The organism is Williamsia sp. Y712, assembly GCF_059445525.1.
This window is the reverse complement of record NZ_JCAIUN010000001.1, coordinates 1237397-1352739: the sequence shown is the minus strand read 5'-3', so window position 1 is coordinate 1352739 and position 115343 is coordinate 1237397. Positions and strand designations below refer to the sequence as shown.

At 63.1% G+C, this 115343-nt stretch carries 98 protein-coding genes; 45 read left to right on the top strand and 53 right to left on the bottom strand.

Features of this window, described 5'->3' with window-relative positions; all coding sequences use genetic code 11:
* Positions 1–13: 13 nt before the first annotated feature.
* Complete coding sequence (locus AC1D75_RS06370) at positions 14–400, bottom strand: PPOX class F420-dependent oxidoreductase (protein ID WP_495514446.1); 387 nt, start codon at positions 398–400, stop codon at positions 14–16.
* 138 nt (positions 401–538) lie between these two features.
* Entirely contained in the window at positions 539–2119 is a 1581-nt protein-coding gene (locus tag AC1D75_RS06365; protein WP_495514445.1) for an ABC transporter substrate-binding protein, read from the bottom strand.
* Between the two features lie 345 nt (positions 2120–2464).
* On the opposite strand from AC1D75_RS06365, the gene AC1D75_RS06360 reads away from it, so the two are divergent.
* Positions 2465–3397 (top strand): ABC transporter substrate-binding protein, encoded by a 933-nt coding sequence (locus tag AC1D75_RS06360; protein ID WP_495515993.1) that lies wholly within the window; start codon positions 2465–2467, stop codon positions 3395–3397.
* Between the two features lie 22 nt (positions 3398–3419).
* Here the strand turns inward: AC1D75_RS06360 and AC1D75_RS06355 are convergent, their stop codons facing one another.
* Positions 3420–4067, bottom strand: a complete 648-nt coding sequence (locus AC1D75_RS06355; protein ID WP_495514444.1) for a TetR/AcrR family transcriptional regulator — start codon at positions 4065–4067, stop codon at positions 3420–3422.
* 156 nt (positions 4068–4223) lie between these two features.
* Here AC1D75_RS06355 and AC1D75_RS06350 point away from each other — a divergent pair, with 156 nt between their 5' ends.
* Positions 4224–5765 carry an MFS transporter gene (locus tag AC1D75_RS06350; RefSeq protein WP_495514443.1) on the top strand — a complete coding sequence of 514 codons (1542 nt, stop codon included), beginning with the start codon at positions 4224–4226 and terminating at the stop codon, positions 5763–5765.
* A gap of 131 nt (positions 5766–5896) precedes the next feature.
* Positions 5897–6712 carry a MerR family transcriptional regulator gene (locus AC1D75_RS06345; protein WP_495514442.1) on the top strand — a complete coding sequence of 272 codons (816 nt, stop codon included), beginning with the start codon at positions 5897–5899 and terminating at the stop codon, positions 6710–6712.
* Between the two features lie 46 nt (positions 6713–6758).
* On the opposite strand, the gene AC1D75_RS06340 is transcribed toward AC1D75_RS06345, so the two are convergent.
* A complete protein-coding gene (locus AC1D75_RS06340) occupies positions 6759–8444 on the bottom strand; it encodes an HNH endonuclease signature motif containing protein (RefSeq protein ID WP_495514441.1) in 1686 nt (561 codons plus the stop codon).
* Between the two features lie 250 nt (positions 8445–8694).
* On the bottom strand, positions 8695–11247 hold the full coding sequence (clpB, locus tag AC1D75_RS06335) for an ATP-dependent chaperone ClpB (protein WP_495514440.1): 2553 nt from the start codon (positions 11245–11247) through the stop codon (positions 8695–8697).
* Between the two features lie 801 nt (positions 11248–12048).
* Between clpB and AC1D75_RS06330 the strand changes: the two genes are divergently transcribed.
* Positions 12049–13047: a hypothetical protein gene (locus AC1D75_RS06330; protein ID WP_495514439.1), complete on the top strand. Its 999-nt coding sequence runs from the start codon at positions 12049–12051 to the stop codon at positions 13045–13047.
* A gap of 159 nt (positions 13048–13206) precedes the next feature.
* Here AC1D75_RS06330 and AC1D75_RS06325 read toward each other — a convergent pair whose 3' ends face one another.
* The 7 genes from AC1D75_RS06325 to AC1D75_RS06295 form a co-directional block, all read right to left on the bottom strand.
* Entirely contained in the window at positions 13207–15078 is a 1872-nt protein-coding gene (locus AC1D75_RS06325; RefSeq protein WP_495514438.1) for a UvrD-helicase domain-containing protein, read from the bottom strand.
* Complete coding sequence (locus AC1D75_RS06320; RefSeq protein WP_495514437.1) at positions 15075–17255, bottom strand: ATP-dependent nuclease; 2181 nt, start codon at positions 17253–17255, stop codon at positions 15075–15077. Before AC1D75_RS06320 ends, AC1D75_RS06325 begins: the two co-directional genes overlap by 4 nt.
* 424 nt (positions 17256–17679) lie before the next feature.
* Positions 17680–18351, bottom strand: a complete 672-nt coding sequence (locus tag AC1D75_RS06315; RefSeq protein ID WP_495514436.1) for an HNH endonuclease — start codon at positions 18349–18351, stop codon at positions 17680–17682.
* Positions 18352–18506: 155 nt separating this feature from the next.
* Positions 18507–20135 (bottom strand): AAA family ATPase, encoded by a 1629-nt coding sequence (locus AC1D75_RS06310; RefSeq protein WP_495514435.1) that lies wholly within the window; start codon positions 20133–20135, stop codon positions 18507–18509.
* 481 nt (positions 20136–20616) lie between these two features.
* Positions 20617–20883 (bottom strand): hypothetical protein, encoded by a 267-nt coding sequence (locus AC1D75_RS06305; RefSeq protein WP_495514434.1) that lies wholly within the window; start codon positions 20881–20883, stop codon positions 20617–20619.
* A gap of 370 nt (positions 20884–21253) precedes the next feature.
* Complete coding sequence (locus AC1D75_RS06300; protein ID WP_495514433.1) at positions 21254–22246, bottom strand: helix-turn-helix domain-containing protein; 993 nt, start codon at positions 22244–22246, stop codon at positions 21254–21256.
* 258 nt (positions 22247–22504) lie between these two features.
* Entirely contained in the window at positions 22505–23122 is a 618-nt protein-coding gene (locus AC1D75_RS06295) for a TetR/AcrR family transcriptional regulator (RefSeq protein WP_495514432.1), read from the bottom strand.
* A gap of 73 nt (positions 23123–23195) precedes the next feature.
* Between AC1D75_RS06295 and AC1D75_RS06290 the strand changes: the two genes are divergently transcribed.
* Entirely contained in the window at positions 23196–24056 is an 861-nt protein-coding gene (locus AC1D75_RS06290; RefSeq protein WP_495514431.1) for an oxidoreductase, read from the top strand.
* Positions 24057–24104: 48 nt separating this feature from the next.
* Here the strand turns inward: AC1D75_RS06290 and AC1D75_RS06285 are convergent, their stop codons facing one another.
* Positions 24105–24506 (bottom strand): hypothetical protein, encoded by a 402-nt coding sequence (locus AC1D75_RS06285; protein WP_495514430.1) that lies wholly within the window; start codon positions 24504–24506, stop codon positions 24105–24107.
* A 100-nt stretch (positions 24507–24606) separates the two neighbouring features.
* Between AC1D75_RS06285 and AC1D75_RS06280 the strand changes: the two genes are divergently transcribed.
* A complete protein-coding gene (locus AC1D75_RS06280) occupies positions 24607–25671 on the top strand; it encodes an MsnO8 family LLM class oxidoreductase (protein ID WP_495514429.1) in 1065 nt (354 codons plus the stop codon).
* Here the strand turns inward: AC1D75_RS06280 and AC1D75_RS06275 are convergent.
* A complete protein-coding gene (locus AC1D75_RS06275; RefSeq protein ID WP_495514428.1) occupies positions 25665–26255 on the bottom strand; it encodes a TIGR03086 family metal-binding protein in 591 nt (196 codons plus the stop codon). The genes AC1D75_RS06280 and AC1D75_RS06275 overlap by 7 nt on opposite strands.
* 113 nt (positions 26256–26368) lie before the next feature.
* On the opposite strand from AC1D75_RS06275, the gene AC1D75_RS06270 reads away from it, so the two are divergent.
* From AC1D75_RS06270 to AC1D75_RS06245, 6 genes are all read left to right on the top strand, one after another.
* Positions 26369–27388: an LLM class flavin-dependent oxidoreductase gene (locus AC1D75_RS06270; RefSeq protein ID WP_495514427.1), complete on the top strand. Its 1020-nt coding sequence runs from the start codon at positions 26369–26371 to the stop codon at positions 27386–27388.
* Positions 27389–27443: 55 nt separating this feature from the next.
* Positions 27444–28004, top strand: coding sequence for a hypothetical protein (locus AC1D75_RS06265; protein WP_495514426.1), 561 nt, complete (start codon positions 27444–27446; stop codon positions 28002–28004).
* 68 nt (positions 28005–28072) lie between these two features.
* Positions 28073–28735, top strand: coding sequence for a TetR/AcrR family transcriptional regulator (locus tag AC1D75_RS06260; RefSeq protein WP_495514425.1), 663 nt, complete (start codon positions 28073–28075; stop codon positions 28733–28735).
* A 29-nt stretch (positions 28736–28764) separates the two neighbouring features.
* Complete coding sequence (locus tag AC1D75_RS06255; protein ID WP_495514424.1) at positions 28765–29958, top strand: hemerythrin domain-containing protein; 1194 nt, start codon at positions 28765–28767, stop codon at positions 29956–29958.
* A gap of 63 nt (positions 29959–30021) precedes the next feature.
* A complete protein-coding gene (locus AC1D75_RS06250) occupies positions 30022–30870 on the top strand; it encodes an MBL fold metallo-hydrolase (RefSeq protein ID WP_495514423.1) in 849 nt (282 codons plus the stop codon).
* A gap of 52 nt (positions 30871–30922) precedes the next feature.
* On the top strand, positions 30923–31327 hold the full coding sequence (locus AC1D75_RS06245) for a YchJ family protein (protein ID WP_495514422.1): 405 nt from the start codon (positions 30923–30925) through the stop codon (positions 31325–31327).
* Positions 31328–31381: 54 nt separating this feature from the next.
* Here AC1D75_RS06245 and AC1D75_RS06240 read toward each other — a convergent pair whose 3' ends face one another.
* Both AC1D75_RS06240 and AC1D75_RS06235 read right to left on the bottom strand, forming a co-directional pair.
* Positions 31382–31804 carry a hypothetical protein gene (locus AC1D75_RS06240; protein ID WP_495514421.1) on the bottom strand — a complete coding sequence of 141 codons (423 nt, stop codon included), beginning with the start codon at positions 31802–31804 and terminating at the stop codon, positions 31382–31384.
* 236 nt (positions 31805–32040) lie between these two features.
* Positions 32041–33156, bottom strand: coding sequence for an alpha/beta hydrolase (locus tag AC1D75_RS06235; protein ID WP_495514420.1), 1116 nt, complete (start codon positions 33154–33156; stop codon positions 32041–32043).
* Between the two features lie 110 nt (positions 33157–33266).
* Between AC1D75_RS06235 and AC1D75_RS06230 the strand changes: the two genes are divergently transcribed.
* The 4 genes from AC1D75_RS06230 to AC1D75_RS06215 all read left to right on the top strand — a co-directional run bounded on the left by AC1D75_RS06230 (position 33267) and on the right by AC1D75_RS06215 (position 36507).
* Positions 33267–33671, top strand: a complete 405-nt coding sequence (locus tag AC1D75_RS06230; RefSeq protein ID WP_495514419.1) for a PLDc N-terminal domain-containing protein — start codon at positions 33267–33269, stop codon at positions 33669–33671.
* A gap of 92 nt (positions 33672–33763) precedes the next feature.
* Entirely contained in the window at positions 33764–35185 is a 1422-nt protein-coding gene (locus AC1D75_RS06225) for an MFS transporter (protein WP_495514418.1), read from the top strand.
* Positions 35186–35267: 82 nt separating this feature from the next.
* Positions 35268–35429 (top strand): hypothetical protein, encoded by a 162-nt coding sequence (locus AC1D75_RS06220; protein WP_495514417.1) that lies wholly within the window; start codon positions 35268–35270, stop codon positions 35427–35429.
* Between the two features lie 10 nt (positions 35430–35439).
* Positions 35440–36507, top strand: a complete 1068-nt coding sequence (locus AC1D75_RS06215) for a DUF6670 family protein (RefSeq protein WP_495514416.1) — start codon at positions 35440–35442, stop codon at positions 36505–36507.
* 4 nt (positions 36508–36511) lie between these two features.
* Here AC1D75_RS06215 and AC1D75_RS06210 read toward each other — a convergent pair whose 3' ends face one another.
* Positions 36512–37531: an aldo/keto reductase gene (locus tag AC1D75_RS06210; RefSeq protein ID WP_495514415.1), complete on the bottom strand. Its 1020-nt coding sequence runs from the start codon at positions 37529–37531 to the stop codon at positions 36512–36514.
* A gap of 152 nt (positions 37532–37683) precedes the next feature.
* Here AC1D75_RS06210 and AC1D75_RS06205 point away from each other — a divergent pair, with 152 nt between their 5' ends.
* Positions 37684–38271 carry a TetR/AcrR family transcriptional regulator gene (locus AC1D75_RS06205; protein WP_495514414.1) on the top strand — a complete coding sequence of 196 codons (588 nt, stop codon included), beginning with the start codon at positions 37684–37686 and terminating at the stop codon, positions 38269–38271.
* A 30-nt stretch (positions 38272–38301) separates the two neighbouring features.
* On the opposite strand, the gene AC1D75_RS06200 is transcribed toward AC1D75_RS06205, so the two are convergent.
* The 3 genes from AC1D75_RS06200 to AC1D75_RS06190 all read right to left on the bottom strand — a co-directional run bounded on the left by AC1D75_RS06200 (position 38302) and on the right by AC1D75_RS06190 (position 43324).
* Positions 38302–39537 (bottom strand): aminoacyl--tRNA ligase-related protein, encoded by a 1236-nt coding sequence (locus AC1D75_RS06200; protein WP_495514413.1) that lies wholly within the window; start codon positions 39535–39537, stop codon positions 38302–38304.
* Positions 39538–39817: 280 nt separating this feature from the next.
* On the bottom strand, positions 39818–42274 hold the full coding sequence (locus AC1D75_RS06195) for a transglycosylase domain-containing protein (protein WP_495514412.1): 2457 nt from the start codon (positions 42272–42274) through the stop codon (positions 39818–39820).
* Between the two features lie 54 nt (positions 42275–42328).
* On the bottom strand, positions 42329–43324 hold the full coding sequence (locus tag AC1D75_RS06190) for a hypothetical protein (protein WP_495514411.1): 996 nt from the start codon (positions 43322–43324) through the stop codon (positions 42329–42331).
* Positions 43325–43476: 152 nt separating this feature from the next.
* Here AC1D75_RS06190 and AC1D75_RS06185 point away from each other — a divergent pair, with 152 nt between their 5' ends.
* From AC1D75_RS06185 to AC1D75_RS06120, 14 genes are all read left to right on the top strand, one after another.
* Complete coding sequence (locus tag AC1D75_RS06185) at positions 43477–44604, top strand: NDMA-dependent alcohol dehydrogenase (protein WP_495514410.1); 1128 nt, start codon at positions 43477–43479, stop codon at positions 44602–44604.
* A 259-nt stretch (positions 44605–44863) separates the two neighbouring features.
* Positions 44864–46456 (top strand): SMP-30/gluconolactonase/LRE family protein, encoded by a 1593-nt coding sequence (locus tag AC1D75_RS06180; RefSeq protein WP_495514409.1) that lies wholly within the window; start codon positions 44864–44866, stop codon positions 46454–46456.
* A gap of 8 nt (positions 46457–46464) precedes the next feature.
* Positions 46465–47328, top strand: a complete 864-nt coding sequence (locus AC1D75_RS06175; protein WP_495514408.1) for an SDR family NAD(P)-dependent oxidoreductase — start codon at positions 46465–46467, stop codon at positions 47326–47328.
* Between the two features lie 61 nt (positions 47329–47389).
* The gene (locus AC1D75_RS06170; RefSeq protein ID WP_495514407.1) at positions 47390–48775 is read left to right on the top strand and encodes an aromatic ring-hydroxylating oxygenase subunit alpha; all 1386 of its coding nucleotides are present in this window, start codon (positions 47390–47392) and stop codon (positions 48773–48775) included.
* A 54-nt stretch (positions 48776–48829) separates the two neighbouring features.
* On the top strand, positions 48830–50665 hold the full coding sequence (locus AC1D75_RS06165; protein WP_495514406.1) for a flavin-containing monooxygenase: 1836 nt from the start codon (positions 48830–48832) through the stop codon (positions 50663–50665).
* Positions 50662–51591: an SDR family NAD(P)-dependent oxidoreductase gene (locus tag AC1D75_RS06160; RefSeq protein WP_495514405.1), complete on the top strand. Its 930-nt coding sequence runs from the start codon at positions 50662–50664 to the stop codon at positions 51589–51591. The genes AC1D75_RS06165 and AC1D75_RS06160 overlap by 4 nt, the downstream gene beginning before the upstream one ends.
* On the top strand, positions 51581–53287 hold the full coding sequence (locus tag AC1D75_RS06155; RefSeq protein WP_495514404.1) for a thiamine pyrophosphate-binding protein: 1707 nt from the start codon (positions 51581–51583) through the stop codon (positions 53285–53287). Before AC1D75_RS06160 ends, AC1D75_RS06155 begins: the two co-directional genes overlap by 11 nt.
* Before the next feature lie 51 nt (positions 53288–53338).
* The gene (locus AC1D75_RS06150; RefSeq protein ID WP_495514403.1) at positions 53339–54775 is read left to right on the top strand and encodes an aldehyde dehydrogenase family protein; all 1437 of its coding nucleotides are present in this window, start codon (positions 53339–53341) and stop codon (positions 54773–54775) included.
* A 2-nt stretch (positions 54776–54777) separates the two neighbouring features.
* Positions 54778–55314 carry a nuclear transport factor 2 family protein gene (locus AC1D75_RS06145; protein WP_495514402.1) on the top strand — a complete coding sequence of 179 codons (537 nt, stop codon included), beginning with the start codon at positions 54778–54780 and terminating at the stop codon, positions 55312–55314.
* 9 nt (positions 55315–55323) lie between these two features.
* A complete protein-coding gene (locus AC1D75_RS06140; protein WP_495514401.1) occupies positions 55324–56184 on the top strand; it encodes an SDR family NAD(P)-dependent oxidoreductase in 861 nt (286 codons plus the stop codon).
* A gap of 41 nt (positions 56185–56225) precedes the next feature.
* Positions 56226–56786, top strand: coding sequence for a nuclear transport factor 2 family protein (locus AC1D75_RS06135; protein WP_495514400.1), 561 nt, complete (start codon positions 56226–56228; stop codon positions 56784–56786).
* Positions 56787–56830: 44 nt separating this feature from the next.
* Positions 56831–57664: a TauD/TfdA dioxygenase family protein gene (locus tag AC1D75_RS06130; RefSeq protein WP_495514399.1), complete on the top strand. Its 834-nt coding sequence runs from the start codon at positions 56831–56833 to the stop codon at positions 57662–57664.
* Positions 57661–58404: an SDR family NAD(P)-dependent oxidoreductase gene (locus AC1D75_RS06125; protein ID WP_495514398.1), complete on the top strand. Its 744-nt coding sequence runs from the start codon at positions 57661–57663 to the stop codon at positions 58402–58404. The genes AC1D75_RS06130 and AC1D75_RS06125 overlap by 4 nt, the downstream gene beginning before the upstream one ends.
* Positions 58404–59012, top strand: a complete 609-nt coding sequence (locus tag AC1D75_RS06120) for a carboxymuconolactone decarboxylase family protein (RefSeq protein WP_495514397.1) — start codon at positions 58404–58406, stop codon at positions 59010–59012. Before AC1D75_RS06125 ends, AC1D75_RS06120 begins: the two co-directional genes overlap by 1 nt.
* Positions 59013–59026: 14 nt before the next feature.
* Here the strand turns inward: AC1D75_RS06120 and AC1D75_RS06115 are convergent, their stop codons facing one another.
* The 5 genes from AC1D75_RS06115 to AC1D75_RS06095 form a co-directional block, all read right to left on the bottom strand.
* Positions 59027–60781: an HNH endonuclease signature motif containing protein gene (locus AC1D75_RS06115; RefSeq protein ID WP_495514396.1), complete on the bottom strand. Its 1755-nt coding sequence runs from the start codon at positions 60779–60781 to the stop codon at positions 59027–59029.
* Positions 60782–60839: 58 nt separating this feature from the next.
* Entirely contained in the window at positions 60840–61067 is a 228-nt protein-coding gene (locus tag AC1D75_RS06110) for a hypothetical protein (protein WP_495514395.1), read from the bottom strand.
* An 87-nt stretch (positions 61068–61154) separates the two neighbouring features.
* Positions 61155–61919, bottom strand: coding sequence for an enoyl-CoA hydratase/isomerase family protein (locus AC1D75_RS06105; protein WP_495514394.1), 765 nt, complete (start codon positions 61917–61919; stop codon positions 61155–61157).
* Positions 61919–63181 (bottom strand): acetyl-CoA hydrolase/transferase family protein, encoded by a 1263-nt coding sequence (locus AC1D75_RS06100; RefSeq protein ID WP_495514393.1) that lies wholly within the window; start codon positions 63179–63181, stop codon positions 61919–61921. The genes AC1D75_RS06105 and AC1D75_RS06100 overlap by 1 nt, the downstream gene beginning before the upstream one ends.
* Positions 63181–64338 (bottom strand): CaiB/BaiF CoA transferase family protein, encoded by a 1158-nt coding sequence (locus tag AC1D75_RS06095; RefSeq protein WP_495514392.1) that lies wholly within the window; start codon positions 64336–64338, stop codon positions 63181–63183. The genes AC1D75_RS06100 and AC1D75_RS06095 overlap by 1 nt, the downstream gene beginning before the upstream one ends.
* A gap of 74 nt (positions 64339–64412) precedes the next feature.
* Between AC1D75_RS06095 and AC1D75_RS06090 the strand changes: the two genes are divergently transcribed.
* The 5 genes from AC1D75_RS06090 to AC1D75_RS06070 all read left to right on the top strand — a co-directional run bounded on the left by AC1D75_RS06090 (position 64413) and on the right by AC1D75_RS06070 (position 70738).
* Positions 64413–65936 (top strand): class I adenylate-forming enzyme family protein, encoded by a 1524-nt coding sequence (locus tag AC1D75_RS06090; protein WP_495514391.1) that lies wholly within the window; start codon positions 64413–64415, stop codon positions 65934–65936.
* Positions 65933–66688: an SDR family NAD(P)-dependent oxidoreductase gene (locus tag AC1D75_RS06085; RefSeq protein WP_495514390.1), complete on the top strand. Its 756-nt coding sequence runs from the start codon at positions 65933–65935 to the stop codon at positions 66686–66688. Before AC1D75_RS06090 ends, AC1D75_RS06085 begins: the two co-directional genes overlap by 4 nt.
* A 106-nt stretch (positions 66689–66794) precedes the next feature.
* The gene (gene acuI / locus AC1D75_RS06080) at positions 66795–67778 is read left to right on the top strand and encodes an acrylyl-CoA reductase (NADPH) (RefSeq protein WP_495514389.1); all 984 of its coding nucleotides are present in this window, start codon (positions 66795–66797) and stop codon (positions 67776–67778) included.
* Between the two features lie 15 nt (positions 67779–67793).
* Entirely contained in the window at positions 67794–68984 is a 1191-nt protein-coding gene (locus AC1D75_RS06075; protein WP_495514388.1) for a MaoC family dehydratase, read from the top strand.
* 35 nt (positions 68985–69019) lie between these two features.
* Positions 69020–70738, top strand: a complete 1719-nt coding sequence (locus AC1D75_RS06070; protein ID WP_495514387.1) for a class I adenylate-forming enzyme family protein — start codon at positions 69020–69022, stop codon at positions 70736–70738.
* An 89-nt stretch (positions 70739–70827) separates the two neighbouring features.
* Here the strand turns inward: AC1D75_RS06070 and AC1D75_RS06065 are convergent, their stop codons facing one another.
* Genes AC1D75_RS06065 through AC1D75_RS06045 form a run of 5 tightly spaced genes read right to left on the bottom strand, consistent with a single transcriptional unit; the run spans position 70828 to position 76082 of the window.
* Positions 70828–71955, bottom strand: a complete 1128-nt coding sequence (locus tag AC1D75_RS06065) for an acyl-CoA dehydrogenase family protein (RefSeq protein WP_495514386.1) — start codon at positions 71953–71955, stop codon at positions 70828–70830.
* On the bottom strand, positions 71955–73169 hold the full coding sequence (locus AC1D75_RS06060) for an acyl-CoA dehydrogenase family protein (RefSeq protein WP_495514385.1): 1215 nt from the start codon (positions 73167–73169) through the stop codon (positions 71955–71957). The genes AC1D75_RS06065 and AC1D75_RS06060 overlap by 1 nt, the downstream gene beginning before the upstream one ends.
* Positions 73169–73948 (bottom strand): enoyl-CoA hydratase/isomerase family protein, encoded by a 780-nt coding sequence (locus AC1D75_RS06055; protein ID WP_495515992.1) that lies wholly within the window; start codon positions 73946–73948, stop codon positions 73169–73171. The genes AC1D75_RS06060 and AC1D75_RS06055 overlap by 1 nt, the downstream gene beginning before the upstream one ends.
* Before the next feature lie 17 nt (positions 73949–73965).
* On the bottom strand, positions 73966–74937 hold the full coding sequence (locus AC1D75_RS06050) for an acyl-CoA dehydrogenase family protein (RefSeq protein WP_495514384.1): 972 nt from the start codon (positions 74935–74937) through the stop codon (positions 73966–73968).
* Positions 74934–76082, bottom strand: coding sequence for an acyl-CoA dehydrogenase family protein (locus AC1D75_RS06045; protein ID WP_495514383.1), 1149 nt, complete (start codon positions 76080–76082; stop codon positions 74934–74936). The genes AC1D75_RS06050 and AC1D75_RS06045 overlap by 4 nt, the downstream gene beginning before the upstream one ends.
* Positions 76083–76176: 94 nt before the next feature.
* Between AC1D75_RS06045 and AC1D75_RS06040 the strand changes: the two genes are divergently transcribed.
* A complete protein-coding gene (locus AC1D75_RS06040) occupies positions 76177–76980 on the top strand; it encodes a FadR/GntR family transcriptional regulator (protein WP_495514382.1) in 804 nt (267 codons plus the stop codon).
* Between the two features lie 41 nt (positions 76981–77021).
* Here AC1D75_RS06040 and AC1D75_RS06035 read toward each other — a convergent pair whose 3' ends face one another.
* The 10 genes from AC1D75_RS06035 to AC1D75_RS05990 all read right to left on the bottom strand — a co-directional run bounded on the left by AC1D75_RS06035 (position 77022) and on the right by AC1D75_RS05990 (position 86896).
* Positions 77022–77972 carry an aldo/keto reductase gene (locus AC1D75_RS06035; RefSeq protein ID WP_495514381.1) on the bottom strand — a complete coding sequence of 317 codons (951 nt, stop codon included), beginning with the start codon at positions 77970–77972 and terminating at the stop codon, positions 77022–77024.
* 13 nt (positions 77973–77985) lie between these two features.
* A complete protein-coding gene (gene ggt, locus AC1D75_RS06030) occupies positions 77986–79947 on the bottom strand; it encodes a gamma-glutamyltransferase (RefSeq protein WP_495514380.1) in 1962 nt (653 codons plus the stop codon).
* Positions 79948–79955: 8 nt separating this feature from the next.
* Positions 79956–80261 carry a GlsB/YeaQ/YmgE family stress response membrane protein gene (locus AC1D75_RS06025; protein ID WP_495514379.1) on the bottom strand — a complete coding sequence of 102 codons (306 nt, stop codon included), beginning with the start codon at positions 80259–80261 and terminating at the stop codon, positions 79956–79958.
* Positions 80262–80488: 227 nt separating this feature from the next.
* The gene (locus tag AC1D75_RS06020) at positions 80489–80917 is read right to left on the bottom strand and encodes a type II toxin-antitoxin system Rv0910 family toxin (RefSeq protein WP_495514378.1); all 429 of its coding nucleotides are present in this window, start codon (positions 80915–80917) and stop codon (positions 80489–80491) included.
* Positions 80918–80966: 49 nt separating this feature from the next.
* On the bottom strand, positions 80967–81671 hold the full coding sequence (locus tag AC1D75_RS06015) for a CPBP family intramembrane glutamic endopeptidase (RefSeq protein ID WP_495514377.1): 705 nt from the start codon (positions 81669–81671) through the stop codon (positions 80967–80969).
* Complete coding sequence (locus tag AC1D75_RS06010) at positions 81668–82759, bottom strand: NAD(P)H-binding protein (RefSeq protein WP_495514376.1); 1092 nt, start codon at positions 82757–82759, stop codon at positions 81668–81670. The genes AC1D75_RS06015 and AC1D75_RS06010 overlap by 4 nt, the downstream gene beginning before the upstream one ends.
* A 114-nt stretch (positions 82760–82873) precedes the next feature.
* A complete protein-coding gene (locus tag AC1D75_RS06005) occupies positions 82874–83935 on the bottom strand; it encodes a glycosyltransferase family 2 protein (protein ID WP_495514375.1) in 1062 nt (353 codons plus the stop codon).
* A gap of 197 nt (positions 83936–84132) precedes the next feature.
* Complete coding sequence (locus AC1D75_RS06000; RefSeq protein WP_495514374.1) at positions 84133–84522, bottom strand: SHOCT domain-containing protein; 390 nt, start codon at positions 84520–84522, stop codon at positions 84133–84135.
* 153 nt (positions 84523–84675) lie between these two features.
* Positions 84676–85434: an SDR family oxidoreductase gene (locus tag AC1D75_RS05995; protein WP_495514373.1), complete on the bottom strand. Its 759-nt coding sequence runs from the start codon at positions 85432–85434 to the stop codon at positions 84676–84678.
* 40 nt (positions 85435–85474) lie between these two features.
* Complete coding sequence (locus AC1D75_RS05990; RefSeq protein ID WP_495514372.1) at positions 85475–86896, bottom strand: LLM class flavin-dependent oxidoreductase; 1422 nt, start codon at positions 86894–86896, stop codon at positions 85475–85477.
* 122 nt (positions 86897–87018) lie between these two features.
* Between AC1D75_RS05990 and AC1D75_RS05985 the strand changes: the two genes are divergently transcribed.
* Entirely contained in the window at positions 87019–88740 is a 1722-nt protein-coding gene (locus tag AC1D75_RS05985; RefSeq protein ID WP_495514371.1) for an NAD(P)/FAD-dependent oxidoreductase, read from the top strand.
* A gap of 1 nt (position 88741) precedes the next feature.
* Here the strand turns inward: AC1D75_RS05985 and AC1D75_RS05980 are convergent, their stop codons facing one another.
* On the bottom strand, positions 88742–89938 hold the full coding sequence (locus AC1D75_RS05980; RefSeq protein WP_495514370.1) for an amidohydrolase family protein: 1197 nt from the start codon (positions 89936–89938) through the stop codon (positions 88742–88744).
* Positions 89939–90119: 181 nt separating this feature from the next.
* On the opposite strand from AC1D75_RS05980, the gene AC1D75_RS05975 reads away from it, so the two are divergent.
* Positions 90120–91274: an FAD-binding oxidoreductase gene (locus AC1D75_RS05975; RefSeq protein ID WP_495514369.1), complete on the top strand. Its 1155-nt coding sequence runs from the start codon at positions 90120–90122 to the stop codon at positions 91272–91274.
* An 8-nt stretch (positions 91275–91282) separates the two neighbouring features.
* Here the strand turns inward: AC1D75_RS05975 and AC1D75_RS05970 are convergent, their stop codons facing one another.
* The 5 genes from AC1D75_RS05970 to dnaK form a co-directional block, all read right to left on the bottom strand.
* Positions 91283–92527 carry a DUF7159 family protein gene (locus tag AC1D75_RS05970; RefSeq protein ID WP_495514368.1) on the bottom strand — a complete coding sequence of 415 codons (1245 nt, stop codon included), beginning with the start codon at positions 92525–92527 and terminating at the stop codon, positions 91283–91285.
* Between the two features lie 91 nt (positions 92528–92618).
* The gene (locus AC1D75_RS05965) at positions 92619–92981 is read right to left on the bottom strand and encodes a heat shock protein transcriptional repressor HspR (RefSeq protein WP_495515991.1); all 363 of its coding nucleotides are present in this window, start codon (positions 92979–92981) and stop codon (positions 92619–92621) included.
* 80 nt (positions 92982–93061) lie between these two features.
* Positions 93062–94255 carry a molecular chaperone DnaJ gene (gene dnaJ / locus AC1D75_RS05960; RefSeq protein ID WP_495514367.1) on the bottom strand — a complete coding sequence of 398 codons (1194 nt, stop codon included), beginning with the start codon at positions 94253–94255 and terminating at the stop codon, positions 93062–93064.
* A gap of 108 nt (positions 94256–94363) precedes the next feature.
* Positions 94364–94981 carry a nucleotide exchange factor GrpE gene (gene grpE / locus AC1D75_RS05955; protein ID WP_495514366.1) on the bottom strand — a complete coding sequence of 206 codons (618 nt, stop codon included), beginning with the start codon at positions 94979–94981 and terminating at the stop codon, positions 94364–94366.
* Positions 94978–96825, bottom strand: coding sequence for a molecular chaperone DnaK (dnaK, locus tag AC1D75_RS05950; protein WP_495514365.1), 1848 nt, complete (start codon positions 96823–96825; stop codon positions 94978–94980). Before dnaK ends, grpE begins: the two co-directional genes overlap by 4 nt.
* Positions 96826–97235: 410 nt before the next feature.
* On the opposite strand from dnaK, the gene AC1D75_RS05945 reads away from it, so the two are divergent.
* Positions 97236–98708, top strand: coding sequence for an MFS transporter (locus AC1D75_RS05945; protein WP_495514364.1), 1473 nt, complete (start codon positions 97236–97238; stop codon positions 98706–98708).
* 98 nt (positions 98709–98806) lie between these two features.
* Positions 98807–99685, top strand: coding sequence for a universal stress protein (locus tag AC1D75_RS05940; RefSeq protein WP_495514363.1), 879 nt, complete (start codon positions 98807–98809; stop codon positions 99683–99685).
* Between the two features lie 99 nt (positions 99686–99784).
* Here AC1D75_RS05940 and map read toward each other — a convergent pair whose 3' ends face one another.
* A complete protein-coding gene (gene map / locus AC1D75_RS05935) occupies positions 99785–100552 on the bottom strand; it encodes a type I methionyl aminopeptidase (RefSeq protein ID WP_495514362.1) in 768 nt (255 codons plus the stop codon).
* A 59-nt stretch (positions 100553–100611) separates the two neighbouring features.
* Positions 100612–101766 carry a hypothetical protein gene (locus AC1D75_RS05930; RefSeq protein WP_495514361.1) on the bottom strand — a complete coding sequence of 385 codons (1155 nt, stop codon included), beginning with the start codon at positions 101764–101766 and terminating at the stop codon, positions 100612–100614.
* Between the two features lie 283 nt (positions 101767–102049).
* Between AC1D75_RS05930 and AC1D75_RS05925 the strand changes: the two genes are divergently transcribed.
* On the top strand, positions 102050–104230 hold the full coding sequence (locus AC1D75_RS05925; RefSeq protein WP_495514360.1) for an acyltransferase family protein: 2181 nt from the start codon (positions 102050–102052) through the stop codon (positions 104228–104230).
* Entirely contained in the window at positions 104227–106380 is a 2154-nt protein-coding gene (locus tag AC1D75_RS05920) for an acyltransferase family protein (RefSeq protein WP_495514359.1), read from the top strand. The genes AC1D75_RS05925 and AC1D75_RS05920 overlap by 4 nt, the downstream gene beginning before the upstream one ends.
* Positions 106381–106392: 12 nt before the next feature.
* Here the strand turns inward: AC1D75_RS05920 and AC1D75_RS05915 are convergent, their stop codons facing one another.
* The 4 genes from AC1D75_RS05915 to AC1D75_RS05900 all read right to left on the bottom strand — a co-directional run bounded on the left by AC1D75_RS05915 (position 106393) and on the right by AC1D75_RS05900 (position 109751).
* Positions 106393–106854: a VOC family protein gene (locus AC1D75_RS05915; protein WP_495514358.1), complete on the bottom strand. Its 462-nt coding sequence runs from the start codon at positions 106852–106854 to the stop codon at positions 106393–106395.
* A gap of 19 nt (positions 106855–106873) precedes the next feature.
* A complete protein-coding gene (locus AC1D75_RS05910) occupies positions 106874–107284 on the bottom strand; it encodes a helix-turn-helix transcriptional regulator (protein WP_495514357.1) in 411 nt (136 codons plus the stop codon).
* Between the two features lie 38 nt (positions 107285–107322).
* On the bottom strand, positions 107323–108900 hold the full coding sequence (locus AC1D75_RS05905; RefSeq protein ID WP_495514356.1) for an HNH endonuclease signature motif containing protein: 1578 nt from the start codon (positions 108898–108900) through the stop codon (positions 107323–107325).
* Between the two features lie 77 nt (positions 108901–108977).
* The gene (locus tag AC1D75_RS05900) at positions 108978–109751 is read right to left on the bottom strand and encodes a TSUP family transporter (RefSeq protein ID WP_495514355.1); all 774 of its coding nucleotides are present in this window, start codon (positions 109749–109751) and stop codon (positions 108978–108980) included.
* 102 nt (positions 109752–109853) lie between these two features.
* Between AC1D75_RS05900 and AC1D75_RS05895 the strand changes: the two genes are divergently transcribed.
* Complete coding sequence (locus tag AC1D75_RS05895) at positions 109854–111116, top strand: acyltransferase (protein ID WP_495514354.1); 1263 nt, start codon at positions 109854–109856, stop codon at positions 111114–111116.
* On the opposite strand, the gene AC1D75_RS05890 is transcribed toward AC1D75_RS05895, so the two are convergent.
* Positions 111058–111663 carry a SanA/YdcF family protein gene (locus AC1D75_RS05890; RefSeq protein WP_495514353.1) on the bottom strand — a complete coding sequence of 202 codons (606 nt, stop codon included), beginning with the start codon at positions 111661–111663 and terminating at the stop codon, positions 111058–111060. The genes AC1D75_RS05895 and AC1D75_RS05890 overlap by 59 nt on opposite strands.
* Before the next feature lie 195 nt (positions 111664–111858).
* Here AC1D75_RS05890 and AC1D75_RS05885 point away from each other — a divergent pair, with 195 nt between their 5' ends.
* On the top strand, positions 111859–115215 hold the full coding sequence (locus AC1D75_RS05885; protein WP_495514352.1) for a heterodisulfide reductase-related iron-sulfur binding cluster: 3357 nt from the start codon (positions 111859–111861) through the stop codon (positions 115213–115215).
* Positions 115216–115343: the final 128 nt, after the last annotated feature.

Here is a 115343-nt window from a genome sequence, read left to right as displayed (position 1 = left end):
GACCCGGGGGCCTTCAGCGCTCAGCAGTGATCGACAGACCTACGGTCCCACCCTTACCACGTCGTAGCAGGCTGGCCTTCACGGTGATCCAGCCGAGGATCCCGTATTTCTTGATCACGACTTTGCGGACCCGGTCGGTACCGGCCTCGTCCAGGACCGTGCCGGTGCCGCGGACCGGTTCACCGAAAGTCTTTTTGCCGCGAGCGTCGCAGGCCTGCACGATCACCGCAGGATTGCGGCGTAGCCGTTTGACCTTCCAGGAGTCGGTGGCGGTCCACATCAACAACTCGTCGCCGTCGAGCGCGGCCCAGATGGGTGTGGCCACCGGAGTGCCGTCTTTGCGAAACGTGGTCAGTTGCACGTACTTTGCGGTACCTGCCTGCCCGAATGGTGCAGTCATGTGACCCTTCCTGATCAGCCGATGCCACCGATGCTACGCACCATTGCTTTCGCAGAAGATGTCGGTGAGGGCCATGGCCCTCACCGACATCCCGAACTCGTCATCCGTTCGCCTGCGGCCACCCCGCAGGCGCAGGTGTCAACTCATCCAGATATCCTCGGGCAGAGGCGATCCCAGGGTGTAGAGATCGACGCCGTTTACGTTTTCACCGTAGATGACCGAGGGTACCGCCTGCGCGTACCAGATCCCGGGCACTATCGCCACCAAACGCTCCTGCACGATGTCATATGCGGCCTTGCGCTCGGAATCAGACTCGGCGATTCGGCCGGCGTCGAGTGCCTTGTCGAGCTCAGGATCGTCGGTGCCCACAAAGTTGCCCGGTGACTTGGAGTGAAAAGCAGTCCAGAGTGGGAAATCGGGATCCTGGATGATCGCAGAGGTGACGATCATTTCGAAATCACGTTGCCCCGCACGTGCGGTGAGGGTCGCGAAGTCGAGTACTTCGACGTTGACGTCAACATTCTTGTACGTGCTCAGCTGTGCCTGCAATCCTTCGGCGAGCACCCGGGTCTCAGGAACCGGATAGGACAGGAACGTGAACGAGACCGGCTTACCCTCGGCGGCCAGCTCGTCGAACAACTTCTGAGCCTCTGCCTTGTTCGAGTCCTGAAGCGCGATATCGGCGAAGAAGGGCGATTCTTCCGCGAACAGGGTCTGCGGGATCACACCTTCGCCGTTGAAGACGACGGTGTTCAAAGCATCTGTGTCCGTGGCCAACTGAACGGCGCGGCGGGCCCGCACGTCGTCGAACGGGGCGCTCCGCTGATTCATTCCGATGATTTGCCCACCACCGGTCGGCACGATCTCGGACCGGAAGCCTGCGGCTTCCGCCTTGTTGATGCTGGCCATGCTCGACTCCGAGGACAGCTCTGCCCCACCGGTCATGATGGCATTGAGTCGCTGGTTGCTATCCGCCACCGTCTTGATGGTGAGATTGTCCAGGTACGGTTTGGGCGCATCCCAGAACTCCGGATTCTTTTCCAATTCGATCGCGTCTTGACGAGTCCACTTGGTCAGCGTGAACGGACCGGCGCCGACCGGATTTTCGTCATAGGCCGCGGACCCCTTTTGCAGGGCAGTGGGCGAAGCGATCCAGTTCAGTGCGCCGGCCACCAAGGATTGAGCAAACTGCTGGTTCGGTGCGGCCAGGGTGACTTTCAGGGTGGTCGGATCTATCACCTCGTTGCTGGCGATCTGCGCTGCCTGCCGGATCGATGTCGAGCCAAGAGCCGGGTCGCGCAACCGATCCCAGTTGAACTTGACCGCCGCGGCGTCCAGTGGGGTGCCATCGGTGAACGTCAGTCCGGGTTGCAACGCCAGCGTGAACGTGGCGCCATTGTCGGTGGAGGAGAAATCGGTGGCCATCTTGTATTCGATCTCAAGCGTCTCAATATTGTTGATCATCAACGTCCCGTAAAGGGCATTGCCCAATACCGGTTGATGGGCATAGGTATTCGACAATGCCCCCGGATCAAGAGACCGTGGCTCACCGACCTGCAATACCCTCGCCGTTCCGCCGGATACCGGATCCCCGACATCTTCCCGGGCACCCGTTCCCGTGGTGCTACCGCTTTCACCGCCGCAAGCGGCGACGAACAGGAACAGGGCAACAGACAATATGGCTGTGGCAACTCTTCGAAAATGCCTGTGCGCAGACATGGTTGACCTCTCAGGTTGATAGGAGATCGAGGCGACAACCCTCGGGTGCGTCAAACTGGCGTCGGCGGAAGCAGAGAAGGCGTGATATCGCAGATCTGCGAACACCCCCGAGCGCGTCCCGACGCCGTGTCGGTGATGTAGGTCACAAGAATAACCATACGATGCGGTCAAGTTAATGTCCAGATCCCCGACCAACCGATCGAGGCGGCCAGAAAAAGACCCTGCCGGACCTTGATCTCCCAAAGTCCACTCGTTAGGCTCGCCTAACCGCACAGCGGGACTGGTGGAGGGGTGGAAATGGGTCGGATCTCACGTCGAGTTCAAATCATCGGCGGCGTGGCAACAATGGCATCACTGATTCTCGTGGGCTGCAGTTCCCCCGACAAGGAGAACTCCAGCAACGGAAGCTTCGAGTCGATCACCATCGAACACCAATATGGTTCCACCACAATCGATACCGAGCCGCAGGTTGTGGTGACCATGGCCGGCGCCTGGACCGATGCACTGGTCGCGATGGACATTCCGATCACTACGGAGTACGTGATGGAGGGTTACGCGGGCGAGAACAACCTATTCGAGTGGACCCCGGAACACGAGTCGGAAATCGTCGCCTTCACCGGCACCGAATCAGTCACCGTGCCACAGCTCGCCGCCTTCGAACCCGACCTCATTCTGGCCGGATACATCGGTAGCGAAGAAGAATACGAACGGCTCAGCCAGGTGGCCCCCACCATCCCCGTGATGGCCACCGATTCCATCATGGATTCGTGGCAAGACGTCACCCTGACGACGGGCAATATCTTCGGCAAGCAGGATCAGGCGCAGACGATGGTCGACGACGTCGAAGCCCAGGTCGCTGCGTTCAAGACGGAATACCCTGACGCGCAAGGAAAGACCTTCTCGTTTGGCCAGTTGTCCCCCGACGCGCAGATCGGCCTGATCGCCGACGAGAACGATCCGACATCCCAACTTCTCGCATCCATGGGGTTTGTTCTCGACCCGAAGATCAAGGAAGTGGCCGCGGGCCAGAGCCGCGTCCTCGTCTCACCGGAACGCACCGATCTCCTCGACTCGGACCTGCTGATCCTCTGGCCACTGGACAGCGGCCCCGAGGCATTCAACGCCCTTCCGGGCTGGGCGGATCGCACGGCAGTGCAAAGCGCCGCAACGATATTCGTGGACAACAACAACTCGTCCGCCCTGGCCAACCCGACCATCTTGTCGGTGCCCTACGCACTGGACCTCATCGGACCGGCGGCAGCGAAGATCCCCGCCTAGACTCGTTCAGAGTGGCTGGGGCTCAGACGTTTCTGGCAACTTCGCGAAATGTCTCGTACGTGGCCTTGAGTGTTTCCGCGGCAACCGCCGAGTCGGCAATCCCGCCGGTCCGTCCGCATCGCCAGGTGTCGAGCGAGATGTGCATGAGCGACATGAACACCGACACGATGACCCGTACCCGCGGATTGTCGGTGTCGGTGTCCATTCGCTGAGCAACCGTGTCGGTGATGCTGCGGAACTTCTTGTCACCGAGTTCGATACTCCGGGCATTCACCGAGGGCGCGTCCTGGATGATCCGGTTCATCGTCTCGAATCGGGTGAGGTCTACGGCGCCGACCGGACACTGCCCACCGAGGATCTGCACCTGCGCGTCGACCAACGCCTTGATCTCATTCCCCGTTCGGGGCTGGGCGTCCAGCGAGGCGGCCATCGCCACGATCATGTCTTCGATCGGCGCGAGCACCACATCTTCTTTGGTGGCGAAATAGCGGTTAAAGGTGCGCGGCGAGATGTCGGCCGCATCCGAGATCTGATCGACTGTGGTCGCCTCGAAGCCCTGCTGGTCGCATAGTTCAAGCGCCGCAGCGATCAGTCGATCGCGCGTCTGCAGCTTCTTCCGTTCCCGAAGACCGGCCTTGACCTGGCCCGTTCGGGGTTCCGCGAGTGTCACGTCCACATGATAACCCCGCACAGTGGGATTTTCGCAGACCCTGCCCTTTGACGGTGTCCGAATATTGTCGCTTGACGACTTCTGTCTGAGCCTGCCATTATTGGTCCTGCGTTGCTTTACATGCCGATTCGTCAGCCCTCTAGATTTGAGGATCTCGTGGCTTCATCCGACACCGCCATCTCCAAAGAACTCTCCGACCCCACAACAACCACCCCGACCGCCGACCCGCGCCGCTGGTTGGCACTGGTGATCATCGCACTGGCACAGCTCATGGTGGTGCTCGACGCCAGCATCGTGACCATCGCATTACCTTATGCCCAAGCCGATTTGGACATTTCGGACGCCAATCGCCAGTGGGCCCTGACGGCCTACACACTGATGTTCGGTGGCCTGCTTCTCCTCGGCGGCCGGATGGCCGACTACCTGGGCCGCCGCCGAATGTTCCTGATCGGCCTCGCCGGATTCGCCGCATCCTCGGCCATGGCCGGATTTGCCTGGGACGCGATGTCGTTCTTCGCCGGGCGCGCCCTCCAAGGCGTGTTCGCGGCGATCCTCGCACCGGCAGCCCTGTCCCTGATCACCGTCACCTTCATCGAACAGAAGGAACGCGCCCGCGCCTTCGCCGTGTATGCAGCCGTCTCCGGAGGTGGAGCAGCCATCGGCCTCATCGCCGGTGGTGCACTGACCGAGTACCTGTCGTGGCGCTGGACCCTGCTGATCAACACCCCGATCGCCATCATCGCCGCCATCGGTGGGGTGCTGTTGGTGATCCGCGACCGGCCATCCAAACGGACCGGCGGATATGACCTGCCCGGCGCTGTCACCGTGACCCTCGGCCTGATCAGTCTGGTGTACGGATTCACCAAGGCCGCCGAATCCGGTTGGGGCGCGACGTCGACCGTCCTGCTGTTTGTCGCTGCCGCAGTATTGCTGGCCGCATTCGTGACGATCGAGGTCCGCACCCCCAATCCGCTCCTGCCGCTGCATATTCCCGGTGAGATCAGCCGTGGCGGCGCCTATCTGGTCGCCTTCATCACCCCGACGGCCATGTTCGCCATGTTCCTGTTCCTCAGTTATTACTTCCAGAACACCCTTGGCCATCCTCCGTTGTGGGCCGGGGTCCTGTTCCTGCCGTTCCCGATCACCGTCATCATCTCAGCCGGCTTCACCAGCTCACTGCTGCCCCGATTCGGACCCCGTCCGCTGCTGATGTTCGGCACGGCACTCGGCGCAACAGGCTTTCTCCTTCTGGCACAGTTGGATTCGAACTCGAGCTGGGTGGCGCACGTATTGCCCAGCGAGATCCTCATCGCCTTCGGCATGGGCCTGGTGTTCGTCGCGTCCCAGTCGACGGCACTACATCGGATCAAGGAAGCTGATTCCGGCGTGGCCAGCGCCCTGCTGAACACCTCCCAGCAGGTGGGTGGATCGGTCGGTGTTGCACTTTTGAGCACGATTGTGGCGCAAGCCTTCTCCGGGCAGAGCGGTTCGGCCATGACTCAGGATCCGGCAACCGGAGCACCGGTCCCGGTCGATCCGGCTGCCTTCACGGAAGCCAATATCTACAGCTACGACGTGGCGTTCTACTGGGGCGCCGGATTCATGGTCCTGGCGTTCCTGGTTTCGACCTTCATGATCCGAATGGGTCGTCACTCTCTGAGTGATGAACCGCAGAACGCGGCGGTTGTCGCGGCCTGAGAACCTTCCCTGCCGAGAACCGGGTCGCAGCCTTCGGGCGCGGCCCGGTTTTCTCTCTTCTCAGCTGTGCGCACCCGGTAAGTTCAGTCCTTGACCCTCACACAGTGTCAGGCTGCAACGTGGAGACCGCCATGAACACCATCGGAGATTTTGCCAAGCTCGGCCGGGTATCGGTCCGAATGTTGCGGCACTACGACTCGATCGGGCTGCTCACACCGTCGCGCACCGACCCGCACAGCGGTTACCGGTTCTACGAGGTGAACCAGCTCGAACGGCTCAACCGCATTGTCGCGCTGAAGGATCTGGGCCTGCGTCTCGACGAGGTGCGCCAGATCGTCGACGACGAGCTCACCGGTTCAGACCTGCGCGCGATGTTCCGGCTGCGCCAGGTGGAACTCGAGTCGCAGATCCGCCACGACCAGCATCGCCTCGCCCGGGTGGAAGCCAGACTCCGACTCATCGAAGGAGAAGAAGGCATGTCTGCATCCATCATCACCACCAAAACCGTTGCACCGACAAAGAATGTGGGGTTGCGCGCGTTGGCCGCCAGCACCACCAACGAAGACATCGGACCGACCATTCGCCAGCTGTACCCGCGCATCATCGAAGCACTTCATGCCGCGCGCGAGACTCCCGTGGGCCCCAGCCTGGCGTACTACTCGCCCGCCCCCGAGGAATCCGAGGACGCGGTGTGGATCCATGCCACCTTCCCCGTACTGTCCGGATCGGTACCAGGCCTCGACACCTTCGAGATCCCGGGTGGCGAGGTCGCCTCGCTGATCCACCACGGAACGATGGACTCGATCGACTCTGCGTACCAGACCCTCAACCGCTGGGTCACCGATCAGGGGTTCACCCTCACCGGGCAAGGCCGGGAAACCTATCTGGAAATGGCAGACAAGGAATCCGATTGGGTCACCGAAGTCCAGGTCGACTTCGTCCGCTGATTCGCACATTCCGAACGCACCCCTTGGGTTTCGGGCCCGACCAGCCTCATTCCGGTTGGTCGGGCCCGGGTTCGGTTTCTTCGTCTGACTCATGCGGCCGGGACGGCGGCGACACCCCACATTCGCGTTTTCGTTGTTCGAGTTGCTCGTGACGGCGGGATCGCATCAACTCCCGCGCCTCGGCGAGGGCCTCGTCAGGGTGATGGGCGCGATTGACCAGTGGTCTGCGTTCCGGATCGATGAATACCGGCGGAATCCACGCACACCGACCCGCATCCGGCCCTTCGGTGAGCATCACCGTCTGCCATTGATTGATCCCCGGGCCGATCAGCTTGTGATGCTGTGGACACGCCGGAGCCTCGTTGACGATATCCGTGAACCCGCCGAGCACCCATTCCCGAATGTGATGGGCTTCGGCCCACATCGCCGGATTCGAACATCCCGGAGTCGAGCAACCGCGATGAGCAGCAAACATCGCCAACCGCTGAGACTCGCTCGCCAACCGACGAGCCCGCCCGAAGTACAGGATCTCGTTCGAGTGATTTTCGAAGATCGCCAACGATTTGTCGCTGCGCACAGCGAGTTCCACTGCATCACCGATGGGGAGAATCGTTCCGGTCGCCGTATACGCCACACCTGATCCATACGGCCGCACCGGATTCCGGCTGCCACATGGCACCATCTCGCCCGGCACCTCGACCTCGACCTCGACCTCGACCTCGACCTCGACCTCGACCTCGACCTCGACAATGTCATCGTTGTAGTCGTCGCTGTCAATGACCACTTCTGCACCAGATGAGGGTCGCACCGATTCGTCGAGCTGATCTTTGGTCATCGAGATGATCACCTGCACCGGCAGACCACGGTGCGATTTGCCCAGTTGCCCGGACTCGATCAAATACAACAACGCGGCCTTCAGCGCATCGTGATTGCGCTGCGCCTGACTACGAATGTCGTTGTCAGCAGCGGCCTGCAGGATGTCTTTGTCCAGTGCCGGGTCATCTACCGCACCCGACGGGGACAGCGGGTCACCAGGATTGTTCATCCCTTTCGCGGCCCAGACCATCAACATCACGTCGAGCAATGCGCGCGTCACCGGGTCCAGATGGCCCGTGATCTTCGACATCAAGTTTGTGGACTGCTTACCCAGACTCAGACCGCGATGGCGGGCGCGGTCCGCGTCGTCGGTCAACGTGCCGTCGGGATCGAGATACTCGACAATCCGCTCACCGATCCGCTCCACTTCTGTCGGGGTGTACCGCTGGCACAACTGCGCCATCGCGGCCTCGGTATTCTCCCGCTTTTCCGCATCGACCTTCGCGGGGATCTTGGCCATCACGTCCATGACGATCGCAGCATGATCGAGATCGATCGCACCGTCCCGTAACGCCGCCGCCGTCTCCGGATACCGCGGCTCGATGACCTCGCCACTGGGTGTCACCGATGCTGTCAGAGCGTCCATTGCCTCCAACCGTTTACGGGCCGCCCCGGGCCGCAGCCGCAACAGTTGTTTGAGCATCGCTACCGGTGAGCCGAAACCTGCTTTCGAAAATGCGCCTCGCACAGTCACTTCGCGCAATACCGGCAAACCAGCGGCCTGCAGCCGTCGCGTCGAGGTTTCGATGCGCTGGAGCACCCGCACACAGTCCTCATCAGACAACGGCGTCAAATCCATTGTGGCGATGCGCTCAACAGCAGCATCAAGCTCGAGCAACGCAGCATTCGTGGGCATGTCGATAGCGAACTGATCTGACACCCCGGACCCCCCAGCCCCTGTGAAACGAATACGAACAGACGTAGTGATTTCTTGGAATCGGAATCCACGTATTTCGGAAGCGCTTGAGCACCAGTGTAACCCAAAATCGCCCGCTGTTCAAACGTATGTTCGATATGATTCTCGCGGTGCCATTCCTCGTGCTCGTAAAAGCAAGAACCCCTGCACCGATGTGGCGCAGGGGTTCTTGTTCAATTACTCAGCCGGGTCAGCCGACGACCAATGTCTCGCCGTCGTCGCTGGTGGTCACCGGGACCACGTCGCCGTCGGTGATCTTGCCGGCCAGCAAAGCCCTGGCAAGCTGATCGCCGATGGCCTGCTGCACCAACCGGCGCAGTGGACGAGCACCGTAGAGCGGATCGAATCCGCGTGTGGCAAGCCACTTCTTGGCGTCCTCGGAGACCTCCAGTTGGAGTCGGCGTTGTGCCAGACGCTTGCCCAGCTGTCCGAGCTGGATGTCGACGATCGACACCAACTGTTCAGCCGTCAGCGCGTCGAACACCACGACGTCGTCGAGTCGGTTGATGAACTCAGGCTTGAATGCCGACCGGACCGCAGCCATCACCTGGTCCTTGTCGCCGCCTGCTCCCAGGTTGGACGTCAGGATCAAGATGGTGTTGCGGAAGTCGACCGTGCGGCCTTGACCGTCGGTCAACCGGCCTTCGTCGAGCACCTGCAGCAGGATGTCGAACACGTCCGGATGAGCCTTCTCGACCTCGTCGAACAGCACCACCGTGTAGGGGCGACGCCGAACGGCCTCGGTCAGCTGACCACCGGCCTCGTAGCCGACATAGCCCGGAGGCGCACCGACGAGCCGTGCCACGCTGTGCTTTTCGCCGTACTCGCTCATGTCTATGCGAACCATGGCATGTTCGTCGTCGAACAAGAACTCGGCAAGAGCCTTGGCCAACTCGGTTTTACCGACACCGGTCGGCCCGAGGAACAGGAACGATCCCAGTGGCCGGTTCGGGTCGGCGACACCGGCCCGAGCGCGACGAACCGCGTCGGACACAGCCTCGACGGCCAGTTTCTGGCCGATGACCCGGGAGCCCAGTTCGTCTTCCATCCGAAGCAGTTTCGCGGTTTCACCCTCGAGCATGCGTCCGGCCGGAATACCGGTCCAGGCTGCGACCACCTCTGCCACATCGTCGGGTCCGACCTCTTCCTGCAACATCACGTCGCCGGTCGGGTCTGCACCCGACTTCTCCATGGCGGCAGCAAGTTCCTTCTCCAGAGTCGGGATGGTGCCGTATCGCAGTTCGGCTGCCCGGCCGAGATCGCCATCGCGTTCGGCCCGCTCAGATTCACCGCGAAGTGTTTCGAGGCGCTCTTTGAGGTCACGCACCGAGTCGATGGCGTTCTTCTCACCCTGCCAGCGGGCGGAGAGCTCGTTGAGCTTCTCACGCTGGTCGGCGAGCTCCTGACGGAGCTTGTCGAGACGAATCTTCGACGCGGCGTCGGTTTCCTTTTGCAGCGCGACCTCTTCGACTTCGAGTCGACGAACGATGCGTTCGACCTCATCGATTTCGACTGGGCGCGAATCGATTTCCATCCGGAGTCGAGATGCCGCCTCGTCGACAAGGTCGATGGCCTTGTCTGGCAGGAACCGCGACGTGATGTAGCGATCGCTCAGTGTCGCGGCGGCCACCAGTGCGGAGTCCGTGATCCGGACGCCGTGGTGCACCTCGTACCGCTCCTTGAGTCCACGCAGGATGCCGATGGCATCTTCGACCGACGGTTCGCCGACGTAGACCTGCTGGAATCGGCGTTCGAGGGCCGCGTCCTTTTCGATGTACTGACGGTATTCGCTGAGTGTGGTGGCACCCACCAGGCGCAGTTCACCGCGGGCGAGCATCGGCTTGATCATGTTGCCCGCGTCCATCGCGGAATCACCGGTGGCACCGGCACCCACGATGGTGTGCAGCTCGTCGATGAACGTGATGACCTGTCCGGCAGAGCCTTTGATCTCTTCCAGAACGGCCTTCAGGCGCTCTTCGAACTCACCGCGATACTTGGCACCGGCGACCATCGAGCCCATGTCCAGGGACACAACGGTTTTACCGCGCAGACTCTCCGGGACGTCACCGGCGATGATGCGCTGGGCTAGCCCCTCGACGATCGCGGTCTTACCCACACCGGGTTCACCGATGAGGACCGGGTTGTTCTTGGTCCGACGGCTGAGCACCTGGACCACGCGGCGGATCTCGGTGTCGCGGCCGATGACCGGATCGAGCTTGCCTTCACGCGCGGCGGCGGTCAGGTCGGTGGAGTACTTCTCCAGGGCCTGGTAGGTGCTCTCCGGGTCGGCCGAGGTCACGCGGGCACTGCCACGGACTGCGACAAACGCATCCTGGAGAGCCTGGGCGGTCGCGCCGGCACCGGACAGAAGCTTGGCGACGTCAGAGTCACCCTTGGCCAGGCCGACAACCAGGTGTTCGGTCGAGACGTACTCGTCGTCGAGTTCGCCGGCGAGCTGTTGAGCTGCCGAAATGGCCGCGATGCTCTCGCGGCTGAGCTGCGGGGTCGAGCTTGCGCCGGAGGCCTTGGGCATCCGGTCGACGAGCTGTTGCGCCGCGGTGCGAATCTGAGCAGGATCAACGCCCACCGCCTTGAGCAGCGGCGCAGCGATTCCGTCGGACTGATCGAGAAGGCCCACAAGCACGTGAGCAGGTCGGACATCGGGGTTTCCGGATGCGGCTGCATCCTGGATCGCGGCCGACAACGCGGCCTGTGTCTTGGTGGTGGGGTTGAAGCTGTCCACGAGTCACCTTCCTTCTAAGGTCTATACAAGCAACTTACGGGTCGCCCTTGCGCCCGTTCAGGTGGTGTAACACACAGAGAGTTGAGTCTGTTCCACTCAACTATGAAATGGTCGAAGTTCCAATCCGACAGTTGCTCGCTGCGCCAACCCGAGGACTCCGACATCGCGTAATTCACCGTCCGCAACCTCCTTGGCAAAAACGCCGAGCCCCGAAACGGTATGGCCGACGGTCGCACAGATGTTGCGCGCTCCGACCACCATGCGCGCTGCGCCAGAAGCGCTTCAACTATAGCGACCGAACAACGTAGTGAGGGCAGGTCAGACCGCATTTTCGTGCCCAGCGTTGGTCGCCCTTCGCCGCTAGGCTCCCACTATGGAAACCGACCACTAGCCACCACGTCGACATACGGGACCAATCCGCTGCGCCGGGGCTGTTGGCCATCTGCGTGACCGGGCCGGATTGGTCTAAGATCGCTGACGACCTCGCCGTCGCCCTAGGATTGACTCTTACCAGGTGTTGACCCGTGGCGTGTGCGGGTCCCGATACTCCGGGTCCGCGTCCACCCAGCGCGGTTCTTCAGACGTCGGGCACCTCATTCTCGTCACCGTTCTTCTCCACATGGCATGTATAGGCAAATATGGTGTACCGATGATTGAGTCATTGTCGACAGAACCCACGTGGAAATCGGGAGTTTCGCTCTCGGGGCCGGATGTTGATCACACCCTCAGCGTTCTGCGGATGCGGTCCTCGAAGGCTTTGCAGATCTCATTGATCAAGTTAAAGACCCCGCATCAACAGAAATGCGAAAGCGCGCAGCACAACTCGACGTGAACTTCCTTGAGTTCTTAGCGTGGGCATGCCAGGAGATTCATCGACTGTTCTTCCAATCGCCAATTCCCATTCTGCCGGCAACGCGCGCCAACCCTGGTCAAGAATCAGTTCCCACAGATCGTTACCTCGTTGAGTTCGTCGCGGTCCCCGATGTCGAGGAACTTGCTGAATACCTACAGCAGATGCTCGGCGACTACTTTGAACGAGGAAGCAGCTGGCCGGAGCATGTGACCTCATTCTTGTCGGTCTGGCTAGCTCGTGCGGCTGCCAATGGTGCCACCGGCGAGCGAGACTACCTTGGCTCCCGCGACGGTTCAACCCGATTCGCGGTCATGTACGAGGGCACGACCAACATGGATGCGGCCGCAAAGCAATGGCAAGCTGAGCTTTTCGGGTTCGCGAGAGCGTACGACAAACGCCTGGATGACGCGTTGTCCGCTGTAACCGCGGGTGCCGCAGCAGACAGCGCGATTCGTTCAGCAGAGCGAGCTCGGGAAGCAGCGGGCCTCGCTGGTACAGCAACGCTCTCGCGCTACTTCAACGATCTAGCAGCCGCCGAGCGAAAGACTGCTCGCTTCTGGTCAGGAGTCGTGACAATTGGTCTGCTCGGAACTGTCGCCGTTGCCGCATTGACTCTCTGGTGGCAGGCAGGAGACACCTGGGCCGATCAACTTGTACATCTTGCGCTCACATTGCCCTTTGCAGCACTAGCCGCCTACGCAGGAAGACTGTCTGCCCACCACCGCAGCCGTTGGTGGTGGGCAGAAGCTACTGCTGTACAACTCAAATCAGTCGGAGCATTCGTGCGCCAGCTGAACGATGATCAAGCAGCCGAGGTCATGACTGAAGTTGCGCGCCGGGTGTTTGGTGCACCTAACCTCGACAAGACTGTCAAGATCGACGACGCGTCGATCCTGGCGATCGCCACACAAGTATTTGAACGCCTCAGCCCCAGCGACGATAAGTGAAGTGATGCGTCCAAGGACAACGCACACCACCAAGGGCGATGCTCAGGGGTTCCGACAAAAAAACTGCGCAGCCACACAGACTCAGACCTCTCCCTATCGTTGTCTGCTACAAGGCAGAACGCAGGTGCACTAGCTGAAGCAAAAATCGCAACCTGACGCTCACAAATCATCAATCGTCAGAACATCCACGAGACCGCCAATGGCGGACTCTCCGACTGCGGCTACGGCACGTGAGACGTCGGGAACGAACATCACAATCGCGAGAGATTCCCGTGCGCGAGAAACACACACGTAAAACAGGCGGCGAGTGCGCTCGATCACGGAGTCTTTGCTCTGTGACTGATTCTCAATGTCCTTGTCGGAAAGTTCCTTCAGCCCAAAGTACTTTTCGTAAGAATAGAGCGAATACGCTCCTTCGTCGTCATCGAGCACAACGATAACTCGCTCGAATTCCGAGCCCTTCGTACCGTGCTGGGTGGAGTACGGAGACTCTTGCTTCACGTAGGTGTAGTAGCCCTCGAGCTCGGAGAAGCGACAGCTCATCATGGCGCTGATCACTGCCCACGTCTTCCCATCCAGAACGACATCCTGGTGTTCGCCGTCCGGATCGAGATATGTCGCCAAACGCGGATCCAGTTCCAAGAGCTGCCGCTCGGATGCGCGTCGCAGGAGTCGACCGAGGGTCACTTCCTGGTCACCGCGAACGAGTTTCCGCAATTCGTCGACTGCGGTTCGGCTCGCCGCTAACGCCTCTCGAAGTTGCCGAGACCCACGCCCGGCCCGCAGCAATGGGCTGCGCTCCTTGAGTACGGCCAGAACAGCCGGCGACCTGGCCTCTTCCGCAAGGCAGATCGGAAGAATCACGTCTCGAAAGGGAGCGAGTGGCCATGCAGTTCCCTCTTCGAAGGACTGGCTAAGGCTATTGGCGCCGTTGTCATTAAACGCGGAATAGAGGGTTTCGAATCCGAGCCGTCGTGCTGCCATGCGATGCACGATCATTAGGACTTTCGAACCGCCCTCGCGCGCACTACGCGTCCAGTTGCCAGCGCCACTATGGCTATCCAGCCATGAACGAACCAATTCCAGATTCTCGCTGCGCCCGTCGTCTGATGGCAGAATAAAACAGAATGCCTCGCCCTCCGCCTGCCTCTCGACGAGGCCACTGATTTGTTTCAGAGAGTCACCCTCGGAGCGAATCGCGTTGACACACGCGAGGACACGCCGAGAAGAACGAAAGTTCTCGGGCTTGTCGACATTGCCCCAGCCGGGCTCCGGCGGAACGGAGACAACACCCTGCTGATAGATCTGCTGCATCGGATCGCCGAAGAACCCGAGACACATCTTTCCTTCTGCGAGCAACCAGACATGCTTCAGACATTCGACAACTTCAGGGAACGTGTCCTGACTTTCGTCAACGAAGACGAACGGGAATTGTCTCGCCACGAGCCTCGCTAACAACGGGCGCTCTAGCAGCATTTGTGGAACCATCTTAAGTATGTCGGCGTGGCCAAGGACGCCCCGCGCGTAGTCTCCACCGATGCCATAGTTCCAGCGAGTCACGGTCTTCACAGCCGACTTTTGGTGTCGCCGCTTCTCAAGATCGGCCGTGTCCTTCTCCTTCGTGGTCGCCCGCGTGCCCGGTTTGTAGCCCATTTGCTTAGTGAGAAGGAGCTCAATCCGCTCGTCGACACGCGCGGACACCCAAGCTCCTATGTCTTTTTGGAACGGCCTCACGAGCGACCACAGGAAGCTGTGGATCGTCGACACCGACGCGAGCGGGTCATTGCCAATCTCTCCGTGGATCTCTCGCGCCGCGACCTCGGTGTACGTAATGCACGCCACCCGTTGCGACTTCGCAAGCAGGGACGGCCCGCGTGTCCCCGTGACATGCGCCAACGCCTTGACAAGTGACGTGGTCTTGCCCGACCCCGCACCGGCGACCACTGTGAAGCCGATCAGGTGGTCCTGATCCAGGATCTCGCGAAGTTGACAGTCTGCGTCCGTATCCGGGACATCCGTTCTTGATGTCATTGTGACTCCGGTGCCGGAGAACTGTCGGTGTGCGCTTCTTCAGGGATAACGAGTTCGAGCCTATCGCGCAGCCATTCAAGCCCTTCCACGATGTACTCGGGAGACTTCCAAGTTCGGGCGGTCTCTGCGATAACGCCGAGGGCGAAACTTGTCTTGTCAAAATGCGAACCTTTGATGCGAGTGTAGAGCTTTTCGTGCAGATCTTTGACAGACAGATCGGCAGCCTTCGCAATCTTCAGACCCAAATGCTTGCCATCATCGGCCTGCGTCCACTCGAGATTCTGCAGCGCGAATGCTTCTTCCAGAGTTCGTCCTGCGCGGGCATCGGCAGCGCCTTGCCACATCACTTCTTCCTTCGTTTGATAGGCGACACGAACAACCCCTGCAGATCCATCGGCGGCTTTTGGGGCTTTCGCATCGACGTCAGCGCTTAGCAGCTCTTGGATACCGACGATCTTCGGCAACCATTGCTTCAAGGTCTCATTCGACGTCTGCGCCCCAGGAGTATCGACAGTGCAAGACGACGCACGCGGCGGCTCATCGTCATCAGATTCATTTCCCGATCCAGATGACACACTGTCGAGATCGGTAATCACAAGCGTCGGCAGGCCGAGGAAGTCCACCAGCTTCTCGAAGCGATGCGCGAAGGCGCCCCCCACTTCGAGAATCGTCAGGTGGCACGAGCGCAGGTCCGGCACCGATTGCTCGATGACCAGTGGCAGCAGCAAACGCTCGACGTTGCCTTCGACCAGCACCGCAGCATCAGCGAAGAACAGATCGCAGTGGGTAAGCTTGATGTACTGCTGCAAGAACTCCCGGGTCGCGACTTCCTCTTCGAGGTAGAACGTCGAGAGGTTCTTGACGTCGCTTAACTGCAGACCGTTCGAAGCCGACCGGCAAAAGTAGCGAATCGGTTTAAAATTGCTTTCGTAGATGATGTGAGGGGAGTGGGTCGTGACGAGCAGCTGGGTCTGGAACTCCGGCTCGGATTTTGGCAAGATCTCAAGGATCTTCCGGATGAACACCTGCTGTAGTTGGGCGTGCAAATGCGCCTCAGGTTCCTCGATCATGACCAAATGAATCGGCGGACGGTCCTCCTCCGAATCGGCCCACGCCTGATGAAAGTCCAGCATCTCAACCACCATGTAAATGAGGTTCTTGAACCCCAAGCCGTTGTATTGGTCGGGCAGTGTCTGCTTAATCGCTGGTCCCCCCACCTGAGGTGGCAACGCATAGTGCACTTTCGCGCTTGTCCCGAGGATGCTATGCGCGTTGAACGACGCCTTGATGACTAAACCAGGGCTGGCGACGCCGGGATATCCCACCTCGCCGAGCCGGTTGAGAGTCGGCCCGAAGACCTCCGCGAAGTGTGTGTTCAATCGCTCCTCGGAGTCAGCGATAACTCCGAGCGCATCCAGATCGCTGTCTAGCTTTTGCAGGTTGCGCTCGTAGAATCGGCTCAACCGCTTCGAGAGGTCTTCGCTTCTCCCGTGCGAGTCGTAGTCGGACAAGTGCCGCTGAGCATTGAGGAAGTCAACCCTGACAATCGATCCGATCACCTTCGACGCACCGCTCGTATGCGTGCCAAGGAAGAACGGTTCGTAACCCTCGTTCGGCATGAACTCCTTGTCACACTGACGGGCGTCGAGCACGAAATACTTGATCTCGTATTCCTGCTGCAGACGCTTGCTCAGGTACTCAAACATCGTCTGGGGCCAGGGCTTGAACGAGGACGCCTCCTTGCCCGGCGCAGCCTCCGTCTTCGCGCGGGCCTCTTTATAGTTTGCGACGAGCTTCTCGCCGTTCCGAGGTCCATACAACATTCGGACACCCAGAGGCTCTCCTGCCCAATCCAGGCTGGGCAGTAGATCCATTGCCCGGTGCAGGTTATTGTCGTCCACGTCGAACCAGAGGTCGAACGTGATCTCTGGGAGATCCACGACGGAGTCACCGGAGTCTGGATCGAATGTGTTGAACGCCTGCCAACAGTCAGCTGTGAAGTCATAGATCTGGAACGGTGCCCTTGGCTGCTGGCCAAGGAACATCTGGAAGAGATGAGTCGCAGACGTCTTACCGCTGTTGTTCGCGCCAACGAAGATCGTGCGGTCGTCTTCCAGATCGATACGCACGCTCTTCAGTCGCCTAAAGTTCTGCACACGAAAAGACTTAATATGCACTCGTCCCCCAGATCTCTAAATTCCACATCGGTTCCAACCGCGTATTCTTCAAGCCCTTACAAATCAACAATATGCCTGCCAGACGCGAGCTTCTTTGACACGACCACCTATCGACTCGGACGCCGGCTGGACCGCGAGCCTGAGGACCTGAGGATCGCTCACGCGCCACTCGCGTGGCGCATACGACGCTCAGGAAATGCTTGCGAATCAGTCTATCTCGTTGCATTGACGGTGTAGCTCCTTGGCGCCGTCCCGAGCGGGGAATTCAGATGGTCTCAAAGGAGAGTGCATAGCCTTTGACCAAGGTCGCATATGGCGACTGTACCAACGACCTGAGTACGATGAACACCATCCGGCCTTTCGGGCTTCCCACTGGCAGATTCGGTTTGCGTACGAACTGACCCGCCACTCGCAAGATCAGGTCTCAGACAGGACTTTCAGGTCCAAGCAGGCGGAATTCGCCAGAGCAGAAGTCGTCGCTCGCCGCAAGGGCATTGAGCAACACCGGCTTCCAATGGTTCTCGCCACGAACGGCCGAGACAGAGTTGGCGTCGCGACGCAGATATTGCCGTAGACCAGGGAGTCCTTCGTGTCGATAATACTGGTAGTAAGCGTTGCGCTGCTCGGCCATGTGTTGAATTGCCTCATCCTGATAAAGGTCCGCGAGGCCGAGGTCCTGGAAGTGTGCTGCCAGAACATCATAGACGCTGCGACCCATGTTCGGAGATTGTGTGATCGCGTAGGTGACCTCCACAGTGTCCCCGATGGCGACCTTCGCATTAACGAACCGTTCCTTGGGCAGTTCCATCACGTACGGATGGAAGTAGAGGCGCTTTCCCGCCTTCTCGTAACGGGTCCTCTTTTTGTTATTACAGCGACGGCAGGCAGGAATCAGATTCAGCGCGAGCACTGAAAACTCGGGAAAAACACTCCTCGGTAGATAGTGATCAATTTCGCCAGCCTTGACGTTTCCGCACAGAAAGCAGAGTCCCGTGGTTGCAGAGAAGATCGTCGGACGTATGTCCGAGAAATCGATGGCGCGCAGGGCATCCCAGTTGTCCTTAAGTACGCTCGTTTCGTTTTCATTCCAGGTCACAGGGGCGCAGAGTCCATTGCCGTCTACATATGCGTGGTACCGATCAAAGATATTAGCTTCCAGAATTTTGAGCAATCGGGCGTCTTTGTATGATCGCTTGCCGACAAGCTTCCGAAAGAGCCTTTCACTGTTTATCGTCGGAGTAGTCGCTGCAATCATCGGCGGTTCATGTAGTTGAGGACGAGCGCCCGTGCCTGCGAGCTGAGGCCTGGCTCAAACATTGCCTCGATCTCATCAACCGAGTAACTCAATGCCAGGTCGGCGAGTACGCCTTGGTAGTCGGTTGCACTGCTGTCCAGGGAAAAGACGAATCGTGTGATGGTTCCGATTGACTCGCCGAACGTCTCGATCTCTGTTGGCTGGCCGGAGGTCTGCCCATCAATGCGCTCCAAGATAGTCACAAATCGAGCTGGGACTTCCTGAACAACGACCGGACTGTGCGTCGCCACGATCGCGAATGAATCGTATCGGCCCAAGAGAATTTGGACAGCCCTAAGCAACCCTGCGGCAAGCGGCGGGTGCAAGTGAGTCTCAGGTTCGTCGATTAGCACCAGTGAGCGCGGGCGTAGGTGTGCGGCAAGTTGAGCGACGATATTCAGCACGATCTTGTGTCCGGTACTAAGGCGGCCGAAGTCATTGATCGCCGAGTCGCGACCTAAGTTATTCCCGAGCCTGGTCAGGTCGACTCCAATGCGACCGAATGAGGGTTCCGCAGACAGCGCGTCGAACGCCTCCACAAGATGGCCACGCTCGGGGCGACTACCTGCGACATCAAGAGCTGTCGCAAATTCGGTCTCAATCTCATTGATTGACTTCAGTTCGTACGCGCCAGTGGGCTCGCTCTGCGACTTGTTGATTTGCCTCAACCCGCAGTAGGTATAGCCGAACCCGCTTGTCGAACCATCAGCATCAGTCGCGACTGTTTCGGGCGTCTTAAAAGTGTCGAAGGCGCTGTATGAGACCGCCACAACCGCACCGAAGGTGGTATCCGCCCCTTCCAGCCATGAACGTAGCTTGCTGCGATCCTTGACTCCCGCACGGCTGATGGTGAGTGCCAGATCTGCTAGCAAAGTGGTCTTTCCCACGCCGTTGTAGCCGATCAGTATGTGGCATCGACCCGGCAGCGGGCCGGCGTCGTTGAAATCGAACTTGATTGGTGTTACACCACCGTGGTGGTCCCACCCGAAGTTGAACGACGCGACGCCTGGCTGCTTGGCGCTTCCTGAAATGAGCTGGCTGCCAACGACGAGCGCGTTGTCTGCCTCACCGAACCGGAGTAGTGAAGTTTCCCAGCCCGGTTCACCATGGAACGCGTCGCGAATCGAAGAGTCTGCGGCAGCGTCCCGCATAGCAGCTAGATAGTCGTCGCGAAGCTTCGTGGGCAATGCCATCAGTTTTTCGTAGTACTCAGCAGACTGCCCTAGCGAGCAATACTTATCATCTAGCACCGTGAAGTTGGCGGCTATGGGCGTAGGTCCTTCAGCCTGCCCATGGACGAGAATCTTGACGTTGCCAAGGGATAGCTGGCTGCCGTCTTCGAGATAGATGTCCACCCTGAACATCGTCTTGAAATGGTAGTCATCCCAGCCGTCGCGACGGAGCAACGCGTAAGGTCGCCCCTGGCCGGGCGTCGTATTCTCATGATCTACTGCAAATCTCAACATCGCCACGTCCTCTACACCTGGGGAGACTCTATCGGTAAGTTCGTTGCCATGGATTGCCCGATGGATCAGGAAGTGTGAGCGACTGTTCGGGTTCGGCACCGTCCTGACTACAGCGGTCACATATCCTTATCCGGCCGACGATCCGGCGGGCGCCTAGTCAGCCTCAAATGCAGGGTGATAATTCATTTAGGCGTCCGAGACTCGCAATAGTGATCGCTGCGTAGCAGCCACTAGCCCCATTGGCTGAAAAACTGCGGTTGTAGTGGTCTGCGGTAAGCCCCATACAAGGGGGCGGGCTTCGCTACCCACATCCTCGGACTCAGCCATAAGCAAGCATCCCAATCGTGGTTTGGTGCGCCGGCACCGCCGCCACATATAGGGGCGAATCGATGCATGATGTTTCGTCGGGTTCCAGAGGAGGCTGAGCACATACATGCAGGTCAGTCCCGGATCACAACTGAGTCCGGGCTTTCACTCAAACTCAGTCCAGACTTAACATTACCTCCCAACTTTGGTCGAGCGCGGCATACTCTGCGCGTTCGCGTGAAGTCTGGACTGGCTGGCCAAATATCTGGACTACTGGACTGGTTCGCCCTAGGAGTCAGCAGATCTGGACGGGATGTATTCCGCTGCTGCTGCAGCCAACCGTCGCGGTCACTCCGGGCGTGTTCAGCAGTGTGGAGTTGCGCACGATGCTCACCATCGGCGCGGTTCTATTGGCGGTGGCCGCACGCGAAGTATGGGCCCTAGCACCTCGTCGTCGGTTTAATCTGAGCGCCTGGTGGATTGACGTGATGCCCGCCAGGATGAGGTCGATGCCGGCGAGGTATTGCTCACGATCGTCGTGCTCGGGCAGTTGCGCGGCCACCTGACTGATGAAGGGATACTCCGCGGGATCGAGCTGGGCCCACCCTGCCGCGACCGACCGAGGAACGCTGCGCGATCGGTATCGCGAGGGAGGAGCCTTGCGCCTGCGGCATACTGGCCGGCCAGTTCGAGGATGTAGTTAAAAAGCGCAGATGCGGAATCGAATTGACGGCGTTCAGGAATACCGAGCATGAATGGGCCCGGCACAGGAACTGGCTGACATGGTCCGCGTCCGACCAGGGGAACGGTTCGTTGATCGCTGGTGTCATCGACGGGGACGCTATCCACAGGACCTCAGCTGTACTACGAGTGCCCGCTCAGCCACCGGAAACAGTCCCACTCCACCACACCTGTTTGATCGTATCCGAGCGTCAGGCCGCAGCGAAGGTACTGCGATACTCGCTGGGAGTGGCGGCCATGATTCGGGTGAAGTGATGACGAAACGTGATCACCGAGGCAAATCCAACCATCCCGGCGATACGTTCCACCGGCACATCTGTGGTCTCAAGCAATTCCAAACTTGCATCGATACGTCTGGCGATGAGCCACTTGATCGGCGTTGTTCCAGTCGCTTTGGTGAATTGGCGTAGATAGCTGCGCCGGGACAGCATGGCCTGGTCCGCGAGTTCATCCAAGCTGATCGGTTGATCGATGCGGGCCAGCGCCCAATTCATGCTGTCGGTGATGGTGGTGTCACCGGCCGGCGACGGCAATGGACTTTCGATGTATTGCGCCTGGCCGCCGGAACGATGCGGTGCCGCCACCAAGCTCCGAGCAACAACATTGGCGATCTGCGGGCCGTAGTCGAGGCGCACGAGGTGCAGTGAGAGGTCGAGTCCAGCTGAGCATCCGGCGCTCGTCAACACAGAACCCTCGTCGATGTAGAGCGGGCGCGGATCGACATCAACTGCGGGATAGCGCTCTTGGAGCATGGCGGTGTACCGCCAATGTGTTGTCGCACGCTTGCCGTCGAGAAGGCCCGCCGCAGCGAAGACAAACGCACCCGAACAGAAGGAAACCATTCGTGCGCCCCGATCGGCGGCAAGGCGAACCGCCTCGAGCAAACCCGGTGACACAGACTCGCGCACATCGGCCACACTCGGGATGATCACGGTGTGCGCGGAAGCGAGATCGTCGAGGCCGTACGGCGTTCGCAGGTTCGCGCCGCCCACCATCCTCACCGGTCCACGGGTAGCGGTACACAGACGCAGGTCGTACCAGGGTTGCTCGATACCTGGCCAGAACAGCTCGGACAGCTCCGAGAGACCAAAGATCTCTGCCGCTATCCCCATCTCTAAACCAGTCATCCCGTCGTACGCGAGCACGGCTACCCGACGACGGTCAGCACCTTGAACCTCACTCATGTCACTATCTTATCGATAGTAGGCATCAGTGCCACTGGTCGGCGCGTCCCAGATCTCCGATCATTGATCTATGCAGAAAAGGAACCGCCAAGCGACACACAAGTTTTGGAGCGCAATCGGCAAGATTGTTGCCGGTGCCAGCGCGGGCAATGCGCTGCGCCACAACATCGCGCCTGCCGATCACTCGTCGGCGCGGTCTGATCCGGCCACACGTCACCTGGGTAGTGGATCCAACGAAGCGATCAGGAGTACAGCACCTTAGCCATGTGCGGCTGAGATCCACAGGTGGGCCAAGGTTTCCGCCGTCCGAGTAAGCGAAGCACCACGACGTGAGGCTTGGTATAACGAGCGCTCGGTCATCCACACCAGCGCCTTGGTGACTGCTTTTGCTTCGGCGGGCCCCTCACCTGGCGGCAAACCCGCGCGAATCATCACCGGACACAGGGTGTCCACCGTGGCAGTCACCGTACGCTGCCAGAGGTCGTCGATGTCGGGAACAGTTGGCGACAAGTCGACCGCGGCCCGCATCACGCTGCCGTGCTCGTCCCACATGCGCGCAGTCTGAATCAGACTGTGCTGCACCGCTTCCAGTGGATCACCGGGCCGCTCGGAAGCACCTGCGCGCTGAAGGTCCGAGAGAAGGCCTGCAAGTGTTTTTTCGACGAGCGCGGTCAGGACCGCGTCTTTGGAGCCGAAGTAGAAGTACAGCGCGCCCCGAGTGATACCGGCCGACGTCGCAATGGTTTCGACGGTCATCCGATCCAAACCGTCATTCGCCAACTGCCGCTCCGCGGCGTCGAGGATCGCGAGCTCTCGCTGATCCCCCTTGGAGGGAGACACCCGGCGGCGGCCCTTGGCTTCCCTGGGTTGCGACATGCCGCCACCCTACCTGTGTAGACATTTATCTACACAGCGTCGATTTTTATCTGCGCCATGTACAGTCGCCGATATGACGGCAAGCAACAAGCAGAAGATATTTGCGATCACAGGTGTGAGTTCCGGTCTCGGTCGTGCGTTTGCCGAGGCAGCGCTGGAAGCCGGACACACCGTGGTCGGGACAGTGCGCAAGCAGGCCGATGCGGAGGCGTTCGCGGCAATCGCGCCGGGCCGGTCGGTCGCTCGGCAGCTCGACGTCACCGACGACGATGCGGTCTTCGCGGTGGTCAACGACATCGAGGCGTCGCTTGGTCCGATCGACGTTGTGATCGCGAACGCCGGGTATGGGCACGAGGGGGCGTTCGAGGAGTCTCCGATGTCGGAGCTGCGAGCACAGTTCGATGTCAACGTTTTCGGTGCGGTCGCCACAATCAAGGCGGTCCTGCCCCACATGCGAGCCCGCCGCAGTGGGCACATCTTCGGTGTCACCTCGATGGGTGGGATGATGACCGTACCGGGCCTGGCGTACTACCACGGCAGCAAATACGCGCTCGAGGGAATCTTGGAAACCGTGGGCAAAGAGGTCAAGGCCTTCGGCATCCACGTCACCGCCATCGAACCCGGATCCTTCCGCACCGACTGGGCCGGACGCTCGATGGTCCGCACCGACCGATCGATCGCCGACTACGACGATTTGATGGAGCCCGTGCGGGCCAACCGTCTGGCCGCCAGCGGAAATCAGCTCGGCAATCCCGTCAAGGCAGGCGAAGCCATCCTCAACGTCATCGACGCCCCGAATCCGCCGGCACACCTGGTGCTCGGTTCGGACGCCCTACGGCTCGTAACAACCGCCCGCACAGCCGTGGACAACGACATCAGCGACTGGGAAACACTCTCCCGCTCAACGGACTTCCCCGACGGAGCACAACTCTGACCCGCATTCACAACGCGTTGCCACCGAGGCGCCGGCTCCCTGGTCCTGCTATTGGCGATAGATCTCCACGTGGGCGTTGGTGATCACTAAGGCATTCAACGAGGGGGCACCCCAATTCGTGCTGCATCCCCCGGTCGCCTGACCTGTCGGCACGAAGGAGCGACTGGACTGGCTGTAAGGCCCGACCTCGTAAAGCGGAAAAGCGTACGGAATACCGTGCAGGCCCCAACAGTCGACGATCAGCACATACTCCCTGCCGGGGGGAGCACTGGTGTCATCACAGTTCACCGATGCGCTGAAGGCATCCCAATGGATGGCGCAATTCGGGGGCGCTGCCTGGGCGGCAGGCTGACCGCCCGCGTGGGCGGTGCCTGCGCCGACGAACGCCGCGACGGCCAACCCCGATACAACAGTGGCGGTGATGCGTGCAGCGATAGATGCGCTTCTCATTTGAGATCCATTCGGTAGCAGTATCACTACTGTCGGTTATGGAAGTTGGGACGTTACGCACGTCCCACCCCTGCGCGCCCCGACACAGAGGAGACTGCCCGTGAAGCTGTCGATCGTCGACTTGGGAACTGTTGCACCCGGCACCACGGAGAAGCAGGCGCTGGTTGATTCTCTGGAGACTGCCCGCCATGCGGAAAACGCAGGGTTCCACCGCATCTGGTTCGCCGAACACCACCTGAGCCGGTCAGGTGCCTCTCATCACCCCGAACTGTTGATCGCAGCCGCGGCGATGCAGACGTCCGACATCCGGCTCGGTTCCGGCGCCGTGTTGATGAACCACTACAGCCCGTTCAAGGTTGCGGAGATGTTCAAACAACTGGAAGCAATGGCCCCCGGCCGCATCGACCTGGGCATGGGCCGCGCGACCACAGGTCCTGTCATCGATATGGCACTGCAGCAGAACAGGGAGCACCAGGCTCACGTCGACCACCAGCAGCAGGTACTCGAGACCCTGTCGTGGCTGTATGACGCCTTCCCCGACAACCACCCGTTCGCCGGACACCAACTCATGCCGTCGGTACCCGAGGTCCCGCAGACCTGGCTTCTCGGGTCGAGTCCGAACGGTTCGAATCTGGCGGCAGGTCTCGGCATCGGCTACACGTTCGCAGGCTTCATCCGTCCGACCGATGCAGCACCGGCGCTACGCCACTACCGCAAGAACTTTCGGGCCCAGGGCTTCGGACTCGACAGTCCTCGCGCAATCCTGGCCGTCAACGTCACCGTCGGCGAAACCAGGGCCGACGGCGAACACCTCGCGAACTCCGCGAAGGGGTTCTACGCACGCCTGAGCCGAGCCGGGCGCTCTGCGGGATCGGTGAGCATTCCGTCCGCTGACGAGGCGGTCCGGGAGATGACCGATGCGGAGAAGAGCGAGCCCACGACCATCATCGACGGTCGCTGGCCCCGGTTCGTGGCGGGCGGTCCTGACGACGTGCGCGCGACGCTCGAACAGATGGCCGAGGAGAGCGGCGCCGATGAACTGATGCTCCAGGACCTCATCGCCGAACCCATCGCCCGTCGCCAGTCCCACGACCACATCGCGCAGGCGTTCGGACTGCCGCCCCGGCACGGTTTCACCAACCCTGTTGGGCAGGCTGCTCATTGAAATCCCCCGCGCCTGTCGACACCGTCGTGACCGAGCCAGGACCGCGGATCACGACCGGTGATGGCCACCGTCCGGTCTAGCAACGACATAGTCTCGCTGCCCTCGACCTGCTCGCCCCACAGTTCTGGTATCGGGGCATCCGGGACGAAAACCGCCACGTGGCCATGGCAGGCGCGCACCAGTTGTTCGGGTGCGGCAAACCCGCGGCCGGTGGCCACTGCCAGATCCCAGCCGTGGACGATGACCTCGGTCAGGGCAATCTTCCCCCAGGTCTCGTTCGATAGTTCGAGACCACCCACGTCGGAGTCCCCGACCCAGGCCCGCGCCTGCAACCAAGCGCTTCCCAGGTCACGTACGTGGTCGCCGACCTGCAGTCGGGATGCGTGGTCCTCGACGGCGCCGACGGCGGGGCTCGACATTGCGCCATCGGCCACCGCTGTGAATCCGATGGCGCCCTCGTCGATGTGCATCAACAGGTCGGCCACGGTGTAGTCGTCGCACGGTGTCGGCCGCTCGAGATCATCCGTACCCACCTGCGCAATGAGATCCGCCAATGCCTCCGCTGCCGCCCTGAAGTCGATCATCAACGCCGCCTTCCCATCGACTGTCCCGAACTTATAGACCGAAGAGAATGCCCGACGTCATCGGTGGCGGCAGGCCAGGGAATTAAACGGACCGCAGTTCTATTTATATGGTCATGAAGAACATCGGATTTCTGTCGTTCGGGCATTGGTCGGACTCGCCGGGCTCACAAACGCGGTCTGCCGCGGACACTCTCCTGCAATCCATCGATCTCGCCGTTGCGGCCGAAGAACTCGGTGCGGACGGCGCCTACTTCCGGGTTCACCACTTCGCCCGCCAACTCGGCTCTCCGTTTCCGCTGCTCGCAGCGGTTGGCGCAAAAACAAGTCGGATCGAGATCGGCACCGGTGTGATCGACATGCGCTACGAGAACCCGATGTACATGGCCGAAGACGCAGGCGCTGCCGACCTCATCTCAGAAGGCCGGCTGCAGTTGGGAATCAGCCGTGGATCCCCCGAGCAGGTCATCAACGGTTACCACTACTTCGGTTACGTCCCCGGTGAGGACTCGAACGACGCCGAGATGGCGCGCGAGCACACCGACGTCTTCCTCAAGGTCATCTCGGGCGCGAAATTCGCCCAGCCCAACCCGTCGCCGATGTTCCCGAATCCGCCCGGTGCGCTCGGTATCGAACCGCAGTCGCCGGGCCTGCGCGACCGGATCTGGTGGGGCGCGGGCAGCCGCGCGACCGCCGAGTGGACCGCGCAGCAGGGCATGAACCTGATGAGTTCGACATTGCTGGCCGAGGACACCGGTGTCCCCTTCCACCAGCTACAGGCCGAGCAGATCGAGCGATTCCGCGACACCTGGAAAGAGGCCGGTCACGAGCGGGAGCCACGAGTATCGGTGAGCCGCAGCATCTTTGCACTCGTAGACGACCGCGACCGCGCCTACTTCGGTCGTGGCGGCGATGACGCCGATCAGGTCGGTGTCATCGATGGAGGCATCGCCCGGTTCGGTCGCAGCTACGCCGACGAACCGGACCGACTGATCGAGCAGCTCCGCGAGGACGAGGCGATCGCCGCGGCCGACACTTTGCTGCTCACCGTGCCGAATCAGCTCGGCGTCGACTACAACGCCCACGTCATCGAATCGATCCTCGAACACGTCGCGCCCGCACTCGGCTGGCGCTGACGGCCGGGCCGAGAGGAGCCGCCGACACACGTCCCGCCCGACGTACCATCGCATTATGGACGAACCCGGGCGACCATGGCCGGGTCGGCGGGGTCGGCCGGAGATCCGAATTGCGCCCCCGCAGGAATCCGCCGCCGATCACCGACCCCAACTCGTCGACGCCGCCGCGGTCGTATGGCTGGTCGCGGCGGCGACGTTGGTGACCGCCGCCGTCGGGACCGCGCTCAACCACGCGGACGTGCGCGATGCGGTGTCTGATTCCTTCGCCGCCGAGCACCCCGCAACTGACCGCAACGACACCGCTCGGACAGTGGACTTCATCATGATCGGCAACGCCACCGTGGCGCTGTTGATCGTGGCGGTCGCGGCCGTCGGGATCATCCGGGTTCGCGACCGGCTCAACTCGGGACGCACGGCGCTGGCCGTCATCGCCGCAATCGCGGTGGCCGTCGAGTTCCAGTACTGGTGGGTCTCCGAGCCTGCCCATGAGGTGGTCGGCGGGGTGATCGCCATTCTGCCGCTCGTGATGGCCGGTTTCGCGGTGATCGGTAGCTCTCTCCTGTATGCACCCGCCGTGGGCACGTGGCTCGATGCACCCATACTCGCGGACCGATGATGACCAGTGCCGAAACAATTCGCTACATAGACCTTGTATTGAAAACGGACGCGTTGTAGTTTGGGTGTGTGTCGACGGCCAAGGAAGACGCCGAGGCAGTGGGTACGCCACCAACAACACGTACCTACCGATCCCCGCGGCGACGTTTACAGGCGGCTCAAACCCGGGCCGCCGTCCTTCAGGCCGCCAACGAGTTGTTCGCCGCGAACGGGTGGGTTGGCACCAACATGGCGCTCATCGCGCGCACCGCTGGTGTGTCCGTTGAAACCATCTACGCCACAATCGGATCCAAAGCCGAAGTGTTGAAGCTTGTTGTGGACGTGGCGGTCGCCGGTGACGACGAACCCGTCGCGTTGGCCGACCGACCCGAATACGCCGCGCTCGGAAGCGGGCCCACGCTCCGAACCAGAGTCCGCGCGGCGGCCGGGTTGATGGGCGCCATCAACGAACGCACGTCTCGACTCGACGCCGCCTTGCGTCAGGGTGCGGCAACGGACGACCGCCTCGCCGAGCTTCTCTGCACGCTCGACCGAAACCGCCGCGAGCAAACTGCCGCCGGTGGTCAATTGATCGCGGGCCGCAAGCTCCGCGACACCGAATTCGACGAGATCTGGATGCTCACGAGCATCGCGGTTCACGACCTGCTCGTCCGCGACTCCGGCTGGAGCCGGGATCGGTACGAGAATTGGCTCGCCGACCGCATCGAGGAACTGTTCTCACGCCCGGCGTGACAAGCCAGGCCCGCCGAAAGGCAAGAAAGATGAACACCGATCCGACCGCACCCGCCGATACGCGGATCAACAGCATCGTGCACACCGCGCTGCGCCGAGACATCACCCGAACGAAGACCGCGCTTCGACAACAACCTTCGCCAGATGCCGTCCAGCGGACGGCGATTGCCGACCACCTGATCTGGATGACCGAGTTCCTGCACCGGCATCACACTGCCGAGGATGGGTTGTGGCCACTGATCCGGCAGCGCAACCCCACCGCCGGTCCGCTGCTCGATCAAATGGAGGCCGACCACGCGCGCGTCTCGCCGGCGATCGACCGCTTGGCCGCAGCCGCCACGAACTACCGCGCAGACGACTCGGCACTGCCGGAGCTGGCGTCTTCGGTCGAGGCGCTCGAGAACGAGCTCCTCCCGCATCTGCGTCGCGAGGAGGACGAGATGATGCCGATCGTCTCGCGCACTCTCACCCGTGCCGAGTTCGACGAATGGGACCAGACGACGAACATCGCGCCGAAGAGCAAGCGCGAACTCGGGATCGAGGGACACTGGCTCATCGACAGTCTCGATCAGGAGCGGTACGACCTCGTCGTCAACCTGGTACCCCCGGTCGTGCGTTTTGTCGTGCTCCACGGGTTTGCCCGTCCGTATCGGCGTGCCTGCACCGCACGGTGGGGACCGGCTGTCGACGTTGCGCCGCGACTGCAGCGCGCCGAAGGCGGGTTTCGCACCGATGGAACGGTGAGCCTGCACATCGACGCCGAGCCGAAAGTTCTATATGCCGTCATCGCCGACGTCACCAACATCGGTGAACGAAGCCCCGAATGCCGCTCGTGCACATGGCTTGCCGGATCCCAGCCGGGAACCGTGGGCGCTCGGTTCCGCGGTCACAACAAGTCAGGGCTCGCGCGCTGGTCCCGGGTCTGCGAGGTCGTCGCCGCCGATCCCGGCGTCGAGTTCGCGTTCCGCACGATCCCCGAGCGCATCGACCGGACCCGGCACGACTCGACCACCTGGACGTACACGTTCACGCCCGAGGGCAACGGAACGCTGGTCACGCACTCCTACGACATCACCGTGCTACCCCCGCGACCACTGATCTGGCTCTATTCCAGACTCTTCCCACACCACACCGACATGCGGCCGCACATGCTACAAAACCTCACAGCTCTGCAGCGGCAGACCGTCGGCACCGAGGTTCACGCAGGCGCCCGGCACACCTGACGCTCAGATCCGTGGTCTCGGTAGGGTTCCTTGTATGGTCCGAGCCGGTACGAGCGTCAGCTGATGGAAACCGTCTTGCTCGGGTCCGGTGCCGCCGACGGATGGCCGAATGCGTTTTGCCGATGCGATTCCTGTATCTCCACATTGCGTCGTGGTGACATACGTGGGCAGACGGCGGCCTTTGTCGACAACACACTCCTGATCGATTGCGGACCGGAGGCGCCTGCTGCCGCGAGCCGACTCGGACGCACGCTGGCGGACGTCGGCACCATCCTGATCACCCACGACCACCCGGATCATTTTGGACCGCAGGCGTTGTTGTTCCGATCATGGATCACCGACGCCGGCCCGATCGACCTGGTGGGCCCGGTTGATGCACTCGATCGGGCAAGGGACTGGATCGGACCGAACGATCCGGTCACCCTACGGCCGGTCGCTGCCGGTGATCGAATCATGCTCTCCGGCTATGAGATCCGGGCGCTGGCAGCGAACCACCACGTCTACCTCGACGGCGACTGCGTGCTGTACGACGTCACAGGTCCGGACGGCTCGCGACTCCTGTGGGCCACCGATACCGGTCCGCTGCCAGACGAGTGGTACTCCGAGATCGCCGGTGCTCACTATGACGCGGTCTTTCTCGACACCACCTTCGGCGACACACCGCACTCCCCCGGCCATCACACACTCGACGACGCTCTCAAGACGATCACTGCCCTACGGGCCTGCGAGGCCGTCGACGACCTGACGGACGTCGTCGGGGTGCACCTGAGTCATCACCATCGGTCGATCGATCACGTTGCGTCGCAACTCTCCACCGTGGGGGCACGGCCCGGCGCCGACGGCGACATCATCGGTCGTCCGGTTCCACCGGCGCGGCTTGCTCCGTCGCAACAAACCACAAGCTCAGGATGACCTCGTCGGTTGGCGCATCCAGGTAGACGGTCGCGGTCGCTATCCTGGCCCGGTGGCCCCTTCACCTGCCGGCACGCGCCGCTGTCCCTGCACCAGTGGTCTGACGTGGGAAGACTGCTGCGGACCCATCTTGGCCGGTGACCGGCAGGCCCCCACCGCCGAAGCGCTGATGCGTTCCCGCTTCTCCGCCTTCGCGGTCGGTGACGGCGACTACCTCTTGCAGAGCTGGCACCCGCGAACGCGGCCCGATTCAATGGACCTCGACGAGTCCATGCGCTGGTACCGCCTCGACATCGAATCCACAAGCAAGGGTTCGCTTTTCGACACGGTCGGAGAAGTCACCTTCACCGCGTTCTACCGGATCAAAGGCGACGGTGCCGGAACCTTGCACGAGCACAGCAGGTTTGAGCGGCTCGACGGGCGCTGGGTGTACGTCGACGGCGTCGTCACCGACTGAGCCGTGAAGGACTGAGCCGTGACGGACTGAGCGATTTCGATGACCCGACGGTGGTCAGGATCCTGTGGTCGAACCGATCGATGATCCACCGCCGGTGGAACCGGAGTCCCACCCCGCGCCGAGTACAAGCGCGCCAGTTGCACCAATCAGGTCGGAACTCAGGTTGCAGATGCTCACCACCACATAAACCCCTTCGGGGATGTTCTCAAAAGTCCCGGACACCACGTTTTCACTGTTGGCACCTCGCAGCAGGTTTACCGCGGTGATCGCACCAGCGTCGTCCAGTTCCTGAAGCAGGGCAAGAACATCGATGTCGGGGTTACCCAGGATGTAGTCGACCAACACCGGTCCAACCACCGGCGCGGCTCGAACCGCGTCGACCACAGCGGTGGTACACGAGCCCGGCAATGTGAGCGATCCGATGAGCGGCACCCGCGGCACATCGGTGACCGTGTAGATGATGGAATGGCCGCTCACCTGGACGGAGTACCCGACCCCTCGTTCAATACTTATTGCCGGCACGACACCGGGTTCAGCGGGTCTCGCGTTGACGAGCGCGGGAGCTGCAAGAACGGTCGCAGCCACAGTCGCGAGGATGAGCACGATTCTTGCGAGCACGTTACGAAGCATCGCTGCACCCTTACGTCGGGTCGGTATATACCGTTTCGATCACCGATGCTAGCTGCGCATCACAATCCGCACCGCGAATCCGCTCAATGTGTCTGCTCAGCGTCTGGGTCGGGTGTGACGAAGCGGCGGGAGAGTTCGTAAATCTCCCTGAACACGCGCCTGGATGATTCGGCCCACGGCATGAGGATCGGGAAGACGTGGAACATCCCACGTTCTTCCATCGCGTGTACCCGCACGCCTGCACCCTCGAGGTTGGCGACAAACTCCCGGATGCCGTCGCGGAACATCTCGTCGGCGCCCCAACACACAAATGTCGGCGGGAACCACGCCGGATCGGCGGTGGCGTACACCGCGGACACCCGTTCGTCGTTCGGTTGGACGCCTTGCAGGTACGGCGCGGCCGGCAGGTTCCAGGGCAGGATGTCGAGCTGCGCGTTCTCAGTGATCGACGGGTGGTCGAAGTCGAAATCGACCTCAGGGGAAAACAATGCGATCGCGGCCGGAGCGGGCAGATCCTGCCGGTGGAGATGCGAGATCAGGGATGTTGTCAGTCCACCTCCACCGGAGTCACCGGCGACAACGAGGTGCTCCGCCTCGACACCACGGTCGAGGAGTCCCCGATAGACGTCCGCGGCGTCGAGCATGCCGGCGGGGAACGGGAACTCAGGGGCCATTCGATAGTCGGCGATGAAGACTTCGGCTCCGGTGATCCGCACCAAAGATGAGGCAAAGGCGGCATACATGATCGGTGAAGTACCGATGTACCCACCGCCATGGAGATAGAGGATGGTCGCGCCGATCTCCTGTTTGTCGTCGGATTCATCGACGTACGCGTCGGTGCTGGCCTTCGCCCGGCACCAGATTCCATCGATCCCTCCGATCGTGTCGTCAGTGATCTCAACACTGTCGGTGGCCTCGACGAACGGCGGCACCACCACTCGGCAGATCTCGTCGAGAATCTTCTCCATCGACCGGAACTCCTCGATGGGTAGCCCCATCGAGTAACCCATGAACGAACGGACGGCCTGCCGGGTGACCGATTGGCCGATGTTGTCGAGCAGACCGCCTGGCCCTTCCCACGGTCGCCGGAAAGGCACCTTGGCCAGCCCGTTCAGCATGCTATCCGCCAGACCCATCACGGCCAGCGCAGTCACCGGCTTGGACGCTGTCTTCACATCGGGACGATCAGCCATCACCATGCCATCCATCCTATGGGCGGATGGTCACAGATTGTGGCCGTCGCGCCGTCACCGAGATCCGAACTGAACCAGGCTGTGATAATTTGCCGAAAACATCGAGGGGGGCTCCGGTGCCGTATTTCGCGTTCATGGGTACGTCTGCGCTGCCCTATTCAGTGGTGATCACAGGCGTGCTCCTGTTTGCGGCAGCATTCGGGGCCATCGACGTACTAGGCAAGAACAGCAGCACAATCCGACACCTCCCCCAGTGGGGGTGGCTGTTGGTGGTCGTGGCACTGCCGGTGCTCGGATTGCTCATCTGGTGGGCCCTCGGCCGGCCTCGTAAGCGTCGTACGCGCTCGCAACAGTCCCCGGCCGTGATCTCGGCATTCCCTGAATATGACCGAAAAGGCCGCTTTGTTCCGCAGGATCCGGTGGCAGACGCCGCGTTCTTGCAGCAGTGCCGTGAACGAGCCGAAGCTCAACGCCGCGAGGCTGAACTCGAACGGCGCCGACGGGAGTCTCGTGGCCTCTGAGATCGGGCCGAAATCGCCGCGATGACGGCACTGTCGTAGTCGCGACCCACCGCTGGCTTGTGTAAGCAATAGCCAGCATCTAGGCTCAGCTCATGGTCATAGGTCAGCCCATCGTGGCACCCACCCGCGCAGACAACTCCCGCTGGTACGCCCTCGCCGCAGTCTGTTTCGGCATGATGCTGACCTTCCTCAACATCACCGCAACCATCTCCTCTGTTCCGGCCATCGAAGAGGATCTCCAGGCGGGCAGCGCGACGATGGTCTGGATCCCGAGCATCTTCGCGCTCGTGGTGGCCAGCCTGGTGCTGTCGTCGGGAACCCTCGGCGATGTCATCGGTCGCCGGACGGCGTTCGTGATCGGGTCGGCCATCATGTCGGCGGGCAGCCTCTGCTCGTTCCTCGCACACTCCAGCGGATGGGTCCTCGCCGCTCAGGCCATCACCGGAGTGGGCGCAGCGCTGGTCCTGCCCAACAGCCTCGCCATCATCAGCAACAGCTTCACCCAGCCCAAGGAGCGCACCGAGGCCATCAGCATCTGGGCCGCCTGTTCCGGACTCGGACTGGCCATCGGGCCGCTCTCCGCCGGTGCCGTTCTTGGTGAGTTCTCTTGGAACACCGTCTTCTTGGTGAATGCCGTCGCTGCTCTCGTCGTGACCCTTGTCGCGCCGTTCGTGGTTCCGCAGAGCAAGGTGGCCGGCGCACATCTCGACCTTCCCGGACTCGTCACCGCCACGGCCACCATCGCCTCCCTGACGTTTTGGGTCATCGACGGATCACACAACGGATTCTCCTCGACGCGTGCAATCATCGCGATCGTTGTATTCGTCTGTGCCCTGGCCTTGTTCATCGCATACGAGCGCGCGGTCGATGCGCCGATGCTCGACTTGAAACTCTTTCGTTCACCCTCGTTCTCCACCGTCATGGTGGTCAGCGCCACCGTCCTCTTCGGGTTCACCGGCCTGTCCTTGATCTCGGTGCTCTTCCTCGAACGGGTCGGCGCGCTGAGCGCCTGGACGACCGGTCTCCATCTCCTGGCACTCATGGCGACATACGTGGTGGTCAGCGGGATCGCGCCACGACTGCTGCCGCGCTTGGGTTTCAAGGTGATGCTCACCGGGGGATTGCTGATCACCTCTGCCGGCTCACTGCTGTTGCTGCGGGTACACCCGAATGACGGCTGGACCGACCTCTCCATCGCATTGGTGGTCCTGGGTATCGGATTCGGTTCACTCATCGCGCCCGCCACCGCCGCCGCCATGAACAGCGTGGCTCCCGCCCAAGCCGGGATGGCCAGCGGCACCGTCAACATGTTCCGCCAGCTAGGCGGGGTTCTCGGGACCAGTGTGCTCGGATCAATCCTGACAGCACAGCTGGCCGGAGCCCTACAGACACAATCGCCCGCCGAGGCCTTCGAGTCCGCCTTTCACATCTGCGCGGTGGTTGCCGCGATCGTGTTCGCGGTCGTGGCGATACCTGCCGCACTGTTCGTTCACAGCCGACCGTCGCACAACTGACCCGCGTTCAGGCGAGCCTCCTTGGGGATTGGGTCGGCGGCGGGGTACGAATGGTGCACTGCCGAAAGCAAGGAGGCCAGAGATGAACGAGTGGTACTACAACCTCTCCACAGGCGAGGTCAAGGAAAAGATGCCGCGAGGTTTCGACCGGATGGGGCCGTACCCGACCGAGGACGCAGCACGCCATGCCTTGGAGATCGCAAAAGAGCGCAACAAGGCAGCTGACAAGTACGACCAGGACTGAGCATCGCCGGATGCACCCCACCGCATCGACCGCGCTACGCAGATGCCTTCGAACTCTGATCCGTACCGTGGATCGGGCAGGTGCCGCCGACGGCGCCGCCTTCGATGAGCCCGACCTCATGCGGCCGCATGTGGCCTCAAAACGGTTCGGCTGGACCCACTTCGGGATCATGATCCCCGATCTACCCGAACCGCATCGGTTCTTCTCGGTGATGTCGCTGATCGGAGCGACGGGTTCGTTGGCATTCGACAACGACCAGGCCCTGGCTGCGCAGCCCCGGAAGAACGCTGCGGTGGTCGCAGGCACTGCGGCATCACATCCCGCGCATTTCGGGAACTATGCGATCGGAAGCGACTTCGTCTCGCACCCGGACGGCTCGCTGATCAAATTCGGCAACGACCTCTCCCTCACCGGCACCTACCCGAAGTACCAACTGACGGGCAGCCTCAATGGCGTCGACATCTCTCTTGAACTCCGCAATACAGACAAGGTGTCGTGGTTCTTTCGCACACCGGTCTACAAGCATCTGAGCCTGCTCACCGAATACCGCGGAACATTTCGCCACCAGGGCGTCGACACCACCGTCGAAGGGTTGTGCGCGTTCGAATACGGCGCCTGCCCGAGCCCATACCTGTTGCGGTCCAAGCCTCTGCCCGCCTCCCTCAAGGCGCCGCTCGACTACTTCGTCTACCACATCGTCAACCTCGACAACGACAACCAGGTTCTGCTCAGCCAATACTCGCTCGGCGGCACCCCGTTGCTGACCACTGCGCTGCATCGATCCCGCACCAGCTACGGAACCCGTTTTGCCGACGTGCAATTCGAGGTGACCGCCGTCCGAGATGCACCCGAGCCGACACCGTATGGAACGCCCATGCCACTACCCCGGTCCACGCGCTTTGTGGTGCGAGACGGTGCCGGCAAACTCTGGCTGGATGTGCACACCGACATGGACACCCCGTTCACCTACGGCCTCGGCACCGGATTTGTCAGCGGATTCGCTTACGCCGCAACGTGGCAGGGCCGTGACATCACCGGTCGCGGATACGTCGAATACATCGACCGCCGTTCCCGCTGACCGATCAACGTCGACGAAGTGCCGGGTCGAGGAGCGACGGCGGAGTGTCAACCTTCTCATCGGGAGCGAGGTCAACACCGGGAGCGACTATCTCATCGATCGCGTCGAGGACATCACCCGGCAGAACTGTGTCCGCGGCCGCGAGTTGAGAATGCAGATGATCCATCGTGCGCGGACCGATGAGCGCACTGGTGACGGCCGGATGCGCGGTGACGAATCCGAGCGCGAGCTGGATCATCGTCAGACCTGCTTTGTCGGCGACCACCGCCAACTGTTCAACTGCTTCCATCTTTGCGCGATTGGCGGGGACGGCCGTATCGAACCGCTGCGGCATGAAAGCGGAACGGCTCGTGGTGATTTCGCGATCCTTTCGGATTGCGCCGGACAGCCAACCGGAGGCCAACGGGCTCCAGGCCAACACGCCGAGTCCATACTGCTCGGTGACCGGCAGGACATGGGATTCGATACCCCGCTGCAGGATCGAATAGCTGGGCTGTTCGGTCACATACCGGCTCGTGTGATTCGACCTGGCGGACCACTGCGCCTGCACGATTCGGTACGCCGGGAATGTCGAACTCCCGAAGTATCGGATCTTTCCTGCGCGTTGCATATCCGTGAGTGCCGACAGCGTCTCCTCGTCGCTTGTGGCCGGATCCCACCGATGAACTTGGTAGAGATCCACGTGATCGACGCCCAGTCGACGCAGGCTGTCGTCGAGTGCGGTGATCAGCCAGCGGCGCGAACCACCCCGATGGTTGCGCTCATCGCCCATCGGCATGGTCGCCTTGGTGGCCAGGACGACGTCGTCGCGCCGGCCTGCGATTGCCGCACCAACCATCTCCTCCGACTCGCCCTGGCCGTACATGTCGGCGGTATCGATGAGGTTGACGCCCGCGTCGAGCGCGGCGTCGACGATCGCGGCGGACTCCTCCGTGCTGACCCGACCGATACTGCCGAAGTTCATCGCGCCCAACGCCAGCGTGCTGACCTGCACGCCCGTCTGACCCAAAGTGCGGTACTGCATGTGATCTCTCCTCGATAGGGATTTCGGAAGGAACGCCCGACTGGTGCCGCAGCAACCGCTCTGGCATCCTGAGTAAACGGATCCATGTTCCGTTAACCAACATACGGAACAAGGTTCCGTTTGCCAAGAGGCAATCCTCAGACAGGGGCGAAGTGGCCGAGAACGAGAGCAGCCAGGGGTCGCCGGTGCCGAAGAAGCGTGCCGACGCCCGCCGAAACAATGAGGCGCTGCTGGACGCGGCAGCGACCGCGTTTGCCGAGTCCGGCGTCGACGCGGCAGTGCGCGACATAGCCACCCGGGCCGGGGTCGGGGTCGGCACGATCTATCGCCACTTCCCGACACGCTCCGACCTCATCGTCGCCGTCTACCGGCACCAGGTCGAGGCGTGCGCCGAGGCAGGCCCCACACTGTTGGCCAACGGCACTTCGCCGCACGCGGCCCTGACGTCGTGGATCAATCTCTTTGCCGACTTCCTCGTGACCAAACACGGCCTCGCAGAGGCACTTCAGTCGGACGAGGCGGGCTACCGGACGCTGCACGCCTACTTCATCGACCGACTCGTACCGGTCTGCGCCGACATCCTCGAAGCCGCCCGAAAAGCCGGGGAAATCCGTTCTGACATAGGCGCTTACGCGCTGATGCGTGCAGTCGGGAATTTGTGCATCGGCAACGAGCACGACGAGGGGTACAACGCTCGGCGCATGGTCGGGGTCCTCATCGAGGGCCTTCGCCTCGCCTGACCGCCGACCACCGCAGAAGGCGGCCTGCGATCATGACGCCCAGCGAAGAGTCTGTCGTCGCGCGTGGTGCGCCTCCTGCATGAGAGCAATGATCTTCTCCCGCTGTACCTGAGCTCGTACGCCACCTGCGATGTCGGTGATCTGCACGGTGTCTGAGTCGACCTCTTCCGGCCCGATCACGCCGATGAGGTGATCTCTGCGTGTGCGTGCGTGGCGGATCCTGAGTCCGAGTGGACCGTTGTGCTCGATTCTGGGACGTAGTCCGCGTCGGATCGCCTCGTCGGCAAAGTCGCGCACGGAGCTGTCCTGGTCGGTACCGACGGGAAGCAGGGTGATCTGGGTTGGGGCCAGCCAGAAGGGAAGTCGGCCTTGGTAATGCTCCATCAGGGAGGCGGTGACGCGTTCCATCGATCCCACGGTTCCGCGGTGGATCATCACCGGGCGATGGGGGCGTCCGTCCTTACCGGTGTACTCCAGATCGAATCGCTCAGGTTGGTTGAAGTCGAGTTGGACGGTGGCGATGGTCTCTTCATGGCCGCGCCCGTCGCGTACCTGTAGGTCCAGCTTCGGCCCGTAGAAGGCGGCCTCGCCAGAGACTTCGATCAAGGCCAGCCTGTGCTCTTCGATGATTGGCAGGGCGGCGATGCGCAAGCTGTCTTGGCCTTGCACCCACTGCTCGGCGGTGCCGAGCCAGGAATCAGAGCCGTCCTGCTTCGACAGCCGAACGTAATCGACTGGCAGTCCCAGTATCTGGTGTGCACGCAGTGCCGAACGCAGTGCCCGACCGGCCTCGTCGATGACTTGGTCGGACCGGCAGAACACATGTGTGTCGTCAAGGTTGATCTGACGGACTCGACTCAGCCCGGATACGACGCCGGAACGTTCGGCTCGGAACATCGAGGCGAGTTCGTTCAACCGGATCGGCAGATCACGATATGAGCGGGTTTCCGAGGCGAAGATCAGCGCGTGATGGGGGCAATTCGCCGGTCTCAGCATGACCTCGTCTTCGCCGAGGTGCATGGCCGGAAACATGTCATCGTTGAACTTTTTGAGGTGTCCGGAGCGTTCGTACAGGGCGCGTTTTCCGAGTACCGGTGAGTACACGCTGACGCAACCGTCCGCCCGGGCAAGCTCTTTGGCGAGGATCTCCAGTTCCTGCCGGATAACGGCACCGGGCGGCAGCCACATGGGCAGCCCCGACCCGACAAGCGGGTCACTGGTGAAAACGGACATGTCGCGATTGAGTTCGCGATGATCGAGGGCCATGAATGCTCCTGTGTCTGGGTAACGGATACAGACCAGGAATCAAAGAGCAGCCCCGGATCTGATCCGGGGCAAAGTGAGGCTGAGTTTTGTCAGGCCATCGTCAAGGCACCGGGAAAGCCCGGCGTCGTTGTCGAAGAACACTGATTCAGCACAGGTGGAACGTACCTGACACACCGGATGCACGCCACTGCGACCTCGATGGCCGGCGAGGTCGCAGTGTCCTGATCAGAGGCGGTTACAGGCTGCCTCTCGCATCAAAATCCCAGAAAGCAAAAGCCCGTCAGCGCGGCACCGGGATCTCGATCGGCCCGACTCCGGGAACGGTGATCGTGGTGGGTGCAGCGGGGCGGCGACTGGTCGATTCCGCACGGCCGGTGCTCACCGAAAGCGTGATCGTGCTGCCCGGTATCGCCGAATCACTCGGTGTCGCCGACACAACCGTCCCGGCTCGCTGCCCGCTGGCCACGTTCTCGGTGCTCACCTTGAAGCCCTCGCCTTCGAGCGTGGAAGTCGCCAGATCTGAGGACATCCCGACCACGGACGGAACCTGTTTGCCGCCGACACCGGCGACATACCTGGGATCATTCTTCGGCAGCGCCGTGTCACCGAACTTGCCTGCAACCGGCAGCATCGCCGAGAACCAGGTGCGGGCCGGTTCGTTACCGCCGTACAGGCTGCCGTAGCCACACTGCCGCAACGGACTCGAGCAGAGTTCGGAGATCACCGGTGAATCGTTGTAGACGTAGGTGGCGCCGGCCAGGTTGTTGGTGAAACCGAGGAACGCCGATGACCGGTTGGCCTCGGTGGTGCCGGTCTTGCCGGACATCGGAAGGCTCCAACCCACCGAACCCGCGGCACCCGCCGCGGTTCCGGAACCACGGTCGTCCTCGCTCATCACGTTGGCCAGGGTGTTGGCCAGACCTTGCTCGACCACGCGCTCACAGGCCGGGCGCTCGAAAGGCACCTCCTGCACAGCCGGACGGCCCTCGGCATCGAGGATCTGATTGCCGCTGGCATCGCGCTTCGGCTGGGTGATCGACGCGATCGGATTCGGCGGGCACCACACACCACCCGAAGCCAGTGTGGCTGCGACGTTGGACAGCTCCAGGGTGTTGACGGCGGTCGGTCCGAGAGTGAACGAGCCGAGGTTGTTCTCTTTGATGTAGTCGGCCAGGCTCTGGTCGCCGTAACCCGATGAGCCCGGGTCCGTGTACGAGCGCAAGCCCAGGCGGACGGCCATGTCCACGGTGGGCTCGACTCCGACGTCCTGCAGCAGTTTCACGAACGCGGTGTTCGGTGACTGGGCCATCGCCTGGGTCACCGTCATCTTCGCCGGATAGTTTCCGTCGTTCGCGACGCAGTAGGTATTGGCGGGGCAGCCGTTGACGCCGCCGCTACTGCCCATGCCCTTTGCCTGCACGGTCTTCGGCACCTGCAGCGACGAGCCGGCACCCAGGCCACGCTCCATCGCGGCGGCGACGGTGAAGACCTTGAACACGGACCCGGCCCCGTTACCGACCATCGAGTAGGGCTGCGGCTGAACGGTCTGCCCGGCATCCCGATCCAGGCCGTAGTCGCGACTCGATGCCATCGCCAAGACGTCGTGCGCCTCGGTACCCGGGCGGATCACGTCCATCACATTGGCAACACCCTCGAGGTCCGGCGATGCGTACGTCCGGACCGAGTCGTGCGTTGCCTTCTGGACCTCGGGGTCGAGTGTGGTGCGGATCAGATAACCGCCGCGGGAGATCTCATCCCGGCTGATCCCGTTGTCGGCGAGGAACTGCAAGGCGTAGTCACAGAAGAATCCGGCGTCACCGGCCGCGATGCAACCCTGGTCGATCGTGCGCGGCGCCGGCAGCACCCCGAGTGGAAGGTCTTTCGCCGCTTGATACTCGGCGGCACGGGCCGGGAAGTTCGCGATCAACGTGTCGAGCACGATGTTGCGTCGTTCCAGAACACCTTCGGGGTTGGTGTACGGATCAAGCGCCGAACTCGACTGCACCATGCCGGCGAGCATCGCCGATTCGGGAACAGTGAGGTCTTTGGCGGGTTTACCGAAGTAGGTGTCCGCGGCGGACTGAATGCCGTAGGCGCCGTTGCCGAACGGGACCAGGTTCAGATAGCGGGTGACGATCGCCTTCTTGGCCTCTTGCTTCGCCGCGTCTGCATCAAGGTTCTTCTCGCGCATGGCCTGCTCGGTCAGGCCCGATTCCAGCGACTGCGCCATCCGGATCTCACGGAGTTTGCGAGCCGCAGTGGTCTCCGTCGCGGCTCGACGTTCGGCGTCGGTGCGGGCCAGGACCAACAGCTGGTAGTTCTTCACATACTGCTGGTCGAGGGTCGATGCGCCCTGCTGCACCTCACCGGAAGCCTGGTTGGTGACAAATGCGCGGATGGTCCCCTTCCAGTCGACACCGTCGTGTTCGAGGAATCGGCGGTCTTCGACGGAGATGATCGCGCGGACCATTTCCGGAGAGATGTCGTTGTAGCCGACCTGGAAGCGACGCTGATCGTAGAGATACGCGATCGGCGTGCCATTGGTGTCGGTCATGGTGGTCACCTCGGGCACCTGACCCCCGACCAATTCCGACTCGACGTTCTCGAGAGTTCCGGCAGCACGCCCGGCCGTGAACCCCACGCCACCGGCTATCGGGAACAACAAACCTGCGACAAGAACGCCCGCCAGCACACAACAGCCCACCAAGCTCCACAACGACCTAGATTTCGACACCATCGATACATTACGGACAAATCGGATCGCGGAAACTTTGAGAGGCGAATCCGCGCGCTATCGCAAACCCGGTGTGGCGTCGTGAACGAGGGAAAGGGTGTCTTTGATCATCGCCTGAGCGACCCCTGCGGGACTGTTGTCGCCGCCGAACATCGTGATCGATCCGAAGTCACCGCAGTCGAAAATCGCTGCTTTGTCGGGCCACCGGAGCAGGCCCAGTTGCGAATCGGCCGGAACCACACGCAAAGACACCGTGACCAGGTCTGGGATGTCGTGGTCGGCGACAGCGACCTGCCGCAGGCGCAATCCCCGTCGTCCGGACCGGAACACCGAACGCTCGATCTCCGAGGTGATCGGTTCGAGGAGCACTTCGGCATCGGCGGGATCACGCGCCCACAACAGTCCGGTCAGAATACGGAGCTGGGTTGCCACATCTTCCCCCGACAGTTCCGCTTTGGCATCGTTGGCCACCACTCCGGTCTGCCGGGCGGTGGCGGTCGCCAGGTCCAGGGTCACACCCTCACTCAACTGGTCGAGAACATATGTGGCGGTGGCACTGAGACATCCGCTCACCGACGTCACCGATATCCCCTGCCCGAGGGACCGCGCGAGGTCGACGGCCGGCAACATCGCGCCGACCGCACCGGAAATCCTTACCGCGCAACCGAAGTCGACTGCCAACTGTTCGAGTTGTTTCCATCCGTATAGCGGCGTCGACGTCGTTGCCGTGACCAGATGCGCACCGCACCGGATCGCGACGGCGGCGTCCGACACCGCCTGCGAGGCGACCGCATCGGCCGACGGCACCGCCTGCACCACGACCTTCGCCTCGACTGCACCCAAGAAATCGGCGAGATCGGCGAGATCCTCCCACTCGGACAGAGGCGGAACGTCGCCGTCGCACACCACCTGCGATCGGCCGGTGCGCACCGCAACCACACTCAGATCGACGTCATGCCGCTTCCGGCATTCGTCGCGGAGCGCGCCGATCTGGTTGATGTAGGCCCGCGCAACCGGCCCATATCCAAGAACAGCTATCGGAAGTTCGCGCATGGCCCCTCCCTCGTTCTCCCGTCCACCAAGCCCCGACGTGCGTGAACGGTTCCGATCAACGTTCGCATACCGAGCCCGAAACCCGCACGTCGTTCACGTCGCCTCACTAGAGTGACTCAAATCACATTACGGCGCGAGCAGAAGGAACCACCATGAAAACGAAAGCCGCGATCCTGACGGAACTCAACACCGCTTGGAAGATCGACGAGGTCGAGCTGGGCGACCCGGTGTTCGGCGAGGTCCAGGTGCGGTTGGCGGCATCGGGCCTGTGCCACTCAGACGCTCATATCGTCAACGGTTCGAGCCCCATTCCGATCCTTCCGGTCCTCGGTGGCCACGAGGGCGCAGGCGTCGTCACCAAGGTCGGACCGGGCGTGGTCGATCTCGAAGAAGGCGATCACGTGGTGCTAGCCTTCGTACCCGCCTGCGGCACCTGCCCCTCGTGCGCTCGCGGCCTGCAAAACCTCTGCGACAAGGGCGCCGGATTGCTGACCGGCCAAGCCATTGCCGACGGCACGTTCCGGGTCACGAAAGACGGTGCACCCGTTGTTCAGATGTGCCTGCTGGGCACCTTTGCCCCCTACGTCACCGTGCATCAGGCATCCGTGGTGAAAATCGAGAAGGACATCCCGTTGAAAACGGCCGCCCTACTGGGATGCGGCGTCTCGACGGGCTGGGGTTCGGCCACCGAGATCGGAAACACCCGGCCCGGCGACACCGTCGTTGTTGCCGGTATCGGTGGCGTCGGCATCAACTCGGTCCAGGGCGCTGCCTACGCCGGCGCGCGTCATGTGGTGGCGATCGACCCCGTCGAGGGCAAGCAGAAGACCGCACTCGACTTCGGCGCCACCCACGCCTTCTCCTCGATGGAGGAGGCACTGCCCCAACTGGTCGACCTCACCTGGGGCACGATGGCGACCACGGTCATTCTCACGATGGGCGAGATCAAGGGCGAGTACATCCAGCAGGCCCTGTCTCTGACCGGCAAGGGCGGCCAGGTGATCGTCACCGCGATGGGTCCTTACGACCAGATCGCCACCGACCTGAATCTGTTCGAACTGACATTGCTGCAGAAGCGGGTGCAGGGAGCGATCTTCGGAGGCGTCGGACCGAGGACCCAGATCCCCAAATTGCTCAACCTCTACCGCTCGGGCGCCCTCAAGCTGGACGAGCTCGTCACCACCACCTACCGGCTCGAGGACATCAACCAGGGCTACCAGGACATGGCCGACGGGAAGAATCTCCGAGGCGTCGTCGTCTACGGAGACGACGACTACTGACCGGCCGGCCCGCGGCGACCAAACCTCTCCGACAACGTCGCACAGCAGAAACACCCACCGCCACGTGCGGTGGGTGTTCGCGTTTGGGCCGCTAGGACCCCCTGAGCGACCCAACCTACTCCAATCCTCATAAGGATAGCAATACTTGTAAACCTGATGGAATCACGCTTACACTTCCTCCAGAATTGTGGTCTGCGTCACGACCTCACTTTGCGTCATCCGTAGAACCGGCGTCATTCCTCACGACAGGAGGCCCACCTTGGTACAGGCGGCCCGCTACACAAGCCCAAGCTCGTTCGGTCTCGCCGAGGGGTGGAATCTGAGCCGAGTCACCGAACCGAGCCGACTGTTCGGCGCCAACGGAATCCGATCCGGCCCCGACGGACGCGTCTATATCGCGCAGGTCGCGGGCAGCACGATCAGCGCACTCGACATCGAGACCGGCGATGTCGAGACCATCAGCGCCCAGGGCAGTGACATCGTCGCGCCTGACGACATGGCGTTCGATGCGAGCGGCGACATGTACATCACCGAGTACTACGACGGCCGCGTCAGCGTCCGGAGCCCTGATGGGAGCACCCGGCTGCTGCGCGACGATCTGCCCGGCGCCAACGGCATCACCATCCACCAGGACAGGTTGTTCGTCAACGAATGCCGCATCGGCGGACGCCTGATGGAGATCAACCCCGGTGGCGGTGCCCCCAAGGTGCTCGCCGACAACCTCCCGATGCCCAATGCCATGGAGGTCGGCCCCGACGGGATGCTCTATTACCCGCTGGTGGCCACCAACGAGATCTACCGGATCGACCCCGATGGTGGAGAACCCGAACGCGTCGCAGCCGACCTCGGTGGCCCGACCGCGGTCAAGTTCGACTCCGCCGGATTCATCATCTCCACCCAGGTCGGCTCCGGCCAGGTCCTGCGGATCGACCCCCGCAGCGGCGACAAGACCGTGTACGCCGACATCCGCCCCGGCCTCGACAACCTCACCTTTGTCGGCGATCGGCTCTTCGTGTCCGGCTTCACCGGTCAGATCACCGAGATCCTCGGCCAGGGCCAGACCCGCACCGCACTCGACGACGGCCTGACCTGGCCCCTCGACCTGACCGTTGGACCGGACGGCACCCTGTACATCGCCGATGGCACGTTCCTGCTCGCACTCGAGGCCGACGGCGAACTGCGGACTCTGGGAATGCTTTTCAGCCCCGGCTACCCCGGTTACATCCGCGGCATGACGGCAATCGGCAAGGACCAGTTCATCGTTGCCGGCAACGGCGACGTGTCGCGGTACGACGCCGCGCAAGCCGAAAGCGAAGTCCTGGTCACCGGGCTCGATCAGGTCTACGGTGTGGCGGTCTCGGGTACCGGCGCCATCGCGGTCGCCGACTTCGGTGCCGGCGAGGTCCACTCCGTCGGATCCGGCAGCTCAGAAGTCCTGGCCAGCGGGCTCGACCATCCGACCGGCGTCGCCTTCACTGCCTCCGGAACTCTCCTGGTCTCCGAATCCGGTGCGGGGCAGGTCGTTGCGGTGACCGGTTCGGGCACCGACACCGTCGTCGACGGACTCGAACGTCCACACGGCCTCCTGGTTCAGGGTCAGACGCTGTACATCGTCGATGTCGGGGCCAAGACGCTCATCGCCTTCGACCTGGAAACCAAGAGTCGCCAGACCATCGCGACCGACCTCCCGGTCGGCGCTCCTCCCGGGGTCACTCCGAAGCCACTGCTCGGCCTGGTGCCGTTCTCCGGGCCCCAGGGTCCGTTCACCGGTATCGCTGCCGGCCACGACGGCACCATCTACATCTCCGGTGACGCCGAGGGCAGCGTCCTGGCACTACGCAAGGAGGCCTGATCACAGCCATGGCGAACACTCCAACCGACAGCAACGGTTTCGTCGATCTCACCGGCCGGGTCGTCATCGTCTCGGGCGCCGCCGGAGGTGGGATCGGCACCTCGGTGACCAGTCTGATCGCCAGGGCCGGCGCGACCGTCATCGCGGTGAGCCGGTCGAAAGACAACCTCAAAACCCACATCGATCCGCTTGTGGGCGAGGGACTCTCCGTCATCCCGGTCGCCGCCGACGCCGCCACCGACGAGGGCATCGCCACCGTCATGGATGTCGCACGCCGCACCGAGGGCCGGCTCTACGGGCTGGTCAATGTCGCGGGCGGCGCCGCACCGGCCACCTGGATGCCCGCCACCCGGGTGACACGCGCCGACTGGCGAGACCTGTTCACCCAGAACCTCGAGACGATGTTCTTCATGAGCCAGGCGGTCGCGGCCGAACTCAAAGCACAGGAACTGCCCGGTTCGATCGTGTCGATCTCATCGATCAGCGGAATGAACACCGCGCCTTTCCATATCGCATACGGCACGGCCAAGGCGGCGCTGGTGGCCGCCACGCGCACCATGGCCGTCGAGTTGGCCACCGACAACATCCGGATCAACGCGATCGCGCCCGGAGTGACCGCAACGCCCTCCTCGGAGATGTATGTCGACAAGGATCCGGAGCGGGATCAACGCGCAATCGCGATGGGCCGCCGAGCCCGTCCGGAGGAACAGGCCGGCGCCATCCTGTTCTTCTTGTCCGACCTCTCGAGCTACATCACCGGACAAACCCTGCTGGTCGATGGGGGCCTGAACCTCAAGTGGACACACATGGGCGCCGACCACACCTCGCTCTTCCTCAAGGACGAAACGTTCCGCGCAGCCATGACGCACTGATACGAGCCACCAGACCAATCGCTGAGTAAGCAAGCACGACAATAAATTTCAGGAGAATGTCATGACCGACACAGTCGACAATATCCAGAGAATCGTTACCACCACCGACGACGAACCCCCCGTCACCCCGCTGGAGATCGGTGTCGAGGCGTATACCTCGAAGGACTACCTGCGCGCCGAGCAAGACAAGCTGTGGAACAAGGTGTGGCAGCAGGTTGGCCGAGTCGAAGAGATTCCCAACGTCGGCGACTTCCTGACCTACGAGATCATGGATGACTCGTTCATCATCGCCCGTTCCAGCGCGGACAAGATCAACGCGTATCACAACGTCTGCTCGCATCGGGGTCGTCGGCTCGTCGACACCCCGGACGGCAAGCACGAGGCCAAAGGCAATTGCCGGACCTTCGTGTGTGGCTTCCACGGGTGGACCTACGATCTCGAGGGCCATAACACCTGGGCCGCAGAGCGTTCGGATTGGCCGACCGGGCTGACCGATGAAAAGGCCCGGCTCAAGAACATTCAGGTGGACACCTGGGGCGGTTGGATCTGGATCAACATGGATCCGGACTGTGAACCATTGCGGGACTACCTGGAACCGGCGGCAAGCCTGCTCGACCCGTTCCAGCTCCAGAACATGCGGTACCGGTGGCGCAAATGGCTTGTGTTCGACTGCAACTGGAAGATCGCACTCGAAGCATTCATGGAGACCTACCACGTCCCCTACACCCACCCCGAGTTCCGGGCCTACGGCACATTCCTGGGATGGTCACGCGCACAGGGCAAACACAGCAACATCGGTTATGACGCCCCCAAGGGCATGGAAGACAATCAGGCCAAGCTGCGGGTGGCCGACGGTCCCGACGCACGCATCTCGACGATCGACCTGCAGAACTTCACCTGGGAGAACGCCAACACCAACACCACCCGCACACTCGTCGATGCCGCACAGCGGCTGATCGACGAGTTGCCAGAAGGCACCCCGCCGGGTGAGGTACTCGCACACTGGCTCGCCTCGGCCCGTAAAGACGATGCCGATCGCGGCGTGATCTGGCCGACCGTCGATCCGGCGACCGTCTCCCAGAGCGGAACTGCCTGGCAGATCTTCCCCAACTTCCAGATCGGTCACGCCCTCAACAACATGCTCTGCTACAGCGCCCGGCCCTACGGCGACGACCCCGACAAATGCTACTTCGAGGCTGCCGTCTTCGAGTTGTTCCCGGAAGGTGAAGAGCCGCAGACGGAGTGGGAGTACGCACCGCCGGACGACCCGGGCTGGCGCACGGTTCTGCCCCAGGACTTCGTCAACATGGCCGCGATGCAAAAGGGTGTGAAGTCGCGCGGATTCTCCGGCCCCAAGCCCAATCCGTATCGCGAGCGCAGCATCGTCAACCTGCATCACAACCTCGCCAAATACCTGGGCACCGGCGCACCCACCGATCTGGCCTGACCCTTCCCACCCCACACCACCACAAGCCCCCGAACCCCGAGCTTAGGAATCACCATGCAGAACTGCGCACCTACGCAGACCCCGGAAGTCGACAAAGCGGCGCTACGGGAAAAGTACCTCCTCGAACGGGACAAGCGCCTGCGGCCGGAAGGTCAGCAGCAGTACCTGGAGGCGGAGGGCGAGTTCGCGGACTTCTATGAGGGCGATCCGTACATGCCGGTGGTGCCCCGTGAACCGATCACCGACGACATCGAGGTGGTGATACTCGGTGGCGGTCTGTCCGGACTCATCACCGCGCACCGTCTGCAGGAGTCCGGTGTCACCGACTTCAAGATCATCGAGCTCGGTGGAGACTTCGGTGGTGTCTGGTACTGGAACCGGTACCCGGGGATCCAAATCGACTCCGACGCTTACTGTTACCTGCCGCTACTCGAAGAGACCGGCTACATGCCCAAGGAGAAGTTCTCCAAGGGCGACGAGTGCTTCGAACACGCGCAACGGATCGGTAAGCAATTCAACCTCTACGACCACGCCATCTTCCACACTCTGATCCAGTCGTTGCAGTGGGACGAAGAGATCAACCGCTGGCAGATCAAGACCAACCGTGGCGATGAGATCCGCGCTCGCTTCGTGATCATGTGCCAGGGCCCCTACAACCGTCCGAAACTCCCGGGTATCCCCGGTATCAAGGACTTCAAGGGCCACACGTTCCACACCGCCCGCTGGGACTTCGACTACACCGGCGGCGACCTGCACGGTGGGCTCGACAAGATCGGTGACAAGAAGATCGCCGTCATCGGCACGGGTTCCAGTGGCATCCAGGCGATTCCGCACCTGGCGAAGGGCGCCAAGCACCTGACCGTTTTCCAGCGGACGCCGTCGTACATCTTCGAACGCGCCAACTACCCCACCGACCCCGAATGGGTCGCGAGCCTCGAACCCGGTTGGCGCGCGGCACGTCAGCGCAACTTCCACAACGCGGCGTTCGCGTTCTACAACCCCGGCGAGCCGGACCTCATCTGTGATGGCTGGACCGAGGTGGCCCGAAACCTGGCAGCGAAGCTGAACGCGACCGAAAACTTCTCGGGTTGGGCCGAATTGGCGGATCCGGCCAGGTTCCTCGAACTCAAGGAGGACGAGGACTACCGATCGATGGAACGGCTGCGCCAGCGCATCGAGTCCATCGTCGAGGATCCTGTGACCGCGGAGACCCTGAAGCCGTACTACCGCAACATGTGCAAGCGTCCGGTCTTCAACGATGAGTACCTGCCGACCTTCAACCGCGACAACGTCACGCTCGTCGACGTGTCCGAGACCAGGGGTGTCGAGCGCATCACCGAGAAGGGCATCATCATCGGCGGCGTCGAGCACGAGTTCGATTGCATCGTGTTCGCCAGCGGCTTCGAGATCACCACCGCACTGGAGCGGCAGTACGACATCGCGCCGTTTGCCGGCAAGGACGGAACCTCGCTGTATGACCACTGGGGCAAGGGTTTCCGCACCTTGCACGGCATCATGGCCAACGGGTTCCCCAACCACTTTGCCACCGGCTTCATCCAGGGTGGTGTAACCGCGGCCACGACGCTGATGTACGAACAGCAGGCCGATCACATCGCGTACATCGTCAAGGAAGCACAGGATCGCGGCGCCACCTATGTGGAGCCGACCCCCGAAGCCGAAGACGGCTGGGTGCAGACCGTCCGCCAGTATTCGGTGGACAACAGCACATTCACCACCGAATGCACCCCCGGCTACTACAACAGTGAGGGCGAACCCAACGGGCGTTCGTTCCTCGGTGATCCCTTCTGGGGCGGCTTCTACGAGCTCACCGAACTGCTGGAGGGGTGGCGCAGCACCGGCAAGCTGGAAGGTCTGGTGCTGGACAAATGACCACCGAACTCAGGTTCGACGATCGGGTCGCCGTCATCACCGGTGCCGGTCGCGGTTTGGGCCGGGAGTACGCCTTGCTCCTGGCGTCCAAGGGCGCGAAGGTGGTGGTGAACGACCCGGGCAGTGCGATCAGCGGCGAGGACGGCGACAGCGGTCCGGCGAATGAGGTGGTCGCAGAGATCAAATCCGCAGGCGGCGAGGCTGTCGCCAACACCGACTCGGTGGCCACCGCCGAGGGTGGCCAGGCGATCATCGACACCGCGATCAACACCTACGGCAAGATCGACATCCTCATCCACAACGCAGGCAACAACCGCTACGCACCGTTGACGGAGATGTCGTACGAGGATTTCGATGCCGTCCTCGACGTCCATCTGCGGGGCGCGTTTCATGTTGTGCGACCGGCGTTTCCGCTGATGTGCGAGGCCGGCTACGGACGTGTGGTCCTGACCTCGTCGATCGGCGGGATCTACGGCAACAAGAACGTCGCCAACTACGGGTCCGCCAAGGCCGGGATCATCGGACTCTCGAATGTCACGGCACTCGAAGGCCACGAGCATGGTGTGACATCGAACGTCATCCTTCCCGCGGCCCTGACCCGGCTCGCCGAGGGCCTGGACACGTCGGCGTATCCGCCGATGGGCCCGGAGTTGACTGCTCCCGCCGTCGGATGGCTTGCGCACGAAACCTGTTCGATCACCGGCGAAATGCTGGTCGCGATCGCCGGCCGCATCGCGCGGGCGTTCATCGCGGAAACACCCGGTGTATACCAACCGTCCTGGACGATCGAGGAGGTCGGCGAGCAGATCGCCACCATCCGCGACACCAGTGACCCCTGGATTCTGCCGGTGGTGCCGTCCGGGCACACCGAGCACATCACGAGAAGCTTCACGACAGCCATGGAGGGCAGTGCACGTGTCAGTTAAGGTCTACGAACGAATTCTCGACCTCTTCGAGGCCGAGGGCATCAACACGATCTTCGGTATCCCCGATCCGAACTTCGTTCACCTGTTCCACCTCGCCGAAGAACGCGGCTGGAATGTTGTTGCACCGCACCACGAAGAGTCGGCCGGATTCATGGCCGAAGCCGTTTCCCGGATGACCGGCAAGGCCGCGGTGTGCATCGGCACCCTGGGCCCGGGCCTGGCCAACCTCGCAGGCGCCATCATGTGCGCCAAGGTCGAGAACTCCCCCGTCATCTTCCTCGGCGGCCAGCGGGCCCGGATCACCGAACAACGAGTCCGCCGCGGACGGATCCAGTTCGTCCAGCAGACCGCGCTGGTCGAGAACTCCGTCAAATACAACGCGAGCATCGAATACGCCGACCAGACCGACGAGATCATTCGCGAAGGCTTGCGCAAGGCCCTGTCGGGCACACCGGGACCGGTGTACATCGAATACCCGCAGAACGTGATCCTCGAAGAGGTCGAGGACCGGCCGATCCTTCCCCCGTCGAAGTACCGCCTCGTCGGTCAGACCGCGGGCCAGGACTGGATCGACAAGGCCAAGGCGCTCATCGGCGCGGCCAAGCAGCCCGTTCTGCTTGTCGGGCACGGCGTTCACACTTCCCGTGCCGGCGCAGCGGTCAAGGAGCTCGCCGACCTGATGGCCTGCCCGGTCATCCAGACCTCGGGCGGCACGTCGTTCATCGAAGGTCTCGAAGACCGCACGTTTCCCTACGGCTTCTCGAAGTCCGCAGTCGACGCTGTGGTCAAGTCCGATCTGTGCCTGGCGGTCGGCACCGAACTCGGCGAACCGGTCCACTTCGGGCGCGGGCGCCACTGGGTTCCGAACGAAGCGAACCGCAGCTGGATCCTCATCGAACAGGACCCGTCGGCCATCGGCGTGAACCGGCCGATCGATGTTCCGCTGGTCGGAGATCTTCGCGCGGTGGTTCCTCAGCTCGTTGCCGCACTGAAGGATTCGCCTCGCAAGGCGACACCGGAACTCGCGCAGTGGATCAAAGATGATGCCGCCCAGCTCGCAGAGCTGGCCGAGACGGCACCGTCAGGCCAGACACCGGTGCATCCGGCACGTCTGATCGTCGAGGCCACCAAAGACTTCCCGGCCGACGGGATCATGGTCCGCGACGGTGGTGCCACCACCATCTTCGGCTGGACCTACTCGCAGGCCAAACCGCATGACGTGATGTGGAACCAGAACTTCGGTCACCTCGGTACCGGACTCCCGTATGCCGTCGGCGCCGGTGTTGCCGATGGCGGCAAGCGGCCGATGATGCTCATCACCGGCGACTCGTCCTTCCAGTTCCACATCGCAGAGCTCGAAACCGCAGCGCGGCTGAAGCTTCCGCTGGTCTGCGTGGTGGCCGTCGACTACGCATGGGGCCTGGAAGTCGGTGTCTACAAGCGCACCTTCGGCCACGGGTCGCGGGAGACCGGCGTCCATTGGAGCACCGAGACCCGCTTCGACAAGATCGCCGAGGGCTTCGGTTGCTACGGCGAGTACGTCGAACGAGACGAGGACATCGCCCCCGCCATCAAGCGGGCCTACGCCAGCGGTAAGACAGGCGTCATCCATGTGGCCGTCGACCCGAAGGCCAACTCGGAAGAGATGCCCAGCTACGACGAGTTCCGGACCTGGTACGCCGAAGGTCAGCAGTGAGTCATACAGCGCAACAGAGGTATCGGGCAGTATCGATGAATTGGGGAAATCATGCGTGAGTATCTGAAGTTCTACATCGATGGCCAGTGGGTGGATCCGGCGCAGTCGGGCACCTTCGACGTCATCAACCCCGCCACCGAAGAGGTCGCGGGCACTGTGGCCGCCGGCAGCGCCGGTGACGTCGACCGGGCGGTTGCCGCTGCCCGTAAGGCTTTCCCCTCGTGGTCGGCGACCTCCGTCGCCGAACGGGTCGCTGTGCTGGAAAACATTGCGGTCGAGTACCAGAAACGCATGCCCGACATCGGTGCTGCCCTGACCGAAGAGATGGGTGCACCAAAAGAGCTGGCAGGCGGATTCCAGGTGAATCTGGGTGCCGGACACCTGAACACCGCCATCGAGGTCCTCAAGGGCTTCACCTTCGAGGAGCAGCAGGGCAGCGCGCTCATCGTGAAGGAACCGATCGGTGTCTGCGGGCTGATCACTCCGTGGAACTGGCCGCTGAACCAGATCGCGGTCAAGGTGTTCCCCGCCTTGGCCACCGGTTGCACCATGGTCCTCAAACCGTCGGAGCGTTCGCCGTTCGACGGTCAGATCTTTGCCGAGATCCTCGAGGCCGCCGGCGTCCCCGCCGGTGTCTTCAACCTCGTGCAGGGCGACGGGCCGGGTGTGGGTGTTCCGCTCTCGAGCCATCCCGACGTCGACATGATCTCGTTCACCGGATCCACCCGGGCCGGAATCGAGATCGCGAAAAATGCTGCGGCCGGCGTCAAGCGGGTCACCCAGGAACTCGGAGGCAAGGGCCCCAACGTCATCCTCGACGACGAAGCATTCGCCGACAACGTCAGCGTCGGTGTGGTCACCATGATGCTGAACTCGGGACAGACCTGCAGCGCGCCCGCGCGCATGCTGGTCCCCAACGAGCGGATGGAAGAGACCATCGGCATCGCCAAGGCCGCGGCCGCCACGGTCACCGTTGGCGATCCGAACGGTGATTTCTCCATCGGCCCGGTGGTCGCGAAGTCGCAGTTCGACAAGATCCAGGAATTGATCCAGCAGGGCATCGACGAAGGTGCCACCCTGGTTGCCGGTGGCCCCGGCCTGCCGGATGGGATCACCAAGGGTTACTTCGTCCAGCCCACCGTCTTCGCAGATGTCAAGAACGACATGACCATCGCCCGCGAGGAGATCTTCGGCCCGGTGCTGACGATCCTGGGTTATGACAGTGTCGACCACGCCATCGAGATCGCCAACGACACCGAATACGGCCTGGCCGGATTTGTCGCAGGCGCCGATCTCGACGCCGCGCGCGCAGTGGCCCGCAGGATTCGTGCGGGGTCGGTGGCGATCAACTCCGCCTTCGATTTCGGCGCTCCGTTCGGCGGATACAAGAAGAGCGGCAACGGACGCGAATGGGGCGAGTTCGGATTCCACGACTACCTGGAGATCAAAGGCATCATCGGATACGCGTCGGAGGGTGACGGCGAATAGCGATGAGCGGCAACGATCTGGAGACTCTGCTCGACCACCACGCAATTCGCACGTGCCTCGCCCGGGTCGCCCGCGGCGAGGACCGGCGAGATGCGGAACTGATCACTGCCTCCTATTGGCCGGACGCCACCACCGACTTCGGGATCTTCGCCGGCTCTTTCGACGAATACCTGGCGTGGGTGGTGCCGGGCTCGCCGGCGATCACGGTCACCCAGCACACCCTCGGGCAGACACTGACCGAGCTGAACGGTGATGTGGCACTGAGCGAAACCCACGTATCGGCCTATCACCGGGTCAACATGGGTACCGAGGAAAGCGATGCCGTGATCGGCGGGCGGTATCTCGACCGGATGGAAAAACGGGGCGGCGAATGGCGTATCGCGCACCGCACCATGCTCTATGACTGGGTCCGTAACGACGGCGCGTCGGCGGACTGGTCGCAGGGACTGATGGGTGCACCGCTCTCCGGTGACCACTACACCGCCAGATCGGTCGGCGATCACAGTGAGCACTTCTTCGCTGCAGCCGATCGGCACTGAGGGTCTGCGGTGAACTCCCTCCATGGCCGGGTCGCTGTTGTGACCGGCGCCAGCCGCGGTATCGGAAAAGGTATCGCGCTGGCGCTGGCACAGCAGGGCGCCACGGTGTACGTCACCGGCCGCACGGTGCGGGCCGGGATCGACCCGTTGCCCGGGACCATCGGCGAAACGGCCGAAGAATGTGACCGCCGGGGCGGCAAAGGTATTGCCGTCGCGGTGGATCATTCGCAGGACAACCAGGTTGCCGCACTGTTCGACCGGGTTCGGCAGGAGCAGGGGCGCCTGGACCTCCTGGTCAACAACGCCTTCGCGCTGCCCGACGATCTGACCGATCCTGATCCCTTCTGGGAGAAACCACTGTCCAACTGGCAGATGATGGACGTCGGCGTGCGATCGAACTTTGTCGCCGCCTGGCACGCCGCCAAGATCATGGCGCCACAGAAGTCCGGCCTGATGGTGGCGATCTCGGGATATACCGGGGTGTCCTACACCTATGGGGTCGTGTTCGGCACCGCCAAGTCGGCTGCCGACCGCATGTCGAGAGACATGGCCATCGAGTTGAAACCATTTGGGGTCACGTCGATCTCGCTGTGGCAAGGGCTGACCTTCACGGAACGGGCGGAGCGGAACCTGGCTGCGATCGAGCACCTGGGCGAACAGGCCGCGACCCGGCCCGAAAATGGGTGTTCCCCCGAGTATCCGGGACGAGTGATCGCGGCCCTGCTCAACGATCCCGTTCTCCTCGATCGCACCGGCGGAACCTTCATCACCGCCGAACTCGGCGACGACTACGGCATCAAAGATATTGACGGCCGAGCGATTCCGTCGCTGCGTTCCACTCGTGGATCGCCGATCTGGTCACCCGTCTGACATCACATGCAGCGCATCAATCACCAGAACTGGAGGACATCGTGAGCACGTTGGCCACGCCGGAACGGCAAGCAAAGCTGGAAGAACTTATCGACCGCCAGGAGATCCTCGACGCCCTGACCCGGTTCTCCCGGGGCATGGACCGATTCGATCGTGAACTGTTCCTGTCGGCATTTCATGCCGATGCCACCATCGCTGCCGGCGAGTTCGTCGGCGGTCCGACAGACCTGTACGACTGGGCCTCCCCCATGCACGAGCAGGGCCAGATCGCCACCCACCACAACCTGCTGAACCACACCTGCGACATCGACGGCGATGTGGCCCACACCGAGACCTACTACCTGTTCGTCGGCCGAAATCGTGACGACAGCAACTGGATTGCCGGCGGGCGCTACATCGACCGGGTCGAACGTCGCGACGGGCAGTGGAAGATCGCTCTGCGCACCAACGCGATCGAGTGGTCGGGCCTGGTTCCGACCATGGACATCCCGTTCAGCGATGTTCCGGATGTCTTTCTCAACGGCACCCCGTCACGCAGTACCGACGATCCGTCGTACCAGCGTCCGCTGACGAATATCCGGACCGCCTTCATTCCCACCTGATCCGGCAACCGATTCACCGAACCCCAGCATCTAGGAGAACGACCATGACCACACTTGCCGTCGAGCGGCTTTCGGACACCGTTGGAGCGAAGGTGCTGGATGTCGACCCCGCTCGTCTGACCACTGATCCCGATCTGGCCGATCAGGTCGCTGAGGCCCTCGAAACCCATTCCGTCCTACTGTTTCCGGAGCTGAACGCCGACGATGAGACACTGGTCGAGTTCTGCCGGAAGCTGGGCAAGCTGATCAACTTCTCCCACCTACCGCCCGAGACCGCCGAGGTGATGGAGATAAGCTTCGATCCCAGCAACCCGAATGCCGAATACTTCGCCAGCAACTGCTTTTGGCATATCGACGGGCTGCTCGACGAGATCGCGCCGAAGACATCGATGCTGACCGCTCGGGTGACGTCGGCCGAAGGCGGTGAGACCGAGTTCGCCAGCACCTACGCGGCCTACGATGCGCTGACCGACGAGGAGAAGGAGCGGTTTGCCGACCTGCGGGTGGTCCACACCTTCGAGGCCATCCAGCGGCTGACCTATCCGAATCCGACACCGGAACAGGTGACCGAGTGGGCTTCTCGTTCCGTTCGTGAACATCCGCTGGTGTGGGAGCACGATTCCGGTCGGCGCTCACTGGTGCTGGGTGCGACGGCATCCCACATCGTCGGCATGGACATCGACGAAGGCCGCGCACTGCTGAAGGAACTGCAAGAACGCATCACGGCCCCCGGTCTGGTCTGTCAGCACAGCTGGTCCGAGGGTGACACGGTGCTCTGGGACAACACCGGCCTGGTCCACCGCGTCCGAGACTTCGACCGGCTCAAGCCACGAACAATGCACCGATCCACCGTCGCAGGCCAGGAGAAGATCAAATGAGTGACCGCACAGCAATTGTCACCGGGGGCGCCTCCGGGATCGGTAATGCCATAGCCAAACGTTTTGCCGCTGACGGCAATCTGGTGGCCATCTTCGACATCAACGGCGACGCAGCCGAGGCCGCGGCCATCGAGATCGAAAAGACCGGCGGCAAGGCCATCGGGCTCGCAGTCGACGTCACGGACCGCGACCGCGTCGACTCGGCGATCGGCGAGGTCAAGTCCACGCTGGGGCGTCCGACGGTCCTCGTGAACAACGCCGGCGTGACCGTCGCTGAACCATTCCTCGACATCACCGTCGAGACCTGGAATCGCGCACTGGCGCTCAACTTGACCAGCGCGTTCCACTGCTGTCAGGCGGTGATCCCCGAGATGCTCGAAGAGGGTTGGGGCCGAATCGTCAACATCTCATCGTCCAGCGTCCACAGCGGATCACCCGGTCTCGGCAGCTACGTGACCGCCAAATCCGGTGTGGTCGGACTGACCAAGGTATTGGCACTCGAATTCGGCAGGCGCGGAATCACTGTCAACACCGTGCCGCCCGGATTCATCGACACCCCGATGCTCCGCCGGACCGTTGATACGGGGCTGGTCGACGTCGAGGCGCAGGTTGCCAAGACCCCGGTCGGCCGGATCGGTCAGCCCGAAGACATTGCGGCCACGTGCGCGTTCCTCGTCAGCGAGGAAGCCGGCTACATCACCGGACAGATCATCGGTGTCAACGGTGGGCGGAACACGTAGTGCCCGAACATGTACGCGTACCGGTTGTGCCCAGGATCCCACCGGCCCGCAGAGCGGATTGGTCTGCCGAGATGCAGGCCTTTGTCGACGGATTTCGTTCGTCGGTCGCGAGTGCCGGACCGGAAGAGGGTCGTCAAGCAGGCGACAACCTGCTCGGCACGCTGGCCCGCTACCCGTCGCTGGCAATGGCTTTCCTGACCTTCAACAAACACCTGCTGTCCGGATCTGCGTTGTCGGTCCGTGAGCGTGAGCTATTGGTGTTGAGGGTGGCGCACCTACGGGAGGCCGAGTACGAATGGGCACAACACGTCATCCTCGCCGACCGGGCCGGTATGACCGCCGACGAGATCGCCCGTATCGCCATCGGTCCTGATGCCCCGGAATGGATTCCGACCGAACGCGCCCTTCTGCAATCGGTGGACCAATTGCTGAACGACGGCATCGTGAACGAGCAGACGTGGGGTGTGCTCGCCGGTGAGTTCGACGAGCAGAAACTGATGGACGTGGTCTTCACCGTCGGCTGCTACTCGATGCTGGCAATGTCGTTGCGGTCCTTCGGGATCGAGCCCGAAGACGGGTTGCGCCCCTTCCTACCTGCTGCCCGCTAGCCCCTGGACGAACATCAGTACGTCGGCGGCGGACTGTCGCGTCCCCGTTCCTCGCGGCGTTTCTGAGTGAGTTGCTCTTCCCATTGACGCTGTCGGCGGTTGGCCATCCGCTCCTGTTGACGGCGTGCGTGTTTCGCTGCGGTGCGTGACTGTTGGCGGGTTTCCGGTTTGCCGCACGGTGTGGTTGGCGGCCGGCTTGGTGAGCCTCGTTTGTTGTCGAAGACGATGAGCCTCAATGTGGGGAACAGATCGTCGCCGGTCCATCCCGGGCCGTGATAGTTGCGGCGTTCGGGTGTGGTGAAGATGAGCCGGGTCCGCCCGGTCTTGGGGTCGGGGTACTGATCGTCGAGCCAGTCGGAGTAGGTCTTGAGCAGATGGTGAAAACGGCACAGCGTCTTCATCTCTGACGGATGGGTGCAGCCACCGGCGTCGGGATCGTTGTGGTTGTACTCGCACGTGTGGTCCAGGTCAGCGCCCCAGGCCTTCTGCTCACAGCCGGGCCACATGCAGTACACATCCCGGATCCGGAGGTAAGTGTCCAGGACCACTGACGGACGGTACTGGTCACCCGGTTGGGTGGCCGGCAGCGGAATCACCTGCGGGAACGGCGCTGCGATCGCATTGTCGTCGCCGTCGCCGGGAAGGTTGTCGGCTGGTGGGTTCTGCGGTCCGCGCGTGTATATCTTCGGCCGCTTGGGCTTGGGTGTCTCCTGCCCGGGCGGCTCGGGCTCAGGCTGCGCTGGTTCGGGCTGAGGCTCGGTCGGCACGGATGCCGGTGCGGGCTTGTTGCCCATAGGTCGCTGGATCGTTTCCGGGCGGGCCGCGATGTCGCGAACGTGATCGCCGGAGATGACACCGTGACCATCCATGAATCCGGGATTGGTTGCGGTTCCTTCCAAGGTCGGCTGGTCGGTGATCACGTGCAGCACGATCTTCACGTCCACGCCTGAGATGACTTGTCCGGCAGGAACGGTGACGATCTCGGCGGTACAGGGATGTTTTGGGTCGTTCGGGCATTCACAACGGAATTCGCGACCCATCACCGTGGCAAATAACGCATCGGCCATCCGGTCAGACTTCTTTCGCGGATCGGCCTTACACGTGGCCATCGCCAGCTTTTCGAGCCGCGCCATGATCAACGTCAATTCCTCAGCGGTGGAATGCGCATCCAGCACCGCCATGCCGTGGTCGGCGTTGTTGGCCCACACCCCACGGTTGTTCTTCGCATCCTCCCGGTTCTTACGGACCAGATCCGGATCCCGGCGAAAGATGATGGCATCGACCATGTCTCGCATCCGGCCCTTGGACCACGAACCCCGCCGACCTAGTGCTTCGGCGATGCCGCGATCGATATCGGCCACGTGGGCTGAGCCTTCGATCAACTCGGTCCGCGCGATGATGTCAGGGATATGGTGCGCGGCGATGCGACCGGCTTTCAACAGCGCATTGACCGCAGGCAGGCGATCGCGCAGCGCCACCCCGCGATTGATCTGCAGCTCCGCGGTCCGCTGCGTCAATCCCTGTGCCGCAGACAATCTCGCCGCACACTGCGCGAACGGATCCAGCGCGCGCATCTCCGCCTCGGTCCCTACGGTCGGCTCGACGAGATGTCGATGCAGCATCGCCGCAGCGGCATACCGCTCCCACTCCATCCGCGACTGCTGGGCCATCGCGAGCTCGGTGTTACGCAACAACTCATTGACACCCAGCGACTCGACAGGGCCGATTTCATCGTCCCGACCTGCATCTTCGATCTCCCCCTCGAACATACATTTGAGTCTAGATGAGGGGTACGACACCACTCCTCAGGCAGCCGCAACTCAAGTGTCACTCGCCGTCGAGCATCGCCGTGGTGCCATCTGGTCGATGTTCGACAAGCCGCCCCACCTCGTCGAGTGAGACAGTTGTGACACCGCGATCAGCGAGGGCTTTACGGTAGTCGGCCGTCGCGAGGCCTTGGAGGATTCGCGCCCGGATGTTCGCGTCGACCGATCCACGCTCTGATTCGCCAAAGTCGGCGTCCGCGTGCGCCGCCTCGTCTGCAGGTTCTGACATACCGACCCCCAGGTTGCCGTGCTCCATGAGCGTACCAATGCCGTAAGTCACCTTGACGATTCCAGCGGGATCACCAACCGCCGTGCTTCAGGCTCCAGTCCACACAGGCGCCCGTTTCTGCGAAAACGCAGTGGGTCCCTCCTGCGCGTCGGCGCTGTTGTAGCAGTCTTCGGAAGCAGCCCTGGCGGCAACCAGCGCCTCCGACCGGCCCATCTCGGTTGCGATCATCACCGTGTCGCGTGCAGCTTTCACGGATAGCGGCGCGCCGGCGAGGATGTCCGCGGCAAGCGCGATCGCCTCGCTCAGCAGATTCTCCGGCTCGGAAATCCGGTTGACCAGACCGATCTCGTAGGCACGCTGCGCGCTGATCGGCTTTCCGGTGAGCAGGATTTCCATCATGATCCGTTGCGGGATCATGTGGATCAGCGGCGACGCCCATGGCGAACTCCGGCCGACCTTCACCTCGGTGACCGCAAACTTCGCGGTGGTACTGGCCACACACAGGTCACAGGCCTGCGCGATCATCCAGCCGCCTGCGAAGGCGTATCCGTTGACCGCGGCGATGGTCGGTTTCGACAATTCGACGGTGTCATAGGGAAGTGCGAACATGTCGCGTGGCGGCACCGCCATCCCGGTCGCGACCATCTCCTTGAGATCGCCGCCGGCACAGAATGTCTCACCGGCGCCGGTCAGGATCGCCACCCGTAGCGCGGGGTCGTTTTCAAAACGTTCCCAGGCATCGCGCAAACCTTCGCGGACCTCTCGCGAGAGGCAATTGCGGGTGTCGGGACGATTGATCGTGATGATCGCTATCGCGTCGTCGCGGGCGTCGAACAGTACGGCGTCGCTCACTAGTATCCCCTCTGCTGAATGATGTGCGCCTCGCGCGAAAGTTCTTCCTGAAAGTCCGGATGCGCAATGGCGATAAGGCGTTTGGTGCGCTCGGCCAAGCTCTGGCCACGGAGCTGCGCTGCGCCGAACTCGGTGACGATCACGTCGACGTCGCTGCGCGGTGTGGTGACCGGACCCGACAGCGCAGCGGTGATCCGGCTGATCGTTCCCTTCTTCGCGGTCGCCGGGAGCGCGATGATCGCGTGCCCACCCGGCGACCGTGCGCCCCCGCGAACAAAGTCGAGCTGACCACCGGTGCCGCCGAGGTAGGCGGCGCCGCTCTGCTCAGCGTTGACCTGCCCGGTCAGATCCACTTCCAGGGCCGAATTGATGGTCACCAAGTTCTCGAGTTGCGCCATCACCGCCGCCTCATGGGTGTACGCCGTGTTGCACATCCGGAGTTCGGGGTTCTGATGGGCGAAGTCGTACAACCGCCTGGTACCGATCAGGGCGCCGGCGACACTCACTCCGCGGTCGATCCGCTTGCGGGCGTTGGTGACTGCGCCCGCCTCGATCAGGTCCACCAGCCCGTCCCCGACCATGCCGGAGTGCACGCCCAGGTCGCGGCGATCGCGCAGGAGCCGCAACATCACCTCCGGGACCGCGCCGATACCCATCTGGATGACCGAACCGTCGCCAATGAACGCAGCGGCATGTTCGGCCATCGCCAGATCGGTGTCGTTGATCGCAGCGGACGTCACCTCGACCGGGGTCCGCGAGACGTGCACGGCGTAATCGATCGCCGTGGCGGGCACCTTCTCGCCGCAGGTGTAGGGCACCTGATCGTTGACCTCGGCGATGACAACGCGCGCCCTGGCGACGGCTGCCTGCACGTAGTCGCTGATGAGTCCGAAGCTGTGGTTGCTGTCGGCATCGGCCGGACTGACCTGGATCAATGCGATGTCGCAGCCCATGTCACCACCCGCGATCATCGGGGCGATCTGGCCGACGTGGCACGGAACGACATCGAGCTCATGGGCTTTGCTCATCACCCGCAACGAGCCCATGGCACCCATGCTCGACAGCGAGAAACTCTTGGCCGTCTCCGGCGTGAAGAGCCCGGAGAAGCTGGTCGAGATGAACGCTGAAAGCCCGCCCACCTCGTGGCCCTGCTCGATCAGGGCTTCGATGAGTGTTGTGGGTTCACCACAGGCCTGCCCGATGACAATCCGATCGCCGGGGAGCAGGAACCGCTGCAGGTCGATCGTCGCGGATACCGCCATCAGGACCAGGCCCCGTCTACCGAGCGCACCTGGGCCTTGACCTCTTCGGTGTTCTCACCGAGCCTGGGTGCCGCGCTGTCGATCCGGCCGGGTGTTCGGGAGAACCAGGTGGGCGGACCGGGGAAACGGACTGAACCATAGGGTGATTCGACCTCTTCGAAGAAGTCCACCGCCTCCAGGTGCGGGTTGTCGAACAACTCGTCGAGTGACCGGACGGGCGCAGCCGGGATGTCCAGCGAACGCAGCAGGTCGAGCCATTCCTGGGTGGTGCGCTCCGAAAATGTCTCTCCCAGAAGCGAGTACACCTCGTTGATCCGTGCGGCGCGCTGCCCGAGGGTGGCAAAATGCTCACCAGCCCATTCGGGGGCGACGGCTGCCACAAACGCGTCCCATTGCTTGTCGTTGTAGACCAGCGCCGAGATGTGGCCATCCTTGGTGCGGTACGGCTTTCGGTTCGGCGACACCGCGCGGTGGTAGGCCGCCGGTCCCAGCGGCGGCGTGAACATCGCGCCGCCGGCATGTTCGACCAGCATGAACGCGGCCATCGTCTCGAACATCGCCACCTCCACCTCTTGACCTTCGCCGGTACGTTCGCGATGGAACAGCGCCATCGTGGTGGCGTAGAGCGCCGTCATCCCGGCGACCTTGTCGGCGATGATCGTGCCGACGTAGCCGGGCTCGCCGGTGAGTTGCTCCTGGGCGAACGGCAGGCCGCATTCGGCCTGGATGGTGTCGTCGTAGGCGGTGAGATTCGCATCCGGGCCGCGGCGGCCGTAGCCGTAGCAGTTGGTGTAGATGATCGACGGGTTGATCGCGGCGACCTCGTCGTAGTCGAAGCCGAGTTTGGCGATCGCCGTACCGCGCATCGAGTGGATGAACACGTCGGCGCCGCTGATCAGGTCACGCAGGACCTGTTTGTCGTCGTCGGTGCGCAGATCGAGGACAACGCTGCGCTTGCCGCGATTCACGTTCACGAACACGCCACCCATGCCCGGCTCGGGACCCACCGATATGTATCGGGTGTTGTCCCCGGCCGGGATCTCGATCTTGATGACGTCGGCGCCCATGTCTGCCATCACCTGAGTGCAGTAGGGGCCCATGACCATTGCCGTCAGATCGACCACGCGTACGCCGACCAACGGACCTGTGTGTTTCATCCCTAACCCGCCTCTTCGACAACGAACCCAAGCTATCAGGTCAATGTTTACAAGGATAGTGGTATGACTAGCAGGTGGAGATTTTCAAGCCGATCGGAAACGTCCTCGACCGCGCGGTCACGGACCGCCCGGATGCCCCCGCGGTCGAGGCCGCCTCCGGCATCTGGACGTACACCGAACTCGATGATCAGGCCCGGCGGGCCGCAGGTGCACTGTGGTCGCTGGGCGTACGTCCGGGCGATCGGGTGACCGCCTGCCTGCCCAATGATCTCGACATCGTGGCGGCATTTCATGGCGCCCAGCGGATCGGCGCGATCTGGGCCGGAGTCGGCGAGGCGTTGTCGGCAGGCGAACAACAGGACATCGTCGACCTGTGCGGGCCCACTGCGGTGCTGTCGGGAACGAACGGCAAGGTGACCGGCCCGGAATGTGTTGAGCCCGAACGATGGTCCGAGTTGCTTCGCAGCGACTTCGAGGCACCGGAGGTGGAACCGGACATCGACGCCCCGGCCGGGATCGCGTTCACCAGCGGTACCTCGGGTCGCGCCAAGGCCGTGGTCCACAGCCACCGAAATCTGCTGCTGCCCGGTGCCGTGCTCAACAAGACCCGCGGATGGGGTCCCGACCTGCGCAAGGGAGACAGCTTCCCGCTGACGATCCTCAACCTCATGGTCTTGTCGACACTGCTCACCGCCCAGGCCGGCGGGTGTGCGGTGGTGATGAACCGTCGTGACGTCGACGGGCTCGTCGAGTGGATCAGCACCCGGCGCGTGACGGTGTGGAACGGCGCACCCGCACAGCTCTACGACCTCGCCCGTCGTCCCGACGCCGATCTGAGCTCGTTGCGCGAGGTCTGGAGCGGCGGCGGTGACACGTCAGACGCCCTGCGGCAGGAATTCGCCGACGCCCACGGACTGATCCCGCGCGTCACCTACGGCCTGACCGAGGCACCCACCGTCGTGTCGATCGATCCACCCGATGGCCAGTGGCGGGTGCGGGCCAGCGGGCAGGTACTGCCGCACTTCGACGTCGCCGCATACGACGACGACAACCATCGGTTGCCCGCAGGCAAATCCGGCGAGCTGAAGTTGACCGCTGCTTCCGGCGGAGAATGGGCCGGGGCCTGGCGCCCCATGCTCGGCCACTGGGGCCCCGATGGGCTCGACGAGGCAGCGCCGGGCCCGCTGCCGACCGGCGACATCGGAACCGTCGACGGCTCCGGGTGGTTGACGGTGATCGACCGCAAGAAGCTGGTGATCATCCGTGGCGGGGCCAACGTCTATCCACTCGAGGTGGAGCGAGCAATCAGCACGCACCCGGATGTCGAGAAGGTGGCGGTGTACCCGATCCCCGATGACCGCCTCGGACAGCGCGTGGCGGCAGTGGTCGAGAGTTCGTTCTCCACACTGGATTTCGACGATCTCACGGCGCATTGCCGCCGCGAGGTGTCGTCGTACAAAGTCCCCGAGGCCTGGACCCAGGTCGATGCGCTGCCGGTGAACGCGATGGGCAAGGTGCAGCGGGCCGGACTTGCCGAGTTCGTTGAACAACAACGCATTTCCGGCCGACAGGCGACCTCGAAGGGAACCACCGCGTGAGCGATCTGTTCAATCTCAAGGGCAAAGTCGCAATCGTGACCGGCGGATCGTCAGGACTGGGGGTTGCGGTCGCGGAAACCCTGGCCGAGGCCGGCGCCCGCGTTGCGGTGGTCGCCCGGCGCAAAGACAGGCTGAGCGCGGTCGCCGAACGGATCAACGGCCTTGCGGTTTCCTGCGACCTGTCCGATCTCGAACAGGTCGGCACGATCGTGCCCACCGTGGTGGACGAACTCGGACCACCGGACATCATCATCAACGGCGCAGGCAGCATGTTCACCGAGGAGAAAGCGGAGTCCGAGCCGCTGGAGGCCATCCGGAACACCCTCGGCCTGAATCTGATGGCACCTTTCCTGCTGGCCCAGAGCGCTTTTCCCCACCTGGTCGAAGCCGGCGGCGGTTCGATCGTGAACATCTCGTCCATCAGTGGTCAGGTCGGCATCCCCGGGATCCCGCAGGCGTCCTACGCCGCAAGCAAGGCCGGGCTGTCCGGGCTGACAGCCGAACTCGCGGTGCAGTGGGCCAGGCACTCGATCCGGGTGAACACCGTGGCACCCGGCTTCTTCCGCAGTGAGATCACCGGGCCGCTCTACACCAGTGAGCGCGCATCGGAGTACCTACGTCGCAACACACCACTACCGAAAGAAGGTTCCGCGCAAGACATTGTCGGTGCCGTGCTCTGGCTCGCCTCCGATGCCGGGAGTTATGTCACCGGCCAGACCATCGTGGTCGACGGCGGATGGACAGCACGCTGACTCCCAGCGAATAGCACCTGCAAGCATTGCAATCCTTACGAGGATTGACGTAATGTCGGCCACATTGTTGCCCCGCTTTGGGGCGGTTGAAAGGACTACTTCTCTCATGTTTTCGGCAGTTGTCATCGAAAAGGGCGAAGCGGGGCAATCCGTTGCCCTCAAAAACGTCGAAGAAACCGAGCTTCCCGAGGGAAACGTCCAGATAGACGTGGACTACTCCTCACTCAATTTCAAAGATGCCCTTGCCATCACCGGCAAGTCCCCGGTGGTCCGCAAGTTCCCGATGGTTCCCGGCATCGACCTGGCAGGCACCGTCACGGCCAGCTCGCACGCCAAGTGGTCCACCGGCGATCGGGTCGTCCTGAACGGCTGGGGCGTCGGTGAAACCCACTGGGGCGGCTTCGCCCAGCGCGCCAGCCTCAACGGTGACTGGCTGGTACCGCTGCCCGCCGAGTTCACCGCCAAGCAGGCCATGGCGATCGGCACCGCCGGTTACACGGCCAGCCTCTGCGTCGAGGCGCTGGTCAACGCAGGCGTGCGCCCCGAGCAGGGCGAGATCCTGGTGACCGGAGCCACCGGCGGCGTCGGCAGCGTTGCGATCGCACTGTTGACCAGGGCCGGCTTCACCGTGGCCGCCTCCACCGGTAAGACCTCCGAGGTCGAGTATCTCCAGGCGCTCGGTGCGTCCACCGTCGTCGACCGGGCCGAGCTCTCCGAAAAGGGCAAGCCGATGCAGAAGGAACGCTGGGCCGGTGTTGTCGACTCGGTCGGCAGCTTCACCCTGGCCAACGCCTGCGCGCAGACCCGCTACGGCGGCACCGTTGCGGCCTGTGGTCTCGCGCAGGGCATGGACTTCCCGGCTTCGGTCGCGCCGTTCATCCTGCGTGGGGTATCGCTACTGGGCATCGACAGCGTGATGGCACCCATCGAGCGACGGATCACCGCCTGGGCACGCCTGTCCCGCGACCTCGATCCAAGCGCCCTGGAGTCGATCGCCACCGAGATCTCCCTTGCGGAATCGATCAAAGCAGCCGACCAGCTGATGAACGGCACTGTGCGTGGCCGCATCGTTGTCGACGTCAATCGCTGAATCAGGAGTACACACATGACCACAAGCGAGACCGAAGCCGTCCAGCTCGACCTGACCGACGTCGACCACCGGGTGGGCAAACCCGTTGGCGGCGGGCAACTCTGGGACCCCTGCAGCACCTCTGACATCCGCCGGTGGGTGATGGCGATGGACAACCCGAACCCCTTGCACTGGGATGAGGAGTTCGCGCGCAACTCGAAGTTCGGTGGGCTCGTGGCACCGCAGTCCATCGCGGTGGGCCTGGACTACGGACACGGGGCGGCGCCGGCCTGTGTGGGGCACATCCCGAACAGCCACCTGATCTTCGGCGGCGAGGAATGGTGGTTCTACGGAACCCCCGTGCGACCGGGTGACAAACTGTTCCAGGACAGGTGGTTTCACGACTACAAGGTGGCCGAGACGAAGTTTGCCGGACCCACCATGTTCTCCCGCGGCGACACCGCCCACAAGAATCAGCACGGGGCGTTGGTCGCCAGGGAGCGGTCGACCGCCATACGCTATCTCGCGGCCGAGGCCACCAAGCGCGGTATGTATGACAACGAGATCGGCGTGGTCAAGAAGTGGACCAACGCAGAGCTACTCGAAGTGGAAAAGCTCCGAGACGACTGGCTCATGTCCAACCGATTGGGCATCTCACCGCACTTCGATGAGGTCAACGTCGGCGACAAACTCCACCGCCGGGTGATCGGTCCACACACCATCGCGAGCTTCACCACCGAATACCGCGCCTTCCTGTTCAACATCTGGGGCACCTTCCAATGGGTTGCACCCGAAGGGGTCGACGATCCCTGGGTCTATCAGGATCCGGGTTGGGTCGAGGGCTTCGGCTTCGACGAGGAGGGCGCCAAGATCGATCCACGCAAACGGGACGGCCTGTACGTCGGCCCCTCGCGTGGACACATCGACGCCGACAAGGCCGGTGAGGTCGGCATGGCACGCGCCTATGGGTACGGCGCCACGATGGGTGCCTGGTGCACCGACTTCCTCGCCAACTGGGCCGGCCACGACGGCATGGTCCGGCACACCAAGGCCGATTTCCGCGGACCCGCGTTCGAGGGCGATGTGACCTACTTCGACGCCGAGATCGTGGACAAAAAGGCCGACTCCGAGTGGGGCGTACCGCTTGTCCAGATCAAGTTGAAGCTCACCAGCCAGGACGGCACCACCCTGGTGACGTGCACTGCCGAGGTCGAACTACCGCTCTGACAGACCCGCACCCAAAGACGACAACGAGGTCAGCCTTGAGTACTCAGATCACCACCGAATCGACCGCCGCAATCTCGGTGGTATCTGGTCCGCCGCTGAGCGAAGAGCCCGGCCTCGGCACTCTCACGATGCCGGGCTTTTTGCGTGAGGTGACCGAGTTGTACGGCGACCGTGAAGCACTGGTGATGCACACCCCCGAGGGTGTCATCCGCTGGTCCTACACCGAGCTGTGGGAACGTGCGGTCGAGGTGGCCCGGGCGCTGCATGCGTCCGGCATCGGCAAGGACGGTCGGGTCGGCGTGCTCATGACCAACCGACCCGAGTGGATCACCGCGGTGTTCGGCACCGCACTCGCCGGTGGTGTGGCCGTCACCCTCAGCACGTTCTCGACCGCCGCCGAGCTGGACCACCTGCTCGCGGTCTCCGGCGTCTCCGTGCTGCTGTTCGACCGCAAGGTGCTCAAAACCGACTACGCGAAGGTGTTGAGAGACCTCGAACCGCAGATCGACGACGCGGCCCCCGGCGAACTCCATTCGTCGAAATACCCTTTCCTGCGCCACCTTGCAGCGGTTGGCGATGGTTCCGATCTACCGGGTGCGATCGAGACCTGGGATGACTTCGTCGCCAGGGGCCAGGCCTCACCGCGCGAGCTGGTCGAGGCCACGGCCGCAGCGGTGAAGCCGAGCGATACTGCGGTGCTGTTCTTCTCGTCGGGATCAACCAGCAAACCGAAGGGCATTTTCAGCGCCCATCGTGGGGTGTCCATACAACTGTGGCGATTCCGACAGCTCTACCACTTCGGCCCGGAAGACAACATCCGGTGCTGGAGCGCGAACGGATTCTTCTGGTCCGGCAATTTCGCGATGGCACTGGGCAATACGCTGTCCAGCGGTGGCTCACTCGTACTACAGACGACCTTCGATGCCACCGAGGCGCTGGAGCTCATCGAGTCCGAAAAAGTCAACTTCCCCTTCGCCTGGCCGCATCAGTGGGCACAATTCGAATCCGCACCCAACTGGGCCACCGCGGATCTGAGCAGCTTGCGATTCGTCGACCATCGCACCCCGGTGGCACGCCATCCGTCGGTCACAGCGGAGTGGATCGAACCCGGTTACGCCTACGGCAACACCGAAACCTTCACGATCTCAGCCATTTACCCGGCGAACACCACCGAGGAACAGGCCGGTGGCAGCAGCGGCAAACCCCTACCGGGCGTGACGTTCAAGATCGTCGACACCTTGTCCGGCAAGACCGTGCCGGTGGGCGAACGTGGCGAGATCTGCGTCAAGGGGCCGACACTGATGCTCGGCTACCTCGGCACACCACTGAGCGAGTCGGTCGACGACGAGGGCTTCTTCCCCACCGGCGACGGAGGGTATGTCGACGGCGAAGGCCGGTTGTTCTGGGAAGGACGCCTCACCGACATCATCAAGACCGGTGGCGCCAACGTCTCACCCCTCGAGGTCGATGAGGTTCTGGTTGCACATCCCGGGGTGAAGGTGACCCGCACCGTCGGAGTCCCCCACGACACACTCGGCGAGGTGGTCGTTGCGTGCATCGTCCCGCATGCCGGTGCCGACCTGAAGCCCGACGAGATCCGCGCATACATCAAGGGCGAGTTGGCGAGTTACAAAGTGCCCCGCCATGTTCTGTTCTTCACCGATGACGAGATCACTCTGACCGGTAGCGCCAAGATCAAGACCAGCGACATCCGCGACCTCGCAGCGAAAAGGCTCGCCCCCGCACCCCGATGATGTGGGGTTCTGGCGACGTCCAACCATTCGGGTCGAGCTTCGCCTGCGGCTTCGTCTCCGCCTGCGGGTTTCGTCGCCAGAACCGCACACTATCGGAGTCTGGCGGCGAGCGCCTCACGGTGTTGTGCGGGTGAACCGAACAGTGATCGATTCAGGATGGCCCGCTTGAGGTAGACGTGGATGCCACTTTCCCACGTGTAACCCATTCCGCCATGCAGCTGCATCGCACTACCCGCCACCTCGACGGCCATGCCACCGGTGAACGATTTGGCCATCGCGACGGCCACTGCGGCGCCTGGTTGGTCGGTGGCCAGTGCACGTACGGCCGCATCGACGAGCTTCTGCGCGACCGTCACCTGGACGAGCATGTCTGCGCAGGCGTGTTTGACGGCCTGGAACGATCCGATCTTGCGGCCGAATTGTTCTCGCACCCCGACGTATTCGACAGTTGCCGCCATTGCTGCCTCGCTGAGCCCGAGACTGTCGCAGGCCACACCGAGTGCGGCGCGGTCGTGAAGATGCCGCAACGCCTCTGCCCCATCGGTTTCGAACTGCCACACCGAGTCCACCGAGACCACCACGTCCTCTGCGGTCACACGACCGAAGCCACGGGTGAGGTCGACGACCGGCTGATCGACAACGAGCAATCCGGCTGTGTTGCGATCAAGGGCCACGACGACGGTCGTGCCGGGTTCATCCGGATCGAGCGCCGGGATCAGAAGCCGGTCGGCAGCAGGTGCACCCAGGACCAGGTCGGCCTCACCGCTGAGCTGCCATCCGGCCTCACTACGGGTGATCCGGAACGGAGTCTGATCGACTTCGTCGAGGTTGTTCTCGCCTTCGACCACAACGATGGGAACCACGTCGCCGGATACGGTGTCGCGCAACAACTGGTCACGACCAGGAGTCGGCGCCAGCAACTCCAGCAGTCCCAGGCTCAACGTTGCGACGGCCGGGTATGGGCCGGTCGTCACCGCCCGGCCCGTTTCTCGGAGCACGACGGCAACCTCGGCAAAGGTCGCATCGGCACCGTCGAAGTCCTCGGCTGCCTCCAACCCCAGCCACCCGGATCCGGCGACCAACTGCCAATCGATCGGCGTACCCACCTCCGCTTTGGCAAGCAGATCGCGTGCCACCGCGCGCAGTTCCCCGTGCAACTCGGAAAGGCTGTGTGGGTCGGAGGAGCTGTGCAGATCGGATAGGTTGTCGGTGGTCATCAGGTTCCTGCCGGTTCTCGCGGCAGGCGCAGGCCTCGCTCGCCGATGATGTTTCGTTGTATTTCACTGGTCCCACCGGGAATGGTCCACTCCCACGATCCGATGAAATCCAGGACCCAGGAACCCGATTCCCATCCGCTCGACAGCGGTTTGCGCAGGTGTGTCTGCGCGGACAGCCCGGCGACCTCGGCGCCGAAGTCGGTCAGCTCCTGCAGCAACTCGCTGTAGAACAGCTTCACGATCGAGGCATCCGCGGGCCCGGGGTGATCATTGGTGGCAAAGTCCGAGCAGAGCAGACGCAGTCCTTCGATCTTCGTCTCCAGCATCGCCAGCCGATCCGCAACCAGCGAATCATTCAGTGGCACAGATCCATCGCGTCGAGGTGTGGAACACTCTTCCACCAACCACCGAAACCCGCCGTGCGCAAGGCGCTCCGACAGTTCGAGCATCGTCATACCGCGTTCGGCACCGAGGGTCTCCTGGGCGACCTGCCAGCCGGCGTTCTCCGGTCCGACGAGGTTCTCGGCCGGAATCACCACATCGTTGAGGAAGATCTCGCAGAAATGTGATTCCCCGGTCGCTTGACGGATGGGCCGGACCTCGACGCCGGGTGTCTGCATGTCGAGCAAAAAGTACGAGATACCGCGCCGTTTGGGGGCATCCGGATCCGTACGGGCCAACAGCAGACACCAATCCGCGTGCAGCGCACCGCTTGCCCAGAGTTTCTGGCCGTTGACGATGTAGTTGTCGCCCCCAACAGCATCAGAGACTCTGCGCGCGGATGTCTTGAGTGCCGCCATATCCGAACCCGCGCCGGGTTCGGAGAATCCCTGACACCAGATCTCGCCGCCGAGGATCGCCGGAAGGTGGCGCTGCCGCTGTTTCTCGGTGCCCGCAGCCAGGAGCGTCGACGCCGCGTGGTGGATCGACACGAACGGCAATACCAATCGTGGTGCGTCGTGGGCGGCGAGCTCCTGATAGAGCACTACCTGCTGCTCGACAGTCATGCCGCCACCCCACTGCGCAGGCCAGTGCGGCACGGCGTAACCGGCCTCATTCAGCTCGGCGAACCACTCCTTCTGGAAGCGGACGAACACCTCGTCCGAAACGCCGGTCTGCGCCGCCCGCCAGTCCGCCGGAATGTGTGTCACACACCAGTTCCGGACCGTCGCCCGAAAGTCCCCGTTCTGAAAGTCACCGAGTTCCGCTGCCATCAGGGACGCGCCCGTTCCACCAGTGCAAGAAGACGTTTCCGGTGCTCGTCGGTCTGCATCGTGACAACTTCGGCGGCGAACCCGGCCTGCAGTGGTCCGGCCAATGCCTGGCTCAGGTGCATGTTGACGATACGTTTTGTGCTCTGTAGCGCCTCGCGGGGTTGCGCTGCCAGGCGCTGCGCCAGGGCGCCTGCCTGATCGACGAGATCGTCGGGGGCGCAGACACGGGTGGCGAGCCCGAGTTCGACCGCTGTGGCCGCCGGGATCCGATCGCCGGTGTACAGGTACTCCCTCGACCTCAAGATCGGGGTGAGGAGCGGCCAAAAGGCGGCTCCCCCATCACCGGCGGCCAGGCCGACGGCCACGTGAGGATCGGCGAGATAGGCCTTCTCCGAAATCAGGACGATGTCGCACAGCACCGCGATGCTGCATCCCAGGCCCACGGCCGGGCCGTTGACGGCAGCGATGATCGGGAGTGGGAAACGCAGCATCTCGTCGATGATCTCGGCGCCTTCGCGGATGCTCTCATCGCGGCCGACGGGGTCGTCGAGGAATGAGGTGATCCAGGCGAGATCCCCACCGGCGCTGAACGCCCGGCCGGCACCGGTGAGAATCACGACGGCGGCGTCGCGATCGGCAGCGATCTGCCGCCAGACGTTGGCCAGGGCCCAGTGCAGGTTCTTGTTCACCGCGCCCAGGTCATCGGGACGATTGATGGTCACCGTACGGACCGGGCCTTCACAGGTCACTGTCAATTCGTCGGGCAGGTCGTACTTCACCGGTCCCCCAATGTTTTTCATTGAATGATCGCCACCGGCTCTGGCACCGCGGCAAGGGTGTTGCCGAAGAGGCCGGTCAGGCCTTTGCGCCCCACGCGAGAGGTGAGGGCGGCACCGGTTGCGGACAGGCCCAGCGGCAGTCGCCGCAACGGCAGGCTGTACCGCGAGAGCCACGAGAGGGTGGTCTCGTCGCAGAAGCCGGTGGCCCCGTGCAGCTGATGAGCGACGCGGAACACGACGTCGGCCGCCTCCACGACGGCCAACCGTAGCGCCAGTGCATCGTCGACGGCCTCCGCCTGCCCTGCCTCGATGCTCCACAGCGCGTACTTGGCAAGGACTTCCACGCCACTGCGCTCCACCTCAGCATCGGTGAGCTGGAACTGGACACCCTGGAGCTGGGCCAGCGGTCGGCCGAACTGTTCACGCATGAGTACGTGCGCGCGGGTGAGTTCGAGAGCCCGGTCGAGCATGCCCAGAAGCGTCCAGCAGGGCAGCACCAGCCCGAGCGCCAGATCCTTGTCGCCGTTCTTGTCGATCGGTGTAAGTGCCAGCGGTGCAACAAAAGCCGACGTGCGCGGCGGCGCTATCGCAGGCAGCACGGTGACGGAACTGCGCACACCGCTCACTGTGACTGCAGACCATCGCAATTCGATGTCGGAGATCGCAGCTGCCGGACCATGATCGGTGACCACCACCAATCCGTCGACATCGAGGTCAACCGGCTTGGAGAGACGCTCGGCCACGGGATACGGGATACCCCAATAGCCGGCGCTTCGACACAGCGCAGCAGCCGCCTCGAGCTCATCGATATCTCCGCGAGGATTGAGTTCCCAGGCGCCGAGGCCCGCGAAAACCGAATCCAGGGATCGTTCCCGGCCCGCCGGATCGACCTCTGCTCCTTCGAGAAGCCGGTCACCACCGGCCGCTTCGAAAGCGCGCAACGCCGCAGTGCCGTATTCCGTTGCTTCCGGGCTCAAGTCGATGTTCATGATGCCGCCAGCAGGTTGCGGGCAAGCAGGATCCGTTGCATCTCGATGCTGCCCGACGCAACTGTCGCCGCCTGCGAGTAGCTCCAGTGAGCTTGCACGTCCAGCCGGAATCGTTCTGCCTCTTCACCCGTCAGGGGCGCGTAGGTGGCGAGCTCCGTCAGTACATTGGCGCTGGATTGGTCGAGTGTGGTCACCGCGATCCGGTACAGCGCCGCGTCGGCCGGACGTACCTGCCCCTCGTTCTGCATCGACACCACCCGGTACGCGAGCAATCTGGCCCGTCGGCAGTGGACCAACATCCGGGCCCAGCGGGCGTGGAGTTCGGCAGGCAGCTCATCCCATGCGTCACCCAGCACCGCCGGTGCTTCCTGTAGCAAGCGCTCACACCGGGCATACCGGGCGATGCCCACCCGCTCGAATGCGAGGACCTCCTGGACGACTTTCCATCCCTCGTCCACAGTTCCGAGGACATGGGCCTGCGTGACCTTGAGGTCGTTGAAGAAGACCTCGTTGAGGTGGTGAGGGCCCAACATCGCACGGATGGGCCGGACCTCGATGGCCGGATCGGACATCGGCACCAGGAAGACGGTCAGACCGTGCTGCTTTCGCTCACCCGACGAGGTGCGGGCGAGAAGGAAGCACCACTGGGCCATCGTGGCGTACGAGGTCCAGATCTTCTGCCCGGAAATGCTCCACCCGTCGCCCTCACGCCGCGCTGCGGTGCGCAGTGAGGCCAGGTCCGAGCCGGAGCCCGGTTCGCTGAACCCCTGACACCAGATCACCTCACCGCGCGCGATCGGCGGGAGATGCTGCTGCTGTTGCTGTGTTGTCCCGTGACGCATGATTGTCGGCCCGACCCAGTTGACGCCCATGTACTGGGCACCGCGCGGTTCGTGATGTGCCCACATCTCCTCGCGGACCACCGTCTGCTCCCAGACCGAGGCACCGCGCCCGCCGAACTCCTCGGGCCAGGCCATACAGAGCAGGTCACGGTCGGCGAGAAAGCGACAGAAGGCCTGTGCGGTTTCGAGGTCGTCCGGGTCATCGGTGAACGCACCCCGAAACTCTGCCGGAACATTTTCCTTGATCAGCCAGCGGAGGTCGTCGCGGAGCGCGTTCGCCGCCTCACCCAACGTGAAGTCCATGAGAGCACGGTAACTCAATCCTCATAAGGATTGGAATACTTGAATGGTAAGTCTCGGCAGATTAAGCTGGCCGAGTGAATATAAGGTGGCGAGCGTGACATCTGCCCAGAGCCGCCGTGTTCCTCAGCGTCGGATTGCCGAAACCGTTGCCGACGAGCTGCGGGACAACATCCTCGCCGACGACCACTACCGTCTCCCGACCCAGGAACAACTGGTCAAGGATTTCGGGGTCAGCTACCCCTCGATCCGCGAAGCCTTGCGCATCCTGGAGACCGAAGGCCTGGTCACGGTCCGGCGCGGCAACATCGGCGGCGCGGACGTCCACCGCCCCGACGAGACCTCCGCCGCCTACCACCTCGGGCTTTCGCTGCAGGCAGGCCGCGTCACCCTCAAAGACCTCGCCGACGGGCTGCAGATGCTCGAGCCGATGTGCGCCGCAGAATGCGCCAAGCGCGAAGACCGCCTCGAGGTTGTGGTCCCGGCCCTGACCAAGGCCATCGACGAATCCGTCGAGCACATCACCAGCGGCGTCGACTTCACCAACTCGGCCCGCGACTTCCACGACCTCGTCGTGGCGTTCACACCCAACGCGACCATCCGTTATGCCGTCGGCAGCTACGTCGCACTGTGGTCGGCACAGGAAGAAGCCTGGGCAGAAGCCCGCACCCGGCACGGCGAATACCCCTCCCAGATCGAGGCCGAAGGTGCGGTCCACGCCCATCGCCGTCTCGTGGAAGAGATCGCGGCCGGACGGGCCGAGGAGGCCGCACGCTTTGCCCGCGCCCACCTCGCGGCAACACAGGCACTGGTACTGGAGCGCTATGGCGATCGCGTTGTCAACGCGTCGGCAGCCATGTCCCGCCAGACGATCCAGTCCAGCCGGCGCTCCCGCATCTGAGTTTGCCAACGGATGCAGCTCACACCGTGAAGTTTCAAAGGTCAGCCCTGACCCACAGCGGCCGACACAGAATCGAGTTGAAGTAGTTCAGTATCAGTCAGTTCCAGGTCGACCGATGCCAACAGAGCGCCGAGTTGCCCCGGAACCCGGGCGCTGGCGATGGGTGCGACCACGGTCGGTTGTTGGCGTGTCCACGCCAGAGCGACAGTGGCGATCTCCACGTCCCGAGCTTGCGCGATGACCGCCAGCTCGTTGACAACGGCCAAGCCTTCAGCACTGAAGTAGCGGTCGACGATCTTGCTGCGCGCAGCGGCGTCCACGTCGGACTGCGTCCGGTACTTGCCGGTGAGAAAGCCACTGGCCAGAGCCCAGTAGGGCATCACACCCAGGTCGAACCGCTCGGCAAGGGGACGCAGGTCCGACTCGAAGGGCTCTCTGGCAACCAGACTGTAGTGTGGTTGCAGGGCAACCGGTTTCGCGAAGTCGTTCGTTTCGCAGATCGACAACCACTCCGTGATGCGCTCCGGCGAGTAGTTCGAAATACCGAGATGCCGGACCTTGCCGGCTCGAACCAACGCATCGAACGCGCCCAGGGTCTCCTCCAGCGGCACATCGGGATCGTCGTAGTGCGCGTAGTAGAGGTCGATGTGATCGGTCTGCAGGCGGCGCAGGGATGCCTCAGCTGCCTTGGCGATGTTGTCCGGCGCCAATCCCAGAAACTCTGGATGCCGACTCACCTTGGTGGCGAGCACCACGTCGTCTCGCCTGCCACGTGTGGTGAACCACTGCCCGAGGATCGTTTCGGACTCACCACCCGAGTTGCCCGGAATCGAGGCCATGTAGCTGTCCGAGGTGTCGATGAAGTTGCCACCTGCGGAGACGAATTCGTCGAGCACTGCGAACGACGTATCCGCGTCACTGGTCCAGCCAAAGGTGTTGCCGCCCAGATTGAGCGGGAATACGTCGAGGTCAGAGCGTCCGATCCGAGTCATGCCATCTCCAAGGTCATTGGGGGTCGCCCAGGACGATACCCTCGCGACGCGGGTCGGCTCCGCCAGACCAACCCTGGTCCGTGCGTACCAGCGCACTCAGGCCGCTGGACTGATCTGCGACATCCACCTGATGCCCCAACTGCCGAAGCCCCAGGACCAGAGGATCTGCGGCACCATCGTCTGCGGTGTCGATATCCGGGTGCTCGCCGCCGACATTGGTCTTCGGGGTATTCGCGGCACCGAAGTCGACCATTGACACGGCCTGCTGCGGATCCAGGCCCCAATCGATGAGTCCCACCAGGGTTTTCACCACGAACTGAATGATCACCGAGCCCCCTGGCGATCCGAGTACCATCTCCAGCTCGCCGCGTTGATCGCCCTGCGGTTCAGCGAAGACGAGCGTCGGTGCCATCGAGCTGCGTGGTCGCTTATTCGGTTCCACCCGATTCGCCAACGGAAGGCCCTGCCCGTCAGCCGGTTCCGCTGAGAAGTCGGTGAGTTGATTGTTGAGGATGAAACCATCGACCATGTGGAATGACCCGAACGCCGACTCGACCGTGGTCGTCATCGACGCCGCGTTCCCATCCTTGTCGACGACGGAGACATGACTGGTGCCGTGTTCGACTCCGGCGTACCAGCCCATGGGTTCACCGGTCTCGAATGCACCGGCGGTAGCGGTACCCATCGATCGTTCCGGATCTATCAGCGCAGCGCGTTCTTTCAGGTACGCGGGGTCGAGCAGCATATCTGAGTTCCCACCCGGTAGCGGCACAAAATCTGAGTCGGCGATGTACTTGTCCCGATCGGCATAGGCCAGACGCTCGGCCTCGGCGATCAAGTGCACGCCTGTCGCAGAGGGCTCGCCACCATTGGCGTCGACTGCGGTCGGACCGTACTGGTCGAGGGGAAAGTTCGAGAGAATGCCGAGCGTGGAAGCCACGGCCAGACCGCCGGAGGACGGGTTCGGCATTCCGCACACCTGGTTGTCGCGATATCCGACACATATCGGTTCACGAACCTTGGCGTCGTAGTTCGCCAGGTCCTCCAGTGTGATCAGCGACGGCGTCATCCCGTTCTCGGTCGAGCCCGCCTTCGCAACAACGGATTCCGCGATGGGACCGGTGTAGAACGCGTCGGCTCCCTCTGTTGCGATGGCGCCCAGAGTTTTCGAGTATGCGGGATTCGTCAACACGGTCCCGGCGGGCTTGGCGGTCCCGTCGGGATTCAAGAAGTACTCACTGGCGGCCGGGTCGGCGGCCAGTTCTTTGGCCGAGGCAGCGATGGCTGCAGCCATCCGGGGACTGATCTCGAATCCGCTGTCGGCCAGTCGCGTCGCGGATCCGAACAGGCTCTGCCAATCGGCACTTCCGTGCTCGTTGTGGACGTCTTCGAGGAGTCGCAACACCCCTGGCACGCCGATGGATCGGCCACTCGCACGCGTATTCGGCACGGGTTCGGTCCGGTTGGCATCGTCGACCCAGCGAAGATAGTTCTCCGTGGCGGTGGCAGGCGCCACCTCACGACCGTCGTAGGCCTGGACCGATCTGTCTTCTGCGTCGTAATACAGCGCGAAAGCGCCGCCGCCGATACCCGAACTCTGCGGCTCCACCAGACCCAGCATCATCTGGGCGGCGACCAAAGCGTCACCCGCGCTTCCCCCGTCGGCCAAGACCTCGCACGCCGCCTCGGTGGCCAGCGGGTTCGCGGTGGCCGCGGCGAACGACTCCGTCTGCACCGCGACCATATCGCTGCGATAACCGGTGGCAACCTCGGGATTTGTCGAAATATCCTGCGTTGCAGTCGCGCCCGCGTTCGGCGATGCGGCAGGGGCAACCGAATTGGTTGCCGAGTCCGTCGGGATGGCGCAGACGTCAGCGGACTGGGCGTCTTCGTTCGACGGCGTCGAACAGGACACCGTCAGTAAGAGTGCGACCACCGCCGCCGTAACGCCGCCGACCCGACGGACCCGAACCACCGGCGGTTCTACCTTCTGACCTTCTTCACGATCCACAACAGGATCACCGAACCGAGCAGCGCCGTGAGGAATGTGAAGAACCATCCACCGCTTGCAGTGTCAAAGGCGAAACTCAGGAGGAAGCCACCGAGGAAGGCGCCGATCACACCGACGACGATGTTGAGCAGGATGCCCATCTCTTTGTCGGTACCCATGAACTTGCTGGCGATCCAACCGGCGAGACCGCCGATGATGATGTAGCCGACGATGCCCACCGACGTGGTGGTTGTCGACCGCTCGGCCAAGACCTCGACTGCTTGATACGTGGTACTCACGATTCTCCCTACTTCGGTGAGGGGCTTCTGGTTGCCCACCGCGGGCGACCAGGCCTCCCCCGTGGACTGCCCGCTGGCCCAGAATCGTAAACCTCGGGCAGGCGAGACAGTGATTCCCAGTCTGGTCTACGGAATCGTTGTCCGTCCCACGACTCGCAGAACCCGTCAGACCGCAGGCCTGAACCCATCCGCGTCGCAACCCCGTCGACGCCAGATCACATGCGACTTCAGCGCAGCGCCACCAGGTTTGCCACCGAACTGCGAACATCGGAATCGATGACCCTGGCGACAAGATTGCCGATCGGGCCGTTCAGCACGCCACCGCTGATCGACGCGCCCAGGTCGAAGACCGAGCCGTCACCTTCAGGAGTCACCTTCAGCTCGATATCGATGTGAACACCACCACGTCCACGCCCGGAGAGTTCGAGGAGTTGAGGTTTCTCGTACCGCGTCACCGTCCAATGGATCGTGTTGCGGAAACCTTTGACCTTTATCAGGGACGAGACCTTCGTCCCCAGCTCGACCTCTGCAGGCACCGGGCTCTTCCATCCCGCAAAGATCGTCATCCACTCGTCGAACCGACTCAGATCCGACGCCATCGCCCACGCGGCATCCGGTTTCAGATCGGACCGCACCGAGACATCCACACCAGCCATATACAAACCTCTCCATCATCGTTGTCGTCCCGAGCGCCGGGAACCGGTATCAAAACAGCTGTGGCAGAACCAGAACCATCACTATCGTCCATAAGACATGGGTGAAGATCGGAGCCAGGACCCCGGCTGTTGCCCGACGTTCGAGGGCACAGACCAGACCCAGCAGAATCGCCGCGAAACCCAGCATCGGATTGCCACTGGCGAGCGTTGCGATCACATAGATGACCGTCGAGAAGATCACCGGTGCATAACCTTTGAGCGCGGAGTAGACAGCGCCCCGGAAGAACATCTCCTCGGCGATGCCGTTGACGATCGCGGTCGAGAGCACCAGCGCGATACCACCGCTGTCGGCATGATCGAGAACGTCGGCGATGAAGTCGCGCAGCGGCGGGATCTCCCGCGTCACGAGACCACCAACCACAAAGATCGCACCGAGGACGAGGCCGGCCACGGCCCCGATCACGGCCGCACGCACCGGACCACCACGCGGCGGCGGGTACGCACCGAGCCGTAACCGGCCCGACAACAGCGCGCCCACCGTCCACACTGCAGCGAGGGCAAATGTCATGGGATAGAAAGCCGAATCACCCGGTTCGATCGACAGGGAGATACCCAGGAATACGCTGCCGACGATCAGGACGACGACAACGACAATTCGACGCCACAGCACGGCCCGCCGCGACTCCGGCGGTTCTGCGGAATCGTCTTGGACTGTGCCGACCAGGAACTCGAACTTCTCTGGCAATGCGATCACAGCGCGCGCCACAACTTGTCGAGGCCGGTGGTGCCGGCCACTGCACCCACCACCGTGCGGACCGGTGCGACGACACGGTCGCGCACAGCCCTTTTCACCCGCATCAGATCTCCACCGGCCCAGGAGGGGTCGGTGTCGGCGAGGTGGTGGATGTCGGCCAGTTCGTCCACCGGCCGAGGCATCGGGCTCTGGACCGACCGACGCACCGCTTCTCGGATGGTCAACAGCCCTCCTGGCGGATCGGGGACGTGATCGCGAATCGTGTGCTCCGAGGCTCTCATCGGATGGTCCAACGAGCGCACGAGATCCGAGGCGAGACCACTGGGCACCGGCACCAGAAGACCCCCGATGAAACCGGCAAGCCGGACATCGACGCCCGGCATCACCACCCCCACCCGTGGCGACCCGGTCGCGCGCAGGTATGCGAACAACAGTGAGCTGTACGACGAGTTCTCTGCGCTGGCGATGTCGTAATACCCGGGCGGCACCGTTTCAAACGCGGAGGCTGCGAGGTAGTGGACGGCGTCGCGCACCGAGATGGGATCCATCGGGTTGTCCACCCACGAAGGGAGCGGGATCACAGCAAGCCGATCGGACATGTAGCGCACCATCTCGAACGACGTCGAACCGGCACCGATCACCACGGCGGCCCGCAGCCAGACCAATTCGGGGCCGCCCTCGCTGTCGAGCGCTCGACCTACTTCGGCTCGGCTCTCCAGGTGTTCCGAAAGCTCGTCGTCATGAGGTACGAATCCGCCGAGATAGACGATGCGCCCCACCTGGTGATCACGCGCCGCCGCTGCCACATTCTGCGCTGCCGACTCGTCGTCTCTGCGGAAGTTCTTCTGTCCGATCCCGTGGACCAGGTAATACACGACGTCGATCGGTCCTGCCGCCTTCAGTCCGGCGCGCACCGATTCGGGATTCATTGCGTCCAGTTCTATGGTGCGGACGTCGTCGGACCACCCGAACTGCTTCAGCCTGTTCAGATTCCGCGATGCGGCCACCACGTCGTGCCCGGCCGCGAGCAGCGCCGTGACCAGTCGGGCGCCGATATAGCCCGTTGCTCCCAGTACAAGTATTCGCATGTCATGGCCGTCCGTTGGATCTGCGCGGTCTTTCGATGGCGTGCCCCTGTACTGGAGCCGATGTGCCTCATGCTTAGCATCCGAACCCACCGAACGCAGAACTCGAAGGATCCGTCAGGTCCCGAATCGGCGCCACCGACGCCACCCGATGCGGTAACGCAGCTCCCAGTCCAACTTCGCCAGCCCCCTATCCATCCGGTGGGACCGCCCCTCCAACCGCCGTTGATATGCGCGCCATTCACGCGACTGGCGCACCGGTGGCCACAACTCCGCGGCGACCCGCGTATATTCGGCAAGCAAACCGTCCGAATCATCTGCCCCGCAGTCGAGTTCGTGGTTGGCACGGCGAACCGCCTCTTTGGCCTGCGCCCGCCTACTCATGTTTTCCAAGCCAGCGATCTCGGGGATCGCGGCCCCTTCTTCTTCGAAAAATGTCGCAAACGCGCGGCGGCGTTCTCGAAGATCGGTGAGATCGCCCTTGAAATCAGTCAGGTGCATGTTCTGACCATGAACTCGATAGAACGCCTGATCACTCCCGTTGACCCGGCCGACCGAACCTCGCAGTGCAGCGTGCAACCAGATCTTGAAGTCCGCGGCGTGCGGATGATCGGGATCGAAGCCCCCGAGTTCGTCCATGACCGTGCGGCGCATCACCACTTCAGGACTGACGACGAGTCCGTTCCCACGCCGACAGACCCGTTCGATCCATTCGGGCCCCGACCACACCGTCCAGCTGCGCACGTCACTGGTCACAGGAGGAGGGGCGTCTTCGAAATACTGCGGAAACCCGTACACGAAGGCAACATCCGGGCGGGCTTCGAGTAGTGCGACCGCGCGAGTCAACGCGCCGTCCGGCAGCAGGTCGTCGGCTGACAACAGCACGACGTATTTTCCGCGTGCGACCTTGAGTCCGTCGTTGTACGTCGCGATGTGTCCCTGGTTGGTCTCGTGCACCAGGCAACTCACCCGAGAGTCACCGACCGCCAACGATTGTGCGACAGCCGCACTGTCGTCAGGCGATGCGTCGTCGACGATCAGCACGTCGACATCGATCCCGGGTTGGTTCAACGCAGAGTTCACTGCATCGGGCAGGTATTTTCCGTATTTGTAACAGGGAATCACCACCGAAACCGTGGGCGCACCGGTCAGCAATCTCGGTTTCAGACGCTCAGCCATGCACTAGGCTCCATCCCCCGGTCAGGCCTTTGCTCCGCGGCCGATAGGGCCCTGACTCATCGGTCGGAATACTACAAGACGAATCGATGCGATGGTTGACGCCGCTTTACACGTAGGTGCACTGGTCACACCAACATTCCAGGCACCGGACGCGTGAGCATTCGGTGCCTGGAATGGAGGTGGTTGGTACGCGTGGATTACGCCGCTGCGAGCGCCTTTGCCTTCAGGTGCTGGAACTCATCCTCGGTGATCGTGCCTGCATCCAGTAGCGCCTTCGCGGACGCGATCTGATCTGCGGGCCCCGCGGTTCCGGCGGTCTGCTTGATGTAGGTTTCTGCCTGCTTCTGTGCCTCGAGCTGGGCCTCACGCGCCCGCTCAGACATTCCGCGACCCCGCGCGATGAGGTAGACGAAGAGGGTTATGTACGGCAACAGGACCAGGAAGAGAATCCAAACCGCCTTGACCCAACCGGACGTCTTGTGGTCACGAAACAGATCTATCAAAACGTTGAAAAGAATCATCAAATACGCAATGAAGGCGAAAATCACCAACGTGTACCAGATGAAGTCCCAGAATGAATCCCACATAGCCCGCGTGCTCCTTGCTCGGCAGATCGCCGGCTATCGGCGACCAATGAATCATCGCACGTCAGCGATCGAAATCCACGTTATAACGCGAGCAGATTTGTGCCCTATTCGAAGCTTCGCTAATCAAATGGTGAACGCTCTGCAACAAATCGGTCAACGCGTGGTGGATATGCCACCATCAACGGGAATCACCGCGCCGGTGAGATAGGCACCCGCCCGGCTCGTCAGGTAGACGACGGCACCGACCACGTCGTCAGGACGACCGATGCGGCCGAGCGGGGTACTCGACTCGATCTCGTCGCGTCGCTCTTCCAACATCGCCCGCATCATGCGGGATTCGAAAGGTCCAGGCGCGATGGCGTTTACGGTGATGTTCCGAGAACTCAGATGACTCGCCAGATGACGGGTGAGCTGGTGTACCGCGGCCTTGGCCGCCGAGTACGAATACGACGGGGTCTGCGGCACCCGGATCCCGTCGATGCTTCCGATCATCACAACCCTTGAAGGGTCCTGCGACGTGGCGGCCCGGTCCAGCGCAGGCAACAAAGCCTGCGTCAACAGAAAGGGCGCACGCACATTCAGCCCGAGTACCTTGTCAAAAGCCGACGACGGGAACTCGTCTACCGGAGCACCCCAGGTGGCTCCGGCATTGTTCACCAGGATGTCCAGCGAATCCACCTGACCCAGAACATCTTGCGCGAGTTTTGTACACCCCTCGGGTGTCGACAGATCAGCCTTGATTGCGATCAACCCTGCCTCGGAAGCCTTCTCGAGCGCATCGGGCTTGCGGCCTGCGATGATCACCCGGACCCCACGCTCGTGGAGACCATGGGCGATCATCGCGCCGATCCCGCTGGTACCTCCGGTGACCAGGGCAGTCTTTCCGCTGACGTCGAACAGATCGGTAGTCATGCTCTGTTGATACCAAGCCTGCCCCCACAAAGTGCGGGAATCAGCCTTGCACACCAACCCCGTCACGTACCGAGTCGTCGATGGTGGAATTGACCCCACCCACTCGGTAGGTGGCGGCGCGGTGGTGGTCGGGCAACAGGTCGCCCTTGCCGAAGAGCTTGTGCCGCAATGTACCCGGCACATACTCGCGGTCATAGGCACCGCGCGCCTCGAGAGCCGGGACCACGTGGTCGATGACATCGGTGAAGGTACCCGGGGTCACGGCATACGCGAGGTTGAAGCCGTCGACGTCGGTGAATTCCGCCCACTCGAGCAATTGCGCGGCGACACTCTCACCCGAGCCGACCAGCACGGGGCCCATACCGCCGATGCCGCCCCAGGCCGCGATGTCGCGCACCGTCCATTCCTTGAGGTCACCGGAGGCCTGGCTGAAAGCGGCCACCGCCGACTGGATCGCATTGCTGTGGACATTGCCGATCGGCTCGTCGAGGTCGTACTCCGACAGGTCGATTCCCATCCAGCCCGACATGAACACCAACGCGCCCTCGGCGCTGGCGTAGCGCTGGTATTCCTCCGCCTTCGCCTGCGCGGCGTCGTCTGTCTCGTCGGTGATGATGGTCAGCAGCGTGTAGATGCGGGCGTCGTAGGCATCGCGTCCGGCAGCGACCAGCTCCTGTCGGATGTTCGTAACCAGTGTGCGCAGAAGCTCTTTGGTGGGTGCACCGACAAACACGGCTTCGGCGTTCTGGGCGGCGAACTTCACGCCGCGCGGTGACGCCCCGGCCTGATAGATCACCGGCGAACCCTGCGGCGACGGTTCAGACAGATGGATGCCCGGCACGCTGAAATGCTCACCGCGATGGCCGATGTGGTGAACTTTCGCCGGATCGGCGAACACGCCGTGGTCTTTGTCGCGGCGCACCGCATCACGCTCCCAGGAGCCCTCCCACAACTTGTAGAGCACTTCGAGGTACTCGTCGGCATGGTCGTATCGGGCGTCGTGCTCGAGTTGATCGACCTCGCCCATGTTCCGGGCCGCCGAGGGCAGGTAACCGGTGACCACATTCCAGCCGATCCGACCGCGGGTCAGGTGATCGAGGGTCGAGAGCCGACGCGCAAACGGGTACGGGTGCTCGAACCCGGTGCCCGCGGTGATCCCGAAACCGAGGTGCTCGGTGGCGTGGGCCATCGCCGAAACCAGAAGCAGCGGATCGGCGACCGGGATCTGAGCGCCCTGACGGATCGCCGCCTCATCGGTACCGGCGTAGACGTCATATGTGCCGAGAACATCGGCGATGAAGAGGCCGTCGAAACCACCGGTCTCCAGGACTTTCGCCAGGTCGACCCAGTAGTCGAGTGTGTTGTAGTCCCACGACCGGTCCTGCGGATGACGCCACAGGCCTGGCGATTGGTGGGCGACGCAGTTCATGTCGAACGCGTTGAACCGGATCTTGCGGGACATCGGTAACCGACCTCTCAACTCGTACATGGCCGAAGTCGGCCGGCTCGATCTTCTCCCCGCCGGAGCGTGACCGGAAACACTTACACCCACGCTGAGCTGAACACCGCGCTAGATTTGACGAGGTGACCTCGCCCGCGATCGATCCCAATGACCGTCTGACTCCGGCGATTGTGCTGGCAACCACCGAACAATCCCGCAACACCGTCATCGACGAGATCCGCAGCCGCTACGGCCGCGACTACACCGTGAAGTTCGCCGACAGCGGCGACGCCTGCCTCGATATCGTGAAAAGCCTTGTGGAACACGCTGTCCCAGTGGCGTTGATACTTGTCGAACTCGAACAGCTCGGTTCATGGCAGGGTTCTGACCTGCTCCAGAAGCTGCGGTTCGTCGTACCCAGCGCCAGGAGGGTCGCCCTCATCCCGGCCATTCGGTTCGGGACCTCGTATGACGAGTTGCGAGCCGGTGTCGCCGAAGGACGCTACGACACCTACCTCGGTATCCCTCGTGGCCAGCGCGACGAGGAGTTCCACACCGCGATCGTCGAGTACCTGTCGGACTGGGGTTGGTCGGTCGCCGCACCCGAGGTCGCGTTCCTGCAGATCGTCGCCGACGGCCCGTCGCCCGAACTGGCCGAGATCCGCGATTTCCTCGACCGGATGGGCATGCCCGTCCAGATCCACGATCCCGAGTCCCCGGCGGGCCGAGAGATCCTCCAGTCGGTGACGGGCGACTCCGAACTGCCGATCCTGCATCACCCCGGAAAGCCACCACTGTCGCGGCCGACGGTCAGCGACGTCGCCGCCAGCATCTACGGCACCCCCGACAACATCCCCGAAGGCACCGTCGCCGATCTGCTCGTGATCGGAGCCGGCCCCGCGGGCCTGGCCGCTGCCGTCTACGGCGCCTCCGAAGGTCTGTCCACCACGGTCATCGAGACCGGGGCCATCGGCGGACAGGCCGGAACCAGTTCGATGATCCGCAACTATCTCGGCTTCCCGCGCGGGATCTCCGGAATGCGGCTGGCACAACGGGCCAGGATTCAGGCAGGCCGATTCGGGGCGCAGTTCTTCTGCGGTCGCGGCGTCACCGAGGTCGAGATCGATTCGCGGTTCGACCACCACCACGTGATGGTCGACGAGGCACGGATCTGCGCACGCACCATCGTCATCGCCACCGGTGTCGCCTATCGCCGATTCGGTGTCCGCGGCTGCGAAGACCTCGTCGGGTCGGGTGTCTATTACGGTGCCGCCACCAGCGCGGCCCGCGAGATGACCGGCCGCGACGTCGTGGTGGTCGGCGGCGGCAACTCGGCCGGACAGGCAGCGATGCACCTGTCGCGGTTCGCCCGGTCGGTGACGATCGCGATCCGCCGTGAATCGCTGACAGAAACGATGTCGGACTATCTGATCCGGGAGATCGAGGCCAGTCCCTGCATCACGGTGCGCGGACACACCGAGGTGGTCGACGGCGGCGGCGAAGGCCATCTGGAATGGCTGGAGCTGTGCGACAACCGGACCGGCTCATCGCAGCGCATCACCGCGTCGGGCCTGTTCCTGCTCCTGGGAGCGGCACCGACGTGCGACTGGATCCCCCCACAGGTCAAGCGCGACGAGCACGGCTTCCTCCTGACCGGACGGTTCATTCCCAAGGAGTATTGGCAGGCCGGCCTGCCACCGGCATTCCTGGAGACCACGGTGCCGGGGATCTTCGCCGTCGGCGACGTCCGGAGCGGGTCGATGAAGCGCGTGGCGGCGGCGAGCGGCGAAGGGGCTTCCGCGGTCCCGCTGGTCCACGATCGGCTACAGCAACTCCGGCTGGAGAACCTGCCACCGGCGCACTAGATCAGCCCAACTTGTACACGCGGCGAGCGTTGTCTCGGAATACCTTCCGGAGCAGATTGCCGCCGTAGGGTTCCAGGACCTCGAGTTGGCTCCCGACGATCATCTGAAGCGTCGCGTTCGGTTTGTCTCCAGGGAAGTTGGACCCGAACATCAACCGGTCCGGCCCGAACGCCGTCACCGCGTGCTCGATCAGCGGGCCGGTCATGTTGGTCAGCGTCTGCTGGGTGCCGATGTTCCCGGAACGCTGATGGCCGTAGCCGAGCAACGGGAAGGCGATACCCGACAGTTTCGCGACCACATTGCGGCAACTCGCCAATGCCGAGATGTCCTCGCGCCAGGCCCGCAACAGCTCGTGCCGCTGCGCTGCGGTACTGCCGGTTGTCTGCCCCATCGGACCGAACAGCCCGACCGGGGTCCCAAGATGATTCAGGACGATGGTGGTGTCCGGGAACTCGCGCGCCAAGGCCCGCACGTCTCGGAGCTGATGTGAATACACCCAGGCCTCGAAGACCAGTTTGTGCTCTGCGACCGCGGCGAACCCGGCCAGGAATTCCGGGTCCATCAACACGCCCTCGGCTTCGACCCAGCTGCGAACCTTGGGATCGGGGTGCCAGGCCGACACACAACGAATACCGCGAACCTTGTCGCTGATGTCGATATGCCGCTCGATGAGCTCTCCGAATGCCGGGCTGCGCGGATCGCCCCTGGCGACGATCGCAGCGAGTTCGGGAGCACCATCTGTTCCGAACGGAAGGTTTGCCACCCAACGTGTTTCGTCGGTTGAACCAAAGGGTTGGTCGAAGACCCAATCGGTCTGCATGTACACGACCGATTCGACCGGGACACCCGCCGTCGGCTCCGCACCCCGGAAGTCGGAGTGATAGTGCTTCGGCAGGTATGGCCGGGCCACGATCCGGGGATCGAGGACGAGTTCACGATCGCCCTGCGCCACCGCATACCGGAAGATGGCCTTGCCGAGCACCGGGGCCGCCCGAGAGAGGCGAGCCCGCCGCGTGGACTCCCACGGCGAGTGCAACGGATCCCAATGATGGACGTGCGTGTCGATGATGCTGGGGACAACCCGCCCCAGTAGGCCGGAATCGTCGGCAGGCGCTACGCGCGCATGTGCCCCGGACCATTCGGAAGGACCGGCGAGCGCACTGTCGCGCACATAATTACTGGCGCGCTCCTTTGCCATAACAAGACTGTACCCAGCTGACCGCCATCCCTTGATCGTAAGTGGGGGCAAAACACAATAAACTGTGGCACGGGTGGCGAGGCCGACATGATTCGCTCGATGAACTGCGCGGTGCGCAACCATTGATCGTGCCTCTCACCTGGGAATTGTAGGCAAATCAACGGAGAGGCCAGGGCTGAGCGTGGGTACCCATACGCGGCACGTGCTGCTACAGGTGCGCGATGTGCTGGCCCGGGATCCGGAAAAATTCACGGCCAACTTCTACAACCGGCTATTCGCAACAAATCCAGCGCTCCGTGAACTCTTTCCGGCGAATATGGCACGCCAGCGGGAAACCCTGTTCCGGGTCATCGATTATGTCTTTGAAGCGGTCCCCGACCGCGAGAATCACGCACTGCTGCTGGAGTTTCTCGGCCAGCTGGGTCGTGATCACCGGAAATACGGTGTCACAGAGGAGAACTACAACGAGTTCTTCGTCGCGCTGATGCGCGAGATCGCGTCCGTCATGGGTGATGCCTGGGACGAGGAGGCAGCAGGCGTCGTGTCCCAGGCGTTGATGCTGACGACCGGCGTCATGCGTGGTGCCGCACATTCGGCGAAGGGCCCGGCAACCTGGCCCGCGACCGTCGCCGAAAAATATCGACTGTCAAGAGATCTCGCCGTGGTCCGGCTACACACCGACGAGCCGCTGCGATTTGCGTCCGGGCAGTACCTCGAAGTGCAGATCCCCCAGTGGCCGCGGATCTGGCGGCACCTGTCACCGTCGATCCCGCCGAATCCCGACGGCGAACTCGAGTTCCATGTCCGAGCGGTCCCCGGCGGAACCGTCAGCAACTCGATCGTCACCGAAACCCAGGTCGGTGACGTCTGGAATCTGGCGCAGAGTCACGGCACCCTCCATGTCGATCCCACCGGTCACGATGTGCTGATGGTCGCGGGCGGAACCGGGCTGGCGCCGTTGCGCGCGATCGTCATCGACCTGTCCCGTCTCGTCGCCCCACCGGCGGTGCATCTGTTCTACGGAGCGCGGTATCCCGCCGACCTCTATGACCTGTCGAGGTTGTGGCAGATCGCCGCCATGAACCCATGGCTCAAGGTCACCACGGTGGTCGAGGACACCGACGACCCCTGGTGGAGTACCTCGAGCGAACATTCCGGGCGGATCACCTTCGAACGCATCCAGGGAACGCTGTCTGATGCGGTCCTCGAGTACGGCAAAGACTGGACCTCACACCAGGTCCTGATGGCCGGATCCCCCGAGATGCTCGTCAACACCCGTCGACGATTCCTGATCGCGGGGATCCCCGCCAGCCGCATCCAGCACGACCCGTACTGAACAACGGACTACTGCGGGATCAACGGAGGTAGTAGCTGTGGGAGTTGCGGCAGTTCCGGCAGCAGGTCCGCACCTTCTCCCGGATCGCCGCTGGTCGGCGGTGTCGACACGCTGGGTGACGTAGGCGTCTCGCTGGGCGGCGTGGACGTCTCGCTCGGCGGCGGGGGTGAGGGCGACGGCGGTGGCGGGGTCTGCGTGATCGTCGTCGGCGGCGGGACCACGGTGACAGTGGCCGGTTCCTCGATCACCGGCGGAGCCTGCGTTGTGGTCTCGGGCACGGGTGTGGGTGAGGAAGTCGTCGTCCGAGGTGCCGGTTTTGTTGTGGTGGTGGTGGTCGTCGTCGTGGTCGTGGGCGTCGACTCGGCAGAGGTCGAATGGTCTTCGACGGCGGTGGTGGGCTCACTGGAATTGCCGGTCATCACCACTGCGGTGATCACACCGATCGCCACGAGCAGTGCGGCCGCAGCCGCGGCCGACAACAGCACCCAACGGTTGTTGTCGCTTCCACCGGTCGCGGCAGCTGCGACCATCGCGGCGCCGTAGGCAGTTGCGTACTGGCCGTCATCGGCGACCTGCACGGGCAGTTGCAGTGCGTATTCAAGGGATGGCGCGACACCGGGTATCGCTGCTCCGGGACCGAGTACCACGATGCCCTGCAGCGGGCCGGACGCGTTGGCGATGACTCCCACCGCATCGCCGACGAGCTGCGCTCCATCGGGTTCGGTGACCGGTGGTCGCGCCCCGATTCCGGAGATCTCGCTGGCACCGACGACCACGCGGGTGTTGGTATCGACAAGGGCAACGGACTGCCCGGGGAACAGTGCACCGGAGCGATCGAGGTCGGCGACGAGCACCAGACCACGGCCGCCGAATATGGCTGCCGCGACCTCCGCGTAAGCCACCGGGGACCCAACCACGGTCGTGCGGGCGAACCAGTCCGGTTTCGATCGTGCGGTATTCGATGATGCAACCTCGGCAGCGCTCTGCGGCGGCAACAGATGTGCCGGAAGCCGCCCCGAATCGATGGTGTCACCGATGGCAAGGGTGGTCGCGCTGTCGGCACAGCCAATTGCGATCGCCCCGGGCATGATCGGCGCGGACTGCACGAGCTGGTAGATCGCGTCGAATACGTCGTCGGGGGTCGAACTCTGCAATTCCACGAAGTTGCGGGCCAGCACCTCGCCGGTGCCCGCGTCGGCCACAACCGACGCGATCTCCAGGTCGGTGACAGATATCCCGAGTACCTGGCTCATGGCTGATATATCGCCTTACCGTTCGGTCTTGTTACCTCTTGTTACCTGTGGACACGAAGCGTGGTGGAACTCGGTCCACCACGCCGGCTGGTCACCGATTGCCGCGTTCTCGTCGCGGTTTCCACACCACCAGCGCGTTGGTGCGCGGGACCGGGACGAGGTCGCCTCTGCGCGGCGAACGTTGTTGCGCGAGCTCGGCTTCGAGTTCGCGTACGCGGCTCTGGAGCGCGTCCACCTGATTGGTCAATTCGATGACCCGCTTGATCCCGGCGAGGTTCACACCGTCGTCCTGGGACAGACGCTGCACCTCACGCAAGAGCTCGACGTCGCGGCTGGAATAGCGGCGACCGCCACCTGCAGCCCGCTGCGGGGTGACCAGTCCGAGACGGTCATAGGTCCGCAGCGTCTGGGCGTGCATCCCGGCGAGTTCGGCCGCCACCGAGATCACGAACATCCGCGCCGATTCCGTGGCTTCCCTGTCTCGGGCGTCCCTGTCTCGGGCTTCTCTGTTTCGATCATCCGGCGGCGGCTCGGTCATGATTTACCCCAGTTTGCACGCGGGTCGAACCCGCTGGCTTTCTCTGCGGCGGCGTATTTGTTCAACGCCTCGATCGCGGCGTCGTCCAGCGTCGGCGGGACGGCCACCTTGACGGTCACCAACAGGTCACCGGCACCGCCCGCCCGTTTTGCCACACCGCGTCCGCGAACCCGGAGGGTCCGTCCGTCCACGGTGTTCGGCGGGATCTTCAACCCGACACTGCCCTCGAGCGTCGGCACCGACACCGTGGTGCCGAGTACCAGCTCCGAGAAGCTGACCGGCAACGTCACCTTGATGTCGTCGCCGCTGCGGGTGAAGGTGCGGTCGGGTGCCACGTTGACGGTGACATAGAGATCACCGGACGGGGCGCCGCGCAGACCGGCCTCGCCCTGACCTGCCAGTCGAATGCGGCCACCGTTCGAAACACCCGGCGGGATCCGCACGGTGATCGGACGGGTCCGGATGGTTGCGCCGTTGCCTTCGCAATCGGGGCACGGATCGTCGATCCGCGAGCCGGTGCCACGGCAATCCGTGCAGGGCTCGCTGAATCCGAATGCACCCTGGTTACGGCTGACCACACCGGCGCCGTTGCAGGTCGGACAGACCCGCGGGCTGGTGCCGGGCTTGGCGCCGCTGCCATGACAGCTGGTGCATGGCGCAGAGCTGGTGATGGTGAGGGTGGTCGAGGTACCCAACGCAGCTTCTTTGAAGCTGAGCGTGGTCTCGGTTTCCAGATCGTTGCCGCGTCGACTCCGGGTCTGTGTCCCCCGCGATCCGCCGCCGCCGCGGTTGAACAACCCTCCGAAGAGGTCGCCGAGGTTCGCGTCGGACCCTCCGCCCGATCCGTCTCCGAACAGGTCGTTGATGTTGAATTCCTGGCCACCGGACGATCCACCGAAGCCACCGGGGTAACCCCCGCCGCCGCCTCGGGTGCCACGTCCACGTGCCCCGGCGAACATGCGCCGGGTGTCGTCATAGTCTTTGCGTTTTGCCGGATCGGACAAGACACTGTGCGCCTCGGAGACGAGCTTGAATCGCTCTTCTGCCGCGGCGTCGTTCGGGTTGGCGTCGGGATGCAATTCCCGGGCCAGCTTCCGATAGGCCTTCTTGATCTCGTCGGCGGACGCACTGGGCGCGACGCCCAGCGCTTTGTAGAAGTCCTGTTCCAGCCACTCACGTTGTGGGGCCACCAGGCGTCACCTCCTTTTGTAGATCTTCGCTGTTTTTGTCTGCGTTGTATTCATTGTGTGCCGAAGATGCCGGCCCAGGCACTGAAAAGTGCCTGGGCCGGTCAGCTCCTATTCCTGCGGCGACGTCGTGTCTGCGGGCGCCGGCCCGTCGACAACAACCACCATCGCCGTGCGCAGGACGCGATCACCGAGGCGGAAGCCCTGGCGATAGACGGTCCCGATCACCGGGCGAGCGCCTTCGCCCTCGTTTTGCACGGCCTCGTGCAATGCGGGGTCGAACTCGTCGCCCTCGGCCCCGAAGGCCGCGAGGCCGGCGGAACTCAGCGTTTCGGTGATCTTATCGGCCACCGCGCGCAGCGGTCCGGCTTCGAGATCACCATGTGCCCGCGCCCGGTCCAGGTCGTCCAGCACCGGCAACAGCGACCTGATCAGGTCACCCTTGCCGTACTGCTGTGCCGAGATCTTCTCCCGTTCGGCACGCTTGCGGTAGTTGGCGTACTCCGCATGAACGCGCTGCAAGTCGGCCAGCAATTCAGCCTCCTTGTCCGAGCCCGCCGCGTCAGCAGCGACCTCATCGATTGCGGCATCCACTGTGTCCACCGAATCCGGTTGCGCCCCTTCTGTCTCCGGAGCGTCCGTGTTCTCGCCGGGGCGCACCTCACCCGTTTCGGGATCGATACGCCGCTTGTCGGTCACGGTCACCGGTTCGGATTCGGGACGGGTCACTTGTTGTCTCCGGCGTTTTCAGAGCCGTCGACACCTTCGTCGACAACCTCTGCGTCGACGACGTCATCGGCGCCGCCGGGCGTCGGTGCACCCTCTTCAGCAGCGGCGTTGGCGTAGATGGCCTGACCCAGCTCCTGCGAGTCGGTGGTCAGCTTCTCGACGGCCGACTTGATGGCGCCGAGGTCGCTGCCCTTGAGTGCTTCGCGAACACCTTCGATCGAACCCTCGACCTTGGTCTTGAGATCGGCGGGAACCTTGTCGTCGGAGTCCTTGAGGAACTTCTCGGTCTGGTTCACCAGCGACTCGGCCTGGTTGCGGGTCTCGGCCTCTTCGCGACGCGCACGATCCTCGTCTGCGTGAGCTTCGGCATCCTTGATCATCCGGTCGATCTCGTCCTTGCTCAGGCCCGAGCCGTCCTGGATACGGATGGTGTTCTCTTTGCCGGTGCCCTTGTCCTTCGCGGTGACGTGCACGATGCCGTTGGCGTCGATGTCGAAGGTCACCTCGATCTGCGGGACACCCTGCGGGGCAGGAGCGATACCGGCGAGTTCGAACGATCCGAGGAGCTTGTTGTGCGCAGCGATCTCGCGCTCACCCTGATAGACCTGGATCTGCACCGAAGGCTGGTTGTCTTCGGCCGTTGTGTAGGTCTCCGACCGCTTGGTCGGGATGGTGGTGTTGCGCTCGATGAGCTTGTGCATGACGCCACCCTTGGTCTCGATGCCGAGGCTCAGCGGGGTCACGTCGAGCAGCAGCACGTCCTTGACCTCACCGCGCAGGACACCGGCCTGCAGTGCGGCACCGACGGCCACGACCTCATCGGGGTTCACGCCCTTGTTGGGCTCGCGTCCACCGGTGAGCTCCTTGACCAGTTCGGTCACGGCCGGCATACGGGTCGAACCACCAACGAGCACAACGTGATCGATGTCGGCAACCGAGACGCCGGCATCCTTGATCACGGCCTGGAACGGCGCACGGGTGCGCTCGAGCAGATCGCCGGTGATCTTCTGGAACTCGCTACGGGTGAGCTGTTCGTCGAGGAAGAGCGGGTTCTTGTCCGCGTCAACGGTGATGTAGGGCAGGTTGATCGAGGTGCTCTGTCCCGAGGACAGTTCGATCTTTGCCTTCTCGGCAGCCTCACGCAGACGCTGCAGGGCCATCTTGTCCTTGGTCAGATCGATGCCGTTCTGAGCCTTGAACTTGTCGACCAGCCAGTCGACGACACGCTGATCCCAGTCGTCGCCACCGAGGTGGTTGTCGCCGGAGGTCGCACGGACCTCGACGACGCCGTCGCCGATCTCCAGGAGGGACACGTCGAAGGTGCCGCCACCGAGGTCGAAGACGAGGATGGTCTGTTCTTTTTCACCCTTGTCGAGGCCGTAGGCCAACGCAGCCGCGGTGGGCTCGTTGACGATACGCAGGACGTTGAGGCCGGCGATCTGGCCGGCTTCCTTGGTCGCCTGACGCTGGGCGTCGTTGAAGTACGCGGGCACGGTGATCACGGCGTCGACAACTTCGTCGCCGAGGTAGGCCTCTGCGTCACGCTTGAGCTTCATCAGCGTGCGGGCGCTGATCTCCTGCGGGGTGTACTTCTTGTCGTCGATCGCGGTGGTCCAGTCTTCGCCCATGTGGCGCTTGACGGAACGAATGGTGCGGTCGACGTTGGTCACAGCCTGGTTTTTGGCCGGCTGTCCGACCAGGACCTCGCCGTTACGGGCGAATGCGACCACCGATGGGGTGGTGCGGGCGCCTTCGGCGTTGGCGACGACGGTGGCTTCTCCACCTTCGAGCACTGACACCACCGAGTTGGTGGTGCCCAGGTCGATTCCTACAGCACGAGCCATTTCTTGCCTCCTATAAGCAGTGCATCCGCAGCAGCGCGGCGCACGGACGTTCACGTTTGTGGTTGTAACTGAAACCTCAGCGCGATCGACTCAACTTCTACCGAGTCTCGACGTCTCAGTCAAGTCGGGTTGAGTCGGTGCCGCTCAGGTCTCACAAGTCTTCTAACGGTGGCCGTCGCGAATGTGTTCCCGATTTCACAAACAAGTTGAGCGTAAGCGACTCAGGTATGACGACGCCCAGGGCGATCGCCCTCGCTCGGCAAGTGGTTCCGATCACCCGAATCGGATTCAGGTGAGGTCTGTCACGAATAGCGCGCCAAGTTTTGCGGATGCCACATGGTTGCCCTAGGCTAACTAAATCGTGTGACTTAAATATGCACAAACTGTTGCAAGCGTATGGAGAGCCTTTGATGTCCGCACCCACCAATTCGCCACCATCGGCGAAGACCCCACCAACCGGGCCGATCGTGGCAGTGCTGGCATTCGCCGGCATCGTGGCCTCACTGATGCAGACCCTGGTCATCCCGATCATCCCGCATCTGCCCGAATACCTGAACGCCCCGGCCTCCGACACCGCGTGGGCCGTGACAGCCACCCTGCTGGCCGCTGCCGTGGCAGTGCCGACGATGGGCCGCCTCGGCGACATGTTCGGTAAGCGTCGCATGATGCTGATCAGCATCGCGCTGCTCGTCGCCGGTTCCGTCGTCGCCGCACTCTCTTCGAGCGTCATCCCGATGATCGTCGGCCGCGGCCTGCAGGGTCTGGCCGCAGGCCTCATCCCGCTGGGTATCAGCGTGATGCGCGACATCTTGCCGCCGCAGAAGCTTGCAGGCGCAGTTGCCATGATGGGCGCTTCGCTCGGTGTCGGTGGCGCACTGGGACTTCCGATCGCCGCGATCATCGCCGAGTACGCCGACTGGCACATGCTCTTCTGGGCCTCCGCTGTTCTTGGCCTGATCGCAGCCGCACTGGTCGTCCGCGTGGTGCCGGAATCCCCGGTGCGGACCGGCGGCAAGTTCGACTTCGCAGGCGCGATAACACTCGCCATTGCCTTGATCGCGCTGCTCCTCCCCATCTCGAAGGGTTCAGACTGGGGCTGGACCAACAGCAAGACGATTGCGCTGCTTGTTGTTTCGCTCATCGCATTCCTCGTCTGGGGCTGGTGGGAACTCCGCACCGCCAAGCCGCTTGTCGACCTTCGGGTGTCCGCTCGCCGACAGGTTCTACTCACCAACGCCGCGTCGATCGTGTTCGGGTTCGCCATGTTTGCGCAGACGATGGTCTTCCCTCAGATCGTTCAGCTACCTGAGGCCACCGGCTTCGGACTCGGCGGATCGATGCTCGTCTCGGGTCTGGTGATGGCACCGTCCGGCATCATCATGATGCTGATCTCGCCGATCGGATCGAAGATCACCAATGCGGTCGGCCCCAAGATCACGCTGATGATCGGTGCCGTGATCGTGGCAATCGGATACGGCATGGGTGTCATTGCGATGCACTCGATCTGGCAGCTCATCGTGATCGCGCTCATCATCGGCGCCGGAACGGGTATGGCCTATGGCGCAATGCCGGCTCTCATCATGGCAGCGGTTCCGCCCACCGAGACCGGTGCAGCGAACAGCTTCAACACCCTGATGCGTTCACTCGGCACCTCGTTTGCCAGCGCCATCGCCGGCGTCATCATCGCCAACATGACGATGACACTCGGCTCCGCTTCCCTGCCCTCCGAGGACGGATTCCGGATTGTCATGGCACTGGCGGCAGGCTCGGCGATCGCAGCGTTGATCATCACCGCGTTCCTGCCCAAGTTCCGGGCACCGAGCACCACAGAGGGATCCGATGCCGTGGCCGATCATGAGGCTGCACTCACATCGTCCAAGTGAGCATCACCAGATAGCAATCCGATCTCCCGAAGGCGCTGCAGCTGCAGCGCCTTCGGGCGTCATCGGGTCACGAGAACAACCAAGAAGAGAAGGCGAGAATGTCGAAATCACCTGTGATCGTCGGAGTCGACGGTTCGGAAAGCTCAGATCAAGCCGTCGTGTGGGCCGCGAACACCGCCCAGCTGACCGGCAGTGACCTCGTAGTGGTCGGCGTCTACGAACCGCAGGTCGGCGGATACGCCGCATCGTCGTTGGCATACACCGGTGACCTTGTCGCCATTCTCAAGAAAGCGGCAGAAGACACCGTCGCCGCCTCCGAGCAGCTGGCCCGGACCACCGCCCCGTCGGTGCAGGTGACCGGACGGGTCGTCGCAGGGACCCCCGCTTCGGTGTTGACCCACGAATCGGCGGGCGCCGCAATGGTTGTCGTCGGTAGCCGTGGACTCGGTGCAGTCCGTGGCCTGATCGCCGGATCTGTCAGCACGGGTGTGGCGGCGCACGCCACCAGCCCGGTGGCCGTCATCGCCCATGCCCCGGGCAACGGGCCGGTGGTGGTCGGCATCGACGGTTCCGAGATCGCAGATCGTGCGCTCACAGCAGCGTTCGAGCAGGCAGCACTGCGGGGTACGAGCCTCACCGTCGTCCACACCTGGACGGACATGGCCACCAACACCTTCGGCGGATTCGGAATCACCGACGAAATGATCCAAGAGGTCCGTGACGAGGCCAACAAGCTTGTCGCCGAACGGGTTGCGGCCCACTCAGCCGAGTTCCCCGGCGTCGGGGTCTCGACCGTTGTCGCTGCGGACGGACCCGCACACCAGCTGCTGACCGCTGCTGCCGAAGGAGCCCAGCTCCTGGTCCTCGGCAGTCGCGGACGCGGTGGTTTCACCGGACTGCTGCTGGGCTCTGTGAGCCAGACGGTGCTGCACCATGCGCCGAGCCCGGTCCTGATCATCAACTCGCACAACAGCTGATCTTCCGCGCGCTGCACTCGGCCCCGCATACTCTACGGAGTGCGCGGGGCCGAGTTCTGCAATTGGCGCGCTCGGTCACGAGCTCAGAGCGCGGTCAGATCACAGAACGGTGAGGAGCCGCGGTCCGTCCGCGGTGATCGCAACCGTGTGCTCGCAATGTGCGGCGCGAGCACCGGAAGCGCTTCGGAGCTCCCACCCGTCGGCGGCATGAACGTATCTGTCGTCGCCACCCCGGATCAGCATGGGTTCGATCGCAATCACCAGTCCGACACGGAGTTTCATACCGCGGCCCGCCCGTCCCTCATTGGGGACGTGGGGGGCTTCGTGCATCGCCCTGCCGATGCCGTGACCGCCGTGATTTTCCAGCATCCCGTATCCCGCTGCGCGGGCCGGTCCTTCGATCGCATGTCCGATGTCACCCATCCACCCGCCGGGTTGGGCGGCTTCGATACCGCGCAACAGCGCGGCCTCGGTTGCCGCGATCAGGTCGACGTCGGCCGGATCGGCTTCACCCACAATGAAACTGACCGCGGCATCACCACACCAGCCGTCGAGGAACGCTCCGCAGTCGATACTCACCAGATCACCGTCGTGCAACCTTCGCCCATCGGGGATGCCGTGCACGACCGCATTGTTGACGCTGGCGCAGATGACGCCGGCAAACGGCGACGGAGCCCACTTCGGGTGATAGTTCAAAAATGCCGACTTCGCTCCCGCCCCGGAAATGACGGCAGCTGCCGCATCGTCGAGTTCTTTGAGAGTCGAACCGACAGCGGCGTGCGCCTCAACCGCGCTCAGCGCCCGCGCCACCACCCGGCCGGCCTCGCGCATCATCTCGATCTCACCGGGTGACTTGAGTTGCACCATGGCCACTCCCCTTTCGTCGTCCCCGCCATGATCCTCTACACCGAAGCCCGGAAAGACGCCTACTCGGCGTCGACCGCATCCATCGACGGGTCTGGCGCAGACGAAACGGGCGCAGACTGGGCAGACGCAGACGGGACCGACGCCTGGGTCTCGGGTTCGGTCCTCAGGATTTCCGGTTCAGCGCTTGCCTTGTCCTCAGATTCCGCGGCGTCATCGAGGGCGGTCCCGTCAGCGGTACCGGCCGTAGCGGTGTCCGTCGTAGCGGTGTCGGTTGTAGCGGTGTCGGTTGTAGCGGTGTCGGTTGTAGCGGTGTCGGCGGCGATATCAAAGGCCTCGGGCGCCCGGTGTTTTCCGACGTACTCCGCCGGCGCCGCTGCTGTCCGCGCGGACGTCGAGGACCCGGACGAGGACTGGAACAGATCGGTCTCGACCCGGATACCCGACGGCCCACCGACACCGACCCGCACGATGTCGCGGTCGAAGTTCGGGATCGGCAGCGGGATCAAGCCCTCGTCGTCGTTGAAGAACTCAAGGGATGTCGGGTCCGCGATCGCAAAGACGTACTCGGGTGAACCGGCTTCCTGGCTCACGCTGAAGATGAACAGCACTCCGACGCAGCTGCCGACATCTGAATGGGAGGCCCTGGCAAAGATCGCCATGCAGCTGACGTTCTCGACGAGTCCGAGCGGGACATCACCGATTGCCGTCGCGAACCCACCCAGGGCAAGAGCTGAAGCGTCGCCCTCGCCGGCAAATGCAATGGTGACCCCGAGCGGCAGCGACGTCGCCTTCGTGGTGCCGGGTTCCTGGTTGAAGCTGAACTGCGGAAGGTTGACCGCAACCGCCGCAGACAAGAAACCCCAGGCATTCGCCTCAGCGGTGCTACCTGCCGAAGCGAATTGCGAGTCCGCGTAGGCCAGACCCAACCCGGAAATCTTGGCTTCGGTACCGCCCAACATGAGCGTGCCGAATATGGGCAACCGCAGGTCCTCACGCGCGGCTGCAGTGCTGTTGAGGTCGACCGGCATGCCGAGCGTCGGCAACAATTGCACGACCGGCGGATCGATACTCCGCGTGCAATCGAGATTCTCGGTGGCTTTGCCGCTCCCTCCGGCGCATTCGACAAGCGGTCCGAACTCGAACGCGGACGCCTGGCCGCCGCCGAACGTGACAGTGGCACCCATCGCCGCCGTCATCAGAGCTGCAGTGGCCACCCCGGCCCGTTGTTTCTGTCGGCGAGCCCTCTTGGACTTCTGTGAACCTGATCTTGCGCCACGCGACACTGCGGACCGCCTCTCTGCTGGACTGCATCGAAATTACAGTCCGGTCGGGGCTTCGAATCCCGAATCGCCCGATTACCCAAAAGTGGACATAACGGACGCCTGGCCAGGGCAACGCCCTCAGAACCGTGGTGTGACGACAAAGCTGGGAGATCTGGCTCATAGAACCGGGTTGTCGGCGCCGGGTTTCGGCGTCCCATCTGGAAGAATCTGCCGCGTGAGTGCGACCGTGACCGACCCGTCCGTCGCATCGCACTCTCCTCATACCGCCCCCGGCAACGAATACCGTGTGGATCTCGACGGCCTACGCGGCATCGCGATCACGCTGGTGGCGGTCTTCCATATCTGGTTCGGCCGGGTCTCCGGCGGAGTCGATGTCTTCCTGACCCTGTCGGGCTACTTCTTTGTCGCTTCGCTCCTCAAACACGTCCTCGCGACGTCGCCTGCCACCGTCAGCTGGACGAATGCATTGAACCCGGGGCCGCGGCTGTGGCGCCTGGCCCGACGGCTCCTGCCCGCCCTGCTCACGGTGCTGCTGTTCATCGTGGTCATGTGCCTGGTGTTGATGCCGAGAACCCGGTGGGACCCGCTGGGCAGTGAAGTGATCGCGTCGGCGCTCTATTACCAGAACTGGCATCTGGCGCTGGCAGCCCAGGACTACGCGGCTGCCGACTCGGCAAACAGCCCGCTGCAACATCTGTGGTCGATGTCGGTGCAAGGCCAGTTCTTCGTGGTGACCATTCTCGCCGCGCTGGCACTCGGCGGGATCCTGAAGTTGCTGGCGATGCGGTTTTCCTCGTTCCGCCAACCAGTGATGATCAAGTCGATCATCGGGGCGGCGTTGCTGGGGGTCGCACTCGTGTCGTTCGCGTGGGCGCACCACCGCCACGGCATCAATCAGCCGTTCAATTACTACGACACCATCGCCCGCACCTGGGAACCGATCGCCGGCGGGTTGCTCGCGGTCGCGATGCCCCGGATCCGGATGCCCCAATGGTTGCGCAACACCATCGGACTCGCTGCCCTGGGCCTGATCATCACCTGCGGCTGGTGGATCGTCGGAGTTCAGCAATATCCGTCGACGATGGCACTGGTGCCCGTCGGCGCAACGCTTCTGCTGATCTGGAGCGGTTCGCGGCAGACCGCGCCCACCGCCATCACCGGACCCGCCGCGGTCAGCTCCTGGCTGGCCCACCCCTCGATCGTCTGGCTCGGTTCCATCGCCTATGCGCTGTATCTCTGGCACTGGCCACTGCTGATCTTCTACTTGACCTGGCGGTACAAGGACAGCGTCAACGTCCTCGAAGGTGCAGGCGTCATCGCGGCCTCACTGGCACTGGCATGGGCGACAACCAAATTCATCGAAAAGCCGCTGCGCCAGCCCAATGAAAAGCGAGTGCCCCAATCGAACGAGGCCCCTGTAGCCGCGCAGCGCCGCCCGCAATGGGTGAGCTACGCATCGGTTCTCACGTCGGCGCTGGTCGTGCTCACCGCAGTTACCGGGGTCGGCATCGTCGCGTGGAACAACCACGTCAAGAACCTGACCATCGACACCGAGAATCTCGATCCCCGGCTCTATCCGGGTGCGCGCGCCTACCTCGACGGTGTACCGGTTCCGCGCGTCGAGGCAGAGCCCACTCCGGATGTGGCCGACAAGGATTGGCCGATCACCTCATATGACTCGGTCATCTCCGGATGGAAGGACGGTTCGATCAGGGTCGGGGTCTACGGCGATCCCACCGCGCAGCGCACCGTCGCTCTCGTCGGCGGGTCGCATGCCGAGTACTGGATCACGGCGCTCGACGCAGTCGGAAAACAGCAGGGCTTCAAGGTCACGACGTACCTGAAGGTCGGATGTCCGCTGACCACCGATCATGTCTTCACCTGGTTCGGACAGAAGTACTACCAGTGCAACGAGTGGTCGCGGAACGTAATGGACCGTCTGGCCATCGACAAGCCAGATGTGGTGTTCACCAACAGCACTCGACCGGTTGAAGGTGAGGTCACGGGCGACTTCGTCCCACAGGACTACATCGACATCTTCAGTGAGTTCCGTGACCGCGGTCAGAAAGTCATTGCGGTCCGCGACAATCCGTGGACTGTCGGCAAAGAGAGTCCACCGGAGTGCCTGGCGTTGGGTAAGAAGCCGTCGGTCTGCGGCGTCGAGCGGTCGCTGGTCATGGCGCCGACTGATCCGGCACTGGCCGTGGCAGCCGACTTTCCCAACATGAGCTTCCTCGACTACACCGACGCGATGTGTGACGCCACGTACTGCCCGGCGGTTGTCGGAAACATCCTGGTGTGGCACGACTTCCACCACTTGAGTGCGACGTTTGTGCGCAGCCTGATCCCGGCTCTGGGCACCGACGTGCAAAAGGTGTTGTCCGGCTGGTGGTGAGTACGCAGCAGGCCGGGGCCGCGCGCGGCTATCGGCTCGATCTCGATGGTTTGCGCGGGCTGGCGATCACGCTCGTGGTCATTTTCCACATCTGGTTCAATCGGGTCTCCGGTGGGGTGGACGTCTTTCTGACGCTGTCCGGCTACTTCTTTGTCGCATCGCTGCTCAAACACATCCTGGCAACCTCTGCCGGATCCGGCGCCACGTGGGCCGCGGCGTTGAACCCGTTCGGCCGGTTGTGGCGCCTGGCCCGGCGATTGGTGCCCGCGTTGGTCGTCGTGCTGGTCGCAATCGTTGCGCTCGCCGTGGCCGCACTGCCGCGGGCCCGCTGGGAGGGGTTGGGCGACGAGGTGATCGCCTCGGCACTCTATTTCCAAAATTGGCATCTGGCACTGGCCGCACAGGACTACGCCGCCGCCGACTCGGCAAACAGCCCGATGCAGCATCTGTGGTCGATGTCGGTGCAGGGCCAGTTCTTTGCCGCCACGCTGGTGGCAATGCTGCTGGCCGGCGGAGTGGTTCGGTTGATAGGCGTCCGCTCGGAAGCCTTCCGGCGACCAGCGGTGATACGCGGCGCACTGGCCGGTGTCATCGCCCTCGCGGCGCTGGCAGCGTTCGCCTGGGCGAGGCATCGACACGGGATCGACCAGCCGTTCAACTATTACGACACCTTCGCCCGGGCGTGGGAACCGCTACTCGGTGGCCTACTGGCGTTGTGGATGCCCCGTGTTGCGTTGGCGCAGTGGATCCGCAACGTGATCGGCGTCGCGGCGCTGGCTCTCATCATCAGCTGTGGGTGGTGGATCTCCGGCGTCGACGAGTATCCGTCGACGATGGCCTTGGTACCCGTCGGAGCGACGGCGCTGCTGGTCTGGATCGGATCGGCGTACACCGCTCCGGCCGTGTCCAATCCGTCCGCGACGCCCGAGACGGCGCAGGTGAGTGCGTGGCTGGCCCATCCTCGGCTCGTCTGGCTCGGATCCATCGCCTATTCGCTGTACCTCTGGCATTGGCCCGTCTTGATCTTCTACCTGGCCTGGCGTTATCAGAGCGACGTCTCGCTCCTCGAAGGTGCGGGAATCATCGCGGTGTCGGCGGTACTCGCTTACCTGACAACCAAATTCATCGAAGTTCCACTTCGGGCCGGCCGAGCGAAGGTCAAGCAGGCGCGCATCAACGTGCGCCACACATTGGTACCGGGTTACGCCACGGCCCTCACCTGCGTGCTCGTGGTCCTCACCGCCGGCACCGGTCTGGCGATCCATGCATGGCAGTCCCGTTCGGCAAACCTGATCATCGACGCGCAAAACCTGGACCCGGAGCTGTATCCGGGAGCCCGGGCATACTGGTCGAATGCAGCAGTTCCACGGGTGACGCCACAGCCGAATGCACTTGCAGTCAAGGATGATTGGCCTATCTCATCGGGTGATGGAGTCGTATCCGGATGGACTGATGGTTCGGTGCGGGTGGGTGTCTACGGTGCTCGTGACGCCGGCCGGACGATCGCGCTGGTCGGTGGCTCACACTCCGAACATTGGCTGACAGCTCTCGATGCGATCGGCCGGGAGCAGAACTTCCGGGTGACGACCTACCTGAAGGTCGGGTGTCCGTTGATCACCGACACGATCCTCACCCCGATCGGCGACGAGTACCCACAGTGCAACGCGTGGTCGCGGATGGTGATGGATCAGCTGGCCGTCGACCAACCCGACGTCGTGTTCACCACCAGCACCCGCCCCACCGACGGCGAGGGGTCCGGCGACTACATCCCGTCTGACTACCTCGACATCTTCACCGAGTTCCGCGACCGCGGTCAGCAGGTGATCGCGATCCGCGACACCCCATGGGCGCTCGGCCCGGAGCTGACCCCACCGGAGTGCCTCGCCGAAGGCAGATCAGCCATCGACTGCGGGGTCGACCGCCAGCAGGCACTGTCCCCGGAAGATCCCACCCTCGCCATCCGATCGCAGTTCCCGAACATGTCGTTCCTCGACTTCTCCGATGCCCTTTGCGACGACACCAATTGTCCGGCGATCGTCGGAAACATCCTGGTGTGGCACGACTATCACCACCTGACCACAGCCTTCGTCACAAGCCTGACCCAGGCCATGTCCGACGGCCTACGGGATGCGCTGCCCGGCTGGTGGTGAAGGGCTGCACGACTACCTGTCCGCACCCCATTTTGCGATGTCTTCATCGGTGATCTCGACCGGCCCGGTGGCCGGTTGGGTGATGCGGATGTGGTTGCCGAAGGGATCTCGCAGCGCACAGTCGATTCCGTACGGCTGGTCCGTCGGCTCTTCGGTGAACTCCACACCCTTGGCCAGCAGTTCTTTGTAGGTCTTGTGACAGTCGTCGGTGGTCAGAGTGGCGGCCATCCCGAGCGCCCCTTTGGTCAGGACGTCACGAACCTGCGCAGCCACGTCTTCGGTCATCGAAGGCGGTGCAGGAACCTCGAGGAGGATATGCCGGCCGGGGTCGGACGGCAGTGCGATGGTGAGCCACCGCATGAAGCCCATGTCGACGTCGTCCGCGACTTCGAAGCCGAGCTTGCCGACGTAGAAGTCAAGCGCTTCATCCTGATTGAGAACCATGACCGAGTGGATTCCGATTTTGTTGAACATAGGCAAACAGTAGAGCCCGTCAGCGTGGTGGCGCTTCTCCGAAACTGCTCGGTTTCGACCAGGCCTTCACAAAGCACACCGGCACACGCAACGGTTGTGCGCGAGCGCGGAATTCGCTGGGTGAGCTACCCGTGATGGTTCGGAAGGTCCGGCTGAACGTGCCGAGGCTCTCGAACCCGACTTTGCGCGCGACGTCCGTCACCGATGCATCCGGACCACGTAGCAGCGCCATCGCACGCTCGATCCGTCGCCGTTGCAGGTGCCGGTGGGGTGTTTCACCAAACGTCGCCCGAAAGGTGCGGATGAAATGGGCAGGCGACATATACGCAATGGCGGCCAGCTTTTTGATATCCAACTCGTTCGCGTACTCGCGATCCATCGTGTCTCGGGCGCGCAGCAGGCGCCTATTCTGATCTTCCACAGGGCTCATTGCCACACCAGAAGCCTAATGGTCCGTTCACCCGCAGGTCAGGCGGCGCTGTATTTGACGCGGCGCCAGCAGAAGTCGACAGCGAACACCTGTGCCTCTACGGTTTTCTCCTCGAACACTGCTCGAGCACGCTCGATGAACCACTCGGCGTCGGCGTCGCTGTTCGGGTTCCACATCTCCGGGTTGGTGAAGTACTTGTCCGGGAAGTGAGTGTTGTTGGGCTGCGGCAAATCCAGGCTTCCGCGTTGGCGCCAGCCGATCCGGCCCTGCCAACCCGGCGGACCGGTATCAGCGTTGATGATCTCGGTGATCCATCCTGTTTCACCATCATGAACCTGCCCATGATCGGAATCGCACACCAACGTCAACACAGTGATGTCGGTCCACCCACCTTTGGACCATTCCCGCGTGTGATGGACCGCAACCTCAGTCGCGGGAGCATCACAACCCGGCCGCGAACAACCCCGCTCAGCGGCAATCAACGCCATCCGCTGATCAGCAGTCGCCAACCGTTGTTCACGACCTAGGTATAGCGGACGGTGCTTGTCGTCGAGCAACGCCAGAAACTTACGATTCACCCCGGCCAACCGGATGGCATCACGCACCGGCATCACCCCGCCCGAGGCGGTGGTCGCAACCCCGGTTTCCTTTTCGAGCTGATCCAGAGTCATGGTCACGATCACCCGCGCAGGCAAACCCCGGTGCCGACCCAGAGTTCCTTGCCCGACAGCCAACTCCAGCAACCGTTTGAATGCATCATGATTGCGCTGCCCCGGCGTGCGATTGTCACGTTTGGCTGCAGCCTGCACCGTGGCCCTATCGGCTTTATCGGCTGGTCCGGACGGCGATTCGGGATCGTTCGGGTTGTTCATCCCCGCCGCAGCCCACTTCGCGGCCACCACATCCCACAACGCCTTGGTCACCGGATCCAGGGTGCCGGCGATGGCGGCCATCTTGTCCGCACCCTGCTTGGACACCGACAACTCCCGTTTCTGCTGCCGATCCAGGTCATCAAAATCATCGAAATCACCATCCGGATCCAGATGATCACGCAAATACAGCCCGACCTTCTTCAGTTCGTCAGGATCCATCGTCCGAGCGGCCTCGGCCATCAATTGCTCCCCCTCGGACCACTTCTCGAGGTCGCCGCGAATCGACCCCGGCAGACTGCGCAAGGTGTCGTGAATGACGGTGTAATGCGCCACCCCGATCGCACCATCACGCAACGCCAACCACGTATGCGGGTACACCGGCGCGATCACCTCACCCGACGGGGTATGCCACTGGCCCACGCGTTCAGCCCTTTTCGATCGGGCACTGGCCTGGGTCGCCGAAATGCGCAAATGATGGCGCAAAAACTTGTTGTGTTTGAAACCCTGCTTCGCGGCGACCGAGCGTTCTCGGAGCTCGACCGCCACCCGTACTTTGACGGCTTCATCACGGCGACTCTGGGCTTCGATCACTTGGGCGAGTTCGACAGCCTCCTTGTCCGACAAGTTCGCCAACGAAATATCAACAAGCCTGCGGGACAACACTTCACGGACAGCAACGATCTCCTCCGCATCAAGAGCCATGCCCTCGATACGGTCGATGAGATCCACCACCCCCGCGGTCATGAAACAGTTCTATCAGCACCCACCGACAAGTCCTTGGCCGTCCCGACCGCCGTGCACTCAAGGCCCAGTCGACAGCGTCAGGCCCATTGATCCCACGCAAGTTTGATCGACATCACGACCACCACTGACAGGAGCGCTATCCGGATCACACCGGTGCCGCGGTTGAGCACTGTCCGCGACCCGAGGATGGACCCACCGACGTTGGCAACGGCGAGCATCAAACCGAGTGCCCACCAAATGTTTCCACCGATCGCAAAGACAACCAGCGCACCGAGGTTGGTGGCCGTGTTGGCGATCTTGGCCAGCGCCGCACTCTCGATGAAGTTGCGCGACAACAAGGCGGTGAGCGCAATGATGAGGAACATACCGGTCCCCGGACCGAAAATACCGTCGTAGTAACCGATCACGGCGAACGTGATGCATCCACCGATCATCTGCTTGCCGGTCAGCGGCGGACTCTGGCCACTGTTACTCCCGAACGACGGCCGGACCGCGACAAAGATCCCCACCGCCAGCATCAGCACGATCACCAACGGCCGGATCACGTCGGCCGAGATCGCCGCCGCCGACAGCGCACCGGCAGCAGAAGAGACAAAAGCGATCGGTACCGACACCAGCGCCAGCTTGCGAGGAACCGTGACCGCTCTCGAATAGTTGACTGCGGCCACACTCGTCCCCGCGATCGCCGCGAGCTTGTTGGTTCCCAGCGCCGTCGCCGGCACCGCACCCGGAAAGGCGATCAGCATCGCTGGGATGAGGATCAGCCCGCCACCGCCGATGACAGCGTCGATCCAGCCCGCCACCCCCGCCGCCGCGAGCAACAACACCAGGACGTCCCAGTCCGGAATCATCGCGCCCACCTGTCATGCATCAATGCACCGTAGATTGCACGTCAATGTGATCCGAATCTCCCGTCTAGCAAGTGAACAGTTGGTTACGGCATGCTGTACGCGATGCTTTCCCCGAACTCCGCGACCGCCTCGGTCGCCACGACCGTCACCGAGACGGCTCGCCAGCGGACTCGGCCTGCCTACCTGCACCATGTCGACCTGATCCGCGCGGCCACATTTTCCCTGGTCATCTTCGTGCACTGCCTGACCGCGACCACGGATGAGTTCAACAGCATGCCGGTGAACTCGACGACCCTGCTGCTGCATTTCACCCGGAACACGTTCTTTGCACTGACCGGATTCGTGTTGATGTATCAGAATTTCGATCGGGCTGATTTCCGGACGGTCGACTTCTGGCGCCGCCGGATCAAGCTCGTCATCATCCCGTATCTCATCTGGTCATTCATCTATTGGGTGATCGAGGACATGTGGGACCGCGGCCGCCTCAGTGAGGTTCCGGGAAGCCTGGACGAGTTCTGGGATCTGCTCAAGTGGGGCCTGTCGGGCTTCCACATGTACTTCCTGTTCGTGATGCTGCAGGTGTACCTGCTGTTCCCGCTGGTTCTGTGGATTGTCCGCGCGACCAGGAACCACCACGCGGCGCTGCTCGCGGCCAGTTTTGCGGTCCAGGTCGCAGTGGTCTCGATCATCACGTACTGGCAGCCACCGGCCGACTGGGCCGGCGTCTGGTGGCACTACTACGCGACATTCGTTCCGTACCAGTTCTTCATCTTCCTGGGCTCGGTCGCGGCGGTACATCGCGAGCGAATCCGGCTCTGGCTGCAGGGAAAGGGCTCGTTGCTGTTCGCGGCACTGCTGCTCACCGCGGCTTTCGCGCTCATCACCTTCTGGCGACGGGTGTGGGGCCTTGGCCAGATCCCCATGTACGCCAGTGCCGCCTTCCAGCCCACGCTTCTGCTTTTCCTGGTTGCGGCCATCGCCTGCCTTTACGCGCTGGGCCAGCACTGGACCGACACGTACCGCGTGCACACACCCGTTTTCGACCGTGTGGTCAAGTACGCGTCGAACCGGTCGTTCAGCGTGTTCCTGTGCCACGCCATCCTCATCTTCGCGATCCTGCACCCGCAGAAGAACGGGCAACCGTGGATCAACACCCTCGGTTCCCCCTGGGCGCCGGTCCTGATGTACATCGGCACGATCGCGGGCTCGTTGCTACTGGTGGAGATCCTGCGTCGCCTCCCCGGTTCGACCTACCTGACCGGACGCCCACGTCTTCCGATGCCTGGTCAAGGCACCAGCACACCGCCTATGTCGTCAGGCCGGTCAACAACGCTCGCGGCCGCGCCAGAAACGTCTCGCGAATGACGTTTCGGGCCACGGTCCACACCGCGCAATCGCAGTCGGCGTAGACCCCACGGGCATCGACCCCGACGTCACGACACAGCGCGATCGCACGGCCGAGGTGGAAGTCCTGCGTCACGATGAGAACGTCGTCGAAGCCGAAGATGTCCCGGGCCCGACGACAGCTGGCCGCGGTGTCGAAGCCTTCCGGGTCGTCGACGATCGCGGTGGCCGGGACACCCCGTTCTTCGAGGTAAGCCCGCATCACGGCCGGCTCGTTCCCGGCCTCGGGGCGCCCGTTGCCCGAGTTGAGGATGCGCTCCACCCGGCCCGCTCGATATAACTGAAGCGCGGTATCGAGGCGGCCGCGCACATACGAGCCCGGCCCCTGATCGTCTACCTTCGATCCCAGCACCAGCGCAATCGGTGCCGACGGTGCCTCACGGGCCGTGAACTCGCGGTCGAACGCCATCACGTAAATCCACGTGGCAGCCACTGCGATGACAAACTGGACAGAGACCGCGATCACACCGATCAACGCAAGGATTCTGACGCGATTTATGGCAGACATCACAATGAACCTTACCGATTAGTAACTTAGGTCTACCTGCGCAATAGTGCTGTGAAGCGAAGCCTTAACGTACCTATCGGAGAACACTGCGTGCACTCTGCGCTGTGTACTGCCATCCCGGTGAACGCCCGCCTTCTGTTTCGAAGTAGCTGCAACGGAAGTCGGGGAGTTCGGTAAGAGAAAGGTCGAGACGCCGTGAATGCCACGACGATCACCCTCGGAACCATCGGGGCGCTTCTGAGCCTCGTGTGTTGGGCCCTATTCCTCCGTGGAGTCGGCCGCATCTTCCGAACAATCATGAAGGGTCAGCCGGCGCCAGATCGCTGGCGCCCATTCATCCCGCGCTTCAAGACGATGATGATCGAGTTCATCGCCCACACCCGGATGAACAAATTCCGAACCGTCGGCTGGGCGCACTGGCTGGTGATGATCGGCTTCCTCCTCGGCGCGCTGCTGTGGTTCGAGGCCTACGGACAGACGTTCGATCCGAAATTCCACTGGCCGATCTTCGGTGACACCTTCGCCTGGCATCTGCTGGACGAGATCCTGGGCCTGGGCACCGTGATCGGCATCGTCACGTTGATGGCGATCCGCCAGATCAATCACCCCCGCGTACCCGAGCGTCTCTCCCGGTTCGGCGGCTCCAACTTCAATGCCGCGTACTTCGTCGAGATCGTTGTGCTCCTCGAAGGCCTTGGCATGATCTTCGTGAAGGCCGGCAAGATCGCCACCTACGGCCACGCCAATGCCGGCTCGGACTTCTTCACCATGCAGGTGGCCAAGCTCCTGCCCGCGAGTGCGGTCATGGTCTCGATCTTCGCGCTGATCAAGCTGATGAGCGGCATGATCTGGCTGGCGGCCGTCGGCCGCAACATCACCTGGGGCGTGGCGTGGCACCGCTTCGCTGCGTTCTTCAACATCTACTTCAAGCGTGAGGACGACGGCGGCGTCGCCCTGGGTGCGGTCAAGCCGATGATGTCGGGCGGCAAGGTCCTCGACATGGAGACCGCCGACCCCGACGTCGACGCATTCGGTGCCGGCAAGATCGAGGACTTCTCCTGGAAGGGCTGGCTCGACTTCACCACGTGTACCGAGTGCGGTCGCTGCCAGAGCCAGTGCCCGGCCTGGAACACCGGAAAGCCGTTGTCACCCAAGTTGCTCATCATGTCGCTGCGTGACCACGGGAACGCGAAAGCGCCGTACCTGCTGGCCGGTGGCAAGAAAGATCTCGGCGGCGACGAGATAGGCCTGGTCGACGCCGATGGAAACGTCTTGCAGGACAAGCTCGACGCCATCCCGGCTGCGGCGCGTGCCGAGGCCGAGCGCAAGCTCGTCGGTGAGAGTGAAGGCGCCACCGGTGCCGTCATCGACACCGAGACCCTGTGGAGCTGCACGCAGTGTGGCGCCTGCGTGGAACAGTGCCCGGTCGACATCGAGCACGTCGACCACATCATCGACATGCGTCGCTACCAGGTGCTGATCGAGTCGGACTTCCCGACCGAGCTCGCCGGACTGTTCAAGAACCTCGAGAACAAGGGCAACCCCTGGGGCCAGAACTCCAAGGACCGCACCAAGTGGATCGACGAGATGGACATCGAGATCCCGGTGTTCGGGCAGGACGTCGAGAGCTTCGAAGGCTTCGAGTACCTGTTCTGGGTCGGCTGTGCCGGCGCCTATGAGGACCGCGCCAAGAAGACCACCAAGGCCGTCGCCGAACTGCTCGACATCGCAGCCGTCGACTTCCTGGTCCTTGGCGAGGGCGAGACCTGTACCGGCGACTCCGCTCGCCGCGCGGGCAACGAGTTCCTGTTCCAGATGCTGGCGCAGCAGAACATCGAGATGCTCGGAGAGCTCTTCGCGACCGCTCCGCAGCAGAAGAAGAAGATCGTCGTCACCTGTGCGCACTGCTTCAACGCACTGGGCAACGAGTACCCGCAGGTGGGTGGCAAGTACGAGGTCGTGCACCACACGCAGCTGCTGAACCGGCTGGTCCGCGACAAGCGACTGATCCCGGTCGCCGAGGTCAACGAGGACATCACCTACCACGACCCCTGCTTCCTGGGCCGACACAACAAGGTCTACGACGCTCCCCGCGAGCTGATGGCCGCCTCCGGCGCCACTCTCAAGGAGATGCCTCGCCACGGCGAGCGGTCGATGTGCTGTGGCGCCGGTGGCGCCCGCATGTGGATGGAAGAGAGCATCGGCAAGCGCATCAACATCGACCGGGTCGACGAGGCCCTGGGCACCAACCCCAAAAAGGTTGCCACCGGTTGCCCGTTCTGCAAGGTGATGTTGACCGACGGTGTCACCGCACAGACAGCAGGAACCGAGAACGAGGGCAAGGTCGAGGTTGTCGACGTCGCTCAGTTGATCCTGGAGTCCGTCAAGCGCGGCGCTCCCGAGATCAAGCGGGGTGGACGGTTCCTCGGAGCCGCGTCGCTCGGCCTCTCTGCTCCGACGATCGAGCCCGAAGTCAAGAAGGCACCTGAGCCTGCCAAGGTCGCAGCGCCCGCAGCTGCAGCCACCGCCTCGGTCGACACCATCGAGAAGCCGGCCGAGAAGCCGAAGGTCGGCGGCGGCCTGGGTATCGGCGGCGGCGCAAAGAAGCCCGGCGGCGGAGCACCCAAACCAGGTGGAGGCGCCACCAAGCCCGGCGGCGCAGCCAAGAAGCCAGGTGGACTCGGTATCGGCGGCGGCGCGAAGAAGCCCGGCGGCGGAGCTCCCAAACCAGGTGGGGCAAAGCCTGCGGCGGCAGCACCCGCGGAAGCCGCAACCGAAGCACCGGCAACGGAGACCGCTACAACCGAAACCGCGGCACCCGCGGCCAAGGGTCTGTCCATCGGCGGCGGCGCCAAGCGACCGGGAGCACCCCGGCCCGGTGGCGCAGCCAAGAAGCCCGGCGCAGCCAAGCCTGCAGCAGCCGAGCCCGCAGCAGCAGAACCTGCTGAAGCACCGGCAGCCGAGGCAACTCCTGAAGAAGCCAAGCCGGCAGCCGCACCAGTGAAGGGTCTGGCCATCGGCGGCGGCGCAAAGCGTCCGGGAGCACCGCGACCCGGCGGCGCAGCCAAGAAGCCCGGCGCAGCCAAGCCCGCAGCGGCAGCACCGGCCGCGGAATCGGCTCCCGCCGAAGCCGCACCGGAAGAAGTTGCATCGGAAGAAGTTGCAACCGAAGCCGTGACCGAGGCTCCGAACGAGCCCACGGTTCCGGTCAAGGGTCTGGCCATCGGCGGCAAGGCCAAGCGTCCGGGCGCCAAACGGCCCGGAGCGCCGAAGCCTGCCGCAGTACCGGTTGCCGAGCCGGAGACGGTCGCAACGGAGGCAGCCGAGCCCGAGACGACCGAGCCCGAGGCAACTCCGGCTGAGACAACTCCGGCTGAGACAACTCCGGCTGAGGCAACTCCGGCCGAGCCCGCTCAGACCGAGCCAGCTCAAGAAGTGCCGGCGGAGACCCCATCGACAAACGGTGAGGCGCGGACGCTCAGCGAATCCGGCCCGGCAAAGGCCAAGGGGTTCGGCATCGCGGCAGGCAAGAAGAGGCCGGGCAAGAGCTGACCTACCCGGGTCAAAAATTAGAGAAACTTCACACTGAACGCGGTCGCGGGAGGCGGTCCTTGTTGACTCCCCCCCCAAACCCCCCGCCCCCCCCATTTTTTCCTCCCAAAGACAAAGGGCCAACCCCC

Excerpts from the sequence above, each read along its gene's own strand:
- AC1D75_RS06370 (WP_495514446.1), bottom strand. The coding sequence starts at position 400 with ATGACTGCACCATTCGGGCAGGCAGGTACCGCAAAGTACGTGCAACTG.
- AC1D75_RS06365 (WP_495514445.1), bottom strand. The coding sequence starts at position 2,119 with ATGTCTGCGCACAGGCATTTTCGAAGAGTTGCCACAGCCATATTGTCT.
- AC1D75_RS06360 (WP_495515993.1), top strand. The coding sequence starts at position 2,465 with ATGGCATCACTGATTCTCGTGGGCTGCAGTTCCCCCGACAAGGAGAAC.
- AC1D75_RS06345 (WP_495514442.1), top strand. The coding sequence starts at position 5,897 with ATGAACACCATCGGAGATTTTGCCAAGCTCGGCCGGGTATCGGTCCGA.
- AC1D75_RS06340 (WP_495514441.1), bottom strand. The coding sequence starts at position 8,444 with ATGCCCACGAATGCTGCGTTGCTCGAGCTTGATGCTGCTGTTGAGCGC.
- AC1D75_RS06330 (WP_495514439.1), top strand. The coding sequence starts at position 12,049 with ATGCGAAAGCGCGCAGCACAACTCGACGTGAACTTCCTTGAGTTCTTA.
- AC1D75_RS06325 (WP_495514438.1), bottom strand. The coding sequence starts at position 15,078 with ATGACATCAAGAACGGATGTCCCGGATACGGACGCAGACTGTCAACTT.
- AC1D75_RS06300 (WP_495514433.1), bottom strand. The coding sequence starts at position 22,246 with ATGAGTGAGGTTCAAGGTGCTGACCGTCGTCGGGTAGCCGTGCTCGCG.
- AC1D75_RS06295 (WP_495514432.1), bottom strand. The coding sequence starts at position 23,122 with ATGTCGCAACCCAGGGAAGCCAAGGGCCGCCGCCGGGTGTCTCCCTCC.
- AC1D75_RS06290 (WP_495514431.1), top strand. The coding sequence starts at position 23,196 with ATGACGGCAAGCAACAAGCAGAAGATATTTGCGATCACAGGTGTGAGT.
- AC1D75_RS06285 (WP_495514430.1), bottom strand. The coding sequence starts at position 24,506 with ATGAGAAGCGCATCTATCGCTGCACGCATCACCGCCACTGTTGTATCG.
- AC1D75_RS06275 (WP_495514428.1), bottom strand. The coding sequence starts at position 26,255 with ATGATCGACTTCAGGGCGGCAGCGGAGGCATTGGCGGATCTCATTGCG.
- AC1D75_RS06270 (WP_495514427.1), top strand. The coding sequence starts at position 26,369 with ATGAAGAACATCGGATTTCTGTCGTTCGGGCATTGGTCGGACTCGCCG.
- AC1D75_RS06265 (WP_495514426.1), top strand. The coding sequence starts at position 27,444 with ATGGACGAACCCGGGCGACCATGGCCGGGTCGGCGGGGTCGGCCGGAG.
- AC1D75_RS06255 (WP_495514424.1), top strand. The coding sequence starts at position 28,765 with ATGAACACCGATCCGACCGCACCCGCCGATACGCGGATCAACAGCATC.
- AC1D75_RS06250 (WP_495514423.1), top strand. The coding sequence starts at position 30,022 with ATGGAAACCGTCTTGCTCGGGTCCGGTGCCGCCGACGGATGGCCGAAT.
- AC1D75_RS06235 (WP_495514420.1), bottom strand. The coding sequence starts at position 33,156 with ATGGTGATGGCTGATCGTCCCGATGTGAAGACAGCGTCCAAGCCGGTG.
- AC1D75_RS06225 (WP_495514418.1), top strand. The coding sequence starts at position 33,764 with ATGGTCATAGGTCAGCCCATCGTGGCACCCACCCGCGCAGACAACTCC.
- AC1D75_RS06220 (WP_495514417.1), top strand. The coding sequence starts at position 35,268 with ATGAACGAGTGGTACTACAACCTCTCCACAGGCGAGGTCAAGGAAAAG.
- AC1D75_RS06215 (WP_495514416.1), top strand. The coding sequence starts at position 35,440 with ATGCACCCCACCGCATCGACCGCGCTACGCAGATGCCTTCGAACTCTG.
- AC1D75_RS06210 (WP_495514415.1), bottom strand. The coding sequence starts at position 37,531 with ATGCAGTACCGCACTTTGGGTCAGACGGGCGTGCAGGTCAGCACGCTG.
- AC1D75_RS06200 (WP_495514413.1), bottom strand. The coding sequence starts at position 39,537 with ATGGCCCTCGATCATCGCGAACTCAATCGCGACATGTCCGTTTTCACC.
- AC1D75_RS06195 (WP_495514412.1), bottom strand. The coding sequence starts at position 42,274 with ATGGTGTCGAAATCTAGGTCGTTGTGGAGCTTGGTGGGCTGTTGTGTG.
- AC1D75_RS06190 (WP_495514411.1), bottom strand. The coding sequence starts at position 43,324 with ATGCGCGAACTTCCGATAGCTGTTCTTGGATATGGGCCGGTTGCGCGG.
- AC1D75_RS06185 (WP_495514410.1), top strand. The coding sequence starts at position 43,477 with ATGAAAACGAAAGCCGCGATCCTGACGGAACTCAACACCGCTTGGAAG.
- AC1D75_RS06175 (WP_495514408.1), top strand. The coding sequence starts at position 46,465 with ATGGCGAACACTCCAACCGACAGCAACGGTTTCGTCGATCTCACCGGC.
- AC1D75_RS06170 (WP_495514407.1), top strand. The coding sequence starts at position 47,390 with ATGACCGACACAGTCGACAATATCCAGAGAATCGTTACCACCACCGAC.
- AC1D75_RS06165 (WP_495514406.1), top strand. The coding sequence starts at position 48,830 with ATGCAGAACTGCGCACCTACGCAGACCCCGGAAGTCGACAAAGCGGCG.
- AC1D75_RS06160 (WP_495514405.1), top strand. The coding sequence starts at position 50,662 with ATGACCACCGAACTCAGGTTCGACGATCGGGTCGCCGTCATCACCGGT.
- AC1D75_RS06150 (WP_495514403.1), top strand. The coding sequence starts at position 53,339 with ATGCGTGAGTATCTGAAGTTCTACATCGATGGCCAGTGGGTGGATCCG.
- AC1D75_RS06145 (WP_495514402.1), top strand. The coding sequence starts at position 54,778 with ATGAGCGGCAACGATCTGGAGACTCTGCTCGACCACCACGCAATTCGC.
- AC1D75_RS06130 (WP_495514399.1), top strand. The coding sequence starts at position 56,831 with ATGACCACACTTGCCGTCGAGCGGCTTTCGGACACCGTTGGAGCGAAG.
- AC1D75_RS06125 (WP_495514398.1), top strand. The coding sequence starts at position 57,661 with ATGAGTGACCGCACAGCAATTGTCACCGGGGGCGCCTCCGGGATCGGT.
- AC1D75_RS06115 (WP_495514396.1), bottom strand. The coding sequence starts at position 60,781 with ATGTTCGAGGGGGAGATCGAAGATGCAGGTCGGGACGATGAAATCGGC.
- AC1D75_RS06110 (WP_495514395.1), bottom strand. The coding sequence starts at position 61,067 with ATGTCAGAACCTGCAGACGAGGCGGCGCACGCGGACGCCGACTTTGGC.
- AC1D75_RS06100 (WP_495514393.1), bottom strand. The coding sequence starts at position 63,181 with ATGGCGGTATCCGCGACGATCGACCTGCAGCGGTTCCTGCTCCCCGGC.
- AC1D75_RS06095 (WP_495514392.1), bottom strand. The coding sequence starts at position 64,338 with ATGAAACACACAGGTCCGTTGGTCGGCGTACGCGTGGTCGATCTGACG.
- acuI (WP_495514389.1), top strand. The coding sequence starts at position 66,795 with ATGTTTTCGGCAGTTGTCATCGAAAAGGGCGAAGCGGGGCAATCCGTT.
- AC1D75_RS06075 (WP_495514388.1), top strand. The coding sequence starts at position 67,794 with ATGACCACAAGCGAGACCGAAGCCGTCCAGCTCGACCTGACCGACGTC.
- AC1D75_RS06065 (WP_495514386.1), bottom strand. The coding sequence starts at position 71,955 with ATGACCACCGACAACCTATCCGATCTGCACAGCTCCTCCGACCCACAC.
- AC1D75_RS06060 (WP_495514385.1), bottom strand. The coding sequence starts at position 73,169 with ATGGCAGCGGAACTCGGTGACTTTCAGAACGGGGACTTTCGGGCGACG.
- AC1D75_RS06050 (WP_495514384.1), bottom strand. The coding sequence starts at position 74,937 with ATGAACATCGACTTGAGCCCGGAAGCAACGGAATACGGCACTGCGGCG.
- AC1D75_RS06045 (WP_495514383.1), bottom strand. The coding sequence starts at position 76,082 with ATGGACTTCACGTTGGGTGAGGCGGCGAACGCGCTCCGCGACGACCTC.
- AC1D75_RS06035 (WP_495514381.1), bottom strand. The coding sequence starts at position 77,972 with ATGACTCGGATCGGACGCTCTGACCTCGACGTATTCCCGCTCAATCTG.
- AC1D75_RS06020 (WP_495514378.1), bottom strand. The coding sequence starts at position 80,917 with ATGGCTGGTGTGGATGTCTCGGTGCGGTCCGATCTGAAACCGGATGCC.
- AC1D75_RS06010 (WP_495514376.1), bottom strand. The coding sequence starts at position 82,759 with ATGCGAATACTTGTACTGGGAGCAACGGGCTATATCGGCGCCCGACTG.
- AC1D75_RS06005 (WP_495514375.1), bottom strand. The coding sequence starts at position 83,935 with ATGGCTGAGCGTCTGAAACCGAGATTGCTGACCGGTGCGCCCACGGTT.
- AC1D75_RS06000 (WP_495514374.1), bottom strand. The coding sequence starts at position 84,522 with ATGTGGGATTCATTCTGGGACTTCATCTGGTACACGTTGGTGATTTTC.
- AC1D75_RS05995 (WP_495514373.1), bottom strand. The coding sequence starts at position 85,434 with ATGACTACCGATCTGTTCGACGTCAGCGGAAAGACTGCCCTGGTCACC.
- AC1D75_RS05990 (WP_495514372.1), bottom strand. The coding sequence starts at position 86,896 with ATGTCCCGCAAGATCCGGTTCAACGCGTTCGACATGAACTGCGTCGCC.
- AC1D75_RS05980 (WP_495514370.1), bottom strand. The coding sequence starts at position 89,938 with ATGGCAAAGGAGCGCGCCAGTAATTATGTGCGCGACAGTGCGCTCGCC.
- AC1D75_RS05970 (WP_495514368.1), bottom strand. The coding sequence starts at position 92,527 with ATGAGCCAGGTACTCGGGATATCTGTCACCGACCTGGAGATCGCGTCG.
- AC1D75_RS05965 (WP_495515991.1), bottom strand. The coding sequence starts at position 92,981 with ATGTTCGTGATCTCGGTGGCGGCCGAACTCGCCGGGATGCACGCCCAG.
- dnaK (WP_495514365.1), bottom strand. The coding sequence starts at position 96,825 with ATGGCTCGTGCTGTAGGAATCGACCTGGGCACCACCAACTCGGTGGTG.
- AC1D75_RS05945 (WP_495514364.1), top strand. The coding sequence starts at position 97,236 with ATGTCCGCACCCACCAATTCGCCACCATCGGCGAAGACCCCACCAACC.
- AC1D75_RS05940 (WP_495514363.1), top strand. The coding sequence starts at position 98,807 with ATGTCGAAATCACCTGTGATCGTCGGAGTCGACGGTTCGGAAAGCTCA.
- map (WP_495514362.1), bottom strand. The coding sequence starts at position 100,552 with ATGGTGCAACTCAAGTCACCCGGTGAGATCGAGATGATGCGCGAGGCC.
- AC1D75_RS05915 (WP_495514358.1), bottom strand. The coding sequence starts at position 106,854 with ATGTTCAACAAAATCGGAATCCACTCGGTCATGGTTCTCAATCAGGAT.
- AC1D75_RS05910 (WP_495514357.1), bottom strand. The coding sequence starts at position 107,284 with ATGAGCCCTGTGGAAGATCAGAATAGGCGCCTGCTGCGCGCCCGAGAC.
- AC1D75_RS05905 (WP_495514356.1), bottom strand. The coding sequence starts at position 108,900 with ATGACCGCGGGGGTGGTGGATCTCATCGACCGTATCGAGGGCATGGCT.
- AC1D75_RS05900 (WP_495514355.1), bottom strand. The coding sequence starts at position 109,751 with ATGATTCCGGACTGGGACGTCCTGGTGTTGTTGCTCGCGGCGGCGGGG.
- AC1D75_RS05895 (WP_495514354.1), top strand. The coding sequence starts at position 109,854 with ATGCTTTCCCCGAACTCCGCGACCGCCTCGGTCGCCACGACCGTCACC.
- AC1D75_RS05890 (WP_495514353.1), bottom strand. The coding sequence starts at position 111,663 with ATGTCTGCCATAAATCGCGTCAGAATCCTTGCGTTGATCGGTGTGATC.